The sequence below is a fragment of the Sinomonas humi genome (genome assembly GCF_000802235.1).
GTDB lineage: Bacteria > Actinomycetota > Actinomycetes > Actinomycetales > Micrococcaceae > Sinomonas > Sinomonas humi.
This window is the reverse complement of the sequence record NZ_JTDL01000152.1, coordinates 1-115,343: the sequence shown is the minus strand read 5'-3', so window position 1 is coordinate 115,343 and position 115,343 is coordinate 1. Positions and strand designations below refer to the sequence as shown.

General features: G+C 66.7%; 111 protein-coding genes, 5 tRNA genes, 1 other RNA gene and 1 riboswitch (1 of these 118 running past the window's edge). Of the genes, 86 read left to right on the top strand and 31 right to left on the bottom strand.

Going from position 1 to position 115,343, the window contains the following annotated elements; genetic code table 11:
- Positions 1-67 carry the 3' portion of a D-alanine--D-alanine ligase family protein gene (locus LK10_RS19960; protein WP_043127877.1) on the top strand. Its footprint begins 1,061 nt before the window's first position, so 67 of the gene's 1,128 nt are visible here — the last part of the coding sequence; its start codon lies beyond the left edge, outside the window; its stop codon occupies positions 65-67.
- Here LK10_RS19960 and LK10_RS19955 read toward each other — a convergent pair.
- Positions 64-651, bottom strand: a complete 588-nt coding sequence (locus LK10_RS19955; protein WP_052207620.1) for a DUF3515 family protein — start codon at positions 649-651, stop codon at positions 64-66. The genes LK10_RS19960 and LK10_RS19955 overlap by 4 nt on opposite strands.
- 77 nt (positions 652-728) lie before the next feature.
- Here LK10_RS19955 and LK10_RS19950 point away from each other — a divergent pair, with 77 nt between their 5' ends.
- The 4 genes from LK10_RS19950 (at position 729) to rsmD (ending at position 5,678) form a co-directional block, all read left to right on the top strand.
- The gene (locus tag LK10_RS19950) at positions 729-1,745 is read left to right on the top strand and encodes a thiamine-phosphate kinase (RefSeq protein WP_231567859.1); all 1,017 of its coding nucleotides are present in this window, start codon (positions 729-731) and stop codon (positions 1,743-1,745) included.
- 34 nt (positions 1,746-1,779) lie between these two features.
- Positions 1,780-2,727, top strand: a complete 948-nt coding sequence (locus LK10_RS19945; protein ID WP_043127868.1) for a DAK2 domain-containing protein — start codon at positions 1,780-1,782, stop codon at positions 2,725-2,727.
- Between the two features lie 5 nt (positions 2,728-2,732).
- On the top strand, positions 2,733-4,976 hold the full coding sequence (locus LK10_RS19940; protein WP_043127865.1) for an ATP-dependent DNA helicase RecG: 2,244 nt from the start codon (positions 2,733-2,735) through the stop codon (positions 4,974-4,976).
- 75 nt (positions 4,977-5,051) lie between these two features.
- Positions 5,052-5,678, top strand: a complete 627-nt coding sequence (gene rsmD / locus LK10_RS19935; RefSeq protein ID WP_043127863.1) for a 16S rRNA (guanine(966)-N(2))-methyltransferase RsmD — start codon at positions 5,052-5,054, stop codon at positions 5,676-5,678.
- A gap of 97 nt (positions 5,679-5,775) precedes the next feature.
- Here rsmD and LK10_RS19930 read toward each other — a convergent pair whose 3' ends face one another.
- Positions 5,776-6,546, bottom strand: coding sequence for a spermidine synthase (locus LK10_RS19930; RefSeq protein ID WP_043127860.1), 771 nt, complete (start codon positions 6,544-6,546; stop codon positions 5,776-5,778).
- Entirely contained in the window at positions 6,543-7,739 is a 1,197-nt protein-coding gene (locus tag LK10_RS19925; RefSeq protein ID WP_043127856.1) for an aminotransferase class I/II-fold pyridoxal phosphate-dependent enzyme, read from the bottom strand. The genes LK10_RS19930 and LK10_RS19925 overlap by 4 nt, the downstream gene beginning before the upstream one ends.
- A gap of 50 nt (positions 7,740-7,789) precedes the next feature.
- On the opposite strand from LK10_RS19925, the gene coaD reads away from it, so the two are divergent.
- The 7 genes from coaD (at position 7,790) to ftsY (ending at position 15,839) form a co-directional block, all read left to right on the top strand.
- Positions 7,790-8,278 carry a pantetheine-phosphate adenylyltransferase gene (gene coaD / locus LK10_RS19920; RefSeq protein ID WP_043127854.1) on the top strand — a complete coding sequence of 163 codons (489 nt, stop codon included), beginning with the start codon at positions 7,790-7,792 and terminating at the stop codon, positions 8,276-8,278.
- Between the two features lie 113 nt (positions 8,279-8,391).
- Entirely contained in the window at positions 8,392-8,922 is a 531-nt protein-coding gene (locus tag LK10_RS19915) for a YceD family protein (RefSeq protein WP_043127851.1), read from the top strand.
- Positions 8,923-8,953: 31 nt separating this feature from the next.
- Complete coding sequence (gene rpmF, locus LK10_RS19910) at positions 8,954-9,157, top strand: 50S ribosomal protein L32 (RefSeq protein WP_043127847.1); 204 nt, start codon at positions 8,954-8,956, stop codon at positions 9,155-9,157.
- A 19-nt stretch (positions 9,158-9,176) separates the two neighbouring features.
- Positions 9,177-9,914 carry a ribonuclease III gene (gene rnc / locus LK10_RS19905; protein ID WP_052207619.1) on the top strand — a complete coding sequence of 246 codons (738 nt, stop codon included), beginning with the start codon at positions 9,177-9,179 and terminating at the stop codon, positions 9,912-9,914.
- Positions 9,915-9,916: 2 nt separating this feature from the next.
- Positions 9,917-10,870 carry a bifunctional DNA-formamidopyrimidine glycosylase/DNA-(apurinic or apyrimidinic site) lyase gene (mutM, locus tag LK10_RS19900; RefSeq protein ID WP_043127845.1) on the top strand — a complete coding sequence of 318 codons (954 nt, stop codon included), beginning with the start codon at positions 9,917-9,919 and terminating at the stop codon, positions 10,868-10,870.
- Between the two features lie 122 nt (positions 10,871-10,992).
- Positions 10,993-14,571, top strand: coding sequence for a chromosome segregation protein SMC (gene smc / locus LK10_RS19895; protein WP_043127843.1), 3,579 nt, complete (start codon positions 10,993-10,995; stop codon positions 14,569-14,571).
- 53 nt (positions 14,572-14,624) lie between these two features.
- Positions 14,625-15,839 carry a signal recognition particle-docking protein FtsY gene (gene ftsY, locus LK10_RS19890; protein ID WP_043127840.1) on the top strand — a complete coding sequence of 405 codons (1,215 nt, stop codon included), beginning with the start codon at positions 14,625-14,627 and terminating at the stop codon, positions 15,837-15,839.
- 43 nt (positions 15,840-15,882) lie between these two features.
- On the opposite strand, the gene LK10_RS19885 is transcribed toward ftsY, so the two are convergent.
- Positions 15,883-17,115, bottom strand: coding sequence for an MFS transporter (locus tag LK10_RS19885; protein ID WP_052207618.1), 1,233 nt, complete (start codon positions 17,113-17,115; stop codon positions 15,883-15,885).
- A 205-nt stretch (positions 17,116-17,320) separates the two neighbouring features.
- Between LK10_RS19885 and LK10_RS19880 the strand changes: the two genes are divergently transcribed.
- The 4 genes from LK10_RS19880 (at position 17,321) to LK10_RS19865 (ending at position 21,065) form a co-directional block, all read left to right on the top strand.
- A complete protein-coding gene (locus LK10_RS19880; RefSeq protein WP_043127835.1) occupies positions 17,321-18,697 on the top strand; it encodes an ammonium transporter in 1,377 nt (458 codons plus the stop codon).
- Positions 18,694-19,032, top strand: a complete 339-nt coding sequence (locus LK10_RS19875; RefSeq protein ID WP_043127833.1) for a P-II family nitrogen regulator — start codon at positions 18,694-18,696, stop codon at positions 19,030-19,032. The genes LK10_RS19880 and LK10_RS19875 overlap by 4 nt, the downstream gene beginning before the upstream one ends.
- Positions 19,033-19,323: 291 nt before the next feature.
- Entirely contained in the window at positions 19,324-20,730 is a 1,407-nt protein-coding gene (locus LK10_RS19870) for an ammonium transporter (RefSeq protein WP_081998719.1), read from the top strand.
- Entirely contained in the window at positions 20,727-21,065 is a 339-nt protein-coding gene (locus tag LK10_RS19865) for a P-II family nitrogen regulator (RefSeq protein ID WP_043127830.1), read from the top strand. Before LK10_RS19870 ends, LK10_RS19865 begins: the two co-directional genes overlap by 4 nt.
- A gap of 123 nt (positions 21,066-21,188) precedes the next feature.
- On the opposite strand, the gene LK10_RS19860 is transcribed toward LK10_RS19865, so the two are convergent.
- Positions 21,189-22,688: a glucose-6-phosphate dehydrogenase gene (locus LK10_RS19860; protein WP_408021474.1), complete on the bottom strand. Its 1,500-nt coding sequence runs from the start codon at positions 22,686-22,688 to the stop codon at positions 21,189-21,191.
- Positions 22,689-22,779: 91 nt separating this feature from the next.
- Between LK10_RS19860 and ffh the strand changes: the two genes are divergently transcribed.
- Positions 22,780-24,351: a signal recognition particle protein gene (ffh, locus tag LK10_RS19855; protein WP_043127826.1), complete on the top strand. Its 1,572-nt coding sequence runs from the start codon at positions 22,780-22,782 to the stop codon at positions 24,349-24,351.
- Between the two features lie 88 nt (positions 24,352-24,439).
- Here the strand turns inward: ffh and thiC are convergent, their stop codons facing one another.
- A complete protein-coding gene (thiC, locus tag LK10_RS19850) occupies positions 24,440-26,227 on the bottom strand; it encodes a phosphomethylpyrimidine synthase ThiC (protein WP_052207632.1) in 1,788 nt (595 codons plus the stop codon).
- 7 nt (positions 26,228-26,234) lie between these two features.
- A riboswitch (TPP riboswitch) is annotated at positions 26,235-26,342 on the bottom strand.
- 130 nt (positions 26,343-26,472) lie between these two features.
- Here thiC and LK10_RS19845 point away from each other — a divergent pair.
- The 17 genes from LK10_RS19845 (at position 26,473) to LK10_RS19765 (ending at position 39,553) form a co-directional block, all read left to right on the top strand.
- A complete protein-coding gene (locus tag LK10_RS19845) occupies positions 26,473-27,366 on the top strand; it encodes a VOC family protein (RefSeq protein ID WP_043127823.1) in 894 nt (297 codons plus the stop codon).
- 113 nt (positions 27,367-27,479) lie between these two features.
- Positions 27,480-27,941 (top strand): hypothetical protein, encoded by a 462-nt coding sequence (locus LK10_RS19840; RefSeq protein WP_043127820.1) that lies wholly within the window; start codon positions 27,480-27,482, stop codon positions 27,939-27,941.
- Between the two features lie 184 nt (positions 27,942-28,125).
- Positions 28,126-28,527 carry a 30S ribosomal protein S16 gene (gene rpsP, locus LK10_RS19835; RefSeq protein ID WP_043128042.1) on the top strand — a complete coding sequence of 134 codons (402 nt, stop codon included), beginning with the start codon at positions 28,126-28,128 and terminating at the stop codon, positions 28,525-28,527.
- A gap of 1 nt (position 28,528) precedes the next feature.
- A complete protein-coding gene (locus tag LK10_RS19830) occupies positions 28,529-28,771 on the top strand; it encodes an RNA-binding protein (protein ID WP_043127816.1) in 243 nt (80 codons plus the stop codon).
- Positions 28,772-28,892: 121 nt separating this feature from the next.
- The gene (rimM, locus tag LK10_RS19825) at positions 28,893-29,492 is read left to right on the top strand and encodes a ribosome maturation factor RimM (protein ID WP_052207617.1); all 600 of its coding nucleotides are present in this window, start codon (positions 28,893-28,895) and stop codon (positions 29,490-29,492) included.
- Positions 29,493-30,299, top strand: coding sequence for a tRNA (guanosine(37)-N1)-methyltransferase TrmD (trmD, locus tag LK10_RS19820; RefSeq protein WP_043127813.1), 807 nt, complete (start codon positions 29,493-29,495; stop codon positions 30,297-30,299).
- 218 nt (positions 30,300-30,517) lie between these two features.
- Positions 30,518-30,877: a 50S ribosomal protein L19 gene (gene rplS, locus LK10_RS19815; protein WP_043127808.1), complete on the top strand. Its 360-nt coding sequence runs from the start codon at positions 30,518-30,520 to the stop codon at positions 30,875-30,877.
- A gap of 39 nt (positions 30,878-30,916) precedes the next feature.
- The gene (gene lepB, locus LK10_RS19810; RefSeq protein ID WP_052207616.1) at positions 30,917-31,603 is read left to right on the top strand and encodes a signal peptidase I; all 687 of its coding nucleotides are present in this window, start codon (positions 30,917-30,919) and stop codon (positions 31,601-31,603) included.
- Positions 31,600-32,364, top strand: coding sequence for a signal peptidase I (gene lepB, locus LK10_RS19805; RefSeq protein ID WP_408021473.1), 765 nt, complete (start codon positions 31,600-31,602; stop codon positions 32,362-32,364). Before lepB (LK10_RS19810) ends, lepB (LK10_RS19805) begins: the two co-directional genes overlap by 4 nt.
- Before the next feature lies 1 nt (position 32,365).
- Positions 32,366-33,115, top strand: a complete 750-nt coding sequence (locus LK10_RS19800) for a ribonuclease HII (RefSeq protein WP_052207615.1) — start codon at positions 32,366-32,368, stop codon at positions 33,113-33,115.
- Positions 33,112-33,435, top strand: a complete 324-nt coding sequence (locus LK10_RS19795) for a DUF2469 domain-containing protein (RefSeq protein ID WP_043127802.1) — start codon at positions 33,112-33,114, stop codon at positions 33,433-33,435. The genes LK10_RS19800 and LK10_RS19795 overlap by 4 nt, the downstream gene beginning before the upstream one ends.
- Before the next feature lie 125 nt (positions 33,436-33,560).
- Entirely contained in the window at positions 33,561-34,421 is an 861-nt protein-coding gene (locus LK10_RS19790) for a hypothetical protein (RefSeq protein ID WP_043127799.1), read from the top strand.
- Positions 34,422-34,544: 123 nt separating this feature from the next.
- A complete protein-coding gene (locus tag LK10_RS19785) occupies positions 34,545-34,901 on the top strand; it encodes a YraN family protein (protein ID WP_043128032.1) in 357 nt (118 codons plus the stop codon).
- Complete coding sequence (locus LK10_RS19780) at positions 34,898-36,460, top strand: YifB family Mg chelatase-like AAA ATPase (RefSeq protein ID WP_043127796.1); 1,563 nt, start codon at positions 34,898-34,900, stop codon at positions 36,458-36,460. Before LK10_RS19785 ends, LK10_RS19780 begins: the two co-directional genes overlap by 4 nt.
- Positions 36,457-37,689: a DNA-processing protein DprA gene (dprA, locus tag LK10_RS19775; protein ID WP_081998713.1), complete on the top strand. Its 1,233-nt coding sequence runs from the start codon at positions 36,457-36,459 to the stop codon at positions 37,687-37,689. The genes LK10_RS19780 and dprA overlap by 4 nt, the downstream gene beginning before the upstream one ends.
- Before the next feature lie 174 nt (positions 37,690-37,863).
- Entirely contained in the window at positions 37,864-38,790 is a 927-nt protein-coding gene (locus tag LK10_RS19770; RefSeq protein ID WP_052207614.1) for a tyrosine recombinase XerC, read from the top strand.
- Positions 38,791-39,049: 259 nt separating this feature from the next.
- Entirely contained in the window at positions 39,050-39,553 is a 504-nt protein-coding gene (locus tag LK10_RS19765; protein ID WP_043127792.1) for a DUF3145 domain-containing protein, read from the top strand.
- 90 nt (positions 39,554-39,643) lie between these two features.
- Here LK10_RS19765 and fabF read toward each other — a convergent pair whose 3' ends face one another.
- From fabF to aceE, 6 genes are all read right to left on the bottom strand, one after another.
- Positions 39,644-40,879: a beta-ketoacyl-ACP synthase II gene (fabF, locus tag LK10_RS19760; protein WP_043127789.1), complete on the bottom strand. Its 1,236-nt coding sequence runs from the start codon at positions 40,877-40,879 to the stop codon at positions 39,644-39,646.
- Between the two features lie 107 nt (positions 40,880-40,986).
- Positions 40,987-41,232: an acyl carrier protein gene (locus LK10_RS19755; RefSeq protein WP_043127785.1), complete on the bottom strand. Its 246-nt coding sequence runs from the start codon at positions 41,230-41,232 to the stop codon at positions 40,987-40,989.
- Between the two features lie 105 nt (positions 41,233-41,337).
- Entirely contained in the window at positions 41,338-42,399 is a 1,062-nt protein-coding gene (locus LK10_RS19750) for a beta-ketoacyl-ACP synthase III (protein WP_043127783.1), read from the bottom strand.
- Positions 42,396-43,349 carry an ACP S-malonyltransferase gene (locus LK10_RS19745; RefSeq protein ID WP_043127780.1) on the bottom strand — a complete coding sequence of 318 codons (954 nt, stop codon included), beginning with the start codon at positions 43,347-43,349 and terminating at the stop codon, positions 42,396-42,398. Before LK10_RS19745 ends, LK10_RS19750 begins: the two co-directional genes overlap by 4 nt.
- 110 nt (positions 43,350-43,459) lie before the next feature.
- Positions 43,460-44,698 carry a PucR family transcriptional regulator gene (locus LK10_RS19740; protein WP_043127778.1) on the bottom strand — a complete coding sequence of 413 codons (1,239 nt, stop codon included), beginning with the start codon at positions 44,696-44,698 and terminating at the stop codon, positions 43,460-43,462.
- Positions 44,699-44,890: 192 nt separating this feature from the next.
- Positions 44,891-47,632, bottom strand: a complete 2,742-nt coding sequence (gene aceE, locus LK10_RS19735) for a pyruvate dehydrogenase (acetyl-transferring), homodimeric type (RefSeq protein ID WP_043128026.1) — start codon at positions 47,630-47,632, stop codon at positions 44,891-44,893.
- Between the two features lie 282 nt (positions 47,633-47,914).
- On the opposite strand from aceE, the gene LK10_RS19730 reads away from it, so the two are divergent.
- The 4 genes from LK10_RS19730 to LK10_RS19715 all read left to right on the top strand — a co-directional run bounded on the left by LK10_RS19730 (position 47,915) and on the right by LK10_RS19715 (position 50,000).
- Positions 47,915-48,328, top strand: a complete 414-nt coding sequence (locus tag LK10_RS19730; protein ID WP_043127773.1) for a DUF3052 domain-containing protein — start codon at positions 47,915-47,917, stop codon at positions 48,326-48,328.
- Positions 48,325-48,807 carry a peroxiredoxin gene (locus LK10_RS19725; RefSeq protein WP_043127771.1) on the top strand — a complete coding sequence of 161 codons (483 nt, stop codon included), beginning with the start codon at positions 48,325-48,327 and terminating at the stop codon, positions 48,805-48,807. The genes LK10_RS19730 and LK10_RS19725 overlap by 4 nt, the downstream gene beginning before the upstream one ends.
- 29 nt (positions 48,808-48,836) lie before the next feature.
- Positions 48,837-48,909 (top strand) — tRNA-Val (locus LK10_RS19720).
- Positions 48,910-49,166: 257 nt separating this feature from the next.
- A complete protein-coding gene (locus LK10_RS19715) occupies positions 49,167-50,000 on the top strand; it encodes an IclR family transcriptional regulator (protein ID WP_043127768.1) in 834 nt (277 codons plus the stop codon).
- A gap of 22 nt (positions 50,001-50,022) precedes the next feature.
- On the opposite strand, the gene LK10_RS19710 is transcribed toward LK10_RS19715, so the two are convergent.
- The gene (locus tag LK10_RS19710; RefSeq protein WP_052207613.1) at positions 50,023-51,120 is read right to left on the bottom strand and encodes a D-2-hydroxyacid dehydrogenase; all 1,098 of its coding nucleotides are present in this window, start codon (positions 51,118-51,120) and stop codon (positions 50,023-50,025) included.
- An 86-nt stretch (positions 51,121-51,206) separates the two neighbouring features.
- Between LK10_RS19710 and LK10_RS19705 the strand changes: the two genes are divergently transcribed.
- On the top strand, positions 51,207-51,977 hold the full coding sequence (locus LK10_RS19705) for a glucose 1-dehydrogenase (protein ID WP_043127762.1): 771 nt from the start codon (positions 51,207-51,209) through the stop codon (positions 51,975-51,977).
- 193 nt (positions 51,978-52,170) lie between these two features.
- A complete protein-coding gene (gene gndA / locus LK10_RS19700; protein ID WP_043127760.1) occupies positions 52,171-53,610 on the top strand; it encodes an NADP-dependent phosphogluconate dehydrogenase in 1,440 nt (479 codons plus the stop codon).
- Positions 53,611-53,712: 102 nt separating this feature from the next.
- On the opposite strand, the gene LK10_RS19695 is transcribed toward gndA, so the two are convergent.
- The 4 genes from LK10_RS19695 to msrA form a co-directional block, all read right to left on the bottom strand.
- On the bottom strand, positions 53,713-55,320 hold the full coding sequence (locus tag LK10_RS19695) for a purple acid phosphatase family protein (protein WP_043127757.1): 1,608 nt from the start codon (positions 55,318-55,320) through the stop codon (positions 53,713-53,715).
- Positions 55,321-55,401: 81 nt separating this feature from the next.
- Complete coding sequence (gene epsC / locus LK10_RS19690) at positions 55,402-55,989, bottom strand: serine O-acetyltransferase EpsC (RefSeq protein WP_197062006.1); 588 nt, start codon at positions 55,987-55,989, stop codon at positions 55,402-55,404.
- 38 nt (positions 55,990-56,027) lie between these two features.
- On the bottom strand, positions 56,028-56,960 hold the full coding sequence (gene cysK, locus LK10_RS19685; RefSeq protein ID WP_043127754.1) for a cysteine synthase A: 933 nt from the start codon (positions 56,958-56,960) through the stop codon (positions 56,028-56,030).
- Between the two features lie 90 nt (positions 56,961-57,050).
- The gene (gene msrA / locus LK10_RS19680) at positions 57,051-57,575 is read right to left on the bottom strand and encodes a peptide-methionine (S)-S-oxide reductase MsrA (RefSeq protein WP_043127750.1); all 525 of its coding nucleotides are present in this window, start codon (positions 57,573-57,575) and stop codon (positions 57,051-57,053) included.
- Between the two features lie 114 nt (positions 57,576-57,689).
- Here msrA and LK10_RS19675 point away from each other — a divergent pair, with 114 nt between their 5' ends.
- Together LK10_RS19675 and LK10_RS19670 are read left to right on the top strand one after the other, a co-directional pair.
- Positions 57,690-58,649: a Nif3-like dinuclear metal center hexameric protein gene (locus tag LK10_RS19675; protein WP_081998711.1), complete on the top strand. Its 960-nt coding sequence runs from the start codon at positions 57,690-57,692 to the stop codon at positions 58,647-58,649.
- 44 nt (positions 58,650-58,693) lie between these two features.
- A complete protein-coding gene (locus tag LK10_RS19670) occupies positions 58,694-59,428 on the top strand; it encodes a zinc ribbon domain-containing protein (RefSeq protein WP_043127744.1) in 735 nt (244 codons plus the stop codon).
- Here LK10_RS19670 and LK10_RS19665 read toward each other — a convergent pair whose 3' ends face one another.
- Positions 59,429-60,193 (bottom strand): YaaA family protein, encoded by a 765-nt coding sequence (locus LK10_RS19665; protein WP_043127741.1) that lies wholly within the window; start codon positions 60,191-60,193, stop codon positions 59,429-59,431. It abuts the gene before it with no gap.
- 93 nt (positions 60,194-60,286) lie between these two features.
- On the opposite strand from LK10_RS19665, the gene rnpB reads away from it, so the two are divergent.
- From rnpB to LK10_RS19650, 4 genes are all read left to right on the top strand, one after another.
- An RNA gene (gene rnpB / locus LK10_RS21090) (RNase P RNA component class A) lies at positions 60,287-60,692 on the top strand.
- A gap of 300 nt (positions 60,693-60,992) precedes the next feature.
- A complete protein-coding gene (locus LK10_RS19660; RefSeq protein ID WP_231567856.1) occupies positions 60,993-61,460 on the top strand; it encodes a transcriptional initiation protein Tat in 468 nt (155 codons plus the stop codon).
- Between the two features lie 218 nt (positions 61,461-61,678).
- A complete protein-coding gene (locus LK10_RS19655) occupies positions 61,679-63,157 on the top strand; it encodes a glyceraldehyde-3-phosphate dehydrogenase (protein ID WP_081998710.1) in 1,479 nt (492 codons plus the stop codon).
- A gap of 41 nt (positions 63,158-63,198) precedes the next feature.
- Positions 63,199-63,399 carry a hypothetical protein gene (locus LK10_RS19650; protein ID WP_043127738.1) on the top strand — a complete coding sequence of 67 codons (201 nt, stop codon included), beginning with the start codon at positions 63,199-63,201 and terminating at the stop codon, positions 63,397-63,399.
- Between the two features lie 121 nt (positions 63,400-63,520).
- Here the strand turns inward: LK10_RS19650 and def are convergent, their stop codons facing one another.
- The 3 genes from def to orn all read right to left on the bottom strand — a co-directional run bounded on the left by def (position 63,521) and on the right by orn (position 65,051).
- A complete protein-coding gene (def, locus tag LK10_RS19645; RefSeq protein ID WP_043127736.1) occupies positions 63,521-64,093 on the bottom strand; it encodes a peptide deformylase in 573 nt (190 codons plus the stop codon).
- A 98-nt stretch (positions 64,094-64,191) separates the two neighbouring features.
- Positions 64,192-64,264: transfer RNA gene (locus LK10_RS19640), tRNA-His, on the bottom strand.
- A gap of 139 nt (positions 64,265-64,403) precedes the next feature.
- Positions 64,404-65,051: an oligoribonuclease gene (gene orn, locus LK10_RS19635; RefSeq protein WP_081998709.1), complete on the bottom strand. Its 648-nt coding sequence runs from the start codon at positions 65,049-65,051 to the stop codon at positions 64,404-64,406.
- Positions 65,052-65,146: 95 nt separating this feature from the next.
- On the opposite strand from orn, the gene mptB (LK10_RS19630) reads away from it, so the two are divergent.
- Positions 65,147-66,706 carry a polyprenol phosphomannose-dependent alpha 1,6 mannosyltransferase MptB gene (mptB, locus tag LK10_RS19630; RefSeq protein ID WP_052207612.1) on the top strand — a complete coding sequence of 520 codons (1,560 nt, stop codon included), beginning with the start codon at positions 65,147-65,149 and terminating at the stop codon, positions 66,704-66,706.
- Here the strand turns inward: mptB (LK10_RS19630) and LK10_RS19625 are convergent.
- The gene (locus tag LK10_RS19625) at positions 66,686-67,948 is read right to left on the bottom strand and encodes a glycosyltransferase family 87 protein (RefSeq protein ID WP_231567863.1); all 1,263 of its coding nucleotides are present in this window, start codon (positions 67,946-67,948) and stop codon (positions 66,686-66,688) included. The genes mptB (LK10_RS19630) and LK10_RS19625 overlap by 21 nt on opposite strands.
- A 270-nt stretch (positions 67,949-68,218) precedes the next feature.
- On the opposite strand from LK10_RS19625, the gene mptB (LK10_RS19620) reads away from it, so the two are divergent.
- The 16 genes from mptB (LK10_RS19620) (at position 68,219) to LK10_RS19555 (ending at position 82,385) form a co-directional block, all read left to right on the top strand.
- Positions 68,219-69,751 (top strand): polyprenol phosphomannose-dependent alpha 1,6 mannosyltransferase MptB, encoded by a 1,533-nt coding sequence (mptB, locus tag LK10_RS19620; protein WP_052207611.1) that lies wholly within the window; start codon positions 68,219-68,221, stop codon positions 69,749-69,751.
- Between the two features lie 33 nt (positions 69,752-69,784).
- A tRNA-Arg gene (locus LK10_RS19615) sits at positions 69,785-69,857 on the top strand.
- A 369-nt stretch (positions 69,858-70,226) separates the two neighbouring features.
- A complete protein-coding gene (locus LK10_RS21080) occupies positions 70,227-71,612 on the top strand; it encodes a recombinase family protein (protein WP_052207610.1) in 1,386 nt (461 codons plus the stop codon).
- Entirely contained in the window at positions 71,609-72,208 is a 600-nt protein-coding gene (locus LK10_RS19605) for a hypothetical protein (RefSeq protein ID WP_043127730.1), read from the top strand. The genes LK10_RS21080 and LK10_RS19605 overlap by 4 nt, the downstream gene beginning before the upstream one ends.
- Before the next feature lie 148 nt (positions 72,209-72,356).
- Positions 72,357-72,566 carry a hypothetical protein gene (locus LK10_RS19600; RefSeq protein WP_043127726.1) on the top strand — a complete coding sequence of 70 codons (210 nt, stop codon included), beginning with the start codon at positions 72,357-72,359 and terminating at the stop codon, positions 72,564-72,566.
- Entirely contained in the window at positions 72,556-74,061 is a 1,506-nt protein-coding gene (locus LK10_RS21075) for an AAA family ATPase (RefSeq protein WP_052207608.1), read from the top strand. The genes LK10_RS19600 and LK10_RS21075 overlap by 11 nt, the downstream gene beginning before the upstream one ends.
- A complete protein-coding gene (locus LK10_RS22080) occupies positions 74,058-74,234 on the top strand; it encodes a hypothetical protein (protein ID WP_156144276.1) in 177 nt (58 codons plus the stop codon). Before LK10_RS21075 ends, LK10_RS22080 begins: the two co-directional genes overlap by 4 nt.
- Before the next feature lie 73 nt (positions 74,235-74,307).
- Complete coding sequence (locus LK10_RS19590) at positions 74,308-74,520, top strand: hypothetical protein (RefSeq protein WP_156144275.1); 213 nt, start codon at positions 74,308-74,310, stop codon at positions 74,518-74,520.
- 274 nt (positions 74,521-74,794) lie between these two features.
- Entirely contained in the window at positions 74,795-75,370 is a 576-nt protein-coding gene (locus tag LK10_RS19585; protein ID WP_043127722.1) for a recombinase family protein, read from the top strand.
- Positions 75,371-76,022: 652 nt separating this feature from the next.
- Positions 76,023-76,301 carry a hypothetical protein gene (locus LK10_RS19580; protein ID WP_043127719.1) on the top strand — a complete coding sequence of 93 codons (279 nt, stop codon included), beginning with the start codon at positions 76,023-76,025 and terminating at the stop codon, positions 76,299-76,301.
- Positions 76,302-76,304: 3 nt separating this feature from the next.
- Positions 76,305-76,472: a hypothetical protein gene (locus tag LK10_RS22075; RefSeq protein ID WP_156144274.1), complete on the top strand. Its 168-nt coding sequence runs from the start codon at positions 76,305-76,307 to the stop codon at positions 76,470-76,472.
- Positions 76,444-77,325, top strand: coding sequence for a hypothetical protein (locus LK10_RS19575; protein WP_043127716.1), 882 nt, complete (start codon positions 76,444-76,446; stop codon positions 77,323-77,325). Before LK10_RS22075 ends, LK10_RS19575 begins: the two co-directional genes overlap by 29 nt.
- Positions 77,326-77,340: 15 nt before the next feature.
- The gene (locus LK10_RS19570; protein WP_043127712.1) at positions 77,341-77,676 is read left to right on the top strand and encodes a hypothetical protein; all 336 of its coding nucleotides are present in this window, start codon (positions 77,341-77,343) and stop codon (positions 77,674-77,676) included.
- The gene (locus LK10_RS19565; RefSeq protein ID WP_043127709.1) at positions 77,673-77,912 is read left to right on the top strand and encodes a hypothetical protein; all 240 of its coding nucleotides are present in this window, start codon (positions 77,673-77,675) and stop codon (positions 77,910-77,912) included. The genes LK10_RS19570 and LK10_RS19565 overlap by 4 nt, the downstream gene beginning before the upstream one ends.
- Positions 77,913-78,069: 157 nt before the next feature.
- Positions 78,070-78,342, top strand: coding sequence for a hypothetical protein (locus LK10_RS19560; protein ID WP_043127707.1), 273 nt, complete (start codon positions 78,070-78,072; stop codon positions 78,340-78,342).
- Positions 78,339-82,385, top strand: coding sequence for a phage tail tape measure protein (locus tag LK10_RS19555; protein WP_043127705.1), 4,047 nt, complete (start codon positions 78,339-78,341; stop codon positions 82,383-82,385). Before LK10_RS19560 ends, LK10_RS19555 begins: the two co-directional genes overlap by 4 nt.
- A 347-nt stretch (positions 82,386-82,732) precedes the next feature.
- Here the strand turns inward: LK10_RS19555 and LK10_RS22070 are convergent, their stop codons facing one another.
- Together LK10_RS22070 and LK10_RS19550 are read right to left on the bottom strand one after the other, a co-directional pair.
- A complete protein-coding gene (locus tag LK10_RS22070; RefSeq protein ID WP_156144273.1) occupies positions 82,733-82,924 on the bottom strand; it encodes a hypothetical protein in 192 nt (63 codons plus the stop codon).
- A gap of 195 nt (positions 82,925-83,119) precedes the next feature.
- Positions 83,120-83,518: a hypothetical protein gene (locus LK10_RS19550; RefSeq protein ID WP_043127702.1), complete on the bottom strand. Its 399-nt coding sequence runs from the start codon at positions 83,516-83,518 to the stop codon at positions 83,120-83,122.
- A gap of 107 nt (positions 83,519-83,625) precedes the next feature.
- Between LK10_RS19550 and LK10_RS21070 the strand changes: the two genes are divergently transcribed.
- Positions 83,626-84,153, top strand: coding sequence for a single-stranded DNA-binding protein (locus tag LK10_RS21070; protein WP_081998707.1), 528 nt, complete (start codon positions 83,626-83,628; stop codon positions 84,151-84,153).
- A gap of 2 nt (positions 84,154-84,155) precedes the next feature.
- On the opposite strand, the gene LK10_RS19540 is transcribed toward LK10_RS21070, so the two are convergent.
- Positions 84,156-85,241 (bottom strand): LacI family DNA-binding transcriptional regulator, encoded by a 1,086-nt coding sequence (locus LK10_RS19540; protein WP_043127699.1) that lies wholly within the window; start codon positions 85,239-85,241, stop codon positions 84,156-84,158.
- Positions 85,242-85,419: 178 nt separating this feature from the next.
- Here LK10_RS19540 and LK10_RS19535 point away from each other — a divergent pair, with 178 nt between their 5' ends.
- From LK10_RS19535 to ettA, 4 genes are all read left to right on the top strand, one after another.
- Complete coding sequence (locus LK10_RS19535; RefSeq protein ID WP_156144272.1) at positions 85,420-86,589, top strand: Gfo/Idh/MocA family protein; 1,170 nt, start codon at positions 85,420-85,422, stop codon at positions 86,587-86,589.
- A gap of 5 nt (positions 86,590-86,594) precedes the next feature.
- Positions 86,595-87,821 carry a dihydrodipicolinate synthase family protein gene (locus LK10_RS19530; RefSeq protein WP_197062008.1) on the top strand — a complete coding sequence of 409 codons (1,227 nt, stop codon included), beginning with the start codon at positions 86,595-86,597 and terminating at the stop codon, positions 87,819-87,821.
- Entirely contained in the window at positions 87,818-88,660 is an 843-nt protein-coding gene (locus tag LK10_RS19525) for a sugar phosphate isomerase/epimerase family protein (RefSeq protein ID WP_043127692.1), read from the top strand. The genes LK10_RS19530 and LK10_RS19525 overlap by 4 nt, the downstream gene beginning before the upstream one ends.
- 73 nt (positions 88,661-88,733) lie before the next feature.
- Positions 88,734-90,416 (top strand): energy-dependent translational throttle protein EttA, encoded by a 1,683-nt coding sequence (gene ettA, locus LK10_RS19520; RefSeq protein WP_043127689.1) that lies wholly within the window; start codon positions 88,734-88,736, stop codon positions 90,414-90,416.
- 3 nt (positions 90,417-90,419) lie between these two features.
- On the opposite strand, the gene LK10_RS19515 is transcribed toward ettA, so the two are convergent.
- Positions 90,420-91,310, bottom strand: coding sequence for an acyl-CoA thioesterase (locus LK10_RS19515; RefSeq protein WP_043127687.1), 891 nt, complete (start codon positions 91,308-91,310; stop codon positions 90,420-90,422).
- A 92-nt stretch (positions 91,311-91,402) separates the two neighbouring features.
- Between LK10_RS19515 and LK10_RS19510 the strand changes: the two genes are divergently transcribed.
- Complete coding sequence (locus LK10_RS19510) at positions 91,403-92,011, top strand: acyl-CoA thioesterase (protein WP_081998706.1); 609 nt, start codon at positions 91,403-91,405, stop codon at positions 92,009-92,011.
- A complete protein-coding gene (locus LK10_RS19500) occupies positions 92,008-92,685 on the top strand; it encodes a hypothetical protein (protein WP_231567855.1) in 678 nt (225 codons plus the stop codon). The genes LK10_RS19510 and LK10_RS19500 overlap by 4 nt, the downstream gene beginning before the upstream one ends.
- Positions 92,686-92,696: 11 nt before the next feature.
- Here the strand turns inward: LK10_RS19500 and LK10_RS19495 are convergent, their stop codons facing one another.
- The 4 genes from LK10_RS19495 to pepN form a co-directional block, all read right to left on the bottom strand.
- Positions 92,697-93,152 carry a globin gene (locus tag LK10_RS19495; RefSeq protein WP_408021472.1) on the bottom strand — a complete coding sequence of 152 codons (456 nt, stop codon included), beginning with the start codon at positions 93,150-93,152 and terminating at the stop codon, positions 92,697-92,699.
- Positions 93,153-93,216: 64 nt separating this feature from the next.
- Positions 93,217-94,014: a mechanosensitive ion channel family protein gene (locus LK10_RS19490; protein ID WP_231567854.1), complete on the bottom strand. Its 798-nt coding sequence runs from the start codon at positions 94,012-94,014 to the stop codon at positions 93,217-93,219.
- Between the two features lie 68 nt (positions 94,015-94,082).
- Positions 94,083-94,550: an OsmC family protein gene (locus LK10_RS19485; RefSeq protein WP_043127684.1), complete on the bottom strand. Its 468-nt coding sequence runs from the start codon at positions 94,548-94,550 to the stop codon at positions 94,083-94,085.
- Positions 94,551-94,559: 9 nt separating this feature from the next.
- Entirely contained in the window at positions 94,560-97,124 is a 2,565-nt protein-coding gene (gene pepN, locus LK10_RS19480; protein WP_043127680.1) for an aminopeptidase N, read from the bottom strand.
- Between the two features lie 135 nt (positions 97,125-97,259).
- Between pepN and LK10_RS19475 the strand changes: the two genes are divergently transcribed.
- The 10 genes from LK10_RS19475 to LK10_RS19430 all read left to right on the top strand — a co-directional run bounded on the left by LK10_RS19475 (position 97,260) and on the right by LK10_RS19430 (position 105,051).
- Positions 97,260-98,219, top strand: a complete 960-nt coding sequence (locus LK10_RS19475) for a hypothetical protein (RefSeq protein ID WP_043127677.1) — start codon at positions 97,260-97,262, stop codon at positions 98,217-98,219.
- A gap of 40 nt (positions 98,220-98,259) precedes the next feature.
- Complete coding sequence (locus LK10_RS19470; protein ID WP_043127675.1) at positions 98,260-98,742, top strand: ribose-5-phosphate isomerase; 483 nt, start codon at positions 98,260-98,262, stop codon at positions 98,740-98,742.
- Positions 98,743-98,747: 5 nt separating this feature from the next.
- Positions 98,748-99,650, top strand: coding sequence for an Fpg/Nei family DNA glycosylase (locus LK10_RS19465; protein ID WP_043127673.1), 903 nt, complete (start codon positions 98,748-98,750; stop codon positions 99,648-99,650).
- A 70-nt stretch (positions 99,651-99,720) separates the two neighbouring features.
- Positions 99,721-99,791 (top strand) — tRNA-Gly (locus tag LK10_RS19460).
- A 71-nt stretch (positions 99,792-99,862) separates the two neighbouring features.
- A tRNA-Pro gene (locus LK10_RS19455) sits at positions 99,863-99,937 on the top strand.
- Positions 99,938-100,002: 65 nt separating this feature from the next.
- A complete protein-coding gene (tig, locus tag LK10_RS19450; protein ID WP_043127671.1) occupies positions 100,003-101,385 on the top strand; it encodes a trigger factor in 1,383 nt (460 codons plus the stop codon).
- A 239-nt stretch (positions 101,386-101,624) separates the two neighbouring features.
- On the top strand, positions 101,625-102,245 hold the full coding sequence (locus LK10_RS19445; protein ID WP_052207626.1) for an ATP-dependent Clp protease proteolytic subunit: 621 nt from the start codon (positions 101,625-101,627) through the stop codon (positions 102,243-102,245).
- A gap of 39 nt (positions 102,246-102,284) precedes the next feature.
- Positions 102,285-102,944 (top strand): ATP-dependent Clp protease proteolytic subunit, encoded by a 660-nt coding sequence (locus LK10_RS19440; protein ID WP_043127668.1) that lies wholly within the window; start codon positions 102,285-102,287, stop codon positions 102,942-102,944.
- 151 nt (positions 102,945-103,095) lie between these two features.
- Positions 103,096-104,385: an ATP-dependent Clp protease ATP-binding subunit ClpX gene (clpX, locus tag LK10_RS19435; protein ID WP_043127666.1), complete on the top strand. Its 1,290-nt coding sequence runs from the start codon at positions 103,096-103,098 to the stop codon at positions 104,383-104,385.
- A 42-nt stretch (positions 104,386-104,427) separates the two neighbouring features.
- A complete protein-coding gene (locus LK10_RS19430; protein ID WP_043127664.1) occupies positions 104,428-105,051 on the top strand; it encodes a mycothiol-dependent nitroreductase Rv2466c family protein in 624 nt (207 codons plus the stop codon).
- A gap of 354 nt (positions 105,052-105,405) precedes the next feature.
- On the opposite strand, the gene valS is transcribed toward LK10_RS19430, so the two are convergent.
- On the bottom strand, positions 105,406-108,021 hold the full coding sequence (gene valS, locus LK10_RS19425) for a valine--tRNA ligase (RefSeq protein ID WP_043127660.1): 2,616 nt from the start codon (positions 108,019-108,021) through the stop codon (positions 105,406-105,408).
- 37 nt (positions 108,022-108,058) lie between these two features.
- Between valS and LK10_RS19420 the strand changes: the two genes are divergently transcribed.
- The 6 genes from LK10_RS19420 to ndk all read left to right on the top strand — a co-directional run bounded on the left by LK10_RS19420 (position 108,059) and on the right by ndk (position 115,179).
- Positions 108,059-108,409: a DUF488 domain-containing protein gene (locus LK10_RS19420; RefSeq protein WP_043127656.1), complete on the top strand. Its 351-nt coding sequence runs from the start codon at positions 108,059-108,061 to the stop codon at positions 108,407-108,409.
- 24 nt (positions 108,410-108,433) lie between these two features.
- Entirely contained in the window at positions 108,434-109,237 is an 804-nt protein-coding gene (locus tag LK10_RS19415) for an SDR family oxidoreductase (RefSeq protein WP_081998702.1), read from the top strand.
- A gap of 275 nt (positions 109,238-109,512) precedes the next feature.
- The gene (gene ileS, locus LK10_RS19410; RefSeq protein ID WP_043127653.1) at positions 109,513-112,878 is read left to right on the top strand and encodes an isoleucine--tRNA ligase; all 3,366 of its coding nucleotides are present in this window, start codon (positions 109,513-109,515) and stop codon (positions 112,876-112,878) included.
- Positions 112,875-114,248: a bifunctional folylpolyglutamate synthase/dihydrofolate synthase gene (locus tag LK10_RS19405; RefSeq protein ID WP_231567853.1), complete on the top strand. Its 1,374-nt coding sequence runs from the start codon at positions 112,875-112,877 to the stop codon at positions 114,246-114,248. Before ileS ends, LK10_RS19405 begins: the two co-directional genes overlap by 4 nt.
- Positions 114,248-114,721, top strand: coding sequence for a DUF4233 domain-containing protein (locus LK10_RS19400; protein ID WP_043127650.1), 474 nt, complete (start codon positions 114,248-114,250; stop codon positions 114,719-114,721). Before LK10_RS19405 ends, LK10_RS19400 begins: the two co-directional genes overlap by 1 nt.
- Positions 114,722-114,759: 38 nt before the next feature.
- Entirely contained in the window at positions 114,760-115,179 is a 420-nt protein-coding gene (ndk, locus tag LK10_RS19395; protein WP_043127647.1) for a nucleoside-diphosphate kinase, read from the top strand.
- Positions 115,180-115,343: the final 164 nt, after the last annotated feature.

Genomic DNA, 115,343 nt, shown 5'->3' with positions numbered 1-115,343 from the left:
TTCCTACCACGACCTCATCGACGAGCTCATCCAGCTCGCGTTGGATCGGCCCACCGGCCTGCGCTAGCCCTGGGGAAGCTGGGCGACCTCTGACTCTCCGATGCACTTCTTGGTCTGCGGGACCTTGGCCACGGCTGAGGCGATGGTCGCGAGGACCGTCGCCGAGCTGATCTTGGAGGTGTCGATCACGAGCTCGGTCGCCGGTGTGCGGCCGAAGGTCGTCAGGAGATAGGTGTCGTTCGGGCCTTCGGTCGCGTCGCCGGAGGGCGCCGGCGAGGCCCCGGACGACGACGGCGATGCCGATGGTGAAGCGCTCGCCGTCGTCAGGTCCTTGATCACCCAGTCGACGCCATTGACGGTGACGCAACGATCCGTCGTCGGCCCCGGCGTCGGGACGCCGCAGCGGAGGATGACGGCCGAGGGGTCCCCCCACGCGGCGGTGGCCTGGCTCGTCGTCGTCCGCAGCCCGGCGTCTCCGAGCGTGTCGGGCATTGCGATCATTTCGGGTGCGCAGGCGGGGTCCGCGGCGTCGGGCGCGGGATCGACGGAGACGGCTGCGCTGCAGGCCGAGAGCGAGGCGCCCAGCACAAGGGTGGAGGTGAGCGCCGCGGCGCGCACGAGGACTGCTGCGCGGCGTCGGCTGCGGGGCATGATTCTCCTCGGAATCTGTGGTGGGGGCGTGTCCGGGGGCGGACGAAGCGTCTCTTCAAGACTACTAGGCTGGGATCGTGCGCACGTCCCCGCTGCCTCTGACCGTCGGCGACCTCAGCGAAGGCGAGCTCCTCGACCGGATCCTTCCTCGGCTTGCCGCTGGCCCGTCGGCCCTGCTCGGGCCTGGGGACGACGCCGCGGTGCTTGCAGCGCCGGACGGCCGCGTCGTCGTGAGCACGGATACCCAGACCCAGAACGCTGATTTCCGCCTCGAGTGGCCGAACGGATACGTGCACACGGGCTACGACGTCGGATGGAAGGCGGCGGCCCAGAATCTCAGCGACATCAACGCGATGGGTGCCGTCGCGACGGGCATCGTGGTGAGCCTTACCCTTCCGCAAGCCACCCCGGTCGGCTGGGTCGAGGACCTCGCAAAGGGCCTCTTGGACGCCGTTCGGAGCTTGGGGGCGAGCCGATGTGCCCTGGCCGGCGGTGACCTCGGCCGCGGTGGCGAGCTCTCGGTCACCGCTACCGTCCTCGGCAGCCTGGAGGGCCGTCAGCCGGTCCTTCGGAGCGGGGCACAAGCGGGGGACAGGCTCGCCGTCGCCGGCCCGCTCGGATCCGCTGCCGCGGGGCTCGCGCTGCTCGAACACGGGCCCGCGTATGAGGGCTTGGAACCGGCCTTGCGGGAGCTCGTGGCTCTCCAGTGCAGGCCGGTTCCGCCGCTCGAGGCCGGGCCAGCAGCAGCAAACTCGGGGGCGCGGGCGCTCATGGATCTCTCTGACGGCCTCCTTCGCGACGGGCTGAGGCTTGCGGCCGCGAGCGGCGTCCGACTGGACCTGGATCCGGACGTCCTCGCCCTCCACGCTCGGACACTGAAGCAGGCGGGGGAGCTATTGGGCGCTGATCCCCTCGAATGGGTCTTGGGCGGAGGCGAGGATCACGGTCTCCTCGCGGCCTTCCCTGCCGACGCACAGCTCCCGCACGGCTTCGCTGCGATAGGCTCGGTGATGCCTGCCGATGGTGGAGAGCCTGGAGTGTCCGTCGGTGGGAAGCCGGCGGTAACGAGGGGATGGGACCACTTTGCCAAGTAGAAACGCCGCGAAGACGGCGTCGAACGCTGCGGCGATGCGCCGGTGGCTCGGCATGGCGGAGACAGTGCTCGCGAATCACAGCGACCGGCTCAACGCGATCAACATCTTTCCCGTGCCCGACGGCGACACTGGCACGAACCTCTACCTGACCGCTCGCGCTGCAGCGCAGGCGGCAGCAGCCGCGGACAGCCAGGACCTCGGCATCGTCGTGGGCGCCGCGGGTCAGGCCGCGATGGAGGAGGCTCGCGGCAACTCGGGGACCCTCTTCGCGGTCTTCCTCGACGCGTTCGCGGTGCCCCTTGCTGGCCAGTCCCGCCTGAGCGGTCCGCTGCTTGCCGAGTCGCTCCACCGCTGCCGTATCCGTGCGTGGTCCGCCTTGAGCGAGCCGGTGGAGGGCACGATGCTCTCGGTTCTCGCGGCGGCGGCAGACGCGGCCGCGAGTGCCTCGGAAGCCGCCGATGCCGGAGAGGCCCCGCACAGCAACGCGATCCTGATCCGCACAATCGATGCCGTCATCGACGCGGCCGTCGGCGCCGTCGTGGAGACGGAGGGTCAGCTGCCGACGCTCCACGACGCCCGCGTCGTGGACGCCGGGGGCGTCGGTCTCCTTCTCGTGCTCGGTGCCCTCCGTGCAGCCGTGATCGGCGAGGGGCTCGGCGACCAGATCTTCGATCGGCTTCACGGCTACGCGGTCCAGGATCCGCACATCCACGCCCAACAGCCTCCCGCCGAAGGGGTCGAGCTGATGTGCACCATCACCCTGAGCCCCCTCGACGCTGCGGGACTCCGCCATCGGCTCGATGAGCTGGGCGAGTCCGTCATCATGAGCCCGCTCGGGCCTCTCGATGAGGATTCCGGGTGCGTGCGCTGGCGGGTCCACGTGCACGTCCGGGACCCCGAGGCCGCCCTCGCCGAGATCCGGAACGTGGGCGAGCCCGAGAAGATTGCCTTCACCGAGCTCCATTCCGACCATGCGCACTGACCACTATGCCCACTGATCGCAACACCCCTCTTGACCGGCTCATCGGGGCCCGCAGTGGAAAGAAGTTCGCCGAGCAGCTCGGAATTGCGACGGCGGGCGACCTGCTCGACCACTTCCCGCGCCGCTATCTCACCCGAGGCGAACTGACGCCCATCCGAGAACTGCCCCTCGATGAGGACGTCACGCTCGTCGCACAGGTCGTCTCATCCTCGAACCGCCGCATGACGAGCCGCAAGGGCAGCATCACCGAGGTCCTCGTGAGCGACCGCCCGGGCCAGACGAATGGACCGAGCACTCTGTCGCTGACGTTCTTCAACGGCTATCAGGCGGCCAAGCAGCTCACGCGCGGAGTGATCGCGATGTTCTCCGGGAAGGTCGGGCTCTACCGCGGGAAGCTGCAGCTGACCAATCCCATCTACGAGCTTCTGGATCCCGATGAGTTCGACGCCGAGGCTGCTGCCCGCATGGCAGGGCGGCCGATCCCGGTCTATCCCGCCACGGCTTCCATCCCAAGCTGGACGATCGCGAAGGCCGTAGGCACCGTGCTCGGGCAGCTCGACCTCGACTCCCTTCCGGAGGCGCTTCCGCCGGACATCCGCTTGAAGTACCGCCTCCCGCGCGTGGCGGACGCCTACCGGATGATCCATGACCCAGAGGACGACGGGGCGTGGCGGTCCGCGCAGAGGCGGTTCCGCTACGAGGAGGCGCTCGTTCTCCAGACGGCACTCGCCCGTCGCAAGGCCCAGCACGCCGCGCTTCCGTCGCGCCCAAGCCCTGCGCGCCGTGGCGGCCTCCTCGAGGCATTTGACCGCCAGCTGCCGTTCGAGCTCACGGCGGGCCAGCAAGAGGTCGGTGAGGTTCTCGCACGGGAACTCGCCGAGAACCACCCGATGAACCGCCTCCTGCAAGGAGAGGTCGGCTCCGGCAAGACCGTGGTTGCGCTGCGGGCGATGCTCCAAGTGGTCGACGACGGCGGGCAGGCCGCGCTCCTGGCCCCGACCGAAGTCCTCGCGGCCCAGCACTATGCATCGATCCGTGCGACGTTAGGTCCACTCGTGCGCGACGGCCTGCTCGGAGCGGGCGAGGACGGGGTCGAGGTCGCGGTGCTCACCGGGTCGCAGTCGGCGGGAGAGAAGAAGCGGAGCCTCCTTGCGGCGGCAAGCGGTCAAGCCGGAATCGTTGTCGGGACCCATGCGCTCCTCTCGGAGCACGTCCAGTTCGCGGACCTCGGGCTCGTTGTCGTCGACGAGCAGCACCGGTTCGGTGTCGAACAGCGGGACGCACTGCGCGCCAAGAGCCTCGCCACGCCACACCTGCTCGTCATGACCGCCACGCCCATTCCCCGGACCGTCGCGATGACGGTCTTCGGCGATCTCGAGACGTCGGTCCTCCGCGAGCTTCCCGCGGGCCGTTCGCCCATCGCGACGCACACGGTAGGGCTTGTCGAAAACCCAGCGTGGGAGCGGCGCATCTGGCAGCGGGCGCGGGAAGAGGTCGACGCCGGGCGGCAGGTCTACGTCGTGTGTCCGACCATCGGGGAGGGCGCGGGCGACGAAGGGGATCTCGACGCATTGGACCGCGCGACGTGGGGAGGGACCTCACTCGCCGCGGCGCCAGCCCCCGCTCCCGAAGTCCAGCCGGCCTCGGTCACGGAGGTCGCGGAGCAGCTGGGCGGAGAGCCCGAGCTCGAAGGCGTCAGGATCGGCGTCCTCCATGGACGCCTTGACACCGACGCGAAGGCGACTGCGATGAGAGCCTTCGCGGCGGGGGAGACGGGCATCCTCGTCGCCACGACCGTGGTCGAGGTCGGCGTCGACGTACCGAACGCGACGCTCATGGTCATCCTCGACGCGGACCGCTTCGGCATCGCCCAGCTGCACCAGCTGCGCGGGCGCGTCGGCAGAGGCGGGCATGCGGGCACCTGCCTGCTGGTGACCCGCCTAGAGCCAGGCCACCCGAGCCGCGAACGGCTCGGCGCAGTGTCCGCGAGCACGGATGGCTTCGAGCTCGCGCAGAAGGACCTCGAATTCCGCCGCGAGGGCGACATTCTGGGTGCGAGCCAGTCGGGCCGGCGGTCGACGCTGCGCCTCTTGCGGGTCCTCCGCGACGGCGACGTCATCGCCAGTGCCCGCGAGGACGCGCTCGCCCTCGTGGCAGAGGACCCGGACTTGGACGGGCACGTCGCGCTCGCCGACGCGATCGATGACTACCTCGGGCCCGAGAAGGAGGTCTTCCTCGAACGTGGGTAAGGAGAATCCGTCCGTGGTGGCCCACCGCCGTCTGCCACCGCTTTGTGGAGGGCGAGGGGCGAGGGGGAGGGTGTTGTGAGCAGGATCATCTCGGGGATCGCTGGTGGCGTTCCGCTGGCTGCCGTGCCGGGGACCGCGACGAGGCCGACGACGGATCGCGTCAAGGAGGCCCTGTTCTCGCGCCTTGACGCCCTCGGCATGATCGCCCGCGCCCGAGTGCTCGATCTCTATGCCGGCTCAGGGGCACTTGGTGTCGAGGCGGCGAGCCGAGGTGCCTCGACGGTCGAGCTCGTGGAGTCCGAGGCCAAGGCCGCGCAGGTGTGCGAGCGGAACGCCCGCACCGTCAACGACGCCGTGAGCCGCCGTGCGGTGACCGTCCGTCGCTCGAAGGTGAATTCCTTCCTCGAGCGCGTGCCGCCGGGGGCCCACTGGGACCTCGTCCTCATGGACCCCCCGTACCCGCTCGGGGAGGCACAGCTGACCAATGTCCTAGACGCCGTTGCGGAGCGGCTCGCGCCGGACGGACTCGTCGTCGTCGAACGTTCCGCCCGCTCGCCTGAGCCCTCGTGGCCCGAGGGACTTGTGCACTTCGGGGAGCGGAAATACGGCGAGACGCGCCTGTGGTTCGCCGAACCAGCTGGGGAAGGCGGGGAGGCGGCCGACGGCGAGGGGAGCTCAGCGGCGGAGGGCGCCACCGCATGAGGTGCCTCGCGCAGGCCATGGCGGTTGCACCTCAATGGTGGACGTCGTCTCGGCCTCGGAGCCTCGCCAAGAGCGGTGTCAGAAGCTCGCGAGCTGACTATCGGACAAGCCGGTCCAATTCGACGCCCCGCCGGACTGCGGTGGGGTGGGGGCCAGCCGCGACCAGAGCCCCGGCCCATGCCGGGTTCCACCCGCCCGTGAGGCCTACTGCGACGATGTTTCCCGGGTGGCGCGCCTCGAACATTTCCGGTTCGCTCAGCGCAGCGACCTCGCCGAAGACGGTAAGCATGGCGGCGAGCTGCGACCGGACGAGCGTGAGCGGCGGATCGTCGCCGATGTTCACAAGCATCGCTCCGCCCGGAGCGAGGAGCGCGGCCGCCTCGGCATAGAAGTCGCGGTGTGCGATGTGGGCCGGCGCCTCCGGGCCGGAGAAGATGTCGAGCACGATGGCGTCGAACGGCCCGGACGAGGCCAGCTCCGGGAGCTCCCACCGGGCGTCGCCGACGCGAGCTTCCAAACTGGTCCCGGGTGGCAGGGGGAGCTGCTCGAGGACGAAGTCGAGCAGCTCGCGTTCGAGTTCGACCGCAACCTGCCGCGAGCCAGGCCTGGTCGCCTGGAGGTATCGGGCGAGGGTGAGCGCGCCTGCGCCGAGGTGGAGCACCCGGAGCGGCTCGCCGGGCGCAGCGAGCAGGTCCAGCACGTTCGCCATGCGCCGGAGATAGGCATAGAAGACGCGTTCCGGATGCTCGAGATCGACGTGGGACTGCTCCGCACCGCCGATCGCGAGGATGGACGCGCCCTCGACCAGATGGTCGGGGAAGATGCTCGCCCGCGTCCCGATGCCAGCGAGGTAGCGCTCCGACCTCATACGAGTTCGCCGAGGCCCGCGAGCCTGCCCGCAGCTTCCTCGAGGACCGTGTCGCGCTTGCAGAACGCAAAACGCAGGAGCGAACGGGTCCTCCGCGCGCCCTCCTCATGGCAGAAGACAGAGACGGGGATCGCCGCCACCCCGACGAGCTCAGGGAGCTTGCGGGCAAGGTCGAGCGCATCGTCGAAGCCGATGGACGCCGTGTCCGCCGTGATGAAGTAGGTTCCGTCGGGAAGATAGACGGTCAGGCCGGCTTGGCGGAGTCCGTCTGCAAGGATGTCGCGCTTGCGGCGGAGCGCATCTGCTGCCTCGCTGAAGAATTCGTCGGGAAGTCCCAGGCCCTGAGCGACCGCCACTTGGAACGGTGTGCCTGAGCTGTAGGTGAGGAACTGCTTGATGGTCCGTACCTTCGCTACGAGCTCCTCAGGGCCGGTCACCCAGCCGACCTTCCAGCCAGTGAAGGAGAACGTCTTCCCCGCCGACGAGATGCTGAGCGTCCGCTCGGCCGCTCCCGCCAGCGTCGCAACCGGAATGTGCGGGCGGCCGAACACGAGATGCTCGTAGACCTCGTCCGTGACGATGATCGCGCCGTGCTCGGCAGCGAGGTCCACGACGCGCTGAAGGACCTCCGGGCCGAAGACGGCGCCTGTTGGGTTGTGCGGGTTGTTGAGGATCACAACACGAGTCTTTGGCCCGAAAGCAGCTTCAAGCTCCGCGAGGTCCGGCTGGAACCTCGGTGCGTGCAGGGGCACCGTGACGTGGTTCGCTCCCGCGAGCCCGATCATCGCCCCGTACGAGTCGTAGAACGGCTCGAAGGTCAGGACGTCGTCGCCGGGCTCGGCAAGGGCGAGCACCGCGGCGGCGATCGCCTCGGTCGCGCCGGTGGTGATGAGTACTTCGCTCTCCGGGTCCGGGTCGAGGCCGTAGAAGCGCTTCTGGTGGGCCGAGACCGCCGTGCGGAGAACAGGGATGCCTTTGCCCGGCGCGTACTGGTTCGAGCCCTCGGCGATGGCGCGGCGGGCTGCCTCCGCCATCACTGCGGGGCCGTCCTCGTCGGGAAAGCCCTGACCCAGGTTGATCGCCCCGGTTCTGACCGCGAGCCCGGTCATCTCCTCGAAGATTGTCACCCCAAGGCGTCCGTCCGAGCCCAGTACGTTCGCGCCCGCGGCGGTGCGCTGCCAAGGAGAAGTCATGGAGTCATGCTAGCGAGCGGGCGGGCTCGGGCTTCGGTTATGTTTGCAGCATGAGACGCGCCGTCTGCCCTGGCTCCTTTGACCCGATCCACAACGGCCACCTTGAAGTCATCGCTCGCGCCGCGAACCAGTTCGACGAGGTGGTCGTCGCCGTGTCAACCAATTACGCGAAGAAGTACCGGTTCCCGCTTGAGGAGCGGATCGACATGGTTCGTCGGACCCTCGGCGCCATCAGCGGGATCCTGGTGGAGCCGATGGGGGAAGGGCTCTTGGCGGATTACTGCCATGAGCGGGGCGCTTCGGCTATCGTCAAGGGGCTTCGCTCGTCGTCGGACTTCGACTATGAGTTGCCTATGGCGATCATGAACCGGCAGCTCACAGGGGTAGAGACCGTCTTCCTTGCCGCCGAGTCCCACTACGTGCACCTCTCATCGACTCTCATCAAGGAGGTGCACGACCTCGGTGGGGACGTCTCCGAGTTCGTCCCGCGCTCGGTGCTCGCGCGGCTCGACGCCACATCGGCGGGCCGGGGCGCCTGAACGAGGTTCGCCGCCCCGTGCCGCGGGTTTGGGACTAGGGCCCGCGCAGGCTAGGATTGTTTGTCGGTCTATGTTCTACAGGAGTTCTCATTAAGCGCGAAGATCGTTCGCCCTTGACGCTTGACGTCAAGGACCTCGGGCGGAGCCCGGGCACGATGCGGACACTCAAAGAGCATGTTCCCGCACCGAGTGAACTCGGTGTGGCGCTCATCGGTGTCAGGGAGGGGTCCCCCGTGGATCTCGACCTGAGGCTCGAGGCGGTCCACGAGGGGATCCTGGTATCGGGAACCGCACGCGTCGACGTAAGCGGCGAGTGCGGGCGGTGCCTGGATCCCATCGAGTACAGCCTCGACGTCGATGTGCAAGAGCTTTTCTCCTACGAGGGCGCCCAGCCCTCGGAAGGGGAAGACGATGAAGAGCAACGTCGAGTCGAGCACGATTCCATCGATCTTGAGCCGGTGTTGCGGGACGCAGTAGTGACCATGCTGCCGTTCCAGCCGGTGTGCCGGGAGGACTGCCCGGGGCTCTGCCCCGAGTGCGGGATCCGCCTTGCGGACGAGCCTGGCCACCATCACGAGGTCGTTGACCCGCGGTGGTCGGCCCTGGCGGATCTGATCAGGCCCGACCGGCACAGCGATGAATAAGTGTTGGCCCTAAGAGAGAAATGAGTTAGCCGTGGCAGTTCCCAAGCGGAAGATGTCCCGCTCGAACACGCGAGCCCGCCGCTCCCAGTGGAAGGCGGCCGCGCCGAACCTGATCAAGACGGTCGAGAACGGTCGCGTGGTCTACAGCCTTCCCCACCAGGCGAAGGTCGTCACCGACTCCGCCGGCACCCCGCTCTTCATGGAGTACAAGGGCCGCAAGGTCGCCGACGCCTGAGCAGTCAGCCGGCCACGATATGCCCGCTCACGATGAGCTTCTGAAGCGTCTCGGCGTCGACATCGACGCCGAGACGCTTCGTCTTGCCCTGACCCACCGCTCGTACGCCTACGAGAATGGCGGCATTCCCACGAACGAGCGCCTCGAGTTCCTCGGCGACTCCATTCTGGGATTCTCGGTGACCGACCACCTGTATCGCACGTACCCGGACCTCTCCGAGGGCGAGCTGGCGAAGCGGCGCGCCGCCGTCGTGAGCACGAGGGCCCTTGCCGGCATCGCGCGGCGCCTCGGCGTCGGGGAGTGCATCTACCTCGGGCACGGCGAGAAAGTCACCAACGGCAAGAACAAGTCCTCCATCCTCGCGGACACGATGGAGGCGCTCATCGGCGCCACCTACATCTCCAACAACCTCGAGGAAGCCCGTTGCCTCGTCGTGCGCCTCGTCGGACCGCTTCTCGATGACGCCGCCGTGATGGGGGCAGGCACCGACTGGAAGACCCACATCCAGGAGCTCGCCGCGAACCGTCAGCTCGGCACCATCCACTATGCCGTGGTGGGGGACGGCCCGGACCACGCGCGCACGTACACTGCAACCCTTTCGATCGGCGGCGTTCCCTACGGGACAGGGACCGGCAACTCGAAGAAGGAGGCCGAGCAGTACTCGGCCGCAGACGCTTGGAAGGTCCTCTGCCCGGACGAGTCCGGGGTCATCGGCAGCTCGCCGGGCGGGCGTGAGAGCGCTGGCGGGGCAGCCTAGCCTTGCCCGAGCTACCCGAAGTCGAGGTCGTCCGCCGCGGCCTTTCAACATGGGTCACCGGACGCCGGATCGAGCGCGTCGAGGTTCTGGACCCCCGCTCTATCCGCCGCCACCTCCTAGGGCCCGACGACTTCCGCGGTCAGCTCGAGGGCGCAGTCGTCCTTGACGCAGTGCGCCGCGGCAAGTTCCTGTGGCTTCCCCTCGCCGACGTGGACGAGGGGGGTGCCGATTCCCTTCCCCACACCGCCCTCATGGCCCATCTGGGCATGAGCGGCCAGCTTCTCGTTGAGGATCCCGGGCAGCCGGACGAGAAGCACCTCAAGGTCCGCATCACCCTCTCCGACTCCCCGGGCGTGCCAGCCGAGCTCCGCTTCGTCGACCAGCGCATCTTCGGAGGCCTCGCCGTCGTGCCGCTCGTGGCAACAGACGACGGCGGACCGGGGGGTTGCGCCGCAAAGCCGCTTCCGCTCATCGCGGCTGAGGCGGCCCATATCGCAAGGGACCCGCTCGATCCCTCCTTTTCGGCGGCCGGGCTCCACGAGCGTTTCCGCGCGCGTCGCACGGGCGTCAAGCGCGCGCTGCTTGATCAGCGGCTCGTCTCGGGCATCGGCAACATCTACGCGGACGAAGCCCTCTGGGCCGCGCGTCTGCACTACGCCCGGCCCACCGACACCATGCGCAAGGCAGAGACCCTGCGGCTCGTCGACGCCGTCCGCGACGTCATGCTCCGCGCTCTCGATGCGGGCGGTACGAGCTTCGATTCGCTCTACGTCAACGTCAACGGTGCGTCGGGCTACTTCGACCGCTCCCTCTCGGCCTACGGCCGCGCCGGGCAGCCATGCCTGCGCTGCGCCGAGGAGGGCCGAACGAGCATCATGGTCCGCGAACCGTTCATGAACCGCTCGTCGTACCGCTGCCCGTCATGCCAGCGGACACCGCGCAACGTCCGTCTCTAACGCCAATCAGGAGGGACAGCTCCGCCTGCCCGCGCTGGCGCCCGTGTCAGTGGCAGAATTCAGTGGCAGAACCACCTATCCGCTGACGGACAGCCATCCACCAAAAGGAGAACACGGGCCCTTTGCACCTCAAGACCCTCACGATCCGAGGCTTCAAGTCCTTCGCCTCGGCCACGACGTTCGAGTTCGAACCGGGTGTGACCGCCGTCGTCGGTCCGAACGGTTCGGGCAAGTCGAACGTCGTCGACGCGCTCGCATGGGTCATGGGGGAGCAGGGCGCCAAAACGCTCCGCGGCGGCAAGATGGAGGACGTCATCTTCGCGGGCACCGCGGGGCGGCCACCCCTGGGCCGCGCGCAGGTCTCCCTGACGATCGACAACGCCGACGGCGCACTCCCGATCGAGTACAGCGAGGTCACGATCTCCCGGACGCTCTTCCGCACAGGGGGTTCGGAATACGCGATCAACGGCGAGTCATGCCGCCTTCTCGACATCCAAGAGCTCCTGAGCGATTCGGGTCTCGGCCGCGAGATGCACGTCATCGTTGGTCAGGGGCAGCTCGACCGCGTCCTGCACGCAACGCCCGAGGACCGGCGGGGCTTCATCGAGGAGGCCGCGGGAATCCTCAAGCATCGGCGCCGCAAGGAGCGGACCGTCCGCAAGCTCGACGCGATGCAGGGCAACCTCCAGCGGCTCGCGGACCTCACCGGGGAGATCCGTCGGCAGCTGGGGCCTCTCGGCCGCCAAGCGCAGGTCGCACGCCGCGCCCAGACGATCCAGGCCGACGTCCGCGACGCCAAGGCTCGTCTCTTGGCAGACGACGTCGTCCGGCTGCGGGACACGCTCGAACAGGACCGGGCCGACCAGTCCGCGCTCACAGCACGGCGGGCCGAGGTCGAGCGCGAGCTTGAGTCGGCGCGCCGCGAGCAAGCCGAGGCCGAGCGTGCAGCCGCCCTCGCAACGCCCAAGCTCAACGCCGCCCGCGACCTCTGGTACCGTCTCTCCGCTGGCAGGGAGCGGCTGCGCTCGCTCGCGAGCGTTGCCGAGGAACGACGCCGCCTCCTGGGCGCTTCCGAGGCCCCGCCTTCCGGGCGCGATCCCGAGCGGCTCGACCGGCAGGCCGAGGAGGCCCGAGAGGAGCTCGCCGTCCTTGCAGAGGCGATCGACGTCCGTTCCGAGGGCCTTGAGGCAGCGTCCGAGGCGCGCATCGAGGCTGAGGAGGAGGCAGCCGCCGAAGATCGTCGGCACACCGCACGCCTCAGAGCCTCCGCGGATCGTCGCGAGGGCCTTGCCCGGCTTGCGGGGGCCGTCGGGGCAGCTCGGAGCCGGGTCGAGGCTGCCGAGGGGGAAATCGGACGTCTTCAAGCCTCGCTCGCCTCGGCCGCTGAACGTCGACGGAGCGCGGAGCTCGAATTCACCGCGCTCGAGACGCAGGTCGCGGGCGTGGAGCAGGGCGAAGAGGGCCTCGATGCCGCCTACGAGGAGGCAGCCGCCGCTCAGGAGGCTGCCGAGGAAGAGCTCCGGGCGATCGAGGAGCGCCGGCGAGCGGCAGAGACGGCGCGCCACTCGCTCGAGGCACGGCTCGATGCGCTCCGGGCCGGGCTCCGGGGCCGAGACGGCAGTACCGCCGTCCTCGCATCCGGGGACGGCGTCCTCGGCCCGGTTCCCTCCCTGCTCAAGGTCGAGTCAGGGTTCGAGGCCGCCGTAGCCGCCATCCTCGGGAGCATCGCCGAAGGCCTCGCGATGGACGATGCGGAGGCTGCCCTGCGCGCCCTCACGCGACTGAGCGACGACGACGGCGGTCAGGCCGCCCTCCTGATCGGCGGCGCAGCGGAGCCGCCCGGTCGAGACGATCGGCCTGAGCTGCCAGCCAAAGCGCACTGGCTCGACTCCGTCGTGACCGCCGATCCGCGGGTGCGCGCCGCCGTCGTCCGTCTCCTCAGCGGCGCGGTCGCCGTGGAGGAGGTGGGCCAAGCCCTCCCGCTCCTCATGGCCCAGCCCGAGCTGACGGTTGTGACCCTGAAAGGGGACGTGGTCACCGCCGGCGCGATGCGCGGCGGTTCAGCAGCCGCCCCATCGACGATCGAGCTCCAGGCCCAAGTTGAGGCGGCCGAGTCGCAGCTCGGGCTTGCCATTGCCGAGCACGAGCGCGCAGGCTTCGAGCTCGTCGGCGCCAGGGATCGGGTCCGCGAGACGACCCAACACGCCGATTCTGCCCTCGCCGCCCTCCATGATTCCGATGCGAAGTTCGCCGCCGTCGCGGAGCGCCTCGCGGCCCTCGGCGCGCAGCTGAGGGGTGCCACCGCCGAGGACGAGCGGCTCCGGGCATCGCTTGCGGCCGCCCAAGCGCAGCTCGACACCGAGCAGGAGGCCCTGGCCCTGGCGGCCGAGCGGCTCGAAGCAGCTGAGGAGGCCGAAGCGGAGGAGGACGACGCCGAGCCCTCCGCGGCCGAGCGTGATCGGCTTGCGCAGCGGGCGACGGCGGCGCGTGCGGCCGAGCTGGAGGCGCGCCTTGCGCTGCGCACGGTCGAGGAACAGCACCGGGCGCTCGAGGCCCGGGCGGAGTCGCTCGAGCGAGCGGCCGCCGCGGAGCGCAAGGCAGCAGCTGAGGCACGGAGGCGAGCTGAGGACCGGGCGAGGAAGGCGGCCCGAGCTGAGGCTGTCGCCCGAGCCGCGCTTGTCGGCGTCGCCGCAATGGACCGCGCGGTGGAAGACGCTGCCGAGGAACGTGACGCAGCCGAGGAGCGGCGCCAAGCACTCGATGAGCGGCTTTCTGCCCTCCGCACCTCAACCGAAGCGCTCGCGAAGGAGCTCGCCGAACTGAGCAACGCGGCCCACCGCGACGAGCTCGCCCGCGCAGAGCTCGGCCTGCGTCTCGAAGCCCTCGAGGACCGGGCAGTCGAGGAGCTCGGGCTCGCTGCCGAGCAGCTGGTCGAAGAATTCGGGCCTCACCTCGCGATCCCGATTCCCGACGACGGCGCCGACAAGTGGGCCTCCCTCCGCGTCGAGGTCGACGACGAGGGGCAGCCTGTGGGCGGTGCCCCGTTCGTGCGCGCAGAGCAGGAAAAGCGGCTCAAGAAGGCCGAACGTGACCTCGCGGCCCTCGGCAAGGTCAACCCACTCGCGCTCGAGGAGTTCGCGGCGCTCGAGGAGCGGCATCGGTTCCTCAACGAGCAGCTCGAGGACCTGAAGTCGAGTCGGCGGGACCTGCTCGCGATCATCAAGGACGTCGACGAGCGCGTGCAGCGCGTCTTCGCCGAGGCGTACGCCGATACGGCCGTCCAGTTCGAGAGGGTCTTCGGGCGCCTGTTCCCGGGCGGCGAAGGGCGCCTCGTCCTCACCGATCCGGAGGACATGCTGACGACAGGCATCGAAGTCGAAGCCCGTCCGGCCGGCAAGAAGATCAAGCGGCTCTCGCTCCTGTCGGGAGGGGAAAGATCCCTCACCGCCGTCGCGCTCCTCGTCGCGATCTTCAAGGCTCGGCCGTCGCCGTTCTACGTCATGGACGAGGTCGAGGCGGCCCTGGACGACACGAACCTCGGCCGTCTCATCACGATCTTCGAGGAGCTGCGCGAATCGAGCCAGCTCATCGTCATCACGCACCAGAAGCGCACCATGGAGGTCGCGGACGCCCTGTACGGGGTGTCGATGCGCGGGGACGGCGTCTCGACGGTCGTGAGCCAGAAGCTCGAGCGGGTCTGACCCTGCCTGCGCGAAAGGCCCGGCGGTGAAGTGGCTGTGAGAAGCTAGGTCTCGTGACAGCCTCCGCACTCCTGCCCATCATCATTGCCGTGATCGTGCTGTTCGTCGTCGCCGGGTCCGTCATCGGGCTTGTGCGCGGGAGGCGCTCGAAGGTGCGCTACCCGGGGACGAGGGACGCGAACGATCCGGTTCTCGCACCCAATCAGCCGAACGTCGCAGGCGACGAGACGGGAGCACCGACGGCGGTCGCCGAGCCGCCGCCGCTCCTCGAGCCCGATCAGGCGGTCGAGGTTCCGGAAGTCTTCGAGCAGCCGACGGTCGAAGAAGTACCCACCGAGACACCTGCACCCGTCGCTGGGCGGCTCCAGCGTCTGCGCGAACGGCTCATCCGGAGCAACAACGTGCTCGGGAAGGGCCTCCTCGCCCTGCTCTCGAGCGACCGCATCGACGAGAACGTGTGGGACGAGGTCGAGGAGGCACTGCTCTTGGCCGACATCGGCACAGAGCCGAGCCTTGAGCTCGTCGAGACGCTCAAGGACCGCGTCAAGGTCATGGGCAGCCGCAATCCGGAAGAGGTGCGGTCGATGCTCCGCGAGGAGCTCGTCAAGCTCGTCGACCCGACCCTGGACCGCTCACTCAACGTCGACCGCAAGGGCGGCAAGCCCGCCGTCGTCCTCATTGTGGGGGTCAACGGCGTGGGGAAGACGACGACGGTCGGCAAGCTCGCGCGCGTGCTCGTCGCCGAGGACAAGGATGTGCTCCTTGGCGCCGCAGACACTTTCCGCGCGGCGGCGGCCGAGCAGCTCGCGACCTGGGGCGCGCGCGTCGGAGTCCCGACCGTCAAATCCGACATCGAGGGCGCCGATCCGGCCTCGGTCGCGTTCGAGGCGGTCAAGGCTGGCATCGAGCAGGAGGCCGACGTCGTCATGGTCGACACGGCCGGCCGGCTCCAGAACAAGGTCGGCCTCATGGACGAGCTCGGCAAGGTCAAGCGCGTGATCGAGAAGCTCGCCGAGGTAGACGAGGTGCTCCTCGTGCTCGACGCGACGACGGGCCAGAACGGACTCAACCAGGCCAAGGTCTTCTCCGAGGTCGTCCGCATCACGGGCATCGTCCTCACGAAGCTCGACGGCACCGCGAAGGGCGGCATCGTCGTCGCGATCCAGAAGCAGCTCGGCGTGCCCGTCAAACTGGTCGGCCTGGGCGAGGGCCCAGATGACTTGGCCCCGTTCGATGTCGAGGGGTTCGTCGACGCGATCCTCAACTAGCTCCGGCTTCTCTTCCTAAGCCCCACCGACGGCGGGCGCTCGTTCAGACGGGCGCCCGCCGTCGTCGTCCCGCCCAAGCCGGGATCGCCAGGAGCAGGGATGCACCTGAGACTGCAAACGCCCAGCCATAGCCGACATGGTCGGCGAGGAGGCCGGCTAGCAGCGGGCCGACGATGCTCCCGACGTCGGAGACCATCTGGAAGACGGCGAGCGGGGCACCGCCGCTCCGCTCGCGGCCGATCGTGTCCGCCACCGTCGCTTGGAGTGCAGGGCTGAGAAGCCCCGAGCCAAAGCCCGCAATGGCGGAAAGCGCGAACAGGACGGGTTCGTCGGGGCTGAGCCCCATGACGCCCGTCGCCGCGGCAGCGGTCGCAAGTCCCGAAAGTGCGAGCGGGCGGCGACCCCACGTATCGGCGAGCCGACCCGAGAACGTCAGTGCCCCGGCGGTTCCCAGCGCGAAGAGCGCGAGTGCGAGGCCCGCGGCGGCGGGTGCGGCACGAAGCGCCTCCGCCGCGAAAAGCGGGACGAGCGCCATCCTGATGCCAAGCGTCGCCCAACCGTTCGCGAAGTTGGACACGAGCGCAGCACGGTACGGCGCAAGCTCGAGGGCTTCGGCGAGACGGAGCGGCGGAAGCGCCGTACGCGGAACCGCGTCCGGCCCCCGGCCAAGCAGGATGCCCACGATCGAGGCAGCCACGACGAGGGTCCCCGCGTACACGAGGAACGGGACGCGGAGCCCGAACCCCGCGAGCAGTCCGCCGACGAGTGGCCCCGCGATGCTGCCGAGCAGGAACGAGGACGCGTACAGTCCGCTGACCCGTCCCCGCGACTCGGGCGGCGCGAGCCGGACGATGAGACCTGACGAAGAGATCGTGAACATCGTCGAGCCGAGGCCTGCAAGCCCCCGGAACAGGAGGAGCTGCCAATAGCTCCCCGCAAACGCGCAGGCACCCGTGAAGACCGCGACCGTCAGGACGCCGATGACGTAGACGGGCCGCTCGCCGACGCGGTTCACGAAGCTCCCGGCTGTCGGAGCCAGAACGAGGCGCGTGAGGGCGAAGGCGCTCACAATAATCGACGCAGCCGTTGCCCCCACGCCGAAACTCGCGGCGAACTGCGGGAGCACGGGAGAGACCAAGCCGAAACCGATGGCAATCGCGAACGCCGCGACAACGAGCACCCAGACGTCGCGGGGGATCGGCGCGCGTGGAGTCTGCTCAGCTCGGGCTGAGCGAGGGGACGGCCCGAGCGGGACCCGGAATGCTGGTCTCGGCATGGCACAACATTACGTAACGCCCCCGAAACGAGCTCGTGACACGGGCTTAACGCCTGAGCGGAAGTTGTAACGGCAGAGCAATTTTGGCCGCGAGCAGCTGAAACACCGCGGCGTCAATCTTTTCTCAGTGGTCCGCTAAACCGCCATCCCAGCGGCGAAGGCGGGCCAGACGCCACCCGTTCCACCCCTCGAAAGGCAACTCACCATGAATGCTGGCGACACCGCCTGGGTCCTCGCGTCAGCGGCGCTCGTGCTGCTGATGACCCCCGGGCTTGCGTTCTTCTACGGAGGCATGACCCGTGCCAAGTCCGTCCTGAACATGATGATGATGAGCTTCGGCGCCATCGCCCTCGTGGGCGTGCTGTGGGTGCTGTTCGGCTACTCGATGTCGTTCGGCACGGACGCGTTCGCCGGGCTGTTCGGCAACCTCGCGAAGTTCGGCCTCCACGGCGTCCTCTCGACAGGCAACGACATGCCCCTCACGGGCACGATCCCCGAACTCGCGTTCGTCGGCTTCCAGGCCGTCTTTGCGATCATCACCGTTGCGCTCATCTCCGGCTCGATCGCTGACCGGGCGAAGTTCGGTTCGTGGATGGTCTTCGCGGCGCTCTTCTCGGTCCTCGTGTACTTCCCGGTGGCTCACTGGGTGTTCGACGCGAACAAGGACGCGAACGGAAACTTCATCGGGGGCTGGCTCAACCACCTTGGCGTGATCGACTTTGCAGGCGGTACCGCAGTCCACATCAACGCCGGCGCCGCAGGCCTCGCTCTGGCCCTCGTCCTCGGCAAGCGAAATGGCTTCGGCAAGGATCCGAACCACCGCCCGCACAACCTTCCGTTCGTCATGCTCGGCGCGGGCCTCCTCTGGTTCGGCTGGTTCGGGTTCAACGCCGGCTCGGCCCTTGCGGCCAATGGCACTGCGGCCTTCGCCTGGATCAACACGCTCGTAGCGCCGTGCGCCGCGACCCTCGGCTGGCTCATCGTGGAGAAGATCCGCGACGGCCACGCGACCTCGCTCGGCGCGGCCTCAGGCGCCGTCGCGGGTCTTGTCGCCATCACCCCGGCCTGTGCCGCGATCTCCCCGCTCTGGGCGATCATCCTCGGCGTCCTCGCCGGTGCCGTGTGCGCCCTCGCGGTCGGCCTGAAGTACCGCTTCGGCTACGACGACTCGCTCGACGTCGTGGGCGTCCACATGGTCGGCGGAATCGTCGGCACGCTCTTCATCGGCCTCGCTGGGAGCCCGGGCGCTCCGTCTGCCGGCACTGGCCTCTTCTACGGCGGCGGTTTCGACCTCCTCGGCAAGCAGGCCATCGGGGCCTTCACCGTTCTCGGCTACTCCTTCGTCGTCTCGCTCCTCATCGGCCTCGCCATCAAGAAGACGATGGGCTTCCGGGTCACGACCGAAGCGGAAGAGGCCGGCATCGACATCGCGATCCATGCGGAGACGGCCTACTCGTCGGCGTCCTCGGGCGGGAATGGCTTCCACCCGCTCGGCGGCAAGGCGGCGAGCGAGGAGATCTCGGGCTTCAACGCCGACGATCTGCTCACCCAATCCACCAAGGCAGGGAAGGTCACTTCATGAAGCTCATCACCGCGATCGTCCGGCCCGAGAAGCTCGACTCCATCAGGGAGGGCCTCGAATCCTACGGAGTCCAGGGCCTGACCGTGAGCTCGGCGAGCGGCTACGGCCAGCAGCGGGGCTACACCGAGGTGTACCGGGGCGCGGAGTACAGCGTGGACCTTCTTCCGAAGGTGAGGGTTGAGGTCCTCGCGACGGATGAGCAGACAGACGACATCCTCGACGTGATCATCACGACCGCGAACACGGGCCGGGCCGGTGACGGCAAGGTCTGGACCGTAGACGTCCACGAGGCCATTCGCGTCCGGACGGGGGAGCGCGGGGCGGCTGCGATCTAAGCGGCAGCCTGCGCCAGCGGTGCGTCAGGGCGAGCGGACGACGGCGGGAGGGGCCGCCGTCGTCCGCTCGCCCTTCCAAGCAAGAGGCCCCGAATAACGGGCAGGAAACATGGCCGAAACATGCGCGCGATCGCCGCTTAACCTGAGGGGCAATCTTGTAACTTTCGGGCAACACGGACGGTGAAAGTCCGAAACACCTCGGGAGGAATGTAGTTCGTGGCCCCACCCGCCGCTTCGAATGCGGCAGGAGGGGCCTCGACGACCGTCTCCCTCCGGAAGGCCCCACGACTCATGAATGCTGGCGACACAGCCTGGGTTCTCGTTTCGGCAGCCCTCGTTCTGCTCATGTCCCCCGGTCTCGCGATCTTCTACGGCGGCATGACGCGGGTGAAGTCGATGCTCAACATGATGATGATGAGCTTCGGTGCGCTAGCGGTGATCGGTGTCCTCTGGGTCGTCGTCGGGTATTCGATCTCGTTCGGCAACGACGCGTTCGCCGGACTTTTCGGCAACCCGTTCCAATTCTTCGGGCTTCACGGACTCCTCTCGACGGGCAAGGACATGCCGCTCGTCGGGACAATCCCCGAGATCGTCTTCGTGGGCTTCGAAGGCGTCTTTGCAACCGTGACCGTCGCGCTCGTCTCGGGGGCGATTGCCGATCGCGCGAAGTTCGGTTCGTGGATGGTCTTCGCTGCCCTGTGGGGCGTCCTCGTCTACTTCCCCGTGGCGCACTGGGTCTTCGATGGTTCGAAGAACTCGGCAGGTACCTTCATCGGCGGGTGGCTCAACCACCTCGGGCTCATAGATTTCGCCGGTGGCACGGGAGTGGAGGTCAACGCGGGCGCCGCGGGCCTCGCGCTCGCGATCGTGCTCGGCAAGCGCATCGGCTTCGGCAAGGACCCGAACCACCGCCCGCACAACCTCCCGCTCGTCATGCTCGGCTGCGGCCTGCTGTGGTTCGGCTGGTTCGGCTTCAACGCAGGCTCGGCGCTCGCTGCCAACGGTACGGCTGGGTACGTGTGGATCAACACCCTCGTGGCGCCATGCGCTGCGGTCCTGAGCTGGCTCCTCGTGGAGAAGCTTCGGGACGGGCATGCCACCTCGTTCGGCGCAGCCTCAGGCGCCATCGCCGGCCTCGTAGCCATCACCCCGTCCTGCGCTTCCCTTTCGCCTCTGTGGTCTATCGTGCTCGGCGCAACGGCCGGCGCGGTCAGCGCCCTCGCCGTGGGCCTCAAGTACCGCTTCGGATACGATGACTCGCTCGACGTCGTCGGCGTCCACCTTGTCGGCGGCATCGTCGGCACGCTCTTCATCGGTCTCGCAGCCAGCCCCGGTGCGCCCGTGGGAGGCAAGGGACTCTTCTACGGCGGCGGCTTGGACCTGCTCGGCAAGCAGGCCCTCGGAACGGTTTCGGTGCTTGGCTACTCGTTCCTGGTCTCGCTCGCGCTCGCATATGCCATCAAGGCCGTCATGGGCTTCCGCGTATCGAAGGACGTCGAGGAGGTCGGCGTCGACCTCGCGATTCACGCCGAGACCGCCTACCACTCAGGGTCCTCCTCGGCCAGCGGCTTCCACCCACTTGGGGAGCGGGGCCCGGTTGGCGACGGCTTCGGCCTCGAGGACGATGAGCTTCTCGCGAGCCACAACCGTGAGCGTCAGCTGGTGCACTCGGGCACTCCTACGGAGGCGGGGGCATGAAACTCATCACGGCGATTGTCCGCCCCGAGAAGCTCGACGCGATCAGGGAGGGCCTCGAGTCCTACGGCGTCCAGGGGCTTACCGTGAGCCGCGCGAACGGCTACGGGCGCCAGCGGGGCTACACGCAGGTCTATCGGGGCGCGGAGTACAGCGTCGACCTCCTCCCCAAGCTCCGTGTCGAGGTGCTCGCCGCGGAGGACCAGTCCGAAGACATCCTCGACATCCTCATCACGACGGCGAACACCGGCCGAGCGGGCGACGGAAAGGTCTGGGTAATCCAGCTCGACGAGGTAGTCCGCGTCCGGACGGGTGAGCGGGGGACCGCGGCGATCTAGAGGGGTGGGGGTCTCTAGCCGTTCAATGGTCAGCTCCTGCGGGCTTCGCCCTTGCAGGAGCTGACCATTGAACGATCGGTGGGGGCTTCGCTCTTGCAGGAGCTGACCATTGAACGGGTGTGGTTAGGCGATTCCCGCGGTCGTTCCGTCTTCCGTGGGCGACGACGTTGCCCACCCCGTCGGCCCGAGCGAGCCCGCCGGGTACGTGTCCATCGGCACCTCTCCGGCGGCCCATGCATTCAACACGGGTTCAACGACCCGCCAGCAGCTCTCCGCGGTGTCTCCCCGGACCGAGAGGAGCGGGTCCCCGTTGAGGACGCCGTCGAGGACCTCGCCGTACGGCAAGAGGTCGGTTGCATTGAGCTCTGCGTTCAGGGTGACTCGGTTGAGGCTCAGGATGTCTCCTGGGCCGTTGACGTCGACGTCGAGCTGGAGCACGTCGGGACCGAAGCCTATGCGCAGCCGGTTGGGCTCGTCGACGCCGATGAACCCCTCGGGCAGATGGGGCACCGGCTTGAAGGTGATGACGGCCTCCTTGCGCTTCGCGCCGAGCGCCTTGCCCGAGCGGAGGATGAACGGGACCCCGGCCCAGCGCCAGCTCGCGAGCGTGACCGTGACCTCAGCGAGGGTCTCGGTTCCCCGCGACGGGTCCACGCCCGGCTCGCTCGTGTAGTCGGGAACTTCGCGGTCGCCGATTCGTCCGGCAGTGTACCGGGCGCGGCGCGTGGTCTCGGCGAATGGCTCTTCGATCCGGGCGGCCCGCAGGACGGCACTGATCTGATCCCGCAAGTCTCGTTCGTTGAGCTTTGCCGGGGCGTCCATCGCGAGGATCGCGAGGATGTGCAGGAGGTGGCTCTGGATCATGTCCCGCAACGCTCCCGCGCGGTCGTAGTAGCCCGCACGGCCCTCGAGCGCGAGGTCTTCGTCGAAGAAGACCTCGATCTTCTCGATGTGGTCGCGGTTCCAGACCGGCTCGAGGAAGTTGTTGGCGAAGCGCAGACCCAGGATGTTCAGCACCGTTCCCTTGCCGAGGAAGTGGTCGACCCTGTGGATCTGCTGCTCGGGAAGCAGCGAGCGAAGCGTCTCGTTGAGCGCTGCGGCCGAGGCCTCCGAGGTTCCGAAGGGCTTCTCGAGGACAAAGCGCGTCCCCGGTGGGAGATCGCCCGGCGCAAGCGCGTCGCAGGCCTTCTCTGTGATGTGCGGTGGGAGGGCGAAGTAGACGGCGACGGGAGCTTCGAGCTTCCCGAGGGCCCGTGCGAGTTCGCCGGGCGCGGTGACGTCGAGCTGCTCGTACCGGGATTCTCGGCGGAGCCGATCGAGCTCCTCGCGGCCTTCTGGGGTGGCATCGGCGAGGGCGTCCTCCGTCGCCTTGTGAACACGTTCGGACCATTGGTCTTCGGACCAGTCCTCGGCTCCCGCGCCAGTGACCGAGAGTCCAGCGTGGCGGCCGGTCGCGAGGAGGCGTGCAAGGCCCGGGAAGAGCAGGCGTCCAGTCAGGTCCCCGGAGGCCCCGAGAATGAGGAGGCTTCGCACCGGCTGGGGGGACCAGTTGCGCTCGGCGATCGACGGCGCGGTCGATGGGCTGTTCTTTTCGTCTGCAGTCTGGGTCGTCACGGTGCCCAGCATGCCACCGCGCACGTGCCGTTGATACCCTAGTGAATGGCAGATCCGTCTATTGGCGGGCAACTCACAGGACTGAAAGCGACTCCGTCACGTGTTCAACTCCCTCTCGGACCGTCTGACTGCGACGTTCAAGAACCTCCGCGGCAAGGGCCGCCTGAGCGAAGCCGACGTCGACGCTACCGTCCGCGAGATACGGCGCGCCCTGCTCGACGCCGACGTGGCCGTTCCCGTCGTGCGCGATTTTGCCGCCCGAGTGCGCGAGCGCGCGCTCGGTGCGGAGGTCGCTGCCGCACTCAATCCGAGCCAGCAGGTCGTCAAGATCGTCAACGATGAGTTGGTGGCGATCCTCGGCGGCGAGACGCGGCGCATTCGCCTCGCGAAGAATCCTCCGACCGTCATCATGCTCGCGGGCCTCCAAGGCGCGGGCAAGACGACCCTGGCCGGCAAGCTTGCCAAGTGGCTCAAGGGCCAGGGGCACTCGCCGATGCTCGTCGCAGCCGACCTCCAGCGCCCCAACGCGGTCACGCAGCTGCAGGTCGTGGGCAATCGCGCGGGTGTCCCGGTCTACGCGCCACACCCTGGTGTGCAGTCCGAGTTCGAGGCGGCGACCGGCGATCCCGTCGGCGTCGCGCGCGGGGGCGTCGAGGAAGCGCGCCAGAAGCTGAACGATATCGTCATCGTCGACACCGCTGGGCGCCTCGGCATCGACGCCGAGCTCATGCAGCAGGCTGCGGACATCAGGGCGGCGGTGAACCCGGATGAGGTCCTGTTCGTCATCGACGCGATGATCGGCCAAGACGCCGTCAACACCGCGAAGGCGTTCGAGGAGGGCGTCGACTTCACCGGCGTCGTCCTCACGAAGCTCGACGGCGACGCGCGTGGCGGTGCCGCGCTCTCGGTTGCGTCGGTCACGGGCCGCCCCGTGATGTTCGCCTCGACGGGCGAGGGGCTCGAGGACTTCGAGCTGTTCCATCCGGACCGCATGGCCTCGCGCATCCTCGACATGGGCGACGTCATGACGCTCATCGAGCAGGCAGAGAGGAACTGGGACCGCGACGAAGCGGCCCGGATGGCGAAGAAGTTCGCCGACCAGGAGGACTTCACCCTCGAGGACTTCCTGACCCAGATGCAGCAGATCCGCAAGATGGGCTCGATGAAGAAGCTCCTCGGGATGATGCCTGGGGCAGCCCAGTTCCGCCAGCAGCTCGAACAGTTCGACGAGCGGGAGATTGACCGGGTCGAGGCGATCGTCCGTTCGATGACCCCGCACGAGCGTGTCGCGCCGAAGATCATCAACGGCTCACGCCGTGCGCGCATCGCACGTGGTTCGGGCGTGCATGTCTCCGAGGTCAATGGCCTGCTCGAGCGCTTCGGCCAGGCTCAGAAGATGATGCGTCGCATGGCAGCTGGGGGAGGAATCCCCGGAATGCCGGGCATGGGCGGGGGCTCTCGCAAGCCCGCGGGCAAGAACAACAAGAAGAAGGCACGGTCGGGCAACCCCGCGAAGGCTGCCCAGCAGCTCCGCGAGGCTGAGCAGCGGCGGGCGGCTGGCGCGGCGAACGCGGTCAAGGCGGGTTCTTCGTTCGGGCAGCAGGCCTCCGAGGACTTCGATCCAGCCTCGCTCAACCTTCCCAAGGGCTTCGACAAGTTCTTGGGGAAGTAGCCACTCCCAGGGAGGAAGCAGCGTCCTGAATGAGGGGCCCGGCGGATGCCGGGCCCCTCATTCCGTTAGGCGCCAGACTGGGTGTCCGTTACTCGGGGGAACCTACTGAGATTGTCTCGGGAAGGTAGACCTTCCCGCCCTGGGCGAGGAATTCGGCGCTCTTCTGCTTCATGCCCTCGGCGATCCCGGCAATGGCCTCCTGTGCCTCCTTTGAGCCGAACTCGTTGCGGATGTCTTGGGAGATGCGCATCGAGCAGAACTTCGGGCCGCACATAGAGCAGAAATGCGCTGTCTTCGCGGGCTCCGCGGGCAGGGTCTCGTCGTGGAACGCCTCGGCTGTGGCGGGGTCGAGGGAGAGCGCGAACTGGTCGTTCCACCGGAACTCGAAGCGCGCCTTGGAGAGGGCGTCGTCGCGCTGGTTCGCGCCGGGATGTCCCTTCGCGAGATCGGCGGCGTGGGCGGCGATCTTGTAGGTTATGACGCCCGTCTTGACGTCGTCCCTATTCGGGAGGCCCAGGTGCTCCTTGGGGGTGACGTAGCAGAGCATCGCCGTGCCATAGCGTGCGATCTCGGTCGCCCCGATGGCAGACGTGATGTGGTCGTAGCCGGGGGCCACATCGGTGACCAGGGGGCCGAGCGTGTAGAACGGGGCGCCGTCGCACAGTTCCTGTTGGCGCTCGACGTTTTCTCGGACGAGGTGGAACGGGATGTGGCCGGGGCCTTCCACCATGACTTGGACGTCGTACTCCCACGCCCGCTTCGTCAGCTCGGCGAGCGTGTCCAGCTCGGCGAACTGTGCGGCGTCGTTCGCATCCGCGGTGGAGCCGGGCCTGAGTCCGTCACCGAGCGAGAAGGCGACGTCGTACTGGGCGAAGATCTCGCACAGCTCGTCGAAGTGGGTGTACAGGAAGTTCTCCTCGTGGTGGGCGAGGCACCACCCTGCCATGATCGAACCGCCGCGAGAGACGATGCCGGTCACGCGGTTGGCCGTCAGGGGGACGTAGCGCAGCAGGACTCCCGCATGGATCGTCATGTAGTCCACGCCCTGCTCGCACTGCTCGATGACGGTGTCGCGGAAGACCTCCCAGGTGAGGGCCGAGGCGTCTCCGTTGACCTTCTCAAGCGCTTGGTAGATCGGCACTGTCCCGATGGGAACTGGAGAGTTGCGGACAATCCATTCCCGCGTCGTGTGGATGTCGTCGCCCGTGGAGAGGTCCATGACGGTGTCAGCACCCCACTTGGTGGCCCACTGGAGCTTGTCGACCTCCTCGGTGATTGACGACGTGACGGCGGAATTGCCGATGTTCGCGTTGATCTTCACGAGGAACGCCTTGCCGATGATCATCGGCTCCGACTCGGGATGGTTGATGTTGCTCGGGATAATGGCGCGGCCAGAGGCCACTTCGCTGCGTACGAGTTCGACGTCGCAGTTCTCGCGAAGGGCTACATAGCGCATCTCAGGTGTGACGATGCCCTGACGCGCGTAGTGCATCTGGGTCACGCGGCGACCCTTCTTGGCGCGCCGCGGAACCAGCTGAGCTCCCTTCCACTCGGCGGAGGCCGCGCCGCGGCGCAGGGCCGAGCGCCCGTCGTCGAGCAGGTTCCGCTCCCGGCCCTCGTAGGTTTCGGTGTCAGCTCGTTCCTCGACCCACCGGGACCGGTAAGGCGGAAGCCCAACGACCGGGTCGCTGCCCGGTCCAGCCGTTCGATACACGTACAGCGGCTCGTTGGGCTGCCCGTTGGGGGAGTCGTCGAGGGCGATCTCCGTGACTGGCACGCGGATCCCGTGCGCGCTGTCCTCGACGAACGCGAGCGAATGGGCCGGGTGCTGCTCTGCGGTTGCAGACGTGCTCACAGCGGTTGCAGGGGTGCTCACAGTGTTTTCCAAAAGGGTTCTCACTTCCTACGCCGGCATGACCCGGACAGGTTCGACGGTCGCAGGCCGCGTCAGCCTGATCTCAGCCCTTGCGAGGGCACCCGTGTGGACAATCACGCACGCTAGCAGATAGGGAGGACAGAGGCACGTCATCTCGGTTCATTGGTCAGGCTGGAATACTCGGCCTTGATTGAAGGTTCAACTAAAAGTATTCTTGAATCGATCAGTCCATCCGAGGAGCCACCATGAGCACGCCATCCAGCCTCTCCGTCCCGAGCCAGGACCTCCTGCCTGCCGATTTGAGCATGGGCACGGTCATGCTCAAGGTTGGCGACATGCGCCTCATGCTCGACTACTACCAGCGGGCCCTCGGACTCGTCCCGCTCGCCGAGTCCCTTGGGGGCGTGTACTTGGGCCGCAAGGGGATTTCCATCATCCACCTGAGCCCTGCGGCAGGGCTCCAGATCCCGTCGAGGGGCGAAGCGGGCCTGTTCCACACGGCGATCCTCTTCGACAACCGCTCCGATCTCGCCGCCACCGTTGCGACCGCGGCCCAGTACGATCCGCATCTCTTCGCGGGGAGCGCGGATCATCTGGTCTCCGAAGCGTTCTACTTCACCGATCCCGAGGGCAACGGTGTCGAGCTGTACTTCGACAAGCCGCGCAGCACGTGGGAGTGGCGCGGCGACCAAGTCGTCATGGACAGCCTCCCGCTTCCCCCTCAAGGCTTCCTCCAGGCGAATCTGACGGAGCAGGCGGTGTCTGAGCAGAACGAGGCTGCTGCCGGGGTCGGTCACGTCCATCTTCAAGTCGGGGATGTGAAGACGGCCCACGAGTTCTACGTCCAGACCCTCGGGTTCGAGCAGACGGCGGGGTGGCACGGCCAGGCGCTGTTCGTCTCGGCCGGCAAATACCACCACCACATGGCCATGAACGTCTGGAATAGCCGCGGCGCGGGTCCGCGCAAAGACACGCTGGGGCTCGGGGAAGTCCTCATCCACGTTCACGGCGACGACGATCTCCTCGCCGCGGCGGATCGCCTCAAGGCGGCAGGAGTGGCGACGCAGCACACTGGCCTGGAGCTTCGCTTCGAAGACCCCTGGCGCAACCGCATCCGCATGGCGTCCGTGGCAGCCTGACCCCTCCTGCGTTACGCTCAACGTGTCCGCGGTCTCCGCGGGCACGTTGCCCGTCCACAGCCCGTTCCGCGGGGCCGGCCAGGCCCGGCGGCTGCCCGATCGAGGGGGATACTGTGTCAGCTCCCAACCCGTTCGCCGAAGTCTTCGTATCGACCCACACCGACGCTGTTCGCCGCGCCGCCGATCTCGACTCCGGCTCGGCCGCCGATGTCGACGGCGAGGGCGTCCGCATTCCCGGCGTCTCCGACTACGAGATCGAACAACTCGGCACGCTGGTGGGGGCGGCCGTGCATGCGTCCGGTGCCGACTACGAGCTCACCATGGTCGATGTCGCAAGCGACACCCTGCTCGCTGTCCCGGCCGCGATGGTCCGCGCGCTCGCCGAGCTGCTCGCCTATGAATCGGACGAGGGGGAGGACAACGTCGTCGAACGCGTCGCGGCCGCATGGGTCGACCAGGAGGACCTGCCGTTCGACGCGCAGGAGGCCTACGGCTACGTCGAGCAGCTTGCCAAGCTCGCAGCCGACGTTGACGACTCCGGTCAGCAGGAGCTCTTCGTCTGGGCCGGCTCCTGACACCGGTGGCCCCACGCGAATCGCAAAACACTCCGGAGGTCTGGCACAATAGTGGGGTACCCGACTGGCGTGGCCCCTCTCTCCGCGTGCGTCGTGTCAACCAGAACGCGCCCGAGTATGGCCCGCCCCACGGGAGCAGAAAGCGCGAGTTCGCCCTTTTCCAGAAACAGGAGTGACCACAACCGTGGCCGTTAAGATTCGCCTCAAGCGCTTCGGCAAGATGCGCCAGCCGTTCTACCGCATCGTCGTCGCGGACTCACGCACCAAGCGTGATGGCCGTGCTATCGAGGAGATCGGCAAGTACCACCCGATCGAAGAGCCTTCGTTCATCGAGGTCAACTCGGAGCGCGCGCAGTACTGGCTCTCTGTCGGCGCCCAGCCGACCGAGCAGGTCCTCGCCCTCCTCAAGGTGACCGGCGACTGGCAGAAGTTCAAGGGCCTCCCTGGCCAGGAGGGCACCCTCAAGGCGCCCAAGGCCAAGGAGTCGTTCGTGGCTCCCGAGAAGGACTCGGTGATCCGCCCCGAGGCTCCCAAGGCTTCGAAGCCCGCCGACGAGGCCCCAGCCGAGACGACCGAGGCTGAGTAACTTGCTGGCCGACGCGCTCGAGCATCTCGTCCGTGGAATCGTGGACAACCCCGACGATGTCACTGTGGAGGCGAAGAACAGCCGCCGCGGTGACATCCTCGAGGTCCGCGTCCATCAGGATGACTTGGGCCGGGTGATCGGCCGACAGGGTCGGACCGCCCGTGCGCTGCGCACGGTGGTCGGCGCCCTCGCCGAGGGCGATTCGGTTCGGGTCGACGTCGTCGACACCGACCGCCGCCGCTAGGCCTGGCCCCCGGCATCAATATCTGAACGGCTCCGGCCCCCCGCCCGCAAGAGACGGCTGAGGGGCCGGAGCCTTTTTGCGCAAGGGTTGCGCATCAACGTCTGGATGAGGAGAGGAAGACATGCAGGTTCGGGTCGCGCGCATCGGCAAGCCCCACGGCATCCGCGGTGAGGTGACGGCGCAGGTCTTGACAGACTCGCCCGAGGACCGGTTCGTAGTGGGCGCGGTGTTCGACGTCGATCCCGCATCCCAATCTTCGCTCTCCGTCCGTTCACTCACTGTGCGTTCCGCACGCTGGAACAAGGACATCCTCGTGCTCGGCTTCGAGGAAGTCCCAGATCGCAATCGCGCCGAAGAACTGCGCGGGGCCACCCTCTCCATCGACACCGACGAGGTCGAGGACGAGGACGATGAGGGCTGGTACGAGCACGAGCTCGTCGGGCTCGAGGTGCGCGTCGAGGGCGAGCGCGTCGGAACCGTGTCCGCGCTGCAGGTGATGCCGGCCCAGGACCTGCTCGTGATCGAAACTCCGCAGGGAGAGGTACTCGTCCCGTTCGTCGAGGAGATCGTGCCGGAAGTCGACCCGGAAGGGGGCTTCGTCGTCGTCGTCCCTCCCGCCGGCCTGTTCGAGCTCAATGCCGAGCCGGCAGCCGCCCCCCAAGGCGGCCAGACGAGGGAGGACGACGGCGGGGCCGAGGGCGACGGCGGGAAAGGCGCCTAGATGCGCATCGACGTCGTCAGCATCTTCCCGGAATATCTCTCGCCGCTGCGCCTGTCCCTCCTAGGGCGGGCCCAGGAAGACGGCATCCTCGAGCTCGAGGTCCACGATCTCCGTGATTTCACCTTCGACCGGCACCGCACTGTCGACGACACGCCTTACGGTGGCGGAGCGGGCATGGTCATGAAGCCCGAGCCGTGGTCGCTTGCCCTTGACGCCGTCCTCGCGGCCCAGTCGGCGAAGCGCGACCCCGAACTCCACGCGGAGCTGCCCACCCTCATCGTGCCCTCACCGGCTGGCGAGCTCTTCACCCAGTCGCTCGCACACGAACTCGCCGGCGAACCGACACTGGCCTTCGCGTGCGGGCGATACGAGGGCATCGATGAGCGCGTGCTCGACTGGGCCAGTGAGCGGTTCCGAGTACGGCCGGTCAGCCTCGGCGACTACGTCCTCAACGGAGGAGAGGTGGCCGTCATGGCCATGGTCGAAGCCGTCGGCCGACTGATCCCTGGCGTCGTGGGGAATCCCGAGTCGCTCGTGGAGGAGTCGCACTCGGACGGGCTCCTCGAGTACCCCGTGTACACGAAGCCCTCGTCTTGGCGCGGACTTGATGTCCCGGAGGTTCTCCTGAGCGGGAACCACGGGCGGATTGCGAAGTGGCGCCGGGAGCAGCAGCTGCGTCGTACGGCCGCTCGCCGCCCCGAGCTGCTTGACGGCGCGGATGCGGCCCAATTTTCGGGGGGCGAACGCGAGATCCTGCGGGAACTCGGGTATGGCGTGGACGACGGCGGGCGCCTCGCCCGAGTCTGACGAGCAGGGAAGCGGCCCTACTGGTCGCGATTCGCGCGCCGGGGCCCGCCCATGGCAAAATGGAGCGTTGCGCCCGCCGGGTTCGGACTCTGCCACAGGGGAGCCGGCCAACGGCTGGGGCGTCCCGCCTCCGGGCCATCCGGCTGGCGGGTGAGAGCACGGGCCCTCGGGTCCGCGACTGAAGCGATTGACCTGTGGCAGTCGCCAGGAGAAGCATCATGCATCATCTCGACGCTGTCGACGCCGCCTCCCTGCGCTCCGACATCCCGACCTTCGCGCCCGGCGACACCATCAAGGTGCACGTCAACATCATCGAAGGCAAGAACTCCCGTGTTCAGGTCTTCCAGGGCTTCGTCGTCGGCCGCCAGGGCCACGGCGTCCGTGAGACGTTCACCGTCCGCAAGGTCTCCTTCGGCGTGGGTGTCGAGCGTACGTTCCCGGTTCACTCCCCGATCATCGAGAAGATCGAGGTCGTGACGAAGGGCGACGTTCGTCGCGCCAAGCTCTACTACATGCGTGAACTCCGCGGCAAGGCCGCGAAGATCAAGGAGAAGCGCGACTACAGCACTTCCAAGTAACCCCTTGGTGAGCCCTACGGCCTCCAACGCTGCCGCGTCGTGACCGCTGAGACAGACGCCGACCGCAGCACCCGGTCCGAGCGCCGGCCCAGACTTCTGGGCTGGCGCTCGGCGCTTCTCGGCGTCGTTGTCGCGTTCGTTGTATGGAGCCTCGTCCGAGCGTTCCTGGTCGACGTCTTCTACATTCCCTCCGGGTCTATGGAACCGCTGCTGCAGCCGGGAGACCGCATCGCCGTCTCTCGCACCGCCTTCGCGTCCCGGCCGATAGAACGCGGGGACGTCGTGGTCTTCGACGGGCGCGGATCCTTCGCCCCGCTCGACAGCGGGCGCGGCTGGATCGGAGACGCCCTGCAGGGGGCCGGGGAGTGGCTCGGCGTGGTTCCCAACGAGACGGTATTCGTGAAGCGCGTCATCGGCGTAGCGGGGGACCACGTCGCGTGCTGCAGCCCTGATGGACGGCTCACTGTCAACGGCAAGCCGATCGATGAGCCGTATCTGTTTCCCGGTGATGCTCCTAGCACGATGAAGTTCGATGTCATCGTTCCCGCCGGCCGTCTGTGGCTGCTTGGGGACCATCGATCGGATTCCATGGACTCACGCGCGTTGCTGGGTGCCCCCGGCGGCGGCCTGGTGCGGACGGATCGCGTGATCGGCGAGCCGATCGCCATTCTCTGGCCCCTTGATAGATTGGGGCCGATGACCACCACTCCGAAGGAGGTCCGGTGACCCACGGGGCCGAGACAGGACCGCATGACGCCGACCAAGGCCCCGCTGAAGATTCTCCGGATCCTGTAGATCCCGTACGCGAGCGCAATTCGCGCCGAGGCGGGCTGCTTTCGTGGCTCCGCGAGATTGCGCTCATCCTGGTGATCTCGATCGTCCTCTCGTTCGTCATCAAGACGTTCTTCTTCAAGGCGTTCTACATCCCATCGGAATCGATGGTGCCGACGCTTGAGGAGAACGACCGGATCTTCGTGAACCTCATGGTGCCTCGCAACTTCGCCCTTCAGCGGGGCGACGTCGTCGTCTTCAAGGACACGAAGGGGTGGCTGCCGCCCTCGAACGATGGCGCGCAGAACTGGTTCCAGAAGACGTTGGAGTTCATCGGGCTGCTTCCGGACACATCGCAGCAGTACCTCGTGAAGCGCCTCATCGGGCTCCCCGGTGATCACGTCGTGTGCTGTGATGCCCAGCAGCGGATCACGGTCAACGGGGTGGCGCTCGTCGAACCTTATGTCAACCCGGCCGAGGTGCCGCGACCCGTGCCGTTCGACGTCGTCGTTCCGGCCGGGGACGTCTGGGTCATGGGCGACAACCGCAATCACTCGTCCGACTCGCGGTTCCACAACGCCGCCCAGCCGGGCAACGGCTTCATTGACGAGAAGGACATTGAGGGCCAAGCTGTCGTTATTGCCTGGCCGCTCAATCGGCTGGGGACCCTGAGCAACTATTCCAGTACTTTTTCGTCAATTCCCGCACCGCACTGACATGACAGCAATCGAGCCACTCCGCGTCCGCCCCTCGTCGCGAAAGCCCAGTGCTCCTGCGCCGACTTTGCGCTATGTTCGTCAGCTCGCAGCTGAGCATGGTCCGCTCGTGGCTGGGTGTGACGAAGTGGGCCGAGGGGCCTTGGCGGGCCCCGTGAGCGTCGGCGTGGTGGTTGTCGACGTCCGCAGCGTGCGCACCCGCACCGTGCTGCGGGACAGCAAGCTGTTGAGTCCGGAGAAGCGGGTCGAACTCGTTCCTCTTGTCCGGTCGTGGGGGGTGGCGAGCGCGGTGGGGCATGCGAGCGCTGATGAGATCGACGCCTTCGGGCTAATGGAAGCCCTACGACTCGCGGGGACCAGGGCTCTTGCGGAGATCGCCTTGGACGGAGTTGTCCCGGACGTTGTTCATCTGGACGGCAACTACGACTGGCTGGGCCGTGGGGGCCAGAACGCGCTCTTCGGCGACGCCGTCGCGGTTCCGGGTACGCCCGTGCGCACGATGATCAAGGCGGATCTGAAATGCCAGGCCGTGGCGGCTGCGAGCATTCTCGCGAAGGTCGAGCGAGACGCGCTCATGATGCAGCTGGGCGCCGAGGATCCGCGTTATGGCTGGGCAGTCAACAAGGGCTACGCGACTCCCGAGCATCGCGCGGCACTCCTCGAGTTCGGGCCTACGGCGTGGCATCGGCGGAGCTGGAATCTCGAAGGCGGCGCCGTGCTCCTCGATGACGATGGGAAGATGGGACTATGAGCGCTGAAGACCTCGAGAACTACGAGACCGACATGGAGCTCCAGCTCTATCGCGAGTACCGCGATGTCGTCTCGCTGTTCAGCTATGTCGTGGAGACCGAGCGCCGGTTCTATCTGGCCAACCATGTCGATCTTCAGGCGCGCTCTGCTGACGGCGAGGTCTACTTCGATCTGACCCTTCAAGACGCCTGGGTGTGGGACGTATACCGCAGCGCCCGCTTCGTGAAGAGCGTCCGCGTCATCACGTTCAAGGACGTCAACGTCGAGGAGCTTCCGAAGGTGGAAGACCTGGCGCTTCCGAAGGACGGGCTCGGGACGTAGAGGGAAACCAGGCGAACGCTTCCCGGGCAAAAGCCGAGATAGTGGTGTACGCTCCGCTCCAACGTCGTCTGACTGGCCGGATCGGCTGTGGTTGGGGGTAGGAGATGCATCGAGGAACACCTGCCGTGATTCTGGCCGCTGCCCTGGCCGTCGTCGCTTCAGGATGCACTTCATCGGGCCCCTCCGGGGGCGCATCCTCGGCCGGCACTGCGGGCCAAACGACGTCCGCAGCGAGCGCTGCCGACTCACCAACCCAGTCGACAACCTCGCAGATCTCCGAGTCTGGTTCGATTGCGCTTACCTCAACCGGGGGCTATACCGCGACGATCAACTACAGCGTGAGCGCATCGGGCTTCTCGGCCTCGCCTGCCAAGGATGCCTCGGGCTTCTCGACCGTCACCTTCAAGGTCGATGCGAAGGCGACGGTGACCAACACAACCTCGGGCCGGCCCAATCCTGAGCCGTATGATTGGTCGCCCCTGGCGCTCTACCCCATCAATTCTGCGGTCTGCACTCTTGGCAAGGGCCTGCTCAACAACGCCTCGTCGGCAAACGAGGCATCAGCAGCGCTGCCGGGCCTGACGACCTCAGACGGTGGAGCACCGGCTTATTGCGCCCTCCAGCTGACTAACGATCTGTCCTTCGGGCCCGGCCCCAGTAGCAGCGCCTCGCCGGCCCCTCTAGCGCCCGGGCAAACCGAGCCGCTGGTGGCTGCGCCCAGCCCAGTGTCCACGCCGGGGACCATCCCGAAGGTTCCGCAGGCCTCGGTTGGCCAGCTCGTCGCGGGACTGGCGCAACCCGCGAAGATCGTCTACCAAGTGACCTACATTCAGGACGGCCCGGCGGTCCAGAAGCCGGCGGGGGAGAGTTGCAGCGCATATCTCTATACCGTTCCGGGTGCCAGTAACACCACAAGCGCATTTGTGATCTCTGTTCCCGCCAAATATGCGGGCGTCTGCTCCTCGGGTGCGTCACCCAGAGGCTGAACACCATCGCTTCCAGACATTCAGCCCGGTCGATTGGTCCTCCACGGCGATTTCGACGGCGTTTTCCCCACATAGGTCCCTATGCAGGCCGTCTGCGTCGCGCTAGGCGGGCAGGCTTGCTGCATGAGGGCGAAGGATAGGGTCGGGCAGCGCGGTGAGCGGCTAGCCGAGGACTACTTCAAGGCGAGCGGGGCGGTGATCCTGGACCGGAATTGGCGGTGCCGGGAAGGGGAGCTGGACCTTGTGGCGCTTGACGGCGCGGTGCTGGTTGCGGTCGAGGTGAAGTCGCGTTCGTCGTGGGACTTCGGTCATCCGTTCGAGGCCGTCGATGGAGTGAAGCTCGCGAGAGTGGCGCGGCTGGCCGCTTTGTGGGCCAAGGAGCATCGGCTCCAGGCGGCTCGCCGACGGGTCGACGTGATCGCCGTGACGGGGCCGGAGGGGCCTTCTCCGCTCGTGGAGCATCTGCGGGGTGTGGCGTGAGCGGTGTGGGACGTGCACTGGGAATCGGGCTTGTGGGCCTGAACGGGTTCGTCGTCGAGGTTGAGGCTGACATCGGCCAGACGCTGCCAGCGTTTGTGCTGCTGGGCCTACCGGATTCGGCGTTGAACGAGGCCAAAGAGCGGGTGCGGTCCGCGGCACAGAACTCTGGTCTGCCGCTGAGCCGGCGCAAGATCACTGTGAACCTGATTCCGGCATCGCTGCCGAAGCGGGGGACTGCGTTCGATTTGGCGATCACGGTCGCGGCGTTGGCTGCAGCGGGGGACATTCGTCCGCCCGCGGACACGGTCTTCGTGGCAGAGCTGGGCCTGGACGGACGGCTGAGGCCGGTTCAGGGGGTGCTGCCAGCCGTAATGGCCGCGGTGCGGGCCGGGTATTCGGATGTCGTCGTGGCGAGGGCGAACGAAGCCGAGGCTCGCCTGGTGCCAGGGGCTCGAGTGCGCGGCTATGAGAGTCTGGGCAGCCTCGCGTTGGATCTCGGCGCGGACCCGCTCAACGTGATCCTGCCCGAGGAGGGAGGTTCGGGTACCTCGGCGGGGCAGGCGGGGGAGGGCGACGGCGGGTCTCCGCCTCCCCAGATGGTGCCGGACCTGAGGGACGTCGCGGGCCAGCACGAGGCGCGGGCGGCCTTGGAAGTGGCAGCGGCAGGAGGCCATCACATCCTGATGCTCGGGCCTCCGGGGGCGGGCAAGACAATGCTGGCCGAGCGGCTTCCGGGGATCCTGCCGGACCTGGACGACGAGGCGGCTATGGAGGTCACAGCAATCCATTCGCTCTCGAGTCATCCGAGCGCCACGCGCGAACTCGTGCGCAGGCCGCCGTTCGAGAGTCCTCACCATACGGCGAGCCCGCCGGCGATCATCGGAGGCGGGAGCGGGATCGCTCGCCCCGGTGCAGCTTCGCGCGCTCACCGTGGCGTCCTGTTCCTCGACGAAGCCCCTGAATTTCACCGAAACGTCCTCGATTCCCTGCGACAGCCACTCGAGAGCGGGGTGGTGAGTATCGATCGGGCGGCTGGCACGGCCGCGTACCCCGCTCGGTTCCTGCTCGTCCTCGCGGCCAATCCCTGTCCCTGCGGGCAGGGATCTGGAAAGGGGCTTCTCTGCTCGTGCCCCCCTCAAGCGAAGCGACGGTACCTTGCACGGCTGTCCGGTCCGCTTCTCGATCGCGTGGACATCCAGCTTGGGGTCCGGCGGGTATCTGCTGTTGACCTCGCGGGCAACTCTTCGGGAGAGTCCTCGAAGGCTGTGGCTGCCCGCGTCCTCCAGGCAAGGGCGCGTCAGGCTGAGCGGCTGGGTCCCTTTGGATTTTCGACCAATGCGGAAGCTCCTGGCCGGCTGCTACGGGGTGCCCTCAGGCTCCCATCGAGTTCGACGCGCATTCTGGATCGGGCTCTCGAGATGCACACCCTCACTGCACGGGGCTACGACCGCGTTCTCCGGCTGGCGTGGTCGATTGCTGACTTGGCCGGGGGCGAGAGCCCGAGCCCCGATGACGTCGGCGCGGCATTGCTCCTGCGCACCACTGAGGAGGCACGATGAGCGGGGAACCGCGGGCCTGCGGCGCCGGACTTGGGGTTCCAGCTGGGGGAGAAGCTTTGGACGAGACAAGGATCGCGCGGGCGGCCCTCACACGGCTCATCGAGCCCGGCGATGCGACAGGTGCGATGCTCGTGGCCGCGTTGGGTCCGGTGGAGGGCCTCCGAGTCGCGACCGGGAGGTGTCCGATTGAACCTGGCATCGAAGCGCGCCTCAGGAGCGTTCTGATCGGCCGCGGCACCAAGGCGTGGGAGGGTGTTGCCGCTGCTGTCGAACGATGGAAAGGTCGCGTTCGCGATCTCGCGCCCGAGCGTGACCTCGAGACGATTGCGAGGTTTGGCGGCCGTTTCGTCATCCCTGAGGATCCTGAGTGGCCCGACGGATTCGAGGATCTCGGGGAGCAGTCCCCACATGGGCTGTGGGTGCGGGGAGAGGAGCAGTTGCCGTCTCAACGCTCTGCGATCGCCATTGTCGGTTCAAGGAACGCGACGAACTACGGTCTCAGCGTGGCCGGGGAGATCTCAAAGGGCCTCGTAGACCGCGGAGTCACGGTCGTGAGCGGGGGCGCCTACGGGATCGACGCGCAGGCTCACCGGGCCGCCCTCGCGACCGAAGGGGGCGGCCTTCCCACCGTTGCCGTCATGGCTGGGGGATTGGACCGCTATTACCCATCTGGCAACGAGGAGCTTCTCCGGGAGGTGGCGCGCCGGGGTTTGCTCATCTCAGAACTGCCACCGGGAGGAGCTCCCACACGCCATCGGTTCCTACGGCGCAACCGGCTCATCGCAGCGTTGACCGGCGTGACCGTCGTGGTTGAGGCGCAGTGGAGGTCGGGGGCGCGCAGCACGGCGCATCACGCGGCCGACATCGGGCGCGTTGTCGCTGCTGTTCCGGGCTCCGTGTACAGCGCGAGCTCGGCTGGCTGTCATCGCCTGCTGCGGGACGGCGCGGCCGTGTGCGTCACCGACGTTCAAGAGGTCTATGAATTGTTGGCTCCCGTCGGGCAAGGGCTGGCGGGAGAGCGCGAGGGACGCGTTGCCGTTCACGACGGCCTGGCCGTCGAGGACCTGCTCCTGCTTGATGCGCTGCCCGTGCAGAGGGGCGCAGGCATCGACAGCCTGACCACCGTGGCTGGGCTCAGCTCGGCCCAAGTCAGGGCGGGGCTCGGACGTCTCCAGCTCATGGGATTGTGCCAGCAGACAGCCGGCGGTTGGCGGCGGACAGACACGTGAGCCCAGAACGCGACCCAAGCAGGGCTGGGGTAGAGAAGCAGGCAGGGCTGGAGGAGAGAAGCAGGCAGCTTGGTTGAGGGGATCGCGGGCGGAGCAAAAACCGATGAAGGATCGTGATCCCGGGTCCACGAGTGTCGGCTTGTTCTTCGTACTGCCAGCGGCCAGAGTGGGCTCGTGACCGACGTGACGCCGCTTCCCCTGGGCCTGCGTGAGCCCCTTGAGGGCTTTCTGCGCCATCTCGCTCTCGGCCGAGGTCGCTCGGAGCACACCGTCAGAGCTTACGAAGGCGACCTTGCCTCGATGCTCCAGTCCGCGCAACGGGATGGAGCGCTTGAGCTCGTCGACATCGACCTTGCCACGCTCCGACGGTGGCTTGGGCGCCAGAGCGAGGCCAAACTCGCGAGGGCGACGCTCGCTCGTCGAACTGCGGCAGTGAGGTCGTTCATGGCGTGGGCAGTCCGCGAGGGCATGATCGAGGTGGATCCCTCGCTGAGGCTTGCCTCGCCCAAGCGGCAATCGGCTCTTCCGGACGTCCTCCATCAAGAGCAGACGAGGCGCCTGCTTGACGGTCTCGCTCAGGCCGCGGGTCACGGAGACCCTGTAGCCGTTCGGGACTGGGCCCTTGCTGAGCTCCTTTACGCCACCGGCATCCGCGTTTCCGAACTCGTCGGCCTCGACATCGACGATGCGGACCTCCATGCACGAACTGTGCGCGTGCTCGGTAAGGGCAACAAGCAGCGGACGGTGCCGTTCGGCGCGCCGGCGGCCAACGCCGTCGTGCGTTGGCTCGGTGCGCGCTCCGCCTTGGTGACCCAAGACAGTGGCTCCGCTCTCTTCCTTGGTCGTCGGGGCGGCCGTCTGGGCCAGCGGCAGGCGAGAGAGACCGTTGACGCTGCACTCAAGTCCCTCGGCGATACCGCTGCCAGCGGTCCTCACGCGCTGCGGCACACCGCCGCCACCCATCTCCTCGATGGGGGCGCCGACCTTCGATCAGTTCAGGAGCTGCTCGGGCACTCGAGCCTCGCCACAACCCAGCTCTACACCCATGTCTCTGTGGAGCGGCTCCGTTCGAGCTATCTTCAGGCCCACCCCAGAGCGTGACAAGCAAGTCGCCGCCGACGGCAAGCCCGTGCCCACATTCGAACCCCAACACGCCGCAACACGCCGCAACCTCCCCGGTGGTGCTGGCGGTTCCTCCAGCTCTCGTGCAGAATGGCCCGTGATGGCTTTGTGCGTCCAAGGTGCACCGAAAGTGCGTCCTTCGGACGAGAGAGCCACTGACAACTGAAACAACCACTGGTTCACGCACTCCGTGCTGACGGTCGTAGGGGAAGACGTACCGACAGCGATGGAGGATGGAATGTCTGCAGTGATGACCCGTGGTCTGCTGTTCGTGCACTCGGCACCGAGTGCGCTATGCCCGCACGTGGAGTGGGCGATTGGCTCCGTCGTTGAAAAGCGCACGGATCTTGAGTGGACCCCTCAGCCAGCCGCGCCCGGGATGTTCCGGGCCGAGCTTTCATGGGTAGGCGCACCGGGCACGGGTGCCCAGTTGGCGTCGTCCCTCCGTGGCTGGGCACACCTTCGGTATGAAGTCACAGAGGAGCCCAGTCCGGGTGTGGACGGAGCACGCTGGTCCCATACTCCCGAGCTAGGGATCTTCCACGCGACGACGGACGTCCACGGCAACATCATGGTGACCGAGGACCGCATCCGCTACGCATACGAGTCCGGCGCGGGGGACCCCGCTCTAGTCTTCCAAGAACTCTCCCTCGCCTTGGGCGAAGCCTGGGACGAGGAACTCGAGCCGTTCCGGCACGCCGCAGAAGGTGCGCCCGTGCGCTGGCTCCACCAGGTGGGCTGAGTCAGCCCGCCACCCCACTCCATCGCAAAAAGCAGAGGGCCCGCATACTGCGGGCCCTCTGCTTAGTCTCGGGGGGTGCTTGCGCCTGGGTCAGTGGTTACGGACCACGAGGACGGCATTGTGTCCACCGAACCCGAACGAATTGCTCAGCGCGACGATGTCGCCTTGGGGCAGATCACGCGCCGTTGTAACGACGTCGAGCGGAATCTCGGGATCCTGGTGGTCGAGGTTGATGGTCGCGGGGGCTTTCCGCTCGTGCACGGCAAGGACCGTCAGCACGGCCTCGACTGCGCCGGACGCGCCAAGCAGGTGTCCCATCTGAGACTTCGTCGCCGAGACAGCTACATTGTCCACGTGCTGGCCCAGAGCCGCTTTGAGAGCGGTGTACTCCGGCTTGTCGCCGACAGGCGTCGAAGTCGCGTGGGCGTTGACGTGCACGATGTCCTCAGGCTGGACGCGGGCGTCGTACATCGCTGCCTTGAGCGCGCGGGTTGCCCCGAGGCCTTCGGGATCGGGCGCGGTGATGTGATAGGCGTCCGCCGTCACGGAAGTCCCGGCCAGCTCCGCGTAGATCCGTGCTCCACGCGCAAGGGCGTGCTCCTCGGCCTCGAGGACAAGGGCTCCCGCGCCCTCGCCCATCACGAAGCCGTCCCGGTCGATGTCGTAGGGGCGCGATGCGTGCTCGGGATCGTCGTTCCGCTTCGACAGAGCCTGCATCGATGCGAACGCCGCGAGCGGCATGGGGTGGATCGCAGCCTCGGCGCCGCCGACCATGACGACGTCCGCCTTGCCTGCGCGAATCAGCTCTTGGCCCACGGCCATCGCCTCGGTCCCGGAAGCGCAGGCGGAAACGGGCGTGTGGGCTCCCGCCCTCGCTCCGAGGTCGAGGCTCACGGCAGCTGCGACACCGTTCGGCATGAGCATCGGAACGGTCATCGGAAGGACCCGACGCGGGCCCTTCTCCCTGAGCGTGTCCCACCCGTTGAGCAGCGTCCAGACGCCGCCAATGCCAGTTGCGAAAGCTACAGCGAGGCGATCGTGGTCGATCTCCTCGATCCCGGAGTCCTTCCATGCCTCACGTGCAGCGATGACGCCGTACTGGGTCGAAGGATCCATCCGCTTCATCTCGACACGTCCAAGCACGTCCTCCGCTGGCACGGAGAGCTTGGCCGCGATCTTCACAGGGAGGTCGTACTTCTCCACCCAGTCGTCCGTCAGCTGACCGACGCCCGAGACGCCCTTCACGGCGTTCTGCCAGAGGGTGGGAACGTCCCCGCCGATGGGGGTGGTGGCTCCGAGGCCGGTGACGACAACTTTGCGGGCCATGCTGCACTCTTTCGGGTCGGTTAGCCGCTACTGCGGAAGCTGCGAAGTCTGGCAGGGTGGAACTGACGGCCGGCACCGAGAAGGTGCCGGCCGTCAGCGAAGAGAGGTCAGGCCTGAGCCTTCGAGATGAAGTCGACGGCGTCGCCGACGGTCGAGAGGTTCTTGACCTCTTCGTCCGGGATGCGGACGCCGAACTTCTCCTCGGCGTTCACGACGATGGTCATCATCGAGATCGAGTCGATGTCGAGGTCGTCCGTGAAGGACTTGTCCAGCTGGACCGCGTCGGGCGCCAGACCCGTCTCTTCGTTGATGATCTCGGCGAGGCCGGCGAGGATCTCTTCGTTGCTAGCCATTTCGGCTCCTTCTCTTTGATCGCCGGCTGGCGCCGACTAGCTGGGCAAGCCGCTTGTGCGGCTTGGCTTCACGCACCCCGGGCACCGGCCCGGCGCACTGGGGAACTAGGGGAGGCTGATGACCTGTGCACCGAACACCAGGCCGGCACCGAACCCGATCTGGAGTGCGAGCTTGCCGCTCAGTTCGGGATTCTCCTTCAGCAGCCGGTGCGCGGCAAGCGGGATCGACGCCGCCGAGGTGTTGCCGGCGTCCGCGATGTCACGGGCGACGACGACGCTCTCGGGCAGCTTGAGCTGCTTGACCATCTCGTCGATGATACGCATGTTCGCCTGATGCGGCACGAATGCGGCGAGGTCCTCGGGTTGTACGCCCGCTGCGTCGAGTGCGCGCTTGGCGACCTTCGCCATCTCCCAGACCGCCCAGCGGAAGACGGACTGGCCATCTTGGCGCAGGGTCGGCCAGATCTTTGCTTCGGTGCCGAGGACGGCAGCTGCCTCGTCTGCACCCTCGCGCTCGGCCTCGTCGGAGAGATCGCGTACGTCCAGGAGCGAGTGGGTCATGCCGATCGTGCTCCACTTGCTGCCATCGGACCCCCAAACGGAGGGCCCGATGCCGGGGGCCTCGGAGGGGCCGACAACTACCGCCCCCGCCCCGTCGCCGAGGAGGAATGAAATGCTCCGCTCGGAGTTGTCGATGTAGTCGCTCAGCTTTTCCGCACCGACGACGAGGACATACTCGGCGGCACCCGAGCGGACGAGGGCGTCGGCTTGAGCGACGCCGTAGCAGTAGCCGGCGCAGGCGGCGGAGATGTCGTAGGCCGGAGCGGGGGTCGCACCGAGACGGTCGCACAGGAGAGCAGCAGCCGATGGCGTGGCGTAGGGATGGGACACGGTCGAGACGATGACGGCGCCGAGCTGTGCTGCCTCGATGCCCGCCTTCTGAATTGCCTCGCGTGCGGCGCCTTCTGCCATGTCGATGAGGTCGACCTCGGCAGGTGCCCGATGGCGCGTGACGATCCCCGTCCGCTGGCGGATCCACTCATCCGACGAGTCAATCCATTGGCAGATCTCCTCGTTGGTGACGTAGACCGAGGGGCGGAAGGCCCCGAAGCTGAGGATCCGCGAGTGCTCCTGGACGGGCGTCTGGCGGAGCGTGGGGGTGCTCATGCGAGTTCTTCTTCGGTCGAAGGGTTCTGCTCTGCGTCCGCTGCGAACAGCTCGAGGGCTGCCGTGAGGTCGCCGGGGGCTTTGACGGCTACGGTCTTGACGCCCGGCAAACCGCGCTTCGCAAGACCGGTCAGTGTGCCTGCCGGGGCGAGTTCGATGAGGCCCGTGATGCCGAGTGCCTTGAAAGTCTCCATGCAGAGGTCCCAGCGCACCGGACGCGACACCTGGGCTACGAGGCTCTCGACCGCGGCGGTGCCCGAGACGACCTCGCGTCCGTCGTAGTTGGAAAGCAGCGGAACCGCAGGGTCGACGACGTTCAGGTTGGGGCGCAGCTCTTCCAGCGCGGCGACAGCCGGGGCCATGTGCTGGGTGTGGAAGGCCCCCGCAACCTTGAGCGGGATCACGCGTGCCTTGGCGGGAGGATTCGCGGCGAGGGAGGACAGCTGCTCGAGGGTGCCCGCAGCCACGATCTGGCCGCCGCCGTTGACGTTTGCGGCCGTCGCACCGACCGCTTCGATCGCACGTCGGACCTCGTCGGCGTCGCCACCGAGGACGGCGCTCATCCCGGTCGGAGTAACTGCTGCTGCCTTGGCCATCTCCCTGGCCCGCAGGCCGACGAACCTCATGGCGTCCGTTTCGCTGAGGACGCCGGCGAGGGCCGACGCGGTGATCTCGCCGACCGAATGCCCCGCGAGGACGACGGGCAGTGTCGACAGCTCGACGTCGAAGAGTGCGCGGGCTGTCACGAGCCCGGCCGCAACGATGAGAGGCTGGGCGACAGCCGTGTCCTTGATGGTCTCTTCGTCAGACGTCGTACCGTGGGCGATGAGATCGAGGCCGACGACCTCGCCGAGCGCCCCAAGCTGCTCGGCGACGGACGGCAGCTCGAGCCACGGGGCCAGGAAGCCCGGCGTCTGGGAACCCTGTCCAGGGCAGACAATTGCTAGCACGTTTCCAGCTTTCCAAAGTGCGGTTGGTTCCAGCGGTGCCCCCACGCACCAAGCTCCAGAACACAGATTGTAGGAAGTCTACAACGCTGTCTCGCTCTTCGAGGGAGATTTCAAGTGCCTTGGCGCACCGTCCGATCGCGAGTCGAGGGCTGCGCCGCGAGCCTGCCGACGACGAGCGCGGTCTGCAGGACGAACGCCTCCCGAGGAAGGAGGGGATCCCAACCCGTGACGTCGCAGACTCGACGGAGCCGGTACCGCACCGTGTTTGCGTGCACGAAGAGCTCTCGAGCGGTGGCCTCGAGCGAGTGCCCGAGTTCGAGGTATGCGCTGAGGGTTTCGACGAGTCCGTTCGACGCGGCGAGGAGGGGCCGGTAGATCTTTTGGACGAGGGCGCGGCGGGCAGCATCGTCCCCGGCAGCAACGCGCTCGGGTAGGAGGTCATCTGCCGCAACCGGCCGTGGCGCATTGGGCCAGGCTCGTGCGGCGGAGAGCCCCGCGAACGCGGCTTGAGCCGAGGAACTCACTTCTGGGAGGCTCTCTGCGCGCGGCCCGAACACGACCGGTCCGGGCGCGAACAGCTCGCTCAAGCGGGTGTACGCCGTCTCGTCCTCTTCTACGCCACCGAGAATGAGGATGAGCCGATCTCCCTGAATCCCCACGAGGGCGTCCTTGGCATAGCGGATGGCGGTGCGACGCATGTCCCCGACATAGCTCGGGCTGGGCTCGAGCGGGGAGCTGCCCACCATGACGGCGAAGTTGTCCTGGGCCTTCCACCCCAAGGCCGCGATCCTGGACCGAAGGGCGTCAGTGTTCTCACCGCGAAGGATCGCGTCCACGATCAGCGCCTCGAGCCGCGTGTCCCACGAGCCACGTGTTTCGGCTGCCCGCGCATAGACGTCCGCAGCGGCGAAGGCGACCTCGCGCGAGTAGCGGAGAACGGCCTCTCGGAGGGCCGGCTGGTCGTCCTCCGAAGCGAGGTTCGGTACTTGATCCTCGACCACTTCGACGACGATCCGGATGAGCTGGAGCGCCTTCTGGAGGCTGATCGAACGTGTGAGCTCGGTGGGCGCGTTGCCGAAGACATCGGAAAGGACCCACGAGGGAAGGGACGGCCGCTCGTACCACGTGACGAACGCCGCGATACCGTTCTGGGCGACCAGGCCGAGGGCCGAGCGCTCGTCCGCGCTGAGCCGCCCGTACCACGGGAGCGCGCGCTCAAGCTCCCGGGTCGTAGTCGTCGAGAGCTGGCCGACGCTGTTGCGCAGCTTCTTGAGCGTTTCGGCCTTCGCAGGGGAGGCCTTCAGGCGCCCTCGCCGGGCGCCTCCTGCTGCATGCGTCTGAGTCGGCATGTGAAGAGCATAGGCTCCGCTTCGCCGTCGCCTGAATTTGTAAGAAGGCTACAACCCCGCGGATCGACTCGAGGGCGTGCAGGTACCTTCCCGACTGCCTTCGGCAAGGACGACGACGGCGACGCTCCCACTGCAGGGAGCGCCGCCGTCGTCTGTGTCCCCTAAGGGACGTCATCGGGGCACGAGAACGGGTTAGCTCTCTCCGCCCGCGTTGCCGGTCGTCCCGGCGTTGACGTCGAGGAGCCGGTACCGCTCGAACGCCTGACGTGGCGCATCGGCGTCGACCTCGCCGCGGCGGGCGAGCATCTGCAGGGCCCGCACCACGACTGAGTGGCTGTCGATGTGGAAGTACCGCCGTGCCGCTGCCCGTGTATCAGCGAAGCCGAAGTCGTCCGCCCCGAGCGTGGCGAACTCGTTCGGGAGGAACTGCCGGATCTGGTCCGGCACGGCCTTCATGTAGTCCGTCACGGCAACGATCGGGCCGGTCGCGCCTGAGAGCTGCTGCGTCACAAACGGAACGCGGGGCTCCTGACCTGGATTGAGGAAGGCCTCCTGCTCGGCGGCGAGGCCGTCGCGGCGGAGTTCGTTCCACGAGGTGACGCTCCAGACATCGGCGGAGACGCCCCATTCCTCGGCAAGGATCTGCTGCGCCTCAAGGGCCCAGGGAACAGCGACGCCCGAGGCGAGCAGCTGCGTGCGCGGGCCGTCGATCTTGGCGGGTGCGAGCAGGTAGATGCCCTTCACAACGCCCTCGACGTCGAGCTCCTCCGGCTCCGCGGGCTGGACGATCGGCTCGTTGTACACGGTCAGGTAGTACATGACGTTCGGGTCCGCGTGGTTCCCGCCGTACATCCGCTCGATGCCGGACTTCACGATGTGGCCGATCTCGTAGCCGTAGGCCGGGTCGTAGGTGACGACCGCAGGGTTCGTCGAAGCCAGGAGCGGTGAGTGGCCGTCGGCGTGCTGGGTTCCCTCACCCGTCAGGGTCGTGCGGCCAGCCGTCGCACCGATGATGAAGCCACGTGCCATCTGGTCGGCGGCGGCCCAAATCCCGTCCCCGGTGCGCTGGAAGCCGAACATCGAGTAGAAGACGTAGACCGGCACGAGGGTCTCGCCATGCGTCGCGTAGGACGTGCCGGCGCCGGTGAAAGCCGCGACCGAGCCGGCCTCGTTGATGCCCGCGTGGAGGATCTGGCCGGCGGGCGACTCCTTGTACGCGAGGACGAGGTCGCGGTCCACCGAGAGGTAGTTCTGACCCTTCGGGTTGTAGATCTTCGCCGTCGGGAAGAACGCGTCCATGCCGAACGTGCGGGCCTCGTCAGGAACGATCGGCACAATGCGCTTGCCGAATTCCTTGTCCCGCATGAGGTCCTTGAGCAAACGCACGAAAGCCATAGTCGTGGCTGCCTGCTGCTTGCCCGAGCCGCGCTTGGCAACCTCGTAGGACTTCTCGTCCGGGAGGGCGATCCCCTGGTGGGGATCCCGCCGCTCGGGCAGGAAGCCGCCGAGAAGCTTGCGCCGTTCCATGAGGTACTGGATCTCGGGAGAGTCCATGCCTGGGTGGTAGTACGGCGGGCGGTACGGGTCGGCTTCGAGCTGCTCGTCCGTGATCGGGATCCGGAGATGGTCGCGGAAGTCCTTGAGGTCCTGCAGCGTCATCTTCTTCATCTGGTGGGTCGCGTTGCGGCCCTCGAAGTGGGGACCCAAACCGTAGCCCTTGACCGTCATCGCAAGGATGACCGTGGGCTTGCCCTTGAATTCCGTCGCGGCCTTGTAGGCGGCGTAGACCTTCCAGTAGTCGTGTCCGCCGCGCTTGAGGTTCCAGATCTGCTCGTCCGTCAGGTCGGCGACGAGTTCCTTCGTCTCGGGAGTCTTGCCGAAGAAGTGATCGCGCACGAATCCGCCCGACTCGGCCTTGTACGTCTGGTAGTCGCCGTCCAAGGTCTCGTTCATGATCTTGACGAGCTGGCCGTTGGAGTCCTTCTTCAGGAGCCCATCCCACTCGCGGCCCCAGATGACCTTGATGACATTCCAGCCCGCGCCCCGGAAGAACGCCTCAAGCTCCTGGATGATCTTGCCGTTGCCACGCACCGGACCGTCGAGGCGCTGGAGGTTGCAGTTGATGACAAACGTGAGGTTGTCGAGGTTGTCATTGGCAGCCAGCTGAAGAAGACCGCGGCTCTCGGGCTCGTCCATTTCGCCGTCGCCGAGGAACGCCCACACGTGCTGGTCCGAGGTGTCCTTGATGCCCCGGTTGTGCAGGTAGCGGTTGGTCTGTGCCTGGTAGATCGCGTTCATGGGACCGATGCCCATCGACACGGTGGGGAACTCCCAGAACTCCGGCATCATGCGCGGATGGGGGTAGGAAGAAAGGGCATGCCCCTTGTGGGACTTCTCCTGGCGGAACCCGTCGAGGTCTTCCTCGCTCAGGCGGCCTTCCATAAACGCGCGGGCGTACATGCCGGGCGAGGCGTGGCCCTGGAAGAAGACCTGGTCCCCGCCGCCGGGGTGGTCCTTGCCCCGGAAGAAGTGGTTGAAGCCGACTTCGTAGAGCGTGGCTGCGCCCGCGTACGTCGAAATGTGGCCGCCGACGCCGATGCCCGGCCGCTGGGCGCGGTGCACCATGATCGCGGCGTTCCAGCGCATCCACGCCCGGTAGCGTCGCTCGAACTCCTCGTTTCCGGGGAACTCGGGCTCCTGATCCGCAGGGATGGTGTTGACGAAGTCCGTCGTGGTCACCATCGGGACGCCGACACTCTGGGCCCCGGCCCGCTGAAGAAGGCTACGCATGATGTACTGCGCGCGCTCGGTGCCCTGTTCATCGATCAGGGCGTCGAGAGACTCGATCCATTCGGCGGTCTCTTCGGGGTCGCGGTCCGGCAGCTGATTCGTCAGGCCGCTGAGGATGTGCGAGGTTTCCTCTCCTACAGACACGTCCAAACCTCTCTTCGAGCCCGGAGGCCCGGAGCTGGTTGCTGCCGGACGTCGGGCGATATCGTCGCTGGGCCCTACGTGCAGGCCCCCGTTTTCGTGTGGGCGCCCCTCTAGGCAGCCGGGTTCCCCGGCTGGAGCAGCGGCGCGCTCCCTGCCACTCTAGTCGCGTCCGCTGGGCACGCGCAGCGCGTGCGCTTGATGCTACGCGCCAAACGGTGTTGGCTTATAGATACATTCCGCGTGCTGGCGCGGATGGACATGGACAGTGCAAGGAGGAAGAACGTGGGCGAGACCGACACCGCCGCGGGAAGCAACGTGGCGGGGCGATTGGGTTTCAAGGACGGAGACCTGATCCAGGAGTTCGGCTACGACGAGGACGTCGACTTCGACCTCAGGGCTGCCATCGAGGACACGGTGGGATCCGAACTCCTCGACGAAGATGAACACGATGTGGTGGATGCAGTTGTCGTCTGGTGGCGCGATGGCGACGGGGACCTCGTGGACATGCTCGTCGACGCCCAGACGACGCTCGAAGATCATGGCGTCATTTGGCTCCTGACTCCCAAGCAGGGGCGTGAGGGCTATGTTCCGCCGGTAGAGGTACAGGAAGCGGCTCCGACAGCAGGGCTCCATTCGACCTCGACGGCTGGAGTCTCCAAGGATTGGCACGCCACTCGGCTCGCCCGGAAGAAGTGACGTCGCCGCAGGGCGAGGCAGCTGGCCTGGAAATCGGGAGCGCCGCACCTGACTTCGAACTCCCGAATCAGTTCGGTGAGCCGGTGCGGCTGTCGTCCCTGCAAGGCTCGCCCGTTGTGATCGTCTTCTACCCGTTTGCGTTCTCGAGGATCTGCACGGGTGAACTAGCAGAGATCCGTGACCGCTGGGATGTCTTTGCGGCTTCTGGGGCTCGCGTTCTGGCCGTTTCGGTCGACAGCAAGTTCGCCCTCAGGGCTTTCGCTGAGGCCGAGCGCTACGATTTTCCGCTGCTTGCTGACTTCTGGCCGCATGGCGAAGTCGCGAAGCGATACGGAATCTTCGACGAGTCGAGCGGAATGGCCCGCAGGGGCACTTTCATCCTTGACCGGGAAGGGATCGTGAGGTTCCGCGTCATCAATCCCGCGGGGGAGGCGCGCGATCTCGGTCTGTATTCGTCGGCCTTGGCAGAGATCGGATAGAGTGGTCGAGCGCCGGCAATGCCGGCCAAGGGTCTTTAGCTCAGCTGGTAGAGCGCCACGCTTACACCGTGGATGTCATCGGTTCGATCCCGGTAGGACCCACCCTGTGAGGGCGCTTTCGGGCGTGCTTTTCACTTCCCGGCACATCTTGCAGCCGTTGCCCACGCACGTATCCCCAGCGCATGGAAAGAGCCTCCCGCCGCAGCCATTGGGGGATGCCGCGGTGGGAGGCTCTGAATGTGAATGCTAGGTGAACTTGAGGTGTACGCCAAATCGGAGCAGCCTCCGCGCGTCTCAGTACAATGTTCAGTGTTCAGCATTTTGGACAGCGGGGCGATCCCGCAGACGTGAGGAGCTCCGTGGCACTCAACCGGCCTTCAACCACTGCCGCCGAAGCCGAGCGGGAGCGAAGTGAAGCTCCGTCGTCTTCGCCCGCTCCCGCCGTCACCCGCGCAGCAGCTGTGCTGGACGTGCTGGCGGCATCTGCCTCGGGGCGCGCAACCCTGAGCGACCTGGCTCGCGAACTCGGAATCCCCAAGTCGTCCACGTCGAACATCCTCCAGGCGCTCGAGGATGCGGGACTCGTGGCTCGGGACGGCAGCGAGTTCTCTCTCGGACGGAAGCTCGTCGAACTCGGCGCGTCCTATCTGAGCCGGCGTGACGAGATCCGCGAGTTCTATCAGTTCTGCGGCGGGGCGCCCGCCCTCTCTCGCGAGACTGTCCGCGTCGCCCTCCTCGACGGCGATCACGTCATCTATCTGGCCCGCTACGAGGGTCACCCCGCCGTTCGGCTCACCTCTACGATCGGCGACAAGATGCCTGCTTCGCTGTGTGCTGTAGGCAAGGCTCTTGTCGCCCGTCTCCACGAACGGGACTGGGAGGAAATGTATCCCGACGACGCTGAACTTCCCGTGCTTACGCCTCGTTCGATCCGGACGGGCAGGGAGTTCAAGGAAGAGCTCCGCCGAATCAGGGAAGAGGGCTACGCCTTCGAAGACGAGGAGTCGACTCTCGGCGTCGTGTGTGTCGCGGTTCCGGTTCCGACTCGCGGTGCGCACGGACCGAATCTGGGGGTTAGCGTGACCGCTCTCAGGGCGACCTTCACCGAGGAGCAGAAGCTGATGATGGTGTCTGAGCTCACCGAGCTCGCTCGAGCTCTCGGCAACCCCATGGGTGGGTGGCCGACGAGCTGAGCTTCGCTCCCAACCGGACTGCTCAGTAGAAGTGCACTGGGTCCACGCGGTGGGGGAGCGGTTCGCCAGCGAGGAACTTCTGAAGGTTCTCGACGAAGCGCTCGGCGATGAGGCGGTTCTCCGCAACGCTGAGGGCGGAAGTGTGAGGAGAGACGAGCACCTTGGGGTGATCCCAGAGCGGAGAAGACGAAGGGAGCGGCTCCGTGGCAAACACATCGAGGCACGCGTAGCCGACCGTACCGTTCTCGAGTGCTTCGACGAGCGCCTCTTCGTCGACCACCGTGCCGCGCCCTACGTTGACAAGGATCGTCCCGGGCCTCATCGCACCGAACACGTCCCTGCCGATGAGCCGCTCGGTAAAGGGGGTGCCAGGCAGCGTATTGACGACGACGTCGGCATCGGCGACGAGTTCGGGGAGCCGTTCCGCAGTGGCGACCTCGCGAATCCCCTCGATCGGCTCAGCATTCCGCTTGGTACCGCTCACAGTCATGCCCAAGGCGCGGGCGAGCCTTGCGGTTTCCAGGCCGATCTCGCCCAGGCCTGCGACGACCACGTGGGATCCGGCGGCGAGGCGTGTGGGGATGCGCAGCTCCGGCCAATGCTTGTTGCGCTGGTCCGCTGCAAGCTCGGCGGTTCTCTTGAGGCCGTTGAGGATGCCCATGAGGGCGAATTCGGCGAGCGGAAGAGCGTGCACTCCGGCCGAGGTCGTGACCATGACGCGTTCGAGGTCCGACGTCGAGACCCCGCTGGCCTTGACGGCCCCGCCAGCTCCGGCGGCCATGGCGTGGACCCAGCGGAGCCGGGGATTCTCGGCGACCACCCGGGCGAAACCTGGAGCCGATTCGTTCGGGAAGCCGTAAAGGACGTCCGCCGAGTTCACGAGCTTCCAGTAGCGCTCTTCATCCTCGGGGGACCTCCGGAAGCTCGGATCTCCCGAGTGGTCGGCGGGGAACCGTTCGGGCGGGAGGAGATCGGGTTCGTAGAGCACCGTGATCCGAGGGTCGACGGCGCGGATCGTCTCGACGAGTTGGGGCTCGAGGGGGACGGCGACGGCCACCTTGAGGGCCTCCCTCTCGCTAGGGGCCGAAGGTGTGCTCGCGGAAAGTGACTCAGGACTCATGTGTCCAGTCTACTGAAAGGCGACTAGTATGCTGAACAGCCAAAACGATGTCGTTCGGCTCGCACGCCGCTTCGAGGAGACCAACTATGACCTCACCCTTCGACCTCTCGGGCCGCACCGCCCTTGTCACGGGCTCCAGCCGGGGCATCGGGCGGGCTCTGGCCCGCGGCCTCGCCGACGCCGGCGCGACCCTCGTCCTGCATGGCCGGGATCCGGAGCGAGCCGAGGAGGCGCGCCGGGAGTTCGCGGCCGCGTACGGCGAAGACCGGGCCCATTCTGTTGCGTTCGATGTCACTGATGCCGCAAGTGTGGAAGCGGGAGTCCGGGAGGCCGAGGAGAAGGCCGGCCCTCTGGCCATCCTCGTCAACAACGCGGGCATCCAGCACCGTGTCCCGCTGTTCGACCTCGACCCGACCGACTGGGACCGCGTGATCCGCACGGACCTCACGAGCGCCTTCCTCGTCGGGCGCGAGGCCGCCCGTGGCATGGCTGCTCGCGGCGGAGGAAAGATCATCAACATCTGTTCGGTCCAGACCGATCTGGCGCGGCCCTCGATCGGCGCCTACACGGCGGCAAAGGGAGGTCTTCGCAACCTCACTCGGGCGATGACAGCCGAATGGGCGGGTTCGGGACTCCAGATCAACGGCGTGGCGCCGGGCTACATTCATACGGAGATGACGCAGAACCTCGTCGACGATCCCGAGTTCAACAGCTGGATCCTGGGTCGGACGCCGGCGCGCCGTTGGGGGACGGTCGACGACATTGCAGGCCCGGTCGTGTGGCTCGCTTCATCGGCGTCGGACTTCGTCAACGGCCAGACGATCTTTGTCGACGGCGGGATGACCGTCGTCGTCTGATGCCTTGGGGAAGACGTGAGCCTGCCAGATTCTCAGTGGCAACGGCGGCAAACCAGGGCAGAAGTTAGGTTCACCGAAATAGGCTGTCAAGAAACACCGCCGCAGCGAGTGGTCCACTAGCGTAGTCTGCGGCACCTGCTGCGGCCACACCCCGCGCAGCTACGCGGGCACGGCCCGAGAAACGGAGAGTACATTGTCTGCACAGATCGGCGTCACCGGACTCGCGGTGATGGGCGCGAACCTCGCCCGCAACCTCGCACGCAACGGCTACACCGTCGCGCTCCACAACCGCTCCGTCGAGAAGACCGACACCTTGCTCGCCAAGCACGGCGACGAGGGGGACTTCGTGCGCACGGAGTCCCTCCAAGAGCTCGTCGACTCGCTCGAGAAGCCCCGTCGGGTGCTCATCATGGTCAAGGCCGGTGCTCCTGTCGACGCCGTCATCGACCAGCTCGTGCCGCTCCTCGAAGAGGGCGACATCGTGATCGACGCCGGCAACTCGCATTACGAGGACACGCGCCGCCGGGAGGCTGCGCTGGCCGAGAAGGGCCTCCACTTCGTGGGTGTGGGCGTCTCCGGGGGTGAGGAGGGCGCGCTCAACGGCCCGTCCATCATGCCCGGCGGCTCGAAGGAGTCGTACCAGGCGCTCGGCCCGCTGCTCGAGAAGATCTCGGCGAAGGCCGACGACGGCGCCCCGTGCTGCGCGTGGATCGGCACCGATGGCGCGGGTCACTTCGTGAAGATGGTGCACAACGGCATCGAGTACGCGGACATGCAGGTCATCGGCGAGGCCTACGACCTCCTCCGGGCGGGTGCCGGGATCGAGCCGGCCGAGCAGGCGGCGATCTTCGAGGAGTGGAACAAGGGCGAGCTCTCCTCGTTCCTGATCGAGATCACGGCCGAGGTGCTTCGCCATGTCGATCCTAAGACGGGCAAGCCGTTCGTCGACGTCGTCGTGGACGCGGCGGGGCAGAAGGGCACGGGCCGGTGGACCGTCCAGTCGGCGCTCGACCTCGGGTCGCCGGTCTCGGGCATCGCGGAGTCGGTGTTCGCGCGCGGCATTTCCTCCCAGCGCGCGCAGCGTGAGATCGCCCAGGAGACGCTCGCCGGCCACGAGGGCGATGTGAGCCTGCCTGAGAACTTCGTCGAGGACGTGCGCCAGGCACTCTACGCGTCGAAGCTCGTCAGCTACGCACAGGGCCTCGACATGCTCTCGAGCGCCGCGAAGGAGTACGGCTGGGACCTCAAGCTCGACGAGATCGCCTCGCTGTGGCGCGCCGGCTGCATCATCCGCGCCGAGCTCCTCAAGGACATCATGGAGGCGTACAAGGGCGACGAGAAGCCCGCGAACCTCCTGTTCGCCCCGGCCTTCGTCAAGTCGGTCGGCGACGCCGTCCCGGCCTGGCGGCGCGTCGTCGCGACAGCTGTCCAGCTCGGTATCCCGGTGCCCGTCTTCTCGTCCTCGCTCGCGTACTACGACGGCCTGCGCCGCAAGCGTCTCCCGGCCGCCCTCATCCAGGGCCAGCGCGACCTGTTCGGAGCACACACCTACCAGCGGGTCGACACCGAGGGCACGTTCCACACGCTCTGGGGCGAAGACCACTCCGAGGTCTCCGCGGTCGACACCCACTGACCTGCCGGCATTCGTCTCGTCGCGCACGACGGCGCCGCTCACCGAGAGGTGGGCGGCGCCGTCGTTTGTCGTTTGTCGTTTCGAAGGCTTTCCCGGTATTCGTCAACGGTGCGCGTCAGACCGTGGCCGGCGCAGTGTGAACGTCTCGAACGCCTCAAGCCCGCCGCCGACGCCGGTCACGTTGTAGTAGGTGACCTTCATCGTCGTCTCCCCGCCGGGGGCGCCTGGGTCGACCTCGAACGCGCCGAATCCATACGCCTTCGCAGCGTCGCGAACCGCCGACCATGAGGCTTGCTCGTGGACGTAGACCGGCGTCCGGTGCCCGGTGTTCGGGTCGGGCTGCGCCGAGACGGAGACGATCACTCGGCATTCCGGAGGCGTGAAGAGGAGCTGGTTCGAGGGCGCTGACGTCCCCCCGCCACCGAGCACCATGTGGACCGTGCCCTGCGTCGTGTCCACGGTCTGCGTGTTCGTGGCGGTGGGGATGGGAGTCAGCGTCTGGTTCGCCTGCTGGCCCCGGATGGGATGCGATCGCTCATAGTGGTGCTCGTGACCGCACACGACGAGGTCCACCCCGTACTTGTCGAACAGCGGGACCCATTCCTGCCGGACACCTAGGTCGGCCCCGTTGAAGTTGTTCGCCGTGCTGATCGCGACCTGGTGCATGCACACAACGATCCAGTCGACGTCCCGGCTCGAGCGTGCCGCGTTGAGCTCGCTCTCGAGCCACGCCTTCTGGGCGCCCCGAGAGTAGCCGCGGACGTAGGAGTTCCCGCCGTCCTGATAGCAGATGTCGTCGTTCGCGAGGGAAATGACGCGCACGGCGCCGACCGTGAAGCTGTACCAGAGGCCACGGGTCACATCAGTCTGGCCCCCGGCTTCGGGAACCTGGAAGTAGGTCTGGTAGGCGGCGTAGCCGATGGGGCCGTTCCCGAGTTCGTTCTCATGGTTGCCGGCCGAAGGCATCCACGGCCGATTCCGGGCGCTGCGGGAGTTGTTGGTCCAGAAGTCCCACCAGGTCCTGATGCGGTCGCTCGCGAGATTGGCGTAGCAGAGGTCGCCGTTGAAGAGGTGGAACATGGGCTGGACCCGCTCGACCCCGCCGGTCGTGTCGCCAGCGGCGGGAGACCCGAGATTGTCGTTGACCCATGTGGTGCTGCCGGGCTGTTGCTTGCCGAGCGTCGGCGTGCCCTGGTCGCCGAAGCTCGTGAACGTGACCCGGGCCCGGCCACGGGGACCGGTTGTGAAGGTTCCGAACTCAGGGGTCGCGCCGGCGTGGATGGCGGCGTAGAGGTAGCCGGTGGACGCTTGAAGCCCCGTGAGCGTCGCGTGGTGGGTGTAGACGGTCCGCCCCGACTTGTCGTCTACGTAGCTCTTGGTCGCGGCACCGACAGCCGCTGTGAAGTTGCCGTGGCCGTCTCCGAGGAGAACCCGCGCGTCCGCTACCGGCTGCAGTGTGTGCCAGGAGACGACGATCACGCTCGATGCGTCGGAGCCGAACTGGAGGTGGAGGCCGTCGACCGTGGGAACGGAGACAGGGTCAGAGGCCGAGAGGGATCCGGGGAGATCCTTGCTCGAGCCTTGGGGCGCGTCCGGCGCGGCCTGAGCGGGTCCTGCGATGGCGGCTGAACCGGCGACGGCGGCGAGGCTAGCGCCGATGAGCAGACGCCGACGCGTGACAGGGGAGTTTTCGGGAGGCGTGGTGGTCATGGGGCGAGCATGCCCGTCCCAGCCCGCGAGCTAGCGAACGCTGAGTGAACAGCGTGTGCATGGCGGGAGAAGCGTGGCCCGTCAGATGTAGTAGTACTCCGCGGGATCGACGGCCGGCTTGGTCTCCTTGACGGCGTCTCGGTGGCGCCAGGTCGCAGGGATGCCGGTGACGATCGAGTTCGGAGGAGCATCCTTCACTACCACGGCGTTGGCTCCCACGGCACTGCCTCGGCCGATCGTGATGGGCCCGAGCACCTTGGCGCCCGCGCCGATGGTGACACCGTCGCCGATCGTAGGGTGGCGCTTGACCTTGGCGAGGGAACGACCGCCGAGGGTCACACCGTGGTAGATCATCACGTCGTCACCGATTTCGGATGTCTCGCCGATCACAACCCCCATGCCGTGATCGATGAAGAAACGGCGGCCGATCGTGGCACCGGGATGGATTTCGATGCCTGTTATGAATCGGCCGGCTTGCGAGATGAGTCTCGCGGGGAAGCGCAGCTCAGGGTTCTGCCACATACGGTGCGTCAGGCGGTGGATCCAGATGGCGTGGAGTCCGGAGTAGGCGAGGAAGTTCTCGACGTTCCCGCGGGCTGCGGGGTCGTGGGCTCGGGCGGACTCGAGGTCCTCCCGAAGCCGCGCGAAGGTGCGTTTGATCAGAGACACAGGGTTCTTTCTACCGCAGCCCGCCGGAAGGGGCGACTTTAGCCGCGGATGTCGTCGAAGAGGACGGTCGAGATGTAACGCTCGCCGAAGTCGGGTACGACGACGACGATGAGCTTGCCGGCGTTCTCGGGACGCTTCGCGAGCTCGAGGGCTCCCCACACTGCGGCGCCCGAGGAGATGCCGCCCAGGATGCCCTCCTGGGTCGCGAGAGCGCGGGCCGTCGCGACGGAGTCCTCCAGCGTGGCGTCGAGCACCTCGTCATAGACGTTGGTATCGAGCACCTCGGGAACGAAGTTGGCACCGAGGCCCTGGATCTTGTGCGGACCGGGAGCGCCTCCGTTGAGGATTGCAGAGTCCTTCGGCTCCACTGCGACGACCCGGAGGCCGGGCTTGCGCTCCTTGAGAAGCTGGCCGGCACCGGTGATCGTGCCACCTGTGCCGATGCCGCCGACGAAGATGTCGACCTTGCCGTCGGTATCGGACCACACCTCTTCGCCCGTCGTCGCACGGTGGATCGCGGGGTTGGCTGGGTTGGCGAACTGCTGGGCCCAGATCGAGTTCTCGGTGTTGGCGACGATTTCCTGGGCCTTCTCGACGGCGCCGCGCATGCCCTCGGAGCCGGGGGTGAGGACGATTTCGGCGCCGTAGGCGCGGAGCAGGACGCGGCGCTCCGTCGACATCGTCTCGGGCATCGTGAGGATGACCTTGTAGCCCCGAGCGGCACCGACGAGGGCGAGCGCGATGCCCGTGTTGCCGGACGTGCCTTCGACGATGGTGCCGCCGGGCTTGAGCGCACCCGCCTTCTCGGCCGCGTCGACAATCGCGACACCGATGCGGTCCTTGACGCTGTTCGCCGGGTTGTAGAACTCGAGCTTGACCGCGACGTCCGCGCCAAGGCCCTCGGTGAGGCGGTTGAGCCGGACGAGAGGCGTGTTGCCGACCAGCTGGGTGACGTCATCGTAGATGCGCATAGGTTCCTTCTTGTCGTTTCGGGGCGCGTTCAATCCAGGCAGCGCGTGGGGCTGGCCGCGCTCAGCCTAGCCACGGGTCGCAAACCGGAGCTAGGCGTCAAGCCACGCCGAGTAATATTTCCGGGCCTTGGCGAGCTTCGGGTTGATGATCACGTGGCAATATCCCGCATCCGGATTTTTCGCGTAGTAGTTCTGGTGGAATTCCTCGGCGGGGTAGAAGGTGCTCGCGCGAGTGACCTCGGTGACGATCGGCCGATCCCATAGCGGCTGATTGCGTTCGATCGACTCCTCGAAGAGGACCTTTTCCTCGTCGTCCACGTAGAACATCGAGGACCTGTACTGGGTGCCCACGTCGTAGCCCTGCCGGTTGGGCGTGGTCGGATCATGCATGGCGAAGAACATGTCGAGGATGGTCTCGCTGGGAATCACCGTTTCGTCGAACGTCACGGCCACCACCTCGGCATGTCCCGTCATGCCGCTGCAGACGCTGTAGTAGTCGGGATTGGGCAGATCGCCACCCGTGTAGCCGGAGACGACGGCGGTCACACCCCGCGTCTTCTGGTAGACGGCGTCGAGACACCAGAAGCATCCGCCGCCCAGAATGAAGGTCTTCATGCTGCCTACAATGTCCGGGACGAGCGGAAGATTCCCGAGAGAGGACCGGGCCTAGTGACTGAGGGAAGCGGTACGGGACAGCGCGCTGGATCTGAGACGCCGGGAGATGACGCCATGGTGGACGAGGAACGGCCAGCGCAGGCTCCAGAGAGTCCAGTGCAGGCTTCCGAAGAGGGAGCCGAACAGGCTCCCGCCCGAGAGGAAGGCGCGGACGACGCCGGGGCGCCGACTTCCACACCGACCCTCGCCAAGGTGCTCCTCGCCGTGGAGGAGCTTTGGCCGGAATCGTTGGCGGAGGGCTGGGACGCCGTCGGCCTCGTGACAGGCCATCCCTCGCAGGAGGTGACGAAGGTTCTCTTCGCCGTGGACCCCGTACTCGAGGTGATCGAAGAGGCCGCGACGTGGGGCGCCGATCTTCTCATCACCCACCATCCGCTGCTTCTACGCGGCGTCCATTCGGTTGCGGCGAACACTCCCAAGGGCCGGGCGGTGCACAGGCTGATTGAGGCCGGCACGGCGCTGCTGACCGTTCACACGAATGGCGACAGCGCGGTGGGCGGCGTCTCCGATGTCCTAGCCGATGCCCTCGGACTCGAGAACGTGGAGCCGCTCACGAAGGCGGAGAACGGCCTGCCCGAGGAAGGCATCGGGCGGGTCGGCGAGCTCCCCGAGATCACAAGTCTCGCTGACTTTGCCGGAGCCTTGTTCGGGATTCTTCCCACGGTTGCCGGGGGAGTGCGGGTCTCTGGCGACCGGGATGGACTCGTCCGCCGCGTGGCGCTCTGCGGAGGCGCGGGGGACAGCCTCTTCGAGAGCGTGCGAGCCGCCGGCGCCGACGTGTATGTGACGGCCGATCTGCGCCACCACCCGGCCTCGGAGGCCCGGGAGTCGAGCCCTGACGGGCGCCCATACCTCATCGATGTGAGCCACTTCGCGAGCGAGTGGCTGTGGCTCCCCGCTGCGGCGCAGGCCCTCGACAACGTCCTGCACGATCAGGGGCACTCAATCGATATCCGAGTCTCCACCGTCAACACCGACCCGTGGGACTTCATCCTCACACCCGGCGAGGGATAGAGTCGCAGCCAGGAGCGGCCCGCTCGAACCCGCCAGGAGGAACCATGCCCAAGGCCCCCGCCGCAGAACAGCTCAAGCTGCTCGACCTCCAAGCGCTCGACGCGAAGCTCCACTCCTTGGACTTGCGCAGGCAGGCGCTCGACGCTGATCCGCGGCTCGTTCCAACCGCCGAGGAACTCGCAGCTGCGTCCCGGGCAGTGCGCGATGCTGACCTCGCCGTCGAGGAGGCTCAGGCTGAGCTCGTCAAGGCCGAGCAGGATGTCGAGCAGGTCAGCGCGAGAATCGAGAAGGACGAGGCGCGGCTCTATGCGGGCGGCCTCTCGAAGGATCTCCAGGCACTCCAGCACGACATCGAGGGGCTTTCGGCTCGCCGCTCAGACCTTGAGGACGCCGAGCTGGAAGTCCTCGAGCGGCTCGACGGGCTGCGCGAGCAACAGGCCTCGGCGGCGGCCGAGCTTGCACAGGCGCAAGCGGCGAGCGCGGCCCTCCGGAACGAGCTCGACGTCCAGCTCTCCACCGTGGCAGAGGAGCGGGCCCAGGTCGCCGCTGAAAGGTCCAGGGTCGCTGCGAACATCGATTTGGGGCTCGTCGAGGTCTACGAGAAGACCCTCGCGAAGCGTGGCGTCGGCGCTGCGCGCCTGTTCCATGGGACCTCGGAAGGCTCAGGGATGTCTCTCAGTCCCGGCGATCTCGCAGCAATCCGTTCGGCCGCCGAGGACGACGTCGTCTTCTGCCCCGACTCGGGCTGCATCCTTGTGCGTTCTCCCGAGTGGAGCTGACTACCCCTCGAGGACCAGGACGAGCGAGGGCGGCTTCTTGCCGGTACCTTCGTGGAGCTCCGCATTCCAGCGTTCGCGCGCGGCAGTCAGGAGCGCCTGGGGTGTCCCCGGCATTCTGCCCTTGCGGGTCAGCAGATGCCGGACGAACTCGCCTCGATGATGCTTGGCGAAGTGGCTCACTACCGTCCGCTTCCCGTTCCGCTCGGTGAGGGCGTCCACTGTGACAGTGCGGCTGACTGGGGGAGCGTAAGCCGCGGCGTAGGTGCTCGATCGGCAGTCGACGACGAGGCCCTCCGAGGCCCGATCGGCGAGCGCCTCGGTGAGCAGCGGCTTCCAGAAGGAGGCCAGCCTCCCGAGGCCAGGGAGCGCCGTCGACATCGACAGGCGGTACGCCGGAACGAGATCCGAGAAGCCCACCGCGCCCCAAAGCGCCGAAACAACCACGATGGAGGCATCGGCCTTCCTGCGCTGGGCGGCGGTGAGGGACGCGTAGCCGAGCGCTTCGTAGAGGACGCCCGAGTACACGCGGTGCGCTGGAGCCGCCGGCTCGGCGTGAAGCCGCCGGTTGCGCTCGACGTCGTGCGCAAGCGATGCACCCACCCCCAGGGCTTCAAGCGCGTCGTCCCGGCCGCTCACCTCGGCGAGGCTCTCCATCACCTGCTTGCGCGCTATCTCGAGGGTGGGGAAGCTCAATGCGGAGAGGTCGACGGCGGCGCCCCCAGACGCGGGGGTCTTGCCTTCGGAGGGCGGCAGGAGGATGAGCACCACGGAATCCTACCGGTTTGCGTGGAGGGGATCTGCCGTGGAACAGCTGACGCGGCCGAGGGGGACAGCGCCGGTAGAATGCTGGGGCGAGGTCAGGTCGGCCGGGCGATCGCGGGACGCTTCTTCCGTTGAGGAAGGGCGTCGCGAGGAAAGTCCGGGCTCCGCAGGGCAGGGTGGTGGGTAACGCCCACTCGGGGAAACCCGCAGGCCAGTGCCACAGAGAAGAGACCGCCGCCGCGGGCCACGTCATTGACGTGGAGCGCGACGGTAAGGGTGAAACGGCGGTGTAAGAGACCACCAGCTCCTCGGGTGACCGAGGAGGCTCGGTAAACCCCACCCGGAGCAAGGCCAGACAGGGCGCGTTCGAGGGCTGCCCGCCCGAGCGCCCGGGTAGGCCGCTTGAGGCCGTCGGCAACGGCGGTTCTAGATGGATGATCGCCTCCCATGCCGAGGCAACTCGCCATGGTGACAGAACCCGGCTCACAGGCCGGCCTGACCTCGCACCCCTTTCCCCTTGCCCGGGGTCCTTCCGGGCAAGAGCGTCTACGAGTTCGGAAAAGGCAATACGTAGTCCGCGAGATTTGCCACTGAGAACCTGTCTTCGGGCCATATCTTGAGCCATGTCGCGCAGAACCAAAAGCGCCGGCAGACACGCAAGCTGAAGGGGAAGGCCATGGATTCAACGTCGCAGAGCTCAGAGGACAAGAACGCCCTGTCGGGGGGGGGGGGGGGATCTAGCGCCCCCGTTGCATCTCTGAACCGAAGAAAGTTCGTCAGCACCGCGGCATGGTCCGCTCCGGTGATCGCAGCCGTTGCAGCGGCTCCGCTTGCCGCCGCCTCGGCTCGATTCATCATTCGCCCGTCAACGGGAACGTACATTACGTCCTGGAAGGGCGATCACCATTACGGAAGCACGAACTCGAACGTTTCCCGCCGCTCGTACGACTTCCCGGTGAAGGTCACGGACACGGCCGGGAATCCCATCGCCGGGGCAACCGTCACCGTGACCGCTTCGGGGAAGAACCGCGACGGGGACTTGCTTGGGGTATACGCCTACCCCGCTCCCTCCAACGGTGGGCCTGAGAACTCGCCTCATCCCGCTGCCACCCTCATCACGGATTCCAACGGACAAGCGCTCTTCGCCGTCAACACCCAGAATCTGTCCTCGGGAGAACGGCCCGCGACCGCTTATCTCACCGTAACGGTGACCTACCAAGGTACGACCGTGACCGAGGCGGTCACCGTCTACATCACTCTGTCCGATTGAGCTAGAGCCAACGAACTCGGGAGGCCCTGTGTGCGATTTCACAGGGCCTCCCGGCGTTCCGCGGTGCGCACTCCCGTAGCATTGAAAGCGAACGTAGAAGTTCAGGAGCCGGCTCTGCGATCGCAGTTGTCGGCTTTCTTCGTGTCGGGCGCCAGCACCAGGCCCCGGCCGCGCACGACGGCGTGCGCAAGACCGCAGAGAAAGGCACCTGTGTGAGCATGACGGACTCCGCCCTCAATACGTGGATCAGCCGCGAGGCTGCGGCTGAAGAGATGATCCCCCTGATCGGGCGCCTGTACCGCGAGAACAACGTCGTGACCTCTGTTCACGGCCGTAGCCTCATCAACCAGTCGGTCGTCAGCCTGCTCAAGCTCCATCGTTGGGCACGGCAGATCGACAGCGAGGAACTCGACCTCGAGGAGACGCTCCCGATCCTGCGGGTCCTCGATTCGCTCCAGCTCGGCGCCGCGTCGCTCGATCTCGCCCGGCTCAATGAGAAGTTCCGGTCCGAGGCCGCAGGCCGCTCGCTTGAGGCGTTCCTCCGCGACGAGCTCGCGCCCATTGTCGGCCAGCGTGGAGCCGACCCGCGGCCGAGCACCGACGTCGTCCTCTACGGCTTCGGCCGGATCGGCCGACTCGTAGCGCGCATCCTCATCGAGCATGCAGGCGGCGGCCACGGGCTCCGCCTGCGGGCGATCGTCGTGCGCAAGGGGTCGGACAAGGACCTCGTCAAGCGTGCGAGCCTTCTCCGCCGCGACTCCGTGCATGGCCCGTTCGAAGGCACCATTACGGTCGACGAGGAGAACAACACCATCCTCGCGAACGGGACGCTCATCCAGGTGATCTACTCCGACAGCCCGGCAGCGGTCGATTACACCGCCTACGGGATCGACAACGCGATCGTGGTCGACAACACCGGCAAGTGGCGTGATGAGGCCGGCCTCTCGCAGCACCTCGAGAGCAAGGGCGTCGCGCGAGTGCTCCTGACTGCACCCGGCAAGGGCGGCCTGCCGAACATCGTCCACGGCATCAACCACGCTGACATCTCGGAAGCGGACCGGATCGTCACGGCGGCCTCATGCACGACCAACGCGATCACTCCCGTCCTCAAGGCCGTCAACGACAAGTACGGCGTGGTGCACGGGCACGTCGAGACCGTGCACTCGTTCACGAACGATCAGAATCTCACTGACAACTTCCACAAGGGCGATCGGCGAGGGCGCTCTGCCGCCCTCAACATGGTGCTCACCGAGACCGGTGCGGCGAAGGCCGTCGCCAAGGCGCTCCCCGAGCTCGCCGGGAAGCTCACGGGCAACGCGATTCGCGTCCCCACCCCTGATGTCTCGATGGCGATCCTCAACCTGACCCTCCAGAACGAGACCACGAAGGATGAGGTCAACGCCTACTTGCGCGATGTGTCGCTGCATTCGGAGCTGCGGAAGCAGATCGACTACATCGCCTCGCCAGAGGTTGTCTCGACCGACTTCGTCGGCTCGCGTCGGGCCGGGATCGTGGATGGGCTCGCAACGATCAGCAATGGAAAGAATCTGGTGCTGTACGTCTGGTACGACAACGAGTTCGGCTACAGCTGCCAGGTCGTGCGTGTGCTCGAGGAGATGGCGGGCGTCAACGCTCCCTCCTTCCCAGCTCAGACCACTGAGCGGGCGCAGCAAGAGCTTTTGGCAACAACTCGGTGACGTCACTGGATTCACCCAGAGAGCCGGGGCAAGATGCAGCTATGGAAGCGACTGAGCACGAGAGCACTCTGGAACACGCACTGGACGTGGCCAAGGAGAACGCGAAGCAGGCGCGGCGCTTGCTTCAGCACGCCCGGGCCAAGCTTGAAACGGGCGATGTGAGTCCCGAGCGGGTAGCGCAGCTCGAAGAGCTGCTGCGAACCGCCGAGGAGGATCTGGCTCGGGTGGCGAGGGAGCAGTAGCTTCGGCCCGCCATTTATTCGAAACGACCAGTAGGCGAAGAAGGGGGCACCGCACGATGCGGTGCCCCCTTCGGCATTTCCCAGATAGAGGGGCGGATGAAGTCCGCTGGGTCCCGTCGGGTCAGTGGCCGAACGGGTCGGGGTCGACTCCTGGCATCCAGGTGAGGCCCGGTACGCCCCACCCGTTCTTCTTGGCGGCCTTCTTGGCCTTGCGGGCGTAGCGGTCCACGAGCTTGTCGATGTAGAGCTTCCCGTCGAGGTGGTCGTACTCGTGCTGCATCACTCGGGCGAACCAGCCGGTTGCGATGAAGTCCACAGGCTTGCCGTCGCCGTCGAAGCCCTCAACGTGCGCCCAGTCGGCCCGCTTGAGGGGATACGACTCGCCTGGGAACGAAAGGCAGCCTTCCTCGTCCTCCTCGGGGTCCGGGGCTGTGCCTGGGACCTTGGTGAGGGTCAGCCGAGGATTGACGACGACGCCGCGGGGCGGGACGCCGTCGTCGTTCTTGTACTTGTAGACGAAGATCCGAAGGCCCACGCCGATCTGGGGCGCCGCGAGCCCGACGCCGTTCGCGGCGTCATTGGTCTCATGCATGTCTTCGATGAGTGCCCGCAGCTCGTCATTGAACTCGGTCACTTCCGCGGCCCTCCGGTGCAGGACGGGCTCGCCCCAGATGGTCACGGCGTGGACGGTCATGTGTGGCTCCTCGGTCTGTCGGGACGGGGACGCGGGCCAATGCAAGAGGCCGCACGGCGAACCGTGCGGCCTCTTGCGCGGGGAGTACCCGCTATCGGGGTGAGTAACGGGGGTCGAACCCGCGACCTTCTGGACCACAACCAGACGCTCTGCCGACTGAGCTATACCCACCAAGCTCTACCAGCGCACGCCGAGGGAACACGTCCCTTGGCTGCCGCGCCGGCAACGACCACTAGTCTACCTGCTGTTCACCGATGCTTTTGCCACTTCGACGGGGTTGCGGCGAATTTTTCGCGAACTGGGACCGCGGTCACATGCTCGCGGCAGTGTCCTCGGTGCCAGCCACTCCCGACGCTGCTTCCGTGATGCGTTCCGCGATGCTGCGTGCTGTTGCCGAGTCCGGGCCCGGCTGGGGCACGAAGACGGCCTCCCGGTAGTAGCGCAGCTCGTCGATCGAATCACGGATGTCACCGAGCGCGCGGTGTCCTCCGGTCTTCGCCGGGGACTGGAAGTAGGCTCGGGGGTACCAACGCCGCGCGAGTTCCTTGATCGTCGAGACGTCGATGATCCGGTAGTGGAGGTGCTCGACGACGTGCGGCATGTCCCGGGCGAGGAACATACGGTCGGTTCCCACCGAGTTCCCGCCCAGCTGCGCCTTGTTGGGCTCCGGGACCCACTGACGGATGTAGGCCATGACCTCGGCCTGAGCGGCCTCAAGGGTCAGGCCGTGGGGGAGCTCCTCGAGCAGCTTCGACGTGGTGTGCATCTGGCGCACGAAGTCGTTCATGCCGGCGAGCGCTTCGTCCGAAGGCCGGATGACGACGTCGACCCCCTCGCCTAGGACGTTGAGTTCCGAGTCGGTCACGAGCACCGCGACTTCAATGAGCGCGTCGCGGGCGATGTCCAGCCCGGTCATCTCGCAATCGATCCACACGATGCGTTCAGCATGATTTGACACCCTGCCAATGTACCCGAGCGCCCGATCAACGGCGTTCAGAGAGGGCCCCGGTGCTAAACTGGGGCTCTCTCCCGGCTTTGATCGAAGGGTGACCTATGTCCACGATGCGCTTTGGCTTTCTCGGGAGGATTCTCGAGTGGCTGAAGTCGCTCTGGACCGCCCTTCCTCCCGTCGGAGTGAACCAGCCGCCCCACTGGGCCATCGGTCAAGGCTTCGTCGGATCGCTGCTCATGGTCTACGGGTCGTTCGGCGTGGGCCGATTCGCCGATGTCTCACCTCTGACCCGTAACCCGCTCCTCATTCCGTTGCGGACGGAGACGTGGGGCGTGACGAGCTGCATCCTCGCCCTCGCGTTGGGCGCGATGCTCCTCACTCGTTCGTGGCTGAGGCTCGGCCAGCGGCTCCGCTACTGGGGTCCGGGCACGATTCGGCCAGTCGGCCTCGCGATCGCCCTCTGGGGGCTTCCGCTTGTGGTTGCGGTGCCCATCTACTCGCGGGACGTCTACGCCTATGTGGGGCAGGGGCGTCTCATGGCAGCCGGAATGAACCCGTACACGACGGGGATTTCTACGCTCAACAACTGGCTTGAGCTCGGAACTGATCCATCCTGGGCCACGACCCGGACCCCCTACGGCCCGTACTTCCTCTGGCTTGAGCGCTGGGTCGTCCAGTTGACCGCTGGCCAGCCTGATTCCTCCGTGCTCCTGTTCCGCGTCCTTGCCCTCGGCGGAGTTGCCCTGTGCGCGTACTACGGCTACCGCCTCGCCCAACTTCACGGTGTGGACGGGGCCCGTGCAGTCTGGCTCACGGTCGCCAACCCGCTCTTCCTCATCAGCTGCATAGCGAGCGCTCACAACGAGGCGCTCATGATCGGCTTCGCAGTCGCGGGCGTCTACTACGCCGCCCGGGGGAACTGGCTTCTGGGAATCGTGTTCGTGACCCTGTCCATCGGGATCAAGCCGATTACCGCCGTCGTCCTCCCGTTCATCGGACTCCTCTGGGCTGGGCCCGGGGCGACTTGGCTTCGGCGATTCGCGTGCTGGGCTGCGACGGGCCTCATCAGTCTCGCGATCTTCGCCGCGAGCGCGCCCGTCTACGGGCTCGGCTTCGGGTGGGTCAACGCGATCGTGGACCCGACTCCCGGCTTCATCGCGTACACGCCTTCGGGTTTCGCGAGCAACATCGTGGATACCCTCACCACGATCGTCGGCCTGAACGGTGGATCGATAGCGGACGGATTCCGTACAGTCGTCAAGTGGATCGGCATCGGCCTGGCGGTCTGGTTCATCCTGCGAGGCGACGACCGCAAGGTGGTGCGCCGCCTCGGAATGGCCTTCATGTCGATCGTGGTGCTCGGCCCCATCATCCAGCCCTGGTACGTGCTCTGGTTCATCCCGTTCCTCGCGGTGACGGGTATCCGGGACAACTGGGAGATCAAGCTCTGGTACTTGACGGTGGTCTTCTTCGTGGTGTTCGGAGCGCAGGATCAGCTCTATGTCTTCAGCTTCGTGAACACGCCGCTGGCGCCTGAGTCGCTCGCGGTCCTCGTGGCGTTTGTCTTCCTCGGGTATCTAGTCCTGCTCGACCCGAAGACGCGCAGGCTCGTCTTCGAGCGAGCGGTCCGGCGCCACGACCTAGCGGCCCGCAGTTCCTGACCCGGTACCGGCGCGCAGTCCCTGATCAGCAACAGGAGCGCCGCGGCGGCCCAGCCGGACCAGACGAATGCTCGACCACACGAAGAGCACAACCAGCAGGATGTTGCGCAGCGTAAGCACGCCCGCCATGAGCGGGTTGTTGTGGCTGAGCGCGTCGTAGAACAGCGGGTAGATGAAATACGTGGCGACCCCGATGGCAAGGAGGAGGACTGCCGGGACACGCCAGCCACGGCGATCCTGCGCAAGTCCCAGAGCGACCACGGGCCCGAGCCAGACCATGAACTGTGGTGAGCCGACCTTGTTGAACACGATGAACGCACTGACCATGGTCAGTGCGCCGGCGAGCAGGAGCTCCGAACGGTCTTCATGACCGCGCTTCTTGCCTTGATGCAGCGCCCAGAAGATGACCCCCGCCACGGCGAGCGCAACGACCACGAACAGCGGCTGCATGAGGGCGGAAGCTACCGTGCTCCCGGGCCCGTCGACCTGCATCGAGTTGATCTCGGTGTTCATGTACATCCGGGCGCCCCCTAGGCCGAGGACGGACATCCAGAGCCATGGTGTCGTGAAGGTCGCCTCGAGCTGCATTCCACGCGAGCCTTGAGTGGTGAGGAAGTCGAGGAGGTGCGAGGTCACCCCGAGTGCGGAGGCGGCGAGCGCCACGAGCACGGTCACGGCAGCCCCGCCGGCCACGATCTTCCAGCGGTCGCGTACGACGGCGAAGAGCGGCACGAGCGCCGCGGCCGGCCAGACCTTCATCCACGTCGCGAAGGCGAGGATTGCGGTCGCCGCGAACGGGCTTGCCACTCCGAGGCTGAGGCCCATGAGCACGATTGGTGCGGTTACGCCGTCTACGCGGGCGAAGCCGAGGTTGCCGAGGAGAGCGATGAAGACGAGCCACCACCAGGCCGCGCGGACGCCTTCCGGCTTCTTGCCCCAACCGCTCAGGACCCCGAGGGCGACGCCGTTGAGGATCGACACGAGGATCACCCAGACGGCGAGGAAGGGGCCAGGGCCGAAGATGCCCGAGATCCAGATGGGCAGCAGGCCGGCGAACGGGTACACCCACGGGGAGGGCTGGACGTTCTGCGGGAAACCCGAGGCGGCCCAATCGCGGTAGATGTTGGTGTCACTGAAGGCCTGCCCTTGGAAGACGTACACCAGGAAGTAGGCGAGGAAGCCGAGGTGGACCAAAAGATAACCGACCAGGAGGCCCCGGGGCGAGAACAGAAAGCGCTTCAGCAGGCGGAGCCGTTCGTTCCGAGGGCTGAGGTTCGCAGGGCGGGGCGTCTCGATGGAAATGGTGCTCTCCTGGGCGTCTTGACGGCCGCAGACGGTCGTGGCGGCCACCCGGCAGTCTATCAGCGGGGCCTTTGGGGGCGGCTCGCACAGCTGCTGCTGATAGCATCGAATGGATGTCATCCTGAGCGGACGGCCCGCCGATGTGCGCCCCCGAGGCGGCGCTCGCGCGCGGCGGACCGCTTGGCTCCTGAGTTAACAGTAGGGACTCCGATGCTTCAGCCTTCGGCTGGCCGCAGTCTGAGCACTGCGCCTAGTGCCCGGACCATTGCCGGGCTCCCCGGTGGGGGGAGCATTGCCGTGTGGCAGGGCTTCCTTGCGTCGGTCTGCATGATGGCCGGAGGCCTTGGCGTCGGATGGATGGCGAGCGGATCCTCGCTCATCCGCGTTCCCTTCTTCATCTTCCTGCGTGACAACCCGTTTCTCGTTGTCTCCTGCACCATCCTGGTTACCTTCGGCGGGCTGTTCCTCGTCCGGGCTTGGCTGCGGCTGGGGCAGCGCGTCGGGGAGTGGAGCTCAGTTCACCCAGCCGCGCTCTTCCGGATAGCGGCCCTGTGGTGCGCCCCGCTCATGCTGACCTTCCCGCTCTTCAGCAGGGACGTCTACGCCTACATTGGACAAGGGCGCCTGATGATGGCGGGCCTGAACCCGTACGTCAACGGGATTTCGGCGCTGAACAATTACCACAACCTCGGCCCCGACTCGCTCTGGACCGAGGCTCCCACGCCCTACGGCCCCCTGTTCCTATGGATCGAGCAGGGCATCGTCTGGATCAGCGGGGGAAACCTCGAGGTTGCCATTGCGCTGTTCAGGATTGTCGCGGCGCTTGGAGTCGCCCTGTGCGCCGTCGCCGTCGTCGGGCTTGCACACCATTACAGGCTTCCGACAGCGCGGACGCTGTGGCTGACCGTCGCGAACCCGCTGTTCGTCATCAACTTCGTCGCGAGCATCCACAACGACGCGCTCATGCTTGGCCTAGTCCTACTGGGACTGCTCGCCACAGTCCGCGGCCGTCCCATCCGCGGAGTCATCTGGGTGACTTTGTCGATCGGAATCAAACCCATCACCCTCATCGCCTTGCCGTTCATCGGACTCCTCTGGGCGGGTCGCCAAGCTGGGTGGGGTCGGAAGATCACGTGCTGGGCCCTGACCGTCCTTATCTCCGGCGGGCTTCTGACGATTGAGGGAGCGCTCACGGGCTTCTGGTTCGGGTGGCTCCCGGCGATGACCACATCCGGCACCATCTGGACTTGGTACGCGCCCTTCGGGCTCCTCTCGATCACCGTGGCTACCCTCGTCCAGTACGTGAACGGACCGGGCGACGCGGTGGGCGAGATCATCAAGGCGATCGGCCGGGGCCTTGGAATGGTGGTGGCGCTCTGGTACGTCTTCCGCGGAAGCTTCGACAAGACCATGCTGCGGATCGCACTCGCTCTCACTGCTGTCGTCGTTACCGCGGCGGCCATTCAGCCCTGGTACGTCACGTGGCTTGCAGCGTTCTTCGCCCTCGCGGGGGTGGCCGAAGGGTGGTACCTGCGGGCGTACTACTTCGCCACGGTCTTCTTTACCGTGATTGCGCTCACCGACCAGCTCGACGTCTTCGACTGGATACCGCTGGTCGCGATCCGCGCTGTGGCGATCGCGCTGAGCGTCATCTTCGTCGCGTACATGATGTTCTGGGACTGGAAGACGCGGAGCCTGTTCACTCGAGTCGCTCCACTCAAGCAGGCCTCCGCCGCACGATAGACTGGTCGGGACGCAGCGCACCGCACCGCGCCCGCCCCAGTAGCTCAGCGGATAGAGCAGGGGCCTTCTAATCCTCTGGTCGGGGGTTCGACTCCCTCCTGGGGCGCGTTTGTGGCTGTCTCGGGGATGTGGCTGGTTCCACATCTCGGGCATGCCTGCACCCCCGGTCTCCGGACCGGGGGTGTTCTGCTTCTGGGAACCATGCGTTTGCCGTTGCTCGGCTACTTTCTCGGGCATCATTGGGTCTCCACAGACCTCATCGCGGCGCGTCGTCCACATAGAGCGCCCAGACGCCAAGGCCTGTCCTGGAGCTGACGGAGGCTGGTTGTACCCGCGGAGCGGGAACCGGATTCCAAGGAGACAGGGGATGGCGATGAGCGACATGATCACGGTTCGGGGATTCGTTGCGACGGACCCGAGGACCAACACGACAAACGGCGGTGCGTTTGTCAATAGTTGGTAGTACTGTTTCCACATGGGCTCAGCAATCTATGTGAGGCAATCGAAGGACCGGACCGGCGATGCCGTAGCCGTGGAGCGTCAACTCAAGAACTGCACCAAGCTCGCCGAGGCGAAGGGCTGGGGCAAGCCTCGAGTATTCAGGGACAACGATCGGTCTGCCACCTCGGGGAAGATCCGCGAGGGCTTCGAGGAGCTCATCAGGGCCATTGCCGCTGGTGAGGTGACCCAGCTTGCCGTATGGCACCTAGACAGGCTCTCGCGGTCCATGAGGGACCTCCAGCGAGTGATCGACGCCGGGAAGCCTCACGCGCTTGAGGTGGCGAGCGTGCACGGCACGTCTTTGAACCTGGCCGACCCCTCCGGCATCGCAGTCAGCCAGATCTTGACTTCCATCGCCGCGATGGAAGTCGCCCACAAAGCCGAGCGGCAGAAGACTGCCAACCGTCAGCGCGCCGAGGCAGGCAGGGCATTCTGGGTCCGCCGGCCATTCGGATACGGCCGCGACGAATCCGGGAAGGTGTTCGTGGTCGAGGCCGAGGCTCAGGCCATCAAGGATGGCGTGCAGGCCGTCCTGTCCGGCGGCTCGATCTCCGATGTAGCGCGCGACTGGAATGCGCGAGGCCTCAGGACATCCGCCAAGAACTCGTCGGGGCGATGGTCGCCGACTCCGGTCCGACGTGTGCTCCTGAACCCCATGCACCCCGGACGGCGTTTCTACCTGGGCGAGGATGTCGCCACGGGGGAGTGGCCGCCCATCCTGACAGAGGAGCAGCACGACGAGATCGTCCGCCTGCTCAAGGATCCCCGCCGAAAGACATCGCCCGTGGTCAGCAGTGCAAAGCACCTCCTGTCTGGCATCCTCCTCTGCGGGAAGTGCGGCGGCCCGATGTACGAGGGGCCAGGCAAGGGCACCGCGAACGACGCGCGCGCCTACCGCTGCCGGAAGGGCTGCACGCAGCGAACGGCCGGGCTCGTGGAGGAAGCCGTCGAGGCTGTGATCGTGAGGCGTCTCAGCCAGCCGGACATCGCGTCTCGGCTAGTGCGTAGCGACCGCGTGGCCGAGCTCCGCGGCGAGGCCGTCCGCCTGAGGGAAAAACGGGCGTCGCTCGTGCGGCTCCTCAGTGAGGAGCTCGTGACTGAAGCCGATGTGCGCGATGACCTCCAGCGCATACGCAAGCGCCTGGCCGAGATCGAGGGTGAGCTCGATCGGGCGACGGTGACCGACCCACTGTCGGCGTTCGTCGGGACTGAGGATGCTGCGGCGGCGTGGGCGGCGACGCCATTGGAGGACCAGAGGAAGATCCTTCGCCAGCTGGCGGCAATCACGATGCTCCCGGCAGGGCGGGGAGTCAGGTTCTCGCCCGAGCAGGTGCGGTTCGACTGGAAGGAGACGTCATGAGCGGCAGCGTGGGGGACGACTTCCGGGCCAAGCTGGCGAAGGGAATGTCTGACCTCGAAGATCTCGAGAAGATGGCACGTGAACCTCGGGGACCAGCGACGAAGTGGAAATGGGACCGCGGCGACGGCGGGTCGCTCGCTCCCGGACCACAACTGTTCGAGGCGGTCGACAGGTGGGGGAAGCTCGCGGATGACCTCAGGGAATTGAACAGGATGTCCCGTGAGGATAGATGGATCCAATTCGTGTCGCGGCACACCGTAGCGGCCTTTGGTCGGACGAACCGCATCCCGATCAAATGCGGCACCACCGAAAAGGACTGGTCCGTCGCGTTCGCCGTCCGCGACGGCGCAGTCGAACTCATCTACGTAGATCGAAGCCGGAAGAAGGATGGCGAGTACCGGCTCACGGGCCCAGGCACGCACTTGGAGCCGGTGAAAGTGTCCTGCCTGTGCAATATCCCAGAGGGCTCTAATGCCACATCGGTCGCCCTCCGCAATGTATCCGTCCTTTCCCTCTATCGCGCCGCAGTGAATGCGCTGATCGAAGGTGGCGGCCGCGACACGCGGAAGGGCGTCCAACTGCATTTGCTCACCTAGACCATAGGTGCTTGGTAAGGTCGAACTACACGGCCGCGGAAGCCAATGGTTCCGCCACATACAGGGCCCTCAACCGAGGGAAGTAAGGCCCAGCAAGCTCCCAGTGATGCATGCAGCTTTTTATGCTGCCTGTCGCGGGAGCTTTTCCATGTCATCCGAAGTTGTGCAGGCGAAGAGCAGGCTCGGAGTAGCCGCGCGCCGCCGAGACCCTGAAGAGATAGCCGAGGCCCGACGCGACCTCGCCGCAGCCAAGCTCGCCCAGTATGTCGAGCGGGTCGTTTCCGCGGCCCCGCCCCTCACCCCCGAGCAGGCCGATCGCATCGCCGCTCTACTGAGGGGGTCTGCGTGTGGCCGATAGTGCCCAGACAAAAGAGAGGGCCCCGGGCGGCGAACCCCGAGGCCACTCAAACGCCCAGCACGGCGACGAATCAGGTACGACCAGTCTAGCGAACCTCTCCGACAATTCAGAGCCGACCCTCCGCGACTACGACGACAATGCTGCCGCACGGCAGCACGAGATCCTCGAAGCCGCGAAGCGACAGGTAGAGGCGTCGGTCTCGTTCGAGAGCGCGATGGGCCGCGAGCCGGCAGGGATCCCAGACGGCCCGAGCGACGCCGATCTCCTGGGCATCGAGGAGGCTTACGCGAGGTCCGGGGAGCACGAGCGCAGCCTCGTCCTGACTCCCGCGTCTTCGATCAAGCCGCGCCGCGTGAAGTGGATGTGGGACGGCCGGATCGCGCTTGGCACCCTCGCCCTGCTCGCCGGCCGGGAAGGCCTCGGCAAGTCCACCCTCGCGTACTGGCTCGCCGCTCAGGTCACCCGGGGCGAGCTCCCGGGCGAGTTCTACGGGAAGCCGCGCAGCGTCCTCGTGTGCGCCACCGAGGACAGCTGGGAGCACACGATCGTCCCTCGGCTCATCGCGGCCGGGGCGGACGGGGACAGGGTATTCCGCGTCGAGGTGCTCAACGCGGACGAGATCCACGTCGGGCTCTCCCTGCCGAGGGACAACCAGCGCACGGAGCAGGCCGCACGGCAGACCGGCGCCTCGCTCCTGATCCTCGACCCGATCATCTCCCGTCTCGGGGACCTGGACACGCACCGGGACTCCGAGGTGCGGCAGGCGCTCGAACCGCTCGTCTCGGTCGCCGGCCGGACCGGGATGGCCGTGCTCGGACTGATCCACCACAACAAGTCGGGCACCAGCGACCCGCTGCAGCTCGTGATGGGCTCCAAGGCGTTCACGGCCGTCGCGCGCTCGGTCCACACCGTCGTCCCGGACCCCGACGACGACACCGACAGGCTCCGGCTCTTCGGCACTCCCAAGAACAACCTCGGGCGCAGCAACCTCCCCACGCTCGCCTTCACCGTCGAGTCCCACGCCGTGCCCACCGACGAAGGGCCCGCGTGGACCGGCCGCGTCGAGTGGCACGGCGAGCACGACGGCAGCATCGCCGACGCGATGCGCCGCGCCCAGCAGGACGGCGGCGAAGACCGCGGCGCGGTCCACGAGGCCTCCGGATGGCTCGAAGACTTCCTTGCCAGCCGCGGCGGCTCCTGCGACAGCGCGACCATCAAGACCGAGGGCAGGAAGGCTGGCCACAGCGAGTCCGCGATCAAGCGCGCCAAGGGGAAGCTGCGGCTCGATGACCGGTCCAGCGGCTTCCCTCGGAGGACGTTCTGGTACTTCCCCGGCCAGTCGGCTCACCAGTCGGCTCAAGTGCCTAGGGGAGATGGTCTGACTGAACCAACTGAGCCAACTGGACTGACTGAGCCCCAGTCGGCTCAGTCGGCTCAGTCGGTTCATGCCCGAGGGAGACGTGACCCAACTGATGAACCAACTGGAGGAATGTGACCGATGCAGTGCCCCAGGACTACAAGCCGCAGCCGTGGCTGAAGCCCTACGCCAAGCGAGAGCTGCAGTGGCTCTGCCAGCAGCTCCACGACAGGAACACCCGACTCCAGATCGAGCTCAGGGCAGCCAAGGCCCAGCTCGCGATGTACGAATCGAGAGAGAAGGCACGATGACAGCACCGACGGTCACCACGGACGCCAACGGCGACGTGGAAGAGGAATTGCCCACGACGGAACTGGAGAACGAATGATGTCCGAGACCTTCATCAGCCGCGTCGGCTTCTGGGACCGCGTCGTGCGGGACGGCCAGGACCTCGTCGTCCGGCGGGCCAAGATCTCCAAGCCGAATGGCCTGCCCGAGGACGGCATTGCGGTCTGCGCCCGCAACTGGCCGAGGATAGTGCTCCGCCGCGAGGACGCCGAACGGCTCGCAGACATGCTCGACGAGCTGCTCTCCTGACAGCAGCGGCAGCCCCCTCGGTCTCGTGCTGAGGGGGCTGTGCTGTCCAAACGCCGCGTGCGTAGAACATCGCGTGTGGACGTTCTAAAAGCCGCCGCCTCTACTTTCGCGCGTTAGTCCCGATGCAGGAACGACAGGCAGGCGGGCGGGTGCGGGCGCGCGCGAGGGATGAATTAGACCCCATGCTGCAGCGCCGCTCGCACTGCCGTCTCACCTGCGGAAACACTGGGCCGAGACCTTGCCAAACCGGGTCAACTAGAGGAACCTCTAATTCATGACTACCAAAGCGGCTGTGTGGGCGCGCGTCAGTACGGCAGAGCAGACCACCGAGAACCAACTGCAGGTGCTGCACGACTGGGCCGGGCGTCGCGGGCTCGACGTCGTGGCAGCGCATGCCATCGAGGACAGTGCCTACACCAGCACGAACGGCAAGGGCCAGGACTTCGACAGGCAGCGTGCCGAGCTCCTCAACGGCGCCCGCCTCGGCCATTACGACGTGGTGCTCGTGTGGTCGCTGGACCGCCTCAGCAGGCGCGGCATGGAAGACACCTTGGCCACACTGCGCCTGCTCACTGAGCACGGCTGTGCGGTGTGGTCGCACCAGGAGCCGTGGCTGCACACGAGCGATCCGGCGATGAGGGAACTTCTCGTCGGCATTACCGGCTGGATGGCACAGCAGGAGTCCAAGCGCCGCAGCGAGCGGACCAAGGCCGGCATCGAGCGCCGCCGCAAGGCTGGCCTGCCCGTGGGCGGCCGCAAGGCAGGGGCCAAGGACCGCAAGCCCCGCAAGGCTGACGGCTACCTCGAAGCCTGGGCCGACGGCGGCAAGCGGCGCGCTGCTGAAGGGTAGGGGGGTAGGTCGGCCACTGAGGTGAAAGCCCCAGAGCCGACTACCCATCGCACGTGTCTACGCGCGGGCGGGTCAGCCGAGCCCCAGCCTCCCGGGGGCTTTCGTGGACGGCGGTGCGAGCCGTACGCTTGCCGGAGCCCGGTCCCGTGGCGCACCCCCAATCCGAGTCGCGGGTCCGGGTTCCCCTCCTCGCGGGCGAGGGCGGCCTCGAACTGGCCATCAGTAACGTCGGCTATGGAATAGATCTGGTTGGCTTCCGGGTTGCTAGAGAAGAACTCGGCGGGGGAAATCTTCCTAGTAGCGACGCTACTAGGGCTGCTCCCACCCCCTTCTCCCTTTGTCCTTATCTCCCCGCGCTCCTGCCCCTCGCGTATGGCAACCCCGAGCGCGGACCTCCCAGAAATATCGCGTAACGCGCGCGCCTGACCCGAGCCGTACCCCCGAATTAACCCCCAGCCCCGCCGTGCGCCCCGCTCAGCCGTTTTCAACGCCCCGAATGGGTACTTGTGAGGGTCGGTCAATTTGCGGCCGCGAGAGGGGCCTTTATTCCATTCGTCCACAATTCGGCGCGTCATGTGGACATTTAGGCACCGATTGGCATACTGGGGAGTAATCCCGACTCCGAGCCGGGAGATCCCGAAGATTGGAGTATGTGGGAAACGAATCCCGCATCGATCCGCGTCTGAGCACGCAAGCAATCCGCGAGGCGATCCTCGCCGAGGCCGCCGAGCGCGGCGAAACCATCAGCAGTTCCCGAGCCGACCGGTTGGCGAAGCAGTACCGCCACGAGACCGAGGCCGCCGGTCCGATCTCTTCCCCCCGCCGCCAGATCGAGTGGCAGGATCCGACCGGGAATCGTGCCGCACACAACATAGACACCGAGCGCCGTGAGCAGTCGCGGCGCTCTTCCCATGCCCGGAAGGAGGGCTGAACCGTGGTGCATCTGAATCTCGATCCCGCCTCATACGAGCTGCTCAAGTCCGTCGCCCGGGAAGAGGAGCGCTCGCTGCGCGTCGTCGCCGCGAGGGCCATCCGCACATACGCGGCCGCTGAGGCCGAGGAGGAGGTGCTCAATGGAACGTCTCGGCCTGAGCCGGCCTGAGCTGCCCGTCAGGAAGCCCCGGAAGGAGATCCCCGCTCCCGTCGTGGATGAGACCGAGGAGCCCGAGGCGGAGGACGTCGAGCTGCCGGAGGGCGATTACTTCTCGCTCACCGTCGGCCCAGCCGAGATCCTGAAGGGCGAAGACCTCGCGGAGGTCCTCCGGGACGCCCGGGCAGCGCTGAAGGTCCTCACGGACGAGCGTGACGCTCTGGACCGGGATCTCGCGGAGCTGGACGCGGCGGCGCAGGACCGGACCCGGCAGCGGGCCGAGATCGAAGCTGCCCGGGATGCTCGGGCCGACGAGGCCGACGTCGCCGGAGTCGTGGACGCCGAGACGCTGCTCTCGGCGCTGGCCCGGGTAGACGCCCGGCAGGAGGTCAAGGCCGAGGCCAAGCGTGCCCGGCGTGCCGAGCTCGCGGAGTCGCTGATCCCACCCGCCGAGGGCGCGGTGCGAGACGCCGAGGCCGCTGTCGCCGAGCACGCCGCCGAGCACGCGGGCAAGGTGCCCCACACGCTTGTTGACTGGCTCTTCCGGAATACCGTAGAGGCGCTTCTGCGTCAGTCGGGCCTTGACGGGAATGATGCGCCCGGCTTCGCGGAGCACCTCTCCCTGCTGGCCGACAGCGTCGCGCGCACGGCCGCAGCGGACCCAGGGAGGGCCGAGCGTGCCTACGAGGACGCCCTGAAGCCCAGGCCCGAGCCGAAGCTGAGCCTGGCAGAGGCGCAGGAGCAGTTCAGGCAGGCCGGGGTCCGGCTCCGCGAGCTCCAGATCGAGCAGGCCGCCGAGCGGGAGGCTCGTGTCGCGTACGGAAACGCGCAGCAGTTCATCGCCGCGGGCATCAACGCCCGCTAACCCACTAAGGAGTCTGTGGTCTACATACCCGATCAAGCCAAGTCACCCCGGCCGGCCGGCGCCAAGTCCTCGGCGTCCGGCCCGAGCAGCCACTACGTCCCCCAGCCGTGCGAGGGTTGCGGCAAGACCGTCATCCCGCACCGGACGACGGGCGAGAAGTGCCCCGGCCGAGTCGAGAAGTCACGCCCCCTGACGCCGGAGGAGCAGGATCTCGCCCGGCTCGCGTTTGGCGCGGTGCAATCGGCCGAACGGTACATCTTGCTCATGGAGAAGGTCGGCCCGACGCGGGCGATCGCGCTCCATGACGCGGCGAAGGTGGCACTGGCCGAGCGGGAGAGGGGCGCACGGTGAACGCCGAGATCGCGAAGGCGCTACGGGGCCAGCTCGCCTCGCTTGCCACCCGCGAGGAGGTCGAGAGGCTCCGCGACGAGCTCCAAGCCGAGCTCGCCGAGTCCCGAGCCTTCCGCGCGTCGCTGGAGAAGCGGTTCGATGACCTCCTGGAGGCCGACGCCGAGGCCGTCATGCCGCACTCGATCGCCAAGAGGCGCGCGGCAGCCCGTGCCGCTGCCATGGACCTGACGCTGTGATTGCTTCCCCGGGACGCGGCGTGGACTCACATACCTCCGCCGCACGTCCCGGGGACCCCCGTTCCTCGGTTACCTTTCCTCGCCGAGGGACTCCGCCCCGCGGGGCCGGTCTGGGTCGCCGGCTCCGCGGGGCACCCCACGACCCACTAGGAGTTATGTGACCGAACAACCATTTGACTACGTAGGTCTCTGCCGCGAAATGGCGCACCTCTCGCACCGAGCTGCGGAGGAGGCATCTCGGCCAGGGGTCTCTGCCCGCGAGCGCCGGCTCCTTCGGCGTCAGGCCCGCGCTGCGGAGAAGGCCGCGGGCCTCTATGGCCGCGCTGCAGGGTGCCGGAGCGAGCGTGAGGCAGTCCTGCTCCTCGCGAAGGCCCTGCGGCACCAGAAGCGGTTCCTCGACCTCGCCGACGAGCTTGTCGGAGGCGTGTGACCAGCAACGAGATGATCCTGTTCGAGATCGAGGCGCGCGACCGTGCCACGGCGATCTTCAAGGACTTCGAGGGCTCCCTCGGCTCGGTCTCCGGCGCACTGGACAAGATGCGCACCGCCCTCGGCGCGTCCGGGCAGAACATGGACGCCGCGCAGGCCAAGGTGGCGGCCCTCGGTCGCGCGCACGCGGCTGCGAAGGATGCGGTGGTCGGGGCTCAGGCCGAGATCGTCACCGCCGGCGCGAAGGTGGAGGCCGCGCAGAAGGCGGTGGCCGACGCCGCGAAGCTCTCCGGCGACGAGCAGGCGAAGGCCGCGGCCGAGGCTGCAACCGCGCTGAAGACGGCCACGGGCGAGGAGGAGGCCGCCCTCGCCAAGCTCCAGGCGGCGCTGGACACGACGGCGAAGCGGCACAAGGAGCTCTCCGACGCGCAGAGCGAGGCCGGGGCCAAGGGTCAGGCGTGGTCCGGGATCCTCAAGGGCGTCGGCGTCGCCGCGGGTGCGGTGGGTGTCGGCGTGGGCATGTTCGCGGTGTCCGCCGCGAAGTCCGCGGCCGACGTGCAGCAGAACTTCACGAAGCTCTCCACGTCCGCGGGCGAGTCCGTGAACAACCTCGGCAGCGACCTGACCGGGGCGATGCAGATCGCGCGGGATACCGGCGCGACCATGGAAGACCTCGGGAACGGCCTCTACAAGATCAACTCGGCGGGCTTCCACGGTGCCGAGGGCCTCAATGTGGTCAAGGCCGCACAGGAGGGCGCCAAGGCCGAAGGCGCGGACCTGGAGACGGTGGCCGACGCCGTGTCCTCGGCGCTCCTCGACTACCACCAGCCCGCGCAGGCCGCCGCCGACGTGACCTCGAAGCTCGTGCAGGCGACCGCTGACGGCAAGATGAGGTTCGAAGACCTCGCCGCGGCCATGCCCGCGATCCTGCCGGTGGCCTCGGCGGCGCACGTGTCGCTGAACGACATCCTCGGCGACATGTCCTCCATGACCATGCACGGCATGTCGGCACAGCAGAGCGCCCAGAACCTCTCCGACGTGATCCGCCACATGGTGAACCCCACGGCGATGCAGGCCAAGCAGCTCGCCCTCCTCGGGATGACCACGAACCAGCTGGCCTCCGACATCAAGTCCAAGGGGCTCTCGGGCACGCTGGAGGAGATCTCCCAGCGCATCACCAAGATGATGCCGGCGGGCACCGACAAGGTGATCCTGCAGATGAAGACCGCCATGTCGTCCCTGACCCCGGCGGCGCAGCAGCTCGCCCAGCACCTCTTCGACGGCTCGATGACGATGAAGGAGTACAGCAAGGCCGCGCTCGCACTCGATCCCGTCTCGGCCAAGCAGGCCCAGTCCTTCGCCACCCTCCTCGGCGCGACCCACCGCATCGGCGACGCGCAGATGAGCGGCAAGGATGTGCTGCAGAACTACACGCAGGCCATGGCCAAGGCCACGGGTGACGCGACGGGCCTGAATGTGGCCCTGATGATCGCGGGCGAGAATGCGGGGAACACCTCGAAGGCGGTCAAGGACATCACGGGCGCCACAGCCGACGCGCAGGGCAACGTGAAGGGCTGGACCGAGATCCAGGGGAACTTCAACACCAAGATGGACGAGGCCAAGCAGGCCTTCGAGACGGCGAAGATCGCCATCGGCACCGCGCTCCTGCCGGTGCTGGGCACCCTCATGGACAAGGTCTCGGGGTTCATCGGGCCGATCGCGGACTGGATCACGCACAACAAGCAGATGGCCGCGACGATCATGCTCGTGGCGGGCGGGCTGGGCATCCTCGTGGCGGGAATGGTGGGGGTCTCGTTCGCGATCAGCGCCATGGCCACGGCATTCGGCGTGCTCGAATCCGTGGGCGCACCCATCTTCCTGATCATCGCCGCGGTGGTGGCCCTCGGGGTGGCGATATTCCTCCTCGTCACGCACTGGCAGCAGGTCTGGGGCGCGATCGTGAACTTCACAAAGCCAGCGGTGAATGCGATCGTCGGCGTCTGGCAGGGCTTCGTGGGCTGGTTCATGTCCGTCTGGAACCCGGTGGCAGCATGGTTCACCTCGGTCTGGAATACCACTGTCGCGGTCGTCAAGGTCGTCGCCAACGACTTCGTGACCGCATGGAAGGCCGTGGTGACCTTCCTGAAGCCGATCTTCGACGGCATCGTGACGGTCATCAAGGTCGCGGTCGCGGTGATCTTCACGGTCCTCGTGACGCCGATCGTGCTCGCGGTGAACATGCTGTCTGCGCTGTTCAACTGGCTCTGGAAGAGCGTCTTCAAGCCGGTGTGGGACGGGATCGTGGACGTGGCGAAGATCGCGTGGGCCTTCCTGCTCGCCAACGTCATCAACCCGATCATCGCGTACGTGAAGCTCGTGGCCCAGACGTACACGTGGCTGTGGCAGAACGTCCTCGTGCCCGTCTGGAACGGGATCCAGGACGTGATGCGGACGGTCTGGAACTGGATCCTCCAGAACGTCATCAACCCGATCATCGCGTACGTCAAGCAGGTGGCGTCCACGTTCACGTGGTTCTGGCAGAACGTGATCGTCCCCGTCTGGCAGGGCATCCAGAATGCGATCTCGACCGCATGGAACTGGATCGTCTCGAACGTCATGAACTTCATCCACATGGAGATCAAGGGCCTCGGGATCGAGTGGAACTGGCTCCACGACAACGTGATCAAGCCGGTCTGGGACGCCATCCAGACGGCGATCTCCACGGTGTGGAACTGGCTCTCCGACAACGTGTTCACGCCGATCAAGAACATGATCAGCGATGTCGGCAAGGGCTTCGACCTCTTCGGGCAGGGCATCAAGAAGGTCTGGGACGGCATCGTGGACTCGGCCAAGACCCCGGTCAAGTTCGTCATCGACCAGGTCTACAACAAGGGCATCATGCCGGTCTGGAACGACGTGGCGGGCATGGTCGGCCTCGGCAAGCTCGACCCGATCAGCCTCTCCTTCGCCAAGGGCGGCACCGTCCCCGGCTACTCTCCGGGGAATGACATCGTGCACGCGATGCTGTCTCCCGGCGAGGGCATCCTCGTTCCGCAGGCCGTCAGGGCCCTCGGCGGCGCGGCGGGCATCGACGCGATCAACTCGATGTACGGCGGCGGCTCGGGCAGGAGCTCGGGCAACCACTTCGCCGGGGGCGGCGTGGTCGGGGACATCCTCGGCAGCATCGGCTCTGCCATCGGCGGGGCGCTGAATGGGCTCAAGGATGCCGCGCTCGGCGGCCTGCGCATGGCGGCGACTCCGATCGTGCAGGGCATCGAGTCCCTCGCGGATGCGAACCTCGGCAAGACCGGCTTCGGCTCGCTGCTGGACTCGGGCGTGCACACGCTCGGGGACGACCTGCTGAAGTTCCTCGGCGCGAAGGACCAGAACGCCCCCAAGGGCGGCGCGGGCAACGTCGGCTCCCCCGGTGCTGTCTCGGGCGACCTCGCAGGCTGGGTACAGGCGGCCATGGCGGCAGCGGGCGTCTCTGGTGCGAACTGGCTCAACGGGCTCGAAACCATCGCCATGCACGAGTCGGGCGGCAACCCGAACGCCACGAATAATTGGGATTCCAATGCCGCCATGGGCGACCCGTCCCGTGGCCTCATGCAGACCATCGGGTCAACGTTCGAGGCGTACCGCTCGCAGGCACTGCCGGACAACATATTCGATCCCGTCGCGAACATCGTGGCGGGCATCGGCTACATCAAGTCGCGGTACGGGGACATCAGCAGCGTTCCCGGCCTCGTCTCGATGGCGCAGGGCGGCCCCTACGTCGGGTACGACGAGGGTGGATGGCTGGAGCCCGGCATCACCCGGGTGATCAACAACACCGGCCAGCCGGAGCGGGTCATCTCGCCTCGGGGTGCAGGGCCTGCCGGGTCTGCCCTCGGCGGGGGTGCGCCCGAACTCCATCTGCACGTGGACATCCACGACAACTTCGGGATGCCCGACCAGAAGGTCATCAAGCAGCTCTGGGACGAGTTCGGCCGCTACGGGGCCACGTGGGCACTCCCGAGCGCCGGGCATCAGATCAGGCGATGAAGGGACTCGCCCCGGCCGGAGGCATGTGGTGAACATTTCCGAAACCGGGGCGAGCCCGCCGAGCGTAGCATGGGGGGCTGCGGGTTAGAGCGCGGAGGCCGGCCTCCCTCCCCAGCGATGGGGACGCCGCTCCTTGACGTACACCCAGAAAGGGGTCGACTGACCCCCGTGCCCGATTGGATCCTCCCCCAAGTCAGGAGCGCGGAAACATCCCAGCAAAGGCAGGGCCCGGAGCAATCGCGCTCCGGGCCCTGCTTTTTTCGGTTGTGGGGCCCGTCCCGGGCTTGTTGCCGTTTAGGGCCCGGGACGGACTCGCACGAGGGTAGCACCGCTTCCTGCGAGGCCTCTCAGCGCCTCCGGCCGCCCATCAGGCCCAAAGCCCGCAGGAACGCTCCAGTCAGGCTCCCGGAGCGGCGGTAGGCAGCTTTCCTCACCTCGCGCTTCCCGAGGGCTCCGGGACCGCGCTCGGCGGCTTGAACGTCCCCGAGCACGCGGGCGGCGCGGTACAGGTCGCTTCGGAGGCTTCTACGTCGTGGCATGTTGCATCCTCTCGTGGGTTTCATCGTGCGGGCAGCCTGGGCAGAACCATTCGAGAAGGCGGCGCGCCGTCTCGGCCTGGGCGGGGTCCATCCCCTCGCACGGCTCGAAATCGACTCTGCCGTCGTGGCGTAATCGGATCGTCCACGCGACGGCGCAGTCGATGCTGTGGGGACGGGGATCGTCGGGCATGTGGCTCACTTTCTGTCGGTCTCGTTGAGCAGGTCCTGGAGTGCGCCGATGAGAGTGCGGATCTCGCCGGTCGTGAAATAGTCATCGGAACGCTTGCGGTCGCTCGGCGAGAGCCAGAAGATCATGCCCTCCTCAGGCTGCCAGTTCCGCGTGATCACCACGTCCCCGGCCATGACTGTGGGCCCGTCGTAATAGGCCAGGCCATCGTCGTCGAAAACGGGCTTGAAGCCCTCGGGCGGGATGGCCACGAAATCCTGCGCCGCCACGATCGACACGGCGCCGGACTCGAACTCGACCAGGGCCTCGCCTCGGCCCTTCGTGGGCGCGGGGAGAACCTTTCCGAGACCGAACGTGCGGTGACAGACGCGGGTGCCTGCAGGGATGGTGCTAGTAGAATTTGTCACTGTGATCGACTCCTTGCTAGTCGGTTGCCACGCCCCGGGGTGTTAGCGCACCGCCGGGGCTTTCTCTTTGGTTGAAGCACTACCAATGCTGAACGTGCGGGGGTGACATCGTCTCGAGTTTCAGACTTGCGGTCACCGATCGGCGCTACGACCGTGAAGCAAGTGCGTGGGTCGACGGGCACACAAACTGGTTCACGGTAGTCGGCTTCCGGCAGTTGGCGAGCAACATGTGCGGAAGCCTCAAGAAGGGCAACCGCGTCATTGTGGTTGGCAAGCTTCGCCTCAAGCAGTGGGAGAGGGACGGCCGCGTCTACCAGTCGGCGGAGGTCGAAGCGGAATCGGTCGGGCACGACCTCTTCTGGGGATCGGCCAAGTTCGCGCGCAATCCTCAGGACGGCCAGCGGCAGGAGACGGGCGGTGCTCGCGTGATCGTCGAAGGAGTCGGGGTTGTGGACTCCGAGACCGGCGAAATGTCGGGGACCGAGGGGCGAACCTTGGGCGTCGTGGCAGTCACAGACGGTTCAGAGGGGAGCGATTCGGACGACGGCGGAGATCCGTTTTCGGAGGCTGAGGCACCGGAGGGCCTCGTGCGGCGAGACGGGGCAGATCTGGGGACCGATCTTGTGAACGCGTGAGCTCAGGAGGCCGGCGCTGTGCTCTCCCGCAGGACGACCTCTCCTGATGCAGGGGCGGGGTCGGCGCCGGTCAGGGCGGCCTCTGCCGCGCTCCGGCCGATCTCCTCGAGTGGGAGGCGAACGGTCGTCAGCCCGGGAATGAAGTCCTCGAGGGTGTTGATGTCGTCGAAGCCTGCCACGGCGTAGTCCGCCGGAGCCTGGAGGCCGCAGTGGCGGAGAGCGGCTACGACACCCATGGCCATCCTGTCGTTGACCGCGAAGATGCAGTATGGGTTGCCGCTGTCCGCGGCTTCGCGCACCTTGTCCTCGAGTTCAAGGGCGGCCCCGAATCCACCGTCGCGGTTGAATGCGGCTCGGAGTACCTCGGCACTTTCGAGTCCCTGCTCGGCGAGTCCTCGTTGGAATCCTGCAACGCGCAGGTCAGAGGTCATGAGACCTTCCGGGCCCGCGACGATGAGGAATCGGGAATGGCCTTGGCCGCCGAGCGCGCGGGCAAGCCTGCACGCAAGCGACTCATTCGGGATATCGATGAGCACTGGTGGGGTACCAACTGTGAACGCTGCGTCCCCGTGCCCCCGGCTTTCGTGGGCGGACGGATCCACGAGGTCATGACCGGCGAGCACGAGGCGGCCCCCATTGGCGAGGTAGCGGTATGCCTCTCGGAGGAGGGCAGAATTCGCCGCGTCGTCCTCGGGGCGGGTCGAGCGGCTGCCAGCCAGCACGATCGCGTCGGCCCGGCGTGACGTGAATGCCTCTACCGCGAGGCGTTCCTCGGAGGGCGTGCCCTCGGTGCTCGTGAGCAAGAGGATCTTGTTCAGTTCCCTAGCCGCGGACTGGACGCCGCGCGCAATCGACGAGAAGTAGGGATCCGCGATGTCGTGAACGATCAGGCCGAGGAGGCCGGAACTTGAACGAGCTAGGGCCTGAGCCTGGGCATTGGGGATATATCCGAGCGCCGCGGCGGCCGCTTTGACACGCTCAGCGATGTCCGCTCCCGGTATCCGGCTGGACCCGTTCAGGACCCGGGACGCGGTGGCGGGCGAAACCCCCGCCGCTCGTGCGACCTCGCTGAGAGTCACCGCTGGCATGAACGTCTCCCTCTTCAGGCTTTCGCTCAGATTATGGCATTGAGTGAGCAGGTGAAGGAATGCGCTTGCCAACGCGGGCAGGTGTGTCGCAGACTTGACGGACGGAATGCGCTTTCCGGGAGCAGTGGAAGCGCTTGACTTGCTCCGCATCTGACGGAGCCCACGCAAGGAGGCGGCAGTGGCCACCGAGACGAGAACGCTTCGAATCGCCATGAATGGCATCACCGGCCGGATGGGCTACCGTCAGCATCTGCTGCGGTCGATCCTGCCCATCAGGGACGCAGGCGGTCTGAACCTCGAGGACGGCTCGCGCGTCCTCATCGAGCCGATCCTGGTTGGCCGGAATGAGGCGAAGCTCCGCGAGCTTGCCGAGCTCCACAAGGTCTCGGAGTGGTCCACGGATCTGGACGCCCTGATCGCGGACCCCAGCGTCGACGTCGTCTTCGATGCTTCGATGACCAGCTTGCGCGCAGAGACCCTCCGGAAGGCCATGCGCGCAGGGAAGCACGTCTTCACGGAGAAGCCGACCGCCGAGACCCTCGATGAAGCGATCGAGCTCGCCCGGATCGGGCGTGAGACGGGCGTGACTGCCGGCGTCGTGCACGACAAGCTCTACCTGCCGGGCCTCGTCAAGCTGCGCCGCCTGGTTGATGAGGGCTTCTTCGGCCGCATCCTTTCGATTCGAGGCGAATTCGGCTACTGGGTCTTCGAAGGAGAGATTCAGGCCGCCCAGCGCCCGTCGTGGAACTACCGCAAAGAAGACGGCGGTGGGATGACGACGGACATGTTCTGCCACTGGAACTACGTGCTCGAAGGAATCATCGGCAAGGTCAAGAGCGTGAACGCTCTGACCGCGACGCACATCCCCACCCGGTGGGACGAGGCTGGGCAGCCGTACGCGGCGACGGCGGACGATGCGTCCTACGGCATCTTCGAGCTGGAGACGCCCGACGGAGATCCAGTCGTGGGGCAGATCAATTCTTCCTGGGCTGTCCGCGTATATCGAGATGAGCTCGTCGAGTTCCAAGTCGACGGAACCGAGGGTTCCGCCGTCGCCGGACTGACCAAGTGTGTGGCCCAACACCGCGCACACACGCCTAAGCCTGTGTGGAATCCAGACCTGCCGGTCACAGAGTCGTTCCGTTCACAGTGGCAGGAGGTTCCCGCGAATCAGGATCTGGACAATGGGTTCAAGCTTCAGTGGGAAGAGTTTCTGCGCGACGTCGTCGCTGGCCGGGAGCACCGCTACGGGCTGCTCTCCGCGGCGCGCGGCGTTCAGCTCGCCGAGCTCGGCCTTCGCTCGAATGCGGAGCGTCGGACGATCGAAATCCCGGAGATCGTCCTGTGAGCGCGTTGACCGGAGCACGCCTCGAAGTCTCGCTCCCCGAATCAGGAGGTGGGGTGCGCCGCCACGAGCTCGGCGCGCCGTACGAATGGTGCCGGCCCGAGGCGCCGATTCGCGCCCGGAAGGCCTATGCCGCCGCACATGTCGTCCCCCTTATGGGGGCGGACAATACGCCCGGAGCCCCTGCAAACCTCGATTGGGAGAGTACTCTCGCATTCCGCCGAGAACTCTGGTCGTACGGTCTGGGAGTTGCAGACGCGATGGACACCGCTCAGCGGGGGATGGGCCTCGACTGGGAGGCGACTCGGGAGCTGATCCAACGCGTCGGCGCCGAGGCCAAGACCGTGGCCAATGCCCGGAGCGGCGCTACGGCCGGCCTTTCCGTACGGGACCTCGTGGCATGCGGAGCGGGAACCGACCAGCTTGAGCTGGAAGCGGTCCCGGCCGGCGCGGTAGGAGTCGCGATGGCGCTTGATGCCTACAGGGAGCAGTTGGCTGCCGTCGAGGAGTCCGGGCCCAAGGCCATCATCATGGCCTCGCGGGCGCTCGCTCGTGCTGCTGCGGGTCCCGACGATTATCTCCGTGTGTACTCCACTCTCATCGGGGAGGCGAAGGAACCCGTCGTCCTCCATTGGCTCGGCACGATGTTCGACCCCGCGCTCAAGGGCTACTGGGGCAGTGAGGACATCCCCGCAGCCACCCGCACCTTCCTCGACCTCGTGCACGCTCACGCCGACAAGATCGACGGTGTAAAGGTCTCCCTGCTCGACGCCGAGCACGAGAAGTCGCTCCGCGCCGAGCTGCCCTCGGGGGTGCGTCTCTACACGGGCGACGACTTCAACTACCCGGAGCTGATCCACGGCGACGGCGAACGACAATCGGATGCACTCTTGGGCATCTTTGCTGCCATCTACCCGGCGGCATCAGCAGCGCTCCAAGCGTACGACGACGGGCGCGGTGAGGAAGCCAGGGCAATCTTGGACAGCACCCGGGATCTCGGCCGCCACATCTTCAGCGCCCCGACGTTCTATTACAAGACGGGAATTGCCTTCATTGCATGGCTCAACGGGCAGCAGCCTGGCTTCCAGATGGTGGGCGGACTCCAGTCGGGCCGATCTGTTGTGCATCTCGCCCGAACGTTCGAGCTAGCCGACCGTGCCGGGCTCCTCCGGGACCCAGAACTCGCGGTTCGACGAATGTCCGCCTATCTCGACGTCAACGGGGTGGCGCAATGAGGGCCGGAAGCGAGCGGCTTTCCCTCAACACGGCTACGACCAAGCGCTGGAGTCTGCAAGAGGCCGTCGAAGGGTGTGTCCGTGCGGGGATCCCCGCGATCGGTCCATGGCGCGACCGGGTCCACGAGGCAGGCCTCGAGAGGGCCGCCGCGATGATCAGGGCTGCCGGACTCGAGGTCTCGTCACTCTGCCGCGGCGGGTTCCTGACCGCGGCTGACGCTCACGGGCGTGAAGCCGCGCTCGAGGACAATCGCAGCGCCATCCTCGAGGCCGCGACTCTCGGAACGCGCGACCTGTACCTCGTGGTCGGCGGCTTGCCCCTCGGCACGAAGGACGTGGCCGCTGCGAGAGAGCGTGTGGGGGAGCGCCTCGCGGAGCTTGTCCCGTTCGCACGCGATCACGGAGTGAGGCTTCTGCTCGAGCCCCTGCATCCGATGTACGCCGCTGACCGCGCGGTGGTCTCTACCCTTAGGCAGGCGCTCGATATGACTGCTCCGTTCGATCCGGACGATGTTGCTGTCGCCGTCGACACGTTCCACGTCTGGTGGGATCCGGAGCTCGCGGAGCAGATTGCTCGCGCTGGGCGAGAGCGACGTCTCGCCTCGTACCAGGTTTGCGACTTCAACCTCCCCATCGCGGCGGACGCGCTTCTCTCGCGCGGCATGATGGGGGACGGGGTCATCGACTTTGCAACGATCACGGCTTGGGTTCGGGATGCTGGATACAACGGCCTCATCGAGGTCGAGATCTTCAATCAGGAGGTCTGGGACACCGACGGGGACAAGACGCTGGCCCTCATGAGGGAACGGTACGAGGAGCTAGTGCTCCCGTTCGCGTGAGCACTGGCTTCGGGGCCTTGGGCGTGGTGCAGCGGATGTGAGATCGCTGCCCAGAGCCACTAGATTAGACGGCATGGCGGAATTCATCTACACCATGACCAAGGCCCGGAAAGCCGTTGGCGACAAGGTGATCCTCGACGATGTCAGCATGTCGTTCTTCCCCGGCGCCAAGATCGGTGTCGTGGGTCCGAATGGCGCCGGCAAGTCGACCATTCTGAAGATCATGGCGGGGCTCGACACCCCGTCCAACGGTGAGGCCCGGCTATCCCCGGGCTACAGCGTCGGGATCCTGCTGCAGGAACCGCCGCTCAACGAGGAGAAGACGGTCCTCGGGAACGTTCAGGAAGGCGTTGGCGAGATCTACGCCAAGATCCAGCGGTTCAACGAGATCTCGGAAGAGATGGCGAACCCGGACGCCGACTACGACACTCTCCTCGGCGAGATGGGCAAGCTTCAGGAGGCCATCGACACAGCCGACGCCTGGGATTTGGACTCCCAGCTTGAGCAGGCCATGGATGCCCTCCGCTGCCCGCCGCCGGAGGCTGATGTGCGAGTGCTCTCCGGTGGTGAGCGCCGTCGCGTCGCGCTGTGCAAGCTTCTCCTCCAGAAGCCTGACCTCCTGCTCCTCGACGAGCCGACCAACCACCTTGACGCGGAAAGCGTCCAATGGCTCGAGCAGCACCTCGCAAGCTACCCCGGCGCTGTGCTCGCCGTGACCCACGATCGGTACTTCCTCGACCACGTAGCAGAGTGGATCTGCGAGGTGGACCGCGGACGCCTGTACCCCTACGAGGGGAACTATTCGACGTACCTAGAGAAGAAGCGCGCTCGCCTTGAGGTGCAGGGCAAGAAGGACGTCAAGCTCGCCAAGCGTCTCGCTGAAGAACTCGACTGGGTTCGCTCGAATGCAAAGGGGCGCCAGACCAAGTCGAAGGCGCGTCTGGCGCGCTACGAGGAGATGGCGGCGGAGGCCGAGCGCACTCGCAAGCTGGACTTCGAGGAGATCCAGATCCCGCCGGGACCGCGGCTCGGTCAGATGGTCATCGAGGCCAGCAACCTGAAGAAGGGCTTCGGCGACCGGACGCTCATCGAAGGCCTTTCGTTCTCGCTCCCGCGGAACGGCATCGTCGGCGTGATCGGGCCGAACGGCGTCGGCAAGACCACTCTTTTCAAGACGATCGTCGGACTCGAGCCCCTCGACGGCGGCGACCTCAAGGTCGGCGACTCGGTGAAGATCTCGTACGTCGACCAGACGCGTGGCGGAATCGACCCGAACAAGTCGCTCTGGGAGGTCGTCTCCGACGGGCTTGACCACATCCAGGTCGGCCAGGTCGAGATGCCTTCGCGGGCCTATGTCTCAGCGTTCGGCTTCAAGGGCCCGGACCAGCAGAAGAAAGCGGGCGTTCTCTCCGGTGGTGAACGGAACCGCCTGAACCTCGCCCTGACGCTCAAGCAGGGCGGGAACCTCCTGCTCCTCGACGAGCCCACGAACGACCTGGATGTCGAGACGCTGGCCAGCCTCGAGAATGCGCTGCTGGAGTTCCCGGGCTGCGCCGTCGTCGTCTCCCACGACCGCTGGTTCCTCGACCGCGTCGCCACGCACATCCTCGCCTATGAGGGAACGGACGAGGACGAGTCGAAGTGGTACTGGTTCGAGGGCAACTTCGAGTCGTACGAGCAGAACAAGGTCGAACGGCTGGGCCCGGATGCGGCGGCCCCGCACCGCGTGACTCACCGGAAGCTCACGCGCGACTGAACCCTAGGGCATCGGGATCCGAACCATCCCCTCCTGGCCGACGGTGGCGACGTGCACACCGTCGCGCGTGAAGATCCTGCCCACGCCGAGTCCCCGGGCGCCGTGTGCGCTCGGGGACTCCTGCACGTAGAGCAGCCATTCGTCGACACGGACAGGGCGGTGCCACCACATCGCGTGGTCGAGACTCGCGAGGTTCAGTTCGGGGGTTACCCAGCTGAGGCCGTGCCGCCGCAGGACAGGCTCGAGTACGGTGTAGTCGCTCGCATAGGCGAGGGCTGCCCGGTGGAGCCGCTCGTCGTCGGGCATGGGACCGAACGTCTTCATCCAGACCGCGTTCCGGGCCACGTGATCGCCAGAAGCGGAGACGTAGAGGGCAGGATCGACGTGGCGGACGTCGAACGGCCTGTCGAAAGCCCAGTACTGCGCGACAGGGTGATCGATCGACCCGAGCAGGTCGGCGGTGCTCGGCAGGGTTTCCGGGTCGGGCAGACCCACGGGCATCTCCGACTGATGGTCAACGCCGACCGACTCCGTCTGGAACGAGGCGATCATCGACAGGATGGGCAAACCGTCCTGATAAGCGTGGACCTGACGCGCTGAGAAGGAGCGCCCGTCGCGGAGCCGTTCGACTCCGAACGTGATGGACTTGTCAGCGTCCCCGGGGCGCAGGAAGTACCCGTGCATCGAGTGGACCAGGCGGTCCTGTGGCACGGTCCGGGTCGCGGCCATCAGGCTCTGGGCCAGAACCTGGCCGCCGAACACGCGATGCCGCGGTTGCCGCTCGCTCGGGCCCACGAAGATGTCCTTGTCGGTGCGAGCACCGCCCAGGTTGTCGAGGTCGAGCAGTGTCAGCAGCGTGTCCGTGGGTCCGGACTGGCGGGCGGGCGACGTCATGCCTTGACACTAGACGCGCCGGTAGGAAGCCAACAAGCCGATGGCCGCCGCGCCGGTTCGCGACGCGGAAGCGGCCGGGGGAAGATGGAAGTATGCCTGCTGCTTACCAATTCCCACTTCAGCTGCGTTTCGGCGACGTGGATTCGTACGGGCACGTCAACAACGTGCGCTTCCTGCAGTTCCTCGAGGATGCCCGAGTCCACTGGCTCCGCGAACCGCTTCCCGAGGGCGTCCGAGGCGGCGGCAGCGCGGCCGGGATCTCATCCGACCATGAGTCCCGTCAGGAATCGGGCTCGGAAGCCACCATGTTCGATTTCGTCACCTCTGAGAACTTCACGCTGGTCGGCCGCCACGAGATCGAGTATCTCGCACCGCTCCTCTACCGGCCCGCCCCCATCGCTGTGAATCTCTGGATGACGCGGCTCGGGGGGTCGAGCTTCGACCTGGGCTATTCGGTTGCAGAGCGGGACGGAAGCGCGCTCTACGCGTACGCCGCGACGTCGATGGTCCTGGTAAGCCGCTCAACAGGACGGCCCGTTCGCGTGCCGCGCGGCCTCCGGGAGGCATTCGCCCATTACTCCGGCCCTGCCGTCCCCTTCCGCAGAAGGCCGCCGTTGCCCAACGAGGGTCGGACGGGCTCGCCTGCGGCGCTGCCTGACGAGGCTCCCGCCGAGGAACCCGCGACGGGCGGTGTCGCGTGAGCCCCGCCGGAGTCCAGACGCCCTTGGACCTTGGGGACCGCGAGGCCGTCGCCGACCTCCGCACTTTCCTGGCCCGCGCCCGCGCGATCGACCCCACCGGCGCTGTCCGGCTTCAGGCCGTCGGGCCGGTCCTGGCGCTCTATGTGTGCGTCCTGCGCCCGCGGATGCTGGGGGAGGGGACGCCGACCGTGTTGGGCATGCGGGCGATGCCGCTCGCGCGAGCGGCCGACGTCGACACGACCGTGCCGATGGCTTCCGTCGTGGACCGCCTCGCCCGCCTTGCCGACGACGGCACGCTCCTCGACATCCCGCCGTCGTCCGTCCACGTGCCTTGGGCGGCGGTGACCCCTCCGCGCGGTCCGTGGACGGGGGTCGGCGAGGTCTCGGGCGAGGTGCTTGCGGCCGCGGCTGCGGCTGGCATGGCGGAGGTCGCCGCAATGGTTCCAGAGCAGCCGGGAGCGGCGATGGTCGACGGCGCACGTGCGGCGGTGTGGGGCAGGGAGGTCGACGGCGTGCAGCGCCTTCCGGCCGGCGTCGCCTTCGCGGCGGAGGCGCTGGGTTTCCTCAGGGCCACGGAATCCATGGCAATGTTCGAGTCTGGGCCGTGGCTGCGGATCAGTTCACCGCGCGGGCATGTCCTGTGCCGCGTTCCCGGCAGCCGGAGGACGAGCTGACCCGGCTGGGATCAGTCCTCGAAGGTGTTGACGAGCGAGTGGGCAGCTCGCTCAAGGTAGTCCCAAAGCGTGGCCTCGTGGAGCGGTGCGAGGTGTAATGCGTCCACTCCGGCCCGCATATGGTGCAGCCACCTGTCGCGGGCCTCGGGGTTGACCTTGAACGGCACGTGGCGCATCCGCAGGCGAGGATGCCCCCGCTCCTCGCTGTACGTGCCCGGGCCGCCCCAATACTGCTCGAGGAACATCGTGAGCCGCCTCCGCGCCGGTCCCAGATCCTCCTCGGGGTACATCGGACGCAGAACAGGGTCCTCGGCTACGCCGTCGTAGAACACGTCCACGAGCTTGACGAAGGCCTCGTGCCCCCCGATCTCGGCATAGAACGTGTTCGCGTAGTCCTCTTGGGCGAACGGGTCGTTCACCTTGAGTAGGTTCCTGCGGGCCAGGCCCTCGCTCTGGTTCTCGGTCACTGGGGTGAGCCGTCCTTCCTCGTGCTGTCCTCGATCCACCGTAGCCCGTCGCGGGGAGGGCGCGTCATTCGGCGGAGCGCTGGCCTTGGGCATCCGGCTTGGTGGCTGCAGCGCTGGGGCCCGACGCCGCCGCCTGCCCGGGAGCCGGGGAGGCCGGGGCCGGAATGAACGAGCCCTGGGACCGGTTGCCGACGCGGAGGATCTCGCCGTTGCGCAGGTACCAGATCGCGCCGTCCTCCCCGCGTACCCGTGTGATGCGCAGGCCTACGCTTTCCACGGTCCCGACCACTTCGCCTGCGCCGAGTTCGATCACGTCGCCGATGCCGAACTGGTCCTCGAGTGTGAGGAAGATCCCGGACAGGAAGTCGCGGATGAGCTGCTGGGCGCCGAAGGCGACGGCAACACCGAGGATGCCGACGCTCGTCAGGAGCGGCGCGATGTCGACGCCGAAGGCCTTGAGCACATAGATGAGCACGATCGTCGTAATGACGACGACAACCACCGAGTTCAGGAGCGAGCCGATCGTCTTGGCGCGTTGGGCCCGCCGCTCCGAGTCCAGCGCACGGAGCGCGGGGGCCGCCCACCGGAACAGGCGCCGCTTGGTCAGCTGCGAGCCGGCGAGGACTCGCTTGACGACCTGACGGATGAGGAACGAGGCCACGAGCCACACGAGGAGGCCGACGCCGATGGCGATCGCGACCTGCAGGAGGGTCGAGTTGAACGTGTCCACGGCGGAGTTGAGTTCCGCCGTGGTCAGGTGCGGCAGCGGGGAGCCCGTAGCCGACGGCGTCGGGGTCGGCGTGGGTGTGGGAGAAGCAGTGGCGTTGGGCGCGGTCAGGGGCATACGCAGAGCGAACTGCACAGTCCGAGTGCCTCCTCAGCTGGGGGGAAAAGTGGGTTGTTTTCCACCCTAGCGAGGTTTGCTGGACGTCAGGGAAACGTGGGTTCGGTGCGGACCGGAAAGTTCACAGAACGTGCGATGAAACACAGCTGGTGCGCCTCCTCGTGGAGGGCGTCCGCAAGCGCGCGCTGGCCCTCGTCGGCGAGTTCCACCCGTGGGTGCAGCACCACCTCGGTGAACTCGCCGCTCCCGTCACGGTTCAGTCGCATTGTCCCCGCGGCGGCATCCGTGTAGCCCGTAACGACGAGCCCGTGGTTCACCGCTACGTGCAGGTACGAGAGCATGTGGCACTGAGAGAGGGCCGCCAAGAGCAGCTGCTCGGGATTGAAACGGTCCCTGTCGCCGCGGAACGTGGGGTCTGCCGAGCCGGGGAGTACGGGCAGGCCCGGGAGCGCGATGTCATGCTCCCGTCCGTACTCCCGATAGCCGGAAGTCCCGGTTCCCCGATTTCCCGTCCAGGTCACTGTGACGCTGTAGTGGTGCTCGCCGGTGGCCATGAGCGGCGCCTAACGGTCCGCTGCCTGCGCGCGGAGGGCGCGCGCCACGCCGTCGCGGTTCTCGAGCATCATGCGGCGCAGTGCACCCTGATCATCGCCCAGGGCGGCGATGAAGGCATCCGTCCGCTCGAGCGTCGCCTCGGTTGTCTGCCGCGCCGGGTAGAGTCCGACGACGATCTGCTGGGCGAGAGCATGAGTGCGGTCAGCGATGATGCCCGGAACGGCATCGAAGTACTTCTCGGCGTACGGCGCGATCAGGTTCGCGTCGTGCACCCGGACGAAGCCGTTGACGGCGGCCTGCTGAACCGCGTTCGAAAGCTCGCCGGTCTCGACGATCTTGCGCCACGCCTCGGCCTTGGCTTCTTCGGTGGGGAGCGCTGCTTTTGCGAGCGCCGCCGCGCACTGCCCTGTCGAGGTGTTGTCGTGGGAGAGTTCGGCATCGATGCGATCGCTGCCGACCCGCCCGCCTGCTGCCAACGAGGCGAGGAACTCCCAGCGGAGGTCCTGGTCGACCTGGAGTCCTGGGATGGTGAGCGAGCCGTCGAGCAGCGCCGTCACGGTGTCAAGGTGCTCAGGAGCCGCCGCGAGTGCGGAGAACGCCTTGACAAATTGGAGCTGGGAGTCGGAGCCGCCCGCGGCGTCGCGAGCGAGGCTCCAGAGGCGTTCTGCTGTCGCCCGCTTGGTAGCGGCCTGCGCGTCCCGGGCGACGTAGAAGTCGAGGGTCGTGGCGAGCTGACGAAGAAGCGTCTGCACCACCGACGAGTCAGTTTCCGCCCCGATATTGGCAAGCACGAGGTCGACGTAGGCCCGCGCAGGAGTCTGGGCATCGCGCGCGCCGTCCCAGGCTGAGCCCCAGACGAGGGTCCGGGGCAGGCTATGGGCGATGTCCCGGAGGTGGTCGGTCGCGGTCGCGAGTGAGACTGGGTCCAGCCTGACCTTGGCGTACGCGAGGTCGTCGTCATTGAGCAGGATCAGCTCGGGGCGTACGGCGCCCACGAGGGCTGGAACTTCAGTGAGCGGCCCTTCGACGTCGAGCTCTTCGCGGCGCGTCCTGCCCAGGCGCCCCGCGGCGTCGCGCTCGTAGAAGCCGACGGCCAGGCGATGCGGCCGGAGGGTGGGCTGCGCTTCGGCAGCGCTCTGCTGGATCGCGAACCGCGTGATGACACCCTCGGCGTCGGTCTCGATAACGGGCGCGAGCGTATTCACCCCAGCGGTTTCGAGCCACACGCCACCCCACGAAGAGAGATCGCGTCCGCTCGCTGCTTCGAGTTCTGCGAGGAGGTCCGCCAGGACCGTGTTGCTCCACCCATGCTTGGCGAAGTAGCTGCGTACCCCGGCCATGAACTGTTCTTGGCCCACCCAGGAGACGAGCTGCTTGAGCACCGAGGCGCCCTTCGCATACGTGATGCCGTCGAAGTTGACCTCGACGTCGGCAAGGTCGCTGATGTCAGCGAAGATCGGATGCGTCGTCGGGAGCTGGTCCTGCCGGTAGGCCCACGATTTCTCCACCGAGGCGAATGTGGTCCAGGCGTGCGCGAAGTCGGGCGTCTGCGCGGCGGCGAGGTGGGACATGTACTCGGCGAACGACTCGTTGAGCCACAGGTCGTCCCACCAGCGCATCGTGACGTAGTCGCCGAACCACATGTGCGCGAGCTCGTGCAGCACGGTGATGGCACGCCGCTCGACGGTCGCCTGAGTGGGCTTGGACCGGAAGATGTAGCTCTCGAGGATCGTGACGGCGCCGGCGTTCTCCATCGCCCCCGCATTGAACTCGGGGACGAAGAGCTGATCGTACTTCTCGAACGGGTACTCGCAGCCGAACTGCTCCTCGAAGAACGCGAACCCCTGCTTAGTCGTCTCGAAGATGTTCTCGGCGTCGAGATACTGCATGAGTGACTTGCGGGCGAAGATGCCCAGCGGTATTGCCCGGCCCGCCGAGTTCACGAGCCCGTCATGGACGGACTCGTAGGGGCCTGCAATAAGGGCGGTGACGTAGCTCGAGAGCCGCGGCGTAGGGGCGAAGTCCCACAGCGAACGCGCCGCGCCGTCGTCGGCGGCCGGGATGCTCTGTGGATCGGGGGTGGGGGAGTTGGAGACGATCACCCAGTGGGACGGCGCCTTGACGATGAAGTGGAAGCTTGCCTTGAGGTCTGGCTGTTCGAAGACCGCGAACATGCGGCGTGAGTCCGGTACCTCGAACTGGGTGTAGAGGTACACCTCGCCGTCGACGGGGTCGACGAAACGATGCAGGCCCTCGCCCGTATTCATGTAGCGCGCGTCGGCATCCACCACTAGCACGTTGTGCTCCGCGAGGCCGGGGAGCTGGATCCTCACCCCGTCCGACACCTCGTCGGGATCGAGTTCCCGACCGTTGAGGGTCACCGAGCGGACGGAGTCGGTGATGGCGTCGATGAAGGTGCTGGTGCCGGCGACAGCGTCGAAGACGACCGTGGTGCGGGACCCGAAGACGCGTTCGCCGCGCGTGAGGTCAAGCTCGACCTCGTAGCTCTCGACCTCGAGTAGGGCCTTCCGCCGTTCGACGGCTTCGGATCGGGTCAAGTTCGTACCGGGCATGCGCGCCTCCTCGCATTAGCGTCCCGGCGCTGTGGCGCGCCGCACATATTTGAAATTATTCTTTCAGTTCCTGCTGCGGTGCAAGTACTCGCGGGTGTATGACACGGCGAGCGTCCCCTGCGCTAGCGTGGTGGCATGGCTGAGTCGGAGGGGCGCTGGGACCGCAAGGCCGTCCGATTCGCGATCGGCTACCCGATCCTCCTGGCGGGAGGCTTCCTGCTCGCCGCCTTCACCTTCAGGGGCCAAGTTCCCGAGCCGGTCGCATGGCTGTGGGATGCCAACGGAGGCCGCTCGTTCATCCCGTTCTGGACGTACCTCATCGGCGGGGCCTTCCTCGTCGCAGTCATCGGGATCGTCCTGTGCCTTCAAGCGGGGATCCAATCCCGTCCCCCGATCTCGCGGAAGATCTTCATGGCCGGCGGAGTCGGCATGTCCATGTTCCTCGTGACTGTCCTCGGGGCGGGCCTCATAGGCCAAGTCGGGGCGAAGGACGCTCGCGACACTCACCCGGACCCCTTCGTCCTCGCCTCGGGAAGCGGCGCGACGGTCGCGCTCGCCGTCGTCATGTTCATGCTCTTCAAGCCGGACGAGCAGTGGAGTCCGCGGGATGAGGAAGCGCTGCTCGAGGCCCTGGACCCCGAGCGGGTGCGCAACACCTTCGTCTTCTGGGCCCATGCGCGTTCATCTGTGTTCGTGATGCTCGCCGTCGTCGGCATCAACCTCTCGCTTCTCATGCTCCTCGTTTCTCCTTGGGTCTCGGCGGTCATCGCGTTCGCGTGCCTCGTGGTCGCGTCGATGCTGATCCTCCGCGTGAGCGTCGAACCGGAGGAGGTCCGTCTCGCGTTCGTCGGCCTCGTGCGCGTCGCAAGCATCAGCACTGCGCGGGTCCTGCGCGCAGGCGCAGGAGCCGTCTCCGCGCGGTCCTATGGCGGCTGGGGCTACCGAAAGCACGGCAAGCTCGTCTCCGCGCTCGTCGCGAGCGGCCAGGCCGTTGATGTGCTCTGCCGCGACGGCACGCGCTACGTCTTCTCCGCGAAGGATCCGGCGCTCGCGGAACATGTAGCGGAAGTGCTCGGCGGGCCTGCGGCAAAGTAGGCTTGACCCGCCCCACCGCTGACCCGAGAGGAACCTCGCCGTGACCAAGCCCCGCGTCCACATCGCCACCGATCACGCTGGGATGGAACTGAGCTCGCATCTCGTGAGCTACCTCGGGAGCCAGGGCTACGACGTGGTCGACCACGGCCCGCGCGAATACGATCCCCTCGATGACTACCCGGCCTTCTGCATTCGGGCTGCCCTCGCCGTCGTCGCCGATCAGGAGGCCGGAGTCCACGCGCTCGGGATCGTTCTCGGCGGTTCGGGCAACGGCGAGCAGATCGCAGCCAACAAGGTCAAGGGCGTGCGGGCCGCACTCGCCTGGAACCTGGACACGGCGAGGCTCGCCCGTGAGCACAACGATGCGAACGTGATCGCCGTCGGGGGGCGCCAGCACAGTGTCGAGGAGGCCACTGGGCTCATCGAGGCGTTCCTGGAGGAGCCGTTCAGCGAGGACGAGCGCCATGTCCGCCGAATCGGGAAGATCGCGGTCTACGAGACCACCGGCGAGATCGTGGACTGAGGGCAGTGCCCGAAGGCCATTCCATCCATCGCCTCGCCCGCCAATTCAACGACGTCTTCGCAGGCGAGAGGCTTGTCGTCACAAGTCCGCAGGGCCGGTTCAGTGCCGGAGCGGGCCTCCTGGACAGTCGCGTGCTCGAATCTGCCCAAGCGCACGGCAAGCAGCTGTTCCTCCGATTCGAGGGTCCGCTGTACCTCCACGTGCATCTTGGGCTCTACGGCGCGTGGGATTTCGGGGGAGACGCGACGTTCCGCGGCGCGTCCAGCATCGGGGCACCTCGCCGTGTCGGCGAGCGGGAACTCGTGGACGACGACGGCGACTCGGCCTACGCCGGGCCCCCGCCTCCCGTCGGGGCAGTCCGGGTGCGGCTCGCCTCCGAGCACGGCTGGGCCGACCTCCGCGGAGCGACGGTGTGCGCGGTTGCAACTCAGCCCGAGGTCGAGGCTGTTCTGGCACGCCTCGGCCCGGATCCCCTCGGACTTCGGGCCTCGGGCACCGACCCGGGGGAGGCATTCGCCCAACGCGTGAACCGCCGTCGGACGCCCATCGCCAGGCTCCTCATGGACCAGACGGTCGTTGCGGGAATCGGAAACGTCTACCGTGCCGAACTGCTCTTCCGTGCAAGGCTCGAGCCGGCCGTGCTCGGCTCAGCCCTCGGAACGCAGCGGGCGCTCGAGCTGTGGGCTGACGCAGTCCAAGCCCTGGGCCAAGGCGTGCGGGACGGCCGCATCATCACGACCGATCCCTCGATCTGGACGAGCCCTATCGGCTCGCTTCCGGCCCCGGAGGAGGCGCACTGGGTCTACAAGCGGCAGGGGCTGGAATGCCGCATTTGCGGGACCGCCATCCTGCTCGCGGATGAGGCGGGCCGCAAACTCTACTGGTGCCCCGCGTGCCAGACCGGCTGACATCTCCCGGTTCGGAAGGCCTTGGGATTTGACAGCGGTTCGGGCACCCGCTTTAGTTGAAGGCGCCCAAGGGGCTGTAGCTCAATGGTAGAGCGCCAGTCTTCCAAACTGGATACGCGGGTTCGATTCCCGTCAGCCCCTCTCTCGCGCTTATCGACGCGCGAGTGTGCGCCCCTGCAGCGTCGCCTGTATTGTGGTCTGTGCATCGGAGACGGGGTGTAGCTCAGCTTGGCTAGAGCGCCTGCTTTGGGAGCAGGAAGTCGCAGGTTCAAATCCTGTCATCCCGACAGTTCCGCCGTCGGCAAGCCAGCCAGGGCGGCAACCCTACCAGAACATCCAGGAGAGCCACGCTGTGAAGAGCGCCGCCGAGAATCTGACCCCCACCCGCGTCAAGCTGAACGTCGAGGTTCCGTTCGAGGAGCTCAAGCCGAACATCGACGCGGCGTACCGGCAGGTCGCCGAGCAGATTCAGGTTCCGGGCTTCCGCAAGGGCAAGGTTCCTTCCCGCATCATCGACCAGCGCGTTGGCCGCGGCTACGTTCTTGAGACTGCGATCAACGACGGTCTCAACGATTGGTACCAGCAGGCCGTAGCAGAGACGGGGATCCGACCGCTCTCGCGCCCCGAGGTCGAGATCACCGAGGTCCCGGATCCGTCCGCAACCGAGGGGCAGCTCACCTTTAGCGTCGAGGTCGACGTTCGCCCCGAGGTGGAGCTTCCGGACTACGCCGGCATCAAGGTTGACGTCGAGGCGGTGAAGGCTTCCGACGAGGACGTCGAGAAGTCCCTCAACGACCTTCGTTCGCGCTTCGGCACCCTCAAGCCAGTGGACCGCCCGGCCCAGGCGGACGACTTCCTGACCATCGACCTCACCGCGACGGTCGACGGCGAGGAGGTTGACTCGGCGTCGGGCCTGTCCTACCAGGTTGGCTCCGGCACCATGCTCGAGGGTCTTGATGAGGCCGTGACCGGCCTCAGCGCTGACGAGGAAGCCATCTTCGAGACCGAGCTCGCCGGTGGAGAGCACGCTGGCGAGACCGCGCAGGTGAACGTCAAGGTCACCGCGGTCAAGGAGCGCGAACTCCCCGAGGCGGACGACGACTTCGCGCAGCTCGCTTCCGAGTTCGACACGATCGCGGAGCTCCGCGAGGACCTCGAGAAGCAGGCCGCCGACGCGAAGGTCGCCCAGCAGGGCATCGAAGCCCGTGACAAGGTCCTTGAGAAGCTCGTTGAGCTCGTCGAGGTCCCCGTCCCGGACACTGTCATCGAGGAGCAGGTCGCCGCCCACTTCAACCCGGAGTCCGGAGGCCACGCGGCCGCCGAGGACCACGACACCGAGGAGCACCGGGCCGAGGTCAAGACCAACACCGAGCGCGCCTTCAAGAACGAGGTCATCCTTGACGCGATTGCGGACAAGGAGGAGATCGGGGTCTCGCAGAACGAGCTGATCGAGTACCTCATCTCGACGGCTTCGCAGTACGGCATGGATCCGAACCAGTTCGCCCAGATCATGGACCAGTCCGGCCAAGTGCCGATGATGGTCGGCGAGGTGCGGCGCCGCAAGGCCCTCGCCGTCGTCCTCGGCCAGGCCGAGGTGACCGATTCGGAGGGCAACGCCGTCGACCTGACTGACTTCGTCCGCCCCGCAGGCGAGGAAGCCTCTGAGGCTGAGGCTTCTGAGGAAGCTGCTGCCGAGGTCATCCCGAGCGACGATCCCGCTGCCGCCAAGTTCTGATCGGCTCTGGCACGAAGTTCTGATCGGCTCTGGCACGAGGCCGCCGCACCCGCGAATGAGTGGGAGCGGCGGCCTCTGCCGTTCGCCCTGAGCGCACGACTTGGAGCCTTGTTGGACGCGGCCCGTCGGGGAGCATGCGCCGAAAGCGAACAGTGGCGGCGCGCGGAACAAAGAGGCTTCGAAACGGGCTAGTGTCCCTGTAGCAACCGCTTTTGGAGCAGATCGAGAGGTATCGCACGATGCACCAGCAGGAGAGCACGCCGCGGCTGGCGGGGCCCGGCGAGGCGAACGGTCAGGACTACATCTACCAGCGGCTCCTCAAGGAGCGCATCATCTGGCTCGGCTCAGAGGTCAGGGACGACAATGCGAACACGATCTGCTCGCAGCTGCTCCTCCTCTCGGCCGAGGATCCCGAGAAGGACATCTTCCTCTACATCAACTCGCCCGGTGGCTCGGTGACCGCTGGCATGGCCATCTACGACACGATGCAGTTCATCCCGAACGATGTCGTGACGGTGGCGACCGGTCTCGCTGCCTCGATGGGCCAGTTCCTGCTCTCGTCCGGCACGAAGGGCAAGCGGTACGCGACTCCGCATGCCCGAATCCTCATGCACCAGCCGTCGGGCGGCATCGGCGGGACTGCTTCGGACATCAAGATCCAGGCCGAGCTCATCCTGCACATGAAGCAGGTCATGGCGCAGCTGACCGCGGATCAGACCGGGCAGACTATCGAGCAGATCCTGAAGGACAACGACCGCGACAAGTGGTTCACGGCCCAGGAGGCACTCGAATACGGGTTCTTCGACAAGATCGCCGAGCGCGCGGGACATGTGACCGGCGGCGGCGGGACGGATAAGTAAGAGACGCCCGCGGCAACGCACGGCAAGAAGGAGCAACTGATGAACTACAACATGGGCGCCAACCCGGCCAGTATGCCGACGAGCCGCTACGTGCTTCCGCAGTTCGAAGAGCGCACGCCGTACGGGTTCAAGCGTCAGGACCCGTACACGAAGCTCTTCGAGGACCGCATCATCTTCATGGGCGTCCAGGTCGACGACGCGTCCGCGGACGACATCATGGCCCAGCTGCTCGTCCTCGAGGCCAATGATCCCGACCGTGACATCACGATGTACATCAACTCGCCTGGTGGTTCGTTCACCGCGATGACGGCCATCTACGACACGATGCAGTTCATTCGCCCCGAGATCCAGACGGTGTGCCTTGGGATGGCTGCCTCGGCGGCGGCCGTCATCCTGGCTGCTGGCACTCCGGGCAAGCGGCTCGCGCTCCCGAACTCGACGGTCATGATCCATCAGCCCTCGCTCTCGGGCGGCCAGGGTGGTCAGGCGACGGATCTCGAGATTCAGGCGCGGGAGGTCCTGCGAATGCGTGAATGGCTCGAGCAGACGTGGGCCAAGCACACCAACAAGACGCCGGAGGAGATCAGCCGCGACATCGAGCGAGACCTCTTCCTGACTGCCCCGGAGGCTCAGGCCTACGGACTCGTCGACGAGGTCCTCGAGTCGCGCAAGATTCGGCAGAGCGCGATCGCCCGCTGAGTTCAGGGACGCCCGGGGCGCTCGTCGCCATATCGCCGGTGCCGCCGAGAAATGTTCGGTGGCACCGGCGTTTGGCTTCGCTGCCCTGTCGGTGCGGTGTCCTACAGTGGAGTGGTCACGGCTTCTGCCCCTACACGAAGGGATTCGACGAATGGCTCGAATTGGTGAGAGCGCGGATCTGCTGAAGTGCTCGTTCTGCGGGAAGAGCCAAAAGCAGGTGCGGAAGCTCATCGCGGGCCCTGGTGTCTACATCTGCGACGAGTGCATCGAGCTCTGCAACGAGATCATCGAGGAGGAGCTCGCTGAGGTCTCGGATCTCGGAAGCTTCGAATTGCCGAAGCCCCGAGAGATCTTCGACTTCCTGCAGGAATACGTGGTCGGCCAGGAGCACGCGAAGAGGGCTCTCGCCGTCGCGGTGTACAACCACTACAAGCGGATTCAGGCCGGCCATGGGTCGAAGTCGGGATCGCTAGCGGAGGGACACGGCCACGACGATGTGGAGATCGCGAAGTCCAATATCCTGCTCATTGGCCCGACGGGCTGTGGCAAGACGTATCTCGCCCAGACTCTCGCGCGACGCCTGAACGTTCCGTTCGCGGTGGCGGACGCGACGGCGCTCACCGAAGCGGGTTATGTAGGCGAGGACGTCGAGAACATCCTCCTCAAGCTGATCCAGGCCGCTGACTATGACGTCAAGAAGGCTGAGCAAGGCATCATCTACATCGACGAGATCGACAAGATCTCGCGCAAGAGCGAGAACCCCTCAATCACGAGGGACGTTTCTGGAGAAGGCGTCCAGCAGGCGCTGCTCAAGATTCTCGAGGGCACAGTTGCCTCGGTCCCTCCCCAGGGCGGCCGAAAGCACCCGCACCAGGAGTTCATCCAGATCGACACGACGAACGTGCTGTTCATTGTTGCCGGCGCGTTCGCTGGTCTCGAGGAGATCATCGGACAGCGCGCAGGCAAGAAGGGCATCGGCTTCGGGGTGCCGCTCAGCTCCATCACGAAGCACGAGAGCACGTACGCCGACGTCATGCCGGAGGACTTGCTGAAGTTCGGGCTGATCCCCGAATTCATCGGTCGTCTTCCCGTCATCACGACGGTTGAAAACCTTGACCGTCCTGCCCTCATGCAGATCCTGACGGAGCCTAAGAACGCTCTTGTCAAGCAGTACCAAAAGATGTTCCAGCTCGACGGGGTGGAACTCCACTTCGAGGACGGGGCGCTGGAGGCCATTGCGGATTTGGCGCTCGAGCGGGGCACCGGTGCCCGCGGCCTCCGCGCGATCATGGAGGAGGTGCTCCTCCCGGTCATGTTCGATCTGCCGAGCCGGGACGACGTGGCCGGAGTCGTGGTCAACCGCGACGTCGTCGTACGCCACGAGCCGCCAGCCTTGATTCCGCACAGCGTGGTTGCCAAGCGCAGGACCAAGTCCGCGTAACGACCCGAATTGCGTGCCGGACGCCGATAGAAGGAGCAGAGGATGACTGACGTGGTGCAGGGCAGCAAGAACAAGGCCGACTTTTGGTTCGACCCGGCCTGTCCCTTTGCCTGGGTGACGTCTCGCTGGATCGGCGAGGTGGAGAAGGTCCGCGACATCGAGACGGAATGGCACGTCATGAGCCTCTCGGTTCTCAATGAGGGCCGGGAGCTCGAGAGCGACTACCAGCGGGCGATGGATGAGAACTGGGGCCCGGTACGCGTTATCGTTGCGGCGTCCGAGCTCCACGGCAAGGAGCACATCAAGCCGCTGTACGACGCGATGGGAACGCTCATCCACAACGAGGGCGTCAAAGACCGGCCTGAGGTGATACGGCGGGCGCTCGAACAGGTTGGCCTTCCCGCCGACCTGGCTGGATACGCGGACAGTGACGAGTACGATTCGCAGCTGCGCGCGAGCCACAAGTCGGGGATCGAACTCGTCGGGCAGGACGTCGGTACGCCCGTTGTCGCCTTCAACGGCACTGCGTTCTTCGGCCCGGTCATGACCCGCGTGCCGGAGGGTGAGGAAGCGGGCCAGCTCTGGGATGCCTCGGTCACGCTCGCCGGGTACCCGCACTTCTTTGAGATCAAGCGGACGCGGACGGAGCGCCCGAAGGCGGTCTGAGCGCGACTCCAACCGGTCAGGCGGGGCCGGGCGAATTACGCAACTGTACTTCGCCCGGCCCTCTTGCAGCTGGCTGTGATCGCGCTCACAATAATTAGTACCTCCTCCCCAACAGGATGAGGACGTGGAAGCCGAAGATTCAGTGACAGTCGTCACGACGCAGCCTCAGGCAAAGTCGACGGCTGGCTCCCAGTGACGGAGAGCAAGACCTGGATGCCGAGGATTCCACCAGACTGCACGACGTCACCGAAGCAGTCGTAAAGTCGAAGCCCCACCAACGCGAGAACGCTGATGGGGCTTCCCCTTTGCCTGAGACCCTTTTGGCGAGAGCCTCGCGGGCCGAGACTCTTCGCGCTAGGCGTCGACCGCCGCGAGTTCGACGGAGGAAACCCTCAGCTCATCATCGGCGTCGCCCAGAACGATCTCGCGCGCGTTCGCGGCGGCCCGGAGATCCCCGAGGCCACCCTTGAGCTGGGCGAGCTGGGCAGATGGCGCGGAAACTGTGGCCGAGAGCACCTCGGTGCGCTGCTTGACCTTCGCCTCCGACTTCGCCTTGCGGATGCCGGAGAGCGCGAGGCCCACGGTGGCGAGCATTGCGAGGTCGCCCTCGACGGGCAGCGGCTCAGGCCAAGGCGCCTTATGCACGGAACCCTCGCGCCACCAGCTCCACACCTCTTCGGTGGCAAACGGAAGGACGGGTGCGAAGAGGCGCAGGAGCGAGTCGAGGGTCGTCGCGAGCGCTGCGAGGACGGACGCCTGCTGGGCCTCGCCCTGAGCGCCGTACGCTCGATCCTTGACGAGCTCCACATAGTCGTCCGTGAACTGCCAGAAGAAGGACTCGGTCAGCTGGAGGGCTTTCGCAGGGTCGTATGCTGCGAAGGCGCTGCCTGCCTGTGCGACGACGTCGGCGAGCTGGGCGAGGAGGGCCCGGTCGAGCGGGTTCGCAAGCACGGGGTCGGAGGGGTCGCGTACCACGTTGGCCTCGGTCGCGCCGAGCCCCAGGACGAACTTCGACGCGTTGAGGATCTTGATCGCAAGGCGGCGACCGATCTTCATCTGGGCCACCTCGAAGGCTGTGTCGGCACCGAGCTTTGCTGAGGCCGCCCAATAGCGCACAGCGTCGGCGCCGAACTCCTCGAGGATGTCGGTCGGCACGACGACGTTGCCCTTCGACTTCGACATCTTCTTCCGGTCCGGGTCCAGGACCCACCCCGAGATTGCCGCGTTGGTCCACGGAACGCAGCCGTGCAATGCGTCTGCCCGGACGGCTGTCGAGAAGAGCCACGTTCGGATGATCTCGTGGGCCTGAGGGCGGAGATCGAACGGGAACACGTTCGCGAAGAACGCATCATCACGGCTCCAGCGGCCCACGATCTGCGGCGTCAGCGAGGACGTCGCCCAGGTGTCCAGAACGTCGGGGTCGCCGGTGAAGCCGCCCGGCTGGTCCCTCTGAGACTCGTCGAATCCGGGTGCTGGCTCGGCCACCGGGTCGACAGGAAGCATCGAGTCGTCCGGGACGATCGGGTTCTCATAGTCAGGGTTCCCGCCCTCGTCCAGGCGGTACCAGACCGGAATCGGCACCCCGAAGAACCGCTGGCGTGATACGAGCCAGTCCCCGTTGAGGCCCTCGACCCAGTTCTCGTAGCGCGAGCGCATGAAGGCGGGGTGCCAGGCGAGCTCGCGGCCACGCTCGATGAGCCGCGCGCGCCTGTCCGAGTCCCGCCCCCCGTTGCGGATATACCACTGCCGGCTCGTCACGACCTCGAGAGGCTTGTCGCCCTTCTCGTAGAAGTTGACCGGGTGCATGATCTTCTTCGGCTCGCCGTCGAGCAGCCCACGCTCGCCGAGCATTTTGACCACGCCCTCCTTCGCGGAGAAGGCAGTCTTGCCGGCGATCTCGGCGTAGGCTGCGCGGCCCTCCTCGGACGTGATCCATTCGGGCGTCTCCGCGAGCAGGCGACCGTCGCGGCCGATGATCGAACGGGTCGGAAGCTGCAGCTCGCGCCACCATGTAACGTCGGTGAGATCACCGAAGGTGCAGACCATAGCGATGCCAGAGCCCTTGTCCGGCTTGGCGAGCGGGTGGGCCTTCACTTCGACTTCGACGCCGAACAGCGGCGAGCGCACCGTGGTGCCGAAGAGCCCCTTGTAGCGTTCGTCGTCCGGATGCGCGACGAGGGCCGCGCACGCGGCGAGCAGCTCGGGACGTGTGGTCTCGATGTGAACCTCGCGGCCGTCGTCGGCCGTAAAGGCATAGCGGTAGTAGGCGCCCGGAACCTCTCGGTCCTCGAGCTCCGCCTGGGCGACCGCGGTACGGAAAGTGACGTCCCACAGAGTCGGCGCCTCGGCGAGGTAGGCATCCCCCTCGGCGAGGTTGCGCAGGAAGGCCCGCTGGGAGACTGCGCGCGAGACATCATCGATCGTGCGGTACGTCATGTCCCAGTCGACCGAGAGGCCGAGCGTCTTGAAGAGGTGCTCGAAGACCTTCTCGTCTTCGACCGCCAGCTCCTCGCAGAGCTCGATGAAGTTGCGGCGCGAGATGACGTCGAAGTCGCGCTGGTTCTTGGCGGGCTGGGCAGGCGGCCGGTAGTCGGCGTCGTAGGGGATGCTGGGATCGCAGCGGACACCGTAGTAGTTCTGGACGCGCCGCTCCGTGGGGAGGCCGTTGTCGTCCCAGCCCATGGGGTAGAAGACGTTCTTGCCGGTCATGCGCTGGTAGCGCGCGAGGAGGTCCGTCTGGGTGAACGAGAACATGTGCCCGACGTGCAGGGAGCCCGATGCGGTGGGCGGGGGAGTGTCGATCGAGTAGACCTGGCCGCGGCTCGTCTCGGGGTTGAAGCGGTAGACGCCTTCCTCGAGCCACCGCTCGGTGAGCTTGGCCTCGAGGCCCTCGAGCGCGGGCTTGTCGGGGACGTGCGTCGTCATGGCGGCTGCGGGCGTGTCTGTACCCGTGGGGTTCGCTTCAGGCATGGTTGCAATTCTACGTACGAATCCCAACCATGGGCCCATGGGTACCGTCAGCCTGCGTCGCGTGTACGAACCAGCGCCCGAAGGGGCCTTTCGAATCCTCGTGGACCGGATCTGGCCCCGGGGGGTGAGCAAGGAGAAGGCCGGCGTCGATCTCTGGCTCAAGGAGGTCGGCCCCTCGACGGACCTGCGGAAGTGGTTCGGCCACGACCCGGAGCGTTTCGACGAGTTCGCGCGCCGCTACCGAGAGGAACTCCGGGGCTCTGAGGCGCTTGAGCAGCTCAAGGAGGCTGTGCGGGAGCACGAGAAGGTCGAGCTCGTCTACTCCGCGCATGACGAGGAGCACAACCAGGCCGTGGTCCTGCAGGAGATCCTCCGCGCGGGGAGATGAGCGACCGGGGGTAATTTGGGTTCCATGACCTCTGACGCGACGCAGCTCACCCCCGCCCCTGATGCAGCCACCCCGAGCCGTGCCCAGAGGGCAGCTCTCGTGACAGGCGCGAGCACAGGCATCGGCGAGGCTGCCGTTCGCGCGCTAAGGGCCGAGGGCTGGCGGGTATACGCCGTTGCGCGTCGCGCCGAGCGGCTCGAGCGGCTGGCTGCTGAAAGCGGTGCCGTCGCGCTTCCTGCAGACATAGCGGAGGACGACGACGTCGCCCGCCTCGTGCGCGCCGTGGAGGACGGCGGGGGCATCGACACCCTCGTCAACGTCGCAGGCGGGGCTCGCGGCACCGAATGGATCGCCGACGCGAAGACCGACGACTGGGAGTGGATGCTGCGCGTCAACGTGATCGGCACTATGAAGGTCACTCGCGCCTTCCTCCCAATGCTCCGAGCGCACGGCCGCGGCACCGTCCTCAACCTGACCTCGGTCGCGGGCCTCGTCTCGTACGAGGGCGGTGGCGGGTACAACGCAGCGAAGTTCGCCGAGCATGGCATGACCCGCGCCCTCAGGCTCGAGGAGGCCGAGCACAACGTGCGGGTCATCGAGGTGATGCCCGGCCTCGTCAAGACCGAGGAGTTCTCTCTCAGGCGCCTCGACGGCGACGCCGAGGCCGCCGAGAAGGTGTATGAGGGCGTCGAGGAGCCCCTGACGGCGGAGGACGTGGCCGACGTCATCCGCTACGCCGTGACGGTGCCGCATCACGTCAACCTGGACGACATCGTGATCCGCCCCGTCGCCCAGGCAGCGGCTCACAAGCTCCTCCGCCGCGGCTGAGTGTGTGTCTAACGTTTGATTGAACGTTAGACTGGACAGCAAAGCGTCGACCCGGCCATCACCGGCGAGCTTCCGGAAGAACAGCGAATCCCGCGGATGCGGGCGCCGCTCAGTAGAACCGGACGGGCAGGCCCGTCACAGCCCTCACGAGAGGCCCTACGCGGCGTGCGCGAGCACGTAGCGTCGGGCAAGCGAGGTGGTACCGCGGTACCGCCCGGCAGATCCGGGCGCATGCCGTCCTCGCATTCCGAAGCCTCGACAGCCAAGGATCTTCCGTGAGCGTGTACCCCAAGGCGACCACCTCCCCGAACCACGAGAATGCGGCCGGCACGCCGGCGACGAGCACCGTTCGGTTCCCGGAACTCGAGGAGCGCATCCTCAAGTACTGGGATGAGGATGGCACCTTCCAAGCCTCAATCGATCAGCGCGACAGCGGGCGTGACGGCTCGAACGAGTTCGTGTTCTACGACGGGCCGCCCTTCGCGAATGGCCTCCCGCACTACGGCCACCTCCTTACCGGCTACGCCAAAGACCTCGTCGCGCGGTACCAGACCCAGCGCGGCAAGCGGGTCGAACGCCGCTTCGGCTGGGACACCCACGGCCTGCCCGCCGAACTCGAGGCGATGAAGCAGCTCGGCATGAGCGACAAGGCCCACATCGAGACGATGGGCATCGACAAGTTCAACGAGGCGTGCCGTGCCTCCGTGCTCAAGTACACCCACGAGTGGGAGGCGTACGTGAAGCGCCAGGCCCGCTGGGTGGATTTCGAGAACGACTACAAGACGCTCAACGTCGAGTACATGGAGTCCGTCATCTGGGCCTTCAAGCGGCTCTACGAGAAGGGCCTGACCTACAGCGGGTACCGCGTGCTGCCGTACTGCTGGAAGGACGAGACGCCACTCTCCAACCACGAGCTCCGGATGGACGACGACGTCTACAAGGACCGCCAAGACCAGACGGTCACGGTGACCTTCCCGCTGCTCGCGGGCGAGTCGGAGGCGTCGAAGGCGCTCGCGGGCGTCCTCGCGATCGCGTGGACGACCACGCCTTGGACCCTTCCCACGAACGAAGCGCTCGCGGTCGGGCCCGAGGTGCGCTACGCCGTCGTGCCTGCGGGGCCCCGCGCCATCGGCGCGAATGGCACAGTGTCCGACATCCCCGCTGACGCACGCTTCCTGCTCGCGGAGACCCTCATCCCGAGCTACGCGAAGGACCTCGGCTACGAGGACGGCGAAGGCGGGTCCGCTGCTGAGGCGGCCATCGCCGCCGTCGAACGCACGTACCTCGGGACGGAGCTCGACGGCATCGGCTACGAGCCCCTCTGGGATTACTTCACCGACGCCGAGACGTGGGGGACCGGGAAAGCCTGGCAGATCCTCGTGGCGGACTACGTCACGACGACCGACGGCACCGGGATCGTCCACCAGGCCCCCGCCTACGGTGAGGATGACCAGAAGGTGTGCGAGGCCGCGGGCATCCCCGTGATCCTCTCAGTGGACGACGGCGCGAAGTTCCTTCCGCTGTTCGCCTCCGGAGATGATGCACCGCTCAAGGACATCGTGGGACTCCAGGTCTTCGAGGCCAACAAGCCGATCACGCGTGTTCTGCGCGAGCAGGGGCGGCTCGTCAAGCAGGCGAGCTACGTCCACAGCTACCCGCATTGCTGGCGGTGCCGCAACCCCCTCATCTACCGTGCCGTCTCGAGCTGGTTCGTCGAGGTCACGAAGATCAAGGACCGGATGCTCGAGCTCAACGAGCAGATCAACTGGATCCCCGGCAACGTCAAGCATGGCCAGTTCGGCAAATGGCTCGAGAACGCGCGCGACTGGTCGATCAGCCGCAACCGCTACTGGGGCTCCCCGATCCCGGTGTGGGTCTCCGACAACCCCGAGTACCCGCGCACCGACGTCTACGGCTCCTTGGCCGAGCTTGAGCGCGACTTCGGCCGCCTCCCGCTCAACCACGAGGGGCAGCCGGACCTCCACCGCCCATTCATCGACGAGCTCACGCGGCCAAACCCCGATGATCCGACCGGGCAGTCGACCATGCGCCGAGTCCCCGACGTCCTCGACGTCTGGTTCGACTCGGGCTCGATGCCGTACGCCCAGGTCCACTATCCGATGGAGAACCAGGACTGGTTCGAGACCCACAACCCGGGCGATTTCATCGTCGAGTACATCGGGCAGACCCGCGGCTGGTTCTACACCCTTCACATCCTCGCGACGGCCCTGTTCGACCGGCCCGCGTTCCGGAACGTCATCAGCCACGGGATCGTCCTGGGCTCCGACGGGCAGAAGATGTCGAAGAGCCTTCGGAACTATCCCGACGTCTCCGAGGTGCTGGACCGCGATGGCTCCGACGCGATGCGCTGGTTCCTCATGGCAAGCCCCATCCTGCGCGGCGGCAACCTCGTCGTCACCGAACAGGGTATCCGCGATGGCGTCCGTCAGGTCATCCTCCCGCTGTGGAACGTGTACAGCTTCTTCACCCTGTATGCGAACGCCGCCAAGGGAGCTGGGGGAGACTCCGCGGACCGGGGCTACGATGCGAAACTCCGGTACAGCGGGTACACCGACCCGCTGGACCGCTACCTCCTTGCGGAGACCGGTCGGCTCGTCTCGGGCATGCGCGGCCACCTCGACGCGTACGACATCTCGAATGCCTGTGAGCTTCTGCGCGAGTACCTCGAGATGCTCACGAACTGGTACGTCCGAAGGAGCCGGCAGCGCTTCTTCGATGAGGATGCCGACGCTTTTGACGCCCTCTACACTGCCTTGGAAGCCGTGTGCCGAGCCGCGGCGCCGCTCTTGCCGCTCGTCTCCGAGGAGATGTGGCGGGGGCTCACCGGTGGGCGGTCGGTGCACCTGACCGATTGGCCGGACGGGGCCCTGTTCCCCGACGAGCCTGCCCTCGTGGAACAGATGGACCGCACGCAGGCTGTCTGCTCGGCGGGCTCGTCCCTGCGCAAGGCCGCGAAGCTCAGGGTGCGACTCCCGCTCAAGGCGATGACCGTCGTCGTGCCCTCGGCTGGCTCGCTCGCCGGTTCGGAGGCCGTCATCGCGGACGAGCTGAACCTCAAGTCCGTGCGCCTCCTGGACGCGGAGGAGGCATCGCCCGAAGAATTCGGCATCGAGCAGAAGCTCGTGGTCAACGCCCGCGCCGCTGGACCTCGCCTCGGCAAGGGGGTGCAGCAGGCCATCAAGGGCTCTAAGTCCGGCGACTGGTCTGTCGCGGAAGACGGCGCGGTGACTGCGGGCGGAATCGAGTTGGAGCCGCACGAGTACACGCTCGAGACCGTCGTCGATGCTGAGAAGGCAGGCGCATCGAGCGCGGTCGCGATGCTCCCCGGGGGCGGTTTCGTGGTCCTCGACACCGAGGTCACCCCCGAGCTCGAGGCCGAAGGCCTGGCCCGCGATCTCGTGCGCGTCATCCAGCAGGCTCGCAAGGACGCCGACCTGAATGTGAGCGATCGGATCCGCACGAGCCTCACCGCGCGTCCCTCGGTGATCGCCGCTGCCCTCGCCCACGCAGAACTGCTCAAGGGGGAGACGCTGAGTGTCGAGATCGAGTTCCTCGAGGCGGAGGTCGATCCGACCGCGATCGTCGAGCGCGTCGAGACGGCGACGGAGGGTGCACGGTGACGGAGGCTACGGGCTCTCTGACCACAGTCGAGGAGGTCTACGCCGAGCTCCTCGGCCGGGCACCGGAGAACAAGATGGAGCCGCGCCTGGCTCCCTTGTTCCGCGCGATGGACGTGCTCGGCGAACCGAACAAGGCATTCCCGATCGTGCACATCACGGGCACGAACGGGAAGACATCGACGGCGCGCATGATCGAAGCCGGCCTTCGGGCCCACGGCCTGCGAACGGGCCGCTACACGAGCCCGCATCTGAGCCGCGTCACGGAACGCATCAGCGTCGACGGAGCTCCCGTGCCGGACGCGACCTTCGTGCGGATCTGGAACGAGATCGCGCCGTATATCGGGATCGTCGATTCCGAGCTGACGGCGGCCGGACAACCGCGCCTCACCTACTTCGAGTGCGTGACGATTCTTGGCTTCGCGATCTTCGCCGACGAGCCGGTCGACGTCGCGGTCATCGAAGTGGGCCTCGGCGGGATCACGGATGCAACGAACGTGGGTGACGGCGTCGTCTCCGTGGTGACGCCCATCTCCCTCGACCACACGGACCTGCTCGGCGACACTACCGAGGACATCGCCCGTGAGAAGGCCGGCATCATCAAGCGCGGCGGCTTCCTTGTCAGCGCGGCCCAGCCCGCGGACGCCGCCCAAGTCCTGCTCGAGAAGGCGCGCGAGGTAGGGGCTGAGTACCGCTTCGAAGGCGTCGAGTTCGGCGTGGAGAGCCGGACCCTGGCCGTCGGAGGCCAACTCGTGACGATTCAGGGCCTCGCGGGCAGATACGAGGACCTCACGGTGCCCCTTCACGGTGCGCACCAAGCCGAGAATGCGGCTGTCGCCGTGGCCGCGCTGGAGGCGTTCCTCGGGGGAGGTGAGCGGGAGCTGGATCCGGACGTCCTCCGCGAGGGCTTTGCCACCGTCACTTCGCCCGGTCGGCTCGAGGTCGTCAAGACTTCGCCCACGATCGTCGTCGACGCAGCGCACAATCCGGGTGGGATCAGCGTGAGCGCTCAGGCGCTCCTCGAGGCGTTCGATTTCAGCAGGCTCGTCGTCGTCCTTGGCGTGCTGCGCGAGAAGGACGCCGAGGAGATCCTGCGGACCCTCCAGGAGGAGTTCCGCGAGCAGCAGGTCGAGTACGTCTTCAGCCAGTCCGCTTCCCCCCGCGCGATTCCCGCCGATGAGCTGGCAGAGATTGCCCTCGACCTCGGCTTCGACGAGGACGCCGTCCACACTGAGCCCAAGCTCGATGAGGCCATCGCCTACGCGGTCGAGCGGGCGGACGAGGTGGGGGACTACGCGGGCGGCGTGCTTGTCACGGGCTCGATCACCGTGGTCGGCGAGGCCCGGATCCTTCTCGGAAAGGAAGTGGACTGATGGCGCGCCTCAGTAGAGCCCAGCGCGAGTGGCGTCCGGGGATGCCCAGGCAACGGCGTTCGATCCGGGTTCAGTTCGCCTCGATCGTGCTGGTCATGGAGGCGTTCGTCGCGTTCTTCGCGACCCTCGCCGTGTTCGGGCTGCACGCTAGTCAGTACGGCGCGGGGCTCGTGCTCGGCGCCGGGCTCGGCCTCGTAGCCGTCCTCGTTCTCTCGTGCGCCGTCGTCAAGCGTTCGTGGGGCATGGCCCTCGGCTGGGTCCTGCAGCTTGCGCTCATCGCGCTAGGTTTCATCGAGCCCATGATGTTCTTCGTGGGGGTGCTCATGACGCTCGCGTGGTGGTTTGCCATCCGGACTGGCGCGAGGCTGGACCGGGAGAACGTTCAGCGTGACCGCGAGCAGGCCGAATGGGAGCGCAGCCATCCTGACGAGGGCGGCTCGGCCGCGTCCGGGGGAGAGGTCCAGACTCAGTAGACTGGCCTCAATTCCACGACCCCTATCTAGGAGTACCCGTGACCGCAGAGCGCACTCTTGTCCTCGTGAAGCCCGACGGCGTTTCCCGCGGCCTCGCTGGGGCCATTCTCGCCCGCGTCGAGGCAAAGGGCTACCAGCTCGCAGAACTCAAGCTGCTGACCGCCACGCGTGAGGTGCTCGAGCAGCACTACGCCGAGCATGAGGGCAAGCCGTTCTACGAGCCGCTCCTCGAGTTCATGCTCAGTGGACCCGTGATCGCCGCTGTGTTCGAGGGCGAGCGTGTCATCGAGGGCTTCCGTTCCCTCGCCGGTGCGACGGACCCGACGACGGCGGCCCCCGGCACTATTCGCGGCGACTTCGGACGGGACTGGGGGCTCAAGGTCCAGCAGAATCTGGTGCACGGTTCCGACTCGCCGGAATCGGCCGAGCGGGAAATCGGCATCTGGTTCGGCGCCTAACACCCCCTCAACCTCGCTGATCGTTTCGGGTACGGATACTTTCGTCCCTTGTCGTTTCGGGTACGGATACTTCCGTCCCTGGTCGTTTCGGTACGGATACTTCCCCCCTGAGGCGGCGGCGCTCTCATTAAGAACGACGGCGGGCGGTGACTTCTCATGAGAAG

Coding starts and splice junctions, on each gene's coding strand:
- LK10_RS19585 (WP_043127722.1), top strand. CDS start 74,795: ATGACTACCAAAGCGGCTGTGTGGGCGCGCGTCAGTACGGCAGAGCAG.
- def (WP_043127736.1), bottom strand. CDS start 64,093: ATGACCGTCCACGCCGTGACCATCTGGGGCGAGCCCGTCCTGCACCGG.
- LK10_RS19650 (WP_043127738.1), top strand. CDS start 63,199: ATGGAAGCGACTGAGCACGAGAGCACTCTGGAACACGCACTGGACGTG.
- LK10_RS19945 (WP_043127868.1), top strand. CDS start 1,780: ATGCGCCGGTGGCTCGGCATGGCGGAGACAGTGCTCGCGAATCACAGC.
- LK10_RS19515 (WP_043127687.1), bottom strand. CDS start 91,310: ATGACGTCGCCCGCCCGCCAGTCCGGACCCACGGACACGCTGCTGACA.
- LK10_RS19605 (WP_043127730.1), top strand. CDS start 71,609: ATGAGCGGCAGCGTGGGGGACGACTTCCGGGCCAAGCTGGCGAAGGGA.
- LK10_RS19400 (WP_043127650.1), top strand. CDS start 114,248: ATGGCGCGCCTCAGTAGAGCCCAGCGCGAGTGGCGTCCGGGGATGCCC.
- LK10_RS19925 (WP_043127856.1), bottom strand. CDS start 7,739: ATGACTTCTCCTTGGCAGCGCACCGCCGCGGGCGCGAACGTACTGGGC.
- fabF (WP_043127789.1), bottom strand. CDS start 40,879: ATGGCCCGCAAAGTTGTCGTCACCGGCCTCGGAGCCACCACCCCCATC.
- LK10_RS19510 (WP_081998706.1), top strand. CDS start 91,403: ATGCCTGCTGCTTACCAATTCCCACTTCAGCTGCGTTTCGGCGACGTG.
- LK10_RS19880 (WP_043127835.1), top strand. CDS start 17,321: ATGAATGCTGGCGACACCGCCTGGGTCCTCGCGTCAGCGGCGCTCGTG.
- rplS (WP_043127808.1), top strand. CDS start 30,518: ATGCATCATCTCGACGCTGTCGACGCCGCCTCCCTGCGCTCCGACATC.
- cysK (WP_043127754.1), bottom strand. CDS start 56,960: ATGCGCATCTACGATGACGTCACCCAGCTGGTCGGCAACACGCCTCTC.
- coaD (WP_043127854.1), top strand. CDS start 7,790: ATGAGACGCGCCGTCTGCCCTGGCTCCTTTGACCCGATCCACAACGGC.
- LK10_RS19785 (WP_043128032.1), top strand. CDS start 34,545: ATGAGGGCGAAGGATAGGGTCGGGCAGCGCGGTGAGCGGCTAGCCGAG.
- rnc (WP_052207619.1), top strand. CDS start 9,177: ATGCCCGCTCACGATGAGCTTCTGAAGCGTCTCGGCGTCGACATCGAC.
- LK10_RS19940 (WP_043127865.1), top strand. CDS start 2,733: ATGCCCACTGATCGCAACACCCCTCTTGACCGGCTCATCGGGGCCCGC.
- LK10_RS19475 (WP_043127677.1), top strand. CDS start 97,260: ATGGCTGAGTCGGAGGGGCGCTGGGACCGCAAGGCCGTCCGATTCGCG.
- LK10_RS19670 (WP_043127744.1), top strand. CDS start 58,694: ATGCCCAAGGCCCCCGCCGCAGAACAGCTCAAGCTGCTCGACCTCCAA.
- valS (WP_043127660.1), bottom strand. CDS start 108,021: ATGCCTGAAGCGAACCCCACGGGTACAGACACGCCCGCAGCCGCCATG.
- LK10_RS19430 (WP_043127664.1), top strand. CDS start 104,428: ATGACTGACGTGGTGCAGGGCAGCAAGAACAAGGCCGACTTTTGGTTC.
- LK10_RS19600 (WP_043127726.1), top strand. CDS start 72,357: ATGTCATCCGAAGTTGTGCAGGCGAAGAGCAGGCTCGGAGTAGCCGCG.
- LK10_RS19795 (WP_043127802.1), top strand. CDS start 33,112: ATGAGCGCTGAAGACCTCGAGAACTACGAGACCGACATGGAGCTCCAG.
- LK10_RS19485 (WP_043127684.1), bottom strand. CDS start 94,550: ATGGCCACCGGCGAGCACCACTACAGCGTCACAGTGACCTGGACGGGA.
- LK10_RS19750 (WP_043127783.1), bottom strand. CDS start 42,399: ATGAGCACCCCCACGCTCCGCCAGACGCCCGTCCAGGAGCACTCGCGG.
- LK10_RS19655 (WP_081998710.1), top strand. CDS start 61,679: ATGACGGACTCCGCCCTCAATACGTGGATCAGCCGCGAGGCTGCGGCT.
- LK10_RS19415 (WP_081998702.1), top strand. CDS start 108,434: ATGACCTCTGACGCGACGCAGCTCACCCCCGCCCCTGATGCAGCCACC.
- LK10_RS19590 (WP_156144275.1), top strand. CDS start 74,308: ATGATGTCCGAGACCTTCATCAGCCGCGTCGGCTTCTGGGACCGCGTC.
- clpX (WP_043127666.1), top strand. CDS start 103,096: ATGGCTCGAATTGGTGAGAGCGCGGATCTGCTGAAGTGCTCGTTCTGC.
- LK10_RS19420 (WP_043127656.1), top strand. CDS start 108,059: ATGGGTACCGTCAGCCTGCGTCGCGTGTACGAACCAGCGCCCGAAGGG.
- LK10_RS19540 (WP_043127699.1), bottom strand. CDS start 85,241: ATGCCAGCGGTGACTCTCAGCGAGGTCGCACGAGCGGCGGGGGTTTCG.
- LK10_RS19710 (WP_052207613.1), bottom strand. CDS start 51,120: ATGAGTCCTGAGTCACTTTCCGCGAGCACACCTTCGGCCCCTAGCGAG.
- LK10_RS19740 (WP_043127778.1), bottom strand. CDS start 44,698: ATGCCGACTCAGACGCATGCAGCAGGAGGCGCCCGGCGAGGGCGCCTG.
- LK10_RS19695 (WP_043127757.1), bottom strand. CDS start 55,320: ATGACCACCACGCCTCCCGAAAACTCCCCTGTCACGCGTCGGCGTCTG.
- LK10_RS21080 (WP_052207610.1), top strand. CDS start 70,227: ATGGGCTCAGCAATCTATGTGAGGCAATCGAAGGACCGGACCGGCGAT.
- LK10_RS19845 (WP_043127823.1), top strand. CDS start 26,473: ATGAGCACGCCATCCAGCCTCTCCGTCCCGAGCCAGGACCTCCTGCCT.
- LK10_RS19765 (WP_043127792.1), top strand. CDS start 39,050: ATGTCTGCAGTGATGACCCGTGGTCTGCTGTTCGTGCACTCGGCACCG.
- LK10_RS19705 (WP_043127762.1), top strand. CDS start 51,207: ATGACCTCACCCTTCGACCTCTCGGGCCGCACCGCCCTTGTCACGGGC.
- LK10_RS19755 (WP_043127785.1), bottom strand. CDS start 41,232: ATGGCTAGCAACGAAGAGATCCTCGCCGGCCTCGCCGAGATCATCAAC.
- LK10_RS19870 (WP_081998719.1), top strand. CDS start 19,324: ATGAATGCTGGCGACACAGCCTGGGTTCTCGTTTCGGCAGCCCTCGTT.
- LK10_RS19575 (WP_043127716.1), top strand. CDS start 76,444: ATGGAACGTCTCGGCCTGAGCCGGCCTGAGCTGCCCGTCAGGAAGCCC.
- LK10_RS19800 (WP_052207615.1), top strand. CDS start 32,366: ATGACAGCAATCGAGCCACTCCGCGTCCGCCCCTCGTCGCGAAAGCCC.
- LK10_RS22070 (WP_156144273.1), bottom strand. CDS start 82,924: ATGCCACGACGTAGAAGCCTCCGAAGCGACCTGTACCGCGCCGCCCGC.
- LK10_RS19525 (WP_043127692.1), top strand. CDS start 87,818: ATGAGGGCCGGAAGCGAGCGGCTTTCCCTCAACACGGCTACGACCAAG.
- LK10_RS19930 (WP_043127860.1), bottom strand. CDS start 6,546: ATGAGGTCGGAGCGCTACCTCGCTGGCATCGGGACGCGGGCGAGCATC.
- ettA (WP_043127689.1), top strand. CDS start 88,734: ATGGCGGAATTCATCTACACCATGACCAAGGCCCGGAAAGCCGTTGGC.
- LK10_RS19875 (WP_043127833.1), top strand. CDS start 18,694: ATGAAGCTCATCACCGCGATCGTCCGGCCCGAGAAGCTCGACTCCATC.
- trmD (WP_043127813.1), top strand. CDS start 29,493: ATGCGCATCGACGTCGTCAGCATCTTCCCGGAATATCTCTCGCCGCTG.
- LK10_RS19440 (WP_043127668.1), top strand. CDS start 102,285: ATGAACTACAACATGGGCGCCAACCCGGCCAGTATGCCGACGAGCCGC.
- LK10_RS19885 (WP_052207618.1), bottom strand. CDS start 17,115: ATGCCGAGACCAGCATTCCGGGTCCCGCTCGGGCCGTCCCCTCGCTCA.
- mptB (WP_052207612.1), top strand. CDS start 65,147: ATGTCCACGATGCGCTTTGGCTTTCTCGGGAGGATTCTCGAGTGGCTG.
- msrA (WP_043127750.1), bottom strand. CDS start 57,575: ATGAAGACCTTCATTCTGGGCGGCGGATGCTTCTGGTGTCTCGACGCC.
- LK10_RS19675 (WP_081998711.1), top strand. CDS start 57,690: ATGGTGGACGAGGAACGGCCAGCGCAGGCTCCAGAGAGTCCAGTGCAG.
- dprA (WP_081998713.1), top strand. CDS start 36,457: ATGAGCGGGGAACCGCGGGCCTGCGGCGCCGGACTTGGGGTTCCAGCT.
- pepN (WP_043127680.1), bottom strand. CDS start 97,124: ATGCCCGGTACGAACTTGACCCGATCCGAAGCCGTCGAACGGCGGAAG.
- LK10_RS19445 (WP_052207626.1), top strand. CDS start 101,625: ATGCACCAGCAGGAGAGCACGCCGCGGCTGGCGGGGCCCGGCGAGGCG.
- mptB (WP_052207611.1), top strand. CDS start 68,219: ATGCTTCAGCCTTCGGCTGGCCGCAGTCTGAGCACTGCGCCTAGTGCC.
- LK10_RS19865 (WP_043127830.1), top strand. CDS start 20,727: ATGAAACTCATCACGGCGATTGTCCGCCCCGAGAAGCTCGACGCGATC.
- rimM (WP_052207617.1), top strand. CDS start 28,893: ATGCAGGTTCGGGTCGCGCGCATCGGCAAGCCCCACGGCATCCGCGGT.
- LK10_RS19955 (WP_052207620.1), bottom strand. CDS start 651: ATGCCCCGCAGCCGACGCCGCGCAGCAGTCCTCGTGCGCGCCGCGGCG.